This is a genomic window from Pseudomonas sp. FBCC-B1565, assembly GCF_059133265.1.
This window is the reverse complement of the sequence record NZ_CP101438.1, coordinates 5199142-5310977: the sequence shown is the minus strand read 5'-3', so window position 1 is coordinate 5310977 and position 111836 is coordinate 5199142. Positions and strand designations below refer to the sequence as shown.

Sequence of the window (111836 nt, the reverse complement as noted above, 5' to 3'; positions counted from 1 at the left end):
AACTTAGGTAGGCCGGTTCATCGCGCCCTGTAGATAGGTAGGTGATATCCGCCACCCAGACCTGTTCCGGGCCAGTAGCTACGACTTGTTGCGGGCCAGGCTTTAGCAAATTGGGATGGCAGCGAAAGCGATGATGGCTATCGGTCGTCTTGTGATAGGCCCGTCTCCTGCGCACCAACTGCCGGTGCTCTCGTAAAACCCCAAACAAACGATCTCGTCCGACATGCAATTCTGGCTTGTCATGCTTCGCTTGCATCATCGAGTGCAATTTGCGGGTGCCAATGCACGGTTGGCGCACACGAACTTCCTGCACAAACTGGAGAAGTTTCTGATCTTGATCGGCTCGGGCACGATGGACCCGGTCACGCTTGTAATAGGCTTGGCGACTGATACTCATAAACTGGCAAGCCCTGCTGACACTCAGGGTCTGGGTTTGCGCAACGACTTGCCGGACCGCTTTTTTACAACGGATACACCGTAATCGTTCTTCAGAACATCGACCACGTCTTCAAAGAATTTGGCCTTCTGGTTGGCCAGTGCCAGTTGTTCCTCGAGCTCTTTGATTCTTTGCTCGGGAGTCAACGGCAAGGTAGGTTTGTCCATCGGTCGGCTCCTCTGGGTCCGAATGGAGGCGCCTTGGCTCCAGTCCTGCCGACCATGCTTGCGTAACCACACCAACACCGTCGAACGACCCTGAATCCCATAACGCCGTTGAGCTTCTTTATAACTCAACTCGCCTTTTTCGACTTGGTCGACAACCGACAATTTAAAAGTCAGCGTGTAATCTCGTTGACTGCGTTTTGCGCCCGTATTCATTGCACCTTCCCGATAAGACGTCAGAAGGTGTAAACCTTATTTAGGACGAGACATCTGGCATAAAAAAGCCCCTGGACCTTTCGGTGCAGGGGCTTTTCAAGGCGACCTGATCAGGCCGCTTCAATCTTTGCGCGGGTTTGCTCGACCTTGGACAGGTAACGTTGCACGTTGTCCTGTTCTTCCGGGGTGGTGAACAAGCCGAGCTTGGTACGGCGCCACAGCACGTCGTGGGGTTGGGTCGCCCACTCTTCGGCGCACAGGTAATCGACTTCGCGGGTGTACAGGCCTCCACCCAGGTGGTCACCCAGATCGGCCAGCGACTGCACACCTTCGAGCAGTCGCCAGGTGCGGCTGCCGTAAGTGGTGGACCAACGGCGGGCGATCTCGCTCGGTATCCAGTCGAACTTGCTGCGAATCGCTTCGGCCAGGGCTTCTGGCGTCGTCATGTTTTCACCGCCCGGCAGGCTGGCTGTGGCGGTCCAGCTTGGGCGCATCTGGGTGAAGTACGGTGCCAGTTGCGCCATCGCCGACTCAGCGAGTTTGCGATAGGTGGTCAGCTTGCCGCCGAACACCGACAGGATCGGCGCTTCGCCCGTGCCACCGGACAGTGCCAGGGTGTAGTCGCGGGTGATAGCCGACGGGTTGTCCGACTCGTCGTTGCACAGCGGGCGCACGCCGGAATAGGTATGCACGATGTCATCGCGACTCAGTTGTTTCTTGAAGTGCGCGTTGACCACTTTCAGCATGTAGTCGGTTTCACCTTCGGTGATCGCGACTTTTGCCGGGTCGCCGGTGTATTCGCGGTCGGTGGTGCCGATGATGGTCAGGTGGTTCAGGTACGGAATCGTGAAGACGATGCGCTGGTCTTCGTTCTGCAGGATGTGCGCGTGGGCACCTTCGTACAGTTTCGGCACGATCAGGTGGCTGCCCTGGATCAGGCGGATGCCGTAGGGTGAATCCAGCTTCAGGTCGTCCTTGATGAACTTGGCGACCCACGGGCCGGCAGCGTTCACCAAGGCGCGGGCGCGGATCGAGAACAGGCTGCCGTCGGCGCGTTCCATGTTCATGTCCCACATGCCGTTGCTGCGGTGTGCGCTGATGCAACGGGTCTGGGTATGGATATGCGCGCCTTTTTCGCGGGCGGCCATGGCGTTGAGCACCACGAGGCGGGCGTCATCGACCCAGCAGTCGGAGTATTCGAAGCCTTGGGTGATTTCACTTTTTAGTGGGCTGTCGGCGCCGAACTTGAGGCTTTTCGAACCGGCGAGCTTTTCGCGCTTACCCAGGTGGTCGTACAGGAACAGACCGGCACGGATCATCCACGCCGGACGCAGGTGTGGGCGGTGCGGCAGCACGAAGCGCATCTGCTTGACGATGTGCGGGGCCTTGGCCAGCAGCACCTCACGTTCGGCCAGGGCTTCGCGCACCAGGCGGAATTCGTAATGTTCGAGGTAGCGCAGGCCGCCGTGGATCAGCTTGCTGCTGGCGGAGGAGGTGTGGCTGGCCAGGTCGTCCTTTTCGCAAAGGAATACCGACAAACCGCGCCCGGCTGCGTCTGCTGCAATGCCGACGCCATTGATCCCGCCACCGATAACGGCAACGTCATAGACTTCGGCAAGCGGTGGAGCAGGCAAGGTAGAAGGGTTCATCGGCTGGCCTCGCGATCTTTTTCGTATTGGAATTCGAACATTAATGTTCATTTGCGAAAATGGTAGCTGATAAACGCGCGCGCAGCCACCTGACTTCGATTGAAAAAACTCATCGAAGCGGCGGGAAAGGAAAATTTGTGAACATGAGCCAGTGCTGGCTGGAGAAATGGGTGGTCAGGTAAATAGCAATCGGGGGCGAGCCCCCTCCCACAGGTTGATCGCATTCCAATGTGGGAGGGGGCTTGCCCCCGATGGCGTCAGTGCAGGCGCTACACCACTTCCAGACGAACCTTGTGGTCATTGAGCAACTGCACCAACGCCGGCACCGGCTGTTGATCCGTCACCAGGCAATCCACCAGGCTGATCGGCCCCAGACGAATCATGGCATTGCGCCCGAACTTGCTGGAGTCCGCCGCCAGGATCACCTGGCGGGCGTTGGCAATGATCGCCTGGGAAACCCGTACCTCCTGGTAATCAAAGTCCAGCAGGCTGCCGTCTTCATCGATACCGCTGATGCCCACCAGAGCAAAGTCGACCTTGAACTGGTTGATGAAGTCGACACTAGCCTGGCCCACCACACCTCCGTCACGCCGCACATTGCCACCCGTGAGCAACACATCAAAGTCGTCCTTGGCACTGAGCATGGTGGCGACGTTGAGGTTGTTGGTGATGATTTTCAGGTGGTTGTGGTTGAGCAACGCGCGGGCGATGGATTCGGTGGTGGTGCCGATATTGATAAATAACGAGGCGTGATCGGGGATCTGCGCGGCGATGGCTTCGCCGATGCGCTGTTTCTCGTCGCGCATCTGGTCGGCACGCATGGCGTATGCGGTGTTTTCGACACTGGAGTCATAGGCCGCGCCGCCGTGGTAGCGGCGCAGCAGATTGGCGTCCGCCAGCTGGTTGATATCGCGGCGGATGGTTTGCGGGGTGACAACGAATAGCTGCGCCATCTCCTCGATACTGACGTAGCCGCGTTCGCGGACCAGTTCGAGGATTTGTTGTTGGCGGGGAGGCAGATTCATGGGGCGTCCTTTGGGCTGCCATACAAAAGTGGCCCATGATGACGCAGGAATCCGCTCCCTGCCAGTTACAACCCTATATGGGTCCGGCGCTTGGCTTATTCAGCGCCTTCGTGCGGCTCCCAGTCACGGGTGCGGCTGACCGCTTTTTGCCAGCCGGCGTAGAGTTTTTCCTTGGCGGCTTCGTCCAGTTGCGGTTCGAATTCGCGCTCGATCACCGCCTTGCCGCGCAGCTCGTCCAGGCTGCCCCAGAAGCCGCACGCCAGGCCGGCCAGGTAGGCCGCGCCCAACGCAGTGGTTTCGCGCATTTGTGGGCGCTCGACCTGGGTGCCGAGGATATCGGCCTGGAACTGCATCAGGAAGTTGTTGGCCACCGCGCCGCCGTCTACGCGCAACGCCTTGAGGCGCTCGCCCGAATCCTGCTGCATGGCGTCGAGCACGTCGCGGGTCTGGTAGGCAATCGACTCCAGGGCGGCACGAATGATGTGATCCACGCGTACGCCACGGGTCAGGCCGAACAGTGCGCCACGGGCATACGGGTCCCAGTACGGCGCGCCCAGGCCGGTAAACGCGGGCACCAGGTACACGCCGTTGCTGTCCTTGACCTTGCCGGCGAAGTATTCGGTGTCGTGGGCGTCGTTGATGATTTTTAACTCATCTCGCAGCCATTGTACGGTGGAGCCGCCATTGAACACGGCGCCTTCCAGGGCGTAAGCCACTTCGCCACGCGGGCCGCAGGCGATGGTGGTGAGCATGCCGTGCTTGGATTTCACCGCTTTGTCGCCGGTGTTCATCAGCAGGAAGCAGCCAGTGCCGTAGGTGTTCTTGGCCTGGCCGGCTTCGACGCACATCTGGCCGAACAGGGCGGCCTGCTGGTCGCCGGCGATACCGCCGATGGCGATGCCGCTTTTGGTACGGCCGTAGATTTCCGAGGAGGACTTCACTTGCGGCAGCATTTCGCGCGGGACGTCGAGGATCTCCAGCATCTTCGCATCCCACTCAAGGGTGTGGATGTTGAAGAGCATGGTGCGCGAGGCGTTGGTGTAGTCGGTGACGTGGGTCTTGCCGCCGGTAAATTTCCAGATCAGCCAGCTGTCGATGGTGCCGAACAGCAGTTCGCCGTTGCGCGCACGCTCGCGGCTGCCTTCGACGTTGTCGAGGATCCACTTGAGCTTGGTGCCGGAGAAGTACGGGTCGGTGACCAGGCCAGTGGTGTCATTGATGTATTGCTCGTGGCCATCGCGCTTGAGCTGCTGGCAGATCTCGGTGCTGCGGCGGCACTGCCAGACGATCGCGTTGTAGATCGGGCGACCGGTGACTTTGTCCCACACCACGGTGGTTTCACGCTGGTTGGTGATGCCGATGGCAGCGACCTGGTCATGGTGCAGGCCGGCCTGTGCCAGCGCTTCGACCATCACCGCACTCTGGGTGGCGAAGATTTCCATCGGGTCATGCTCGACCCAACCGGCTTGTGGGTAATGCTGAGTGAATTCGCGCTGGGCGGTGCAGACCACGTTGGCGTCACGATCGAAGATGATCGCGCGGGAACTGGTGGTGCCTTGGTCTAGGGCAATGATGTAGTTCTTATTCTGAATATCGGTCATGTCGAATGCCTTGGAAAATAAGAAAGTCGGTAATCAGCCTGGGGCGCAAGAAGGGCAGGTGCGTCCAGGCCGGCGCTATCAGGAAATACGGGTCTTGCCGTTGACTGCCGTGTCAGATGTTTCTTCAGCTGTAGCAGGTGCGGCGCTCGGCAGGTGGCGGGCAATCAGCCCGCGATAGGCCGCGGCGCCGAGGCATGCGCCGACAATCGGCGCGAAAATCGGTACGAGGAAGTAAGGAATATCGCGGCCGCCAGTGAAAGCCATTTCACCCCAACCGGCGAAAAAGGTCATCAGCTTGGGCCCGAAATCCCGTGCTGGGTTCATCGCAAAGCCGGTCAAAGGGCCCATTGCGCTGCCGATCACCGCGATCAGCAGGCCGATCAGCAGGGGCGCCAACGGGCCGCGTGGCAGGCCGTTGTTGTCATCGGTGAGGGCCATGATCACACCCATCAGGATGGCGGTAATGACCATTTCCACCAGGAACGCCTGGGCGGTGCTCAGCAGCGCATGGGGGTAGGTGGAGAACACCGACGCCAGTTCCAGGCTGGCCTGGGAGCCGCGCACCATGTGGTGGGTTTGTTCGTAATCGAAAAACAGGTTGCTGTAGAGCGTGTACACCAAGGCCGCCGAGCAGAAGGCGCCGGCGATCTGGGCGAGAATGTAGAAGGGCAGTTTGCGCTTGTCGAAGTCGGCGAAAATGCACAGCGCGATGCTGACGGCCGGGTTGAGGTGGGCTCCGGAAATGCCGGCGCTCAGGTAGATCGCCATGCTGACGCCAACCCCCCAGATGATACTGATCTCCCACAAGCCAAAGCTGGCACCCGCGACCTTGAGCGCAGCGACACATCCAGTACCGAAGAAGATCAGAAGCGCAGTCCCCAGGAATTCGGCCATGCATTGGCTCGAAAGTGAAGGCTGTTGAAGAGCAGTTGTCATGGAAAACCTCAGTTGTTGTTCTTGTCTGGCGCACAACCTCAACGGGTTGTTGCGCGATTTTCACCGTGGCAGGGATCCCCATCCCGACCATGGCTTACTGCTTTGAACGCTGCGGGTGTATTCCTACAGTATTCGGAAACGAAAAAATATAGACAAGAATGACGGCTGTCAAAGGTCGAAAGTGAACCGTCAGTCACTTTCAAACTATTGGTCTGGTGAATGATCACGCTTGTCACATTGCGTGTGTACGGCAAGAGTGGGCGGACTAGAGCGTTTTACGTGGGCTTGGCCTAGAATTGGCCATCTGTTTGCCACGCCTCGGAGACACCATGACGCCCGCATTGGACTTGTTGAAAAAAGTTCGCGCCGAACATCGCATCCACAGTTACGAACATGACCCCAAGGCGGCTTCGTATGGGCTGGAGGCCGCGGAAAAATTGGGCCTGGACCCTGCGCAGGTGTTCAAGACCTTGCTGGCCAGCAGCGAGAAAGGCGAATTGTTAGTGGCGGTGGTGCCGGTCGTCGGAAGTCTGGATCTGAAAGCCCTGGCGCATGCGGCAGGCGTCAAGAAAGTCGAAATGGCCGACCCTGCGGCGGCGCAACGTTCCACCGGTTACCTGTTAGGCGGCATCAGCCCGTTGGGGCAGAAGAAGCGTTTGCGCACGTTCATTGATGTGACAGCGCAGCCGTTTGCGACGATTTTTGTGAGTGCGGGGAGGAGGGGCTTGGAGGTTGAATTGCCAGCGGCGGTGCTGGCTGAGCATACCCAGGCCAAGTTCGCGGAAATTGGCCGGGCATGACGAGGTTTTATACCGGGCTGTAGCGTCGTACGCCGGATTCGACTGGAGGGATGTGTGCGGCCGTGCTGCCGGACGCCTGGAACAACACCAGGTGTTCGGCGGCCACCCGAATGCCCACATCTGCACCGACCTGATGATCGGCATGACTCGGGAAAATCGACTCCAGCTGCGCGCCGGTCGGCAGCTGCAGGCGGTACAGCGTCGATGCACCGAGGAAGGTCTTGCCGACGATCCGCGCTTTCAACCCGCTGTCCGGCGCGTAGACGATGTCATCCGGACGCAGCAACACATCCACCGCACCGCCGGTAGGCCAGGTGTAGGCGCGGTTGCCGCGCAACTCACCCAGTTCGGTGCTGACCGATTCCGGCGAACTCAATTGCCCACGAATGAAGTAGCCCTGGCCGATAAAGCTGGCGACGTAGGGCGTCTGCGGCTCGTGATAAAGGTTGTAGGGCGTGTCCCATTGCTCAAGGCGGCCTTCTTTGAACACGCCGACCTGGTCGCTGACGGCGAAGGCTTCTTCCTGGTCATGGGTCACCAGGATTGCGCTGGTGCCGCGGGCCTTGAGGATGTCACGCACCTCGTGGCTGAGCTTGCGTCGCAACTCGCCATCCAGGTTGGAGAAGGGCTCATCCAGCAACAGCAAGGCCGGTTCTGGCGCCAAGGCACGGGCGAGGGCGACGCGTTGTTGCTGGCCGCCGGACAGCTCATGGGGGAAGCGCTTGCCCAGGTTTTTCAGGTTTACCAGCTCCAGCAACTCGGCGACTACGCGGTCTTTTTGCGGGTGCTTGCGAATGCCGAAGGCGATGTTATCGGCCACGCTCAGGTGAGGAAACAACGCGTAGTCCTGGAACACCATGCCGATGCGACGTTTCTCAGGGGCCAAGGTGAACCCGGCACTGGAGATCACTTCGCCAGCCAGGCTGATTTCACCTTCGTGCACCGGCTCGAACCCGGCAATCGCTCGTAGGGTGGTGGTCTTGCCGCAGCCCGAGGAACCCAGCAGGCAACCGATGTCGCCCGCATTGAGGTGCAGGTTGAGGTTCTGTACCACCCGTTGATCTTGATAGCCGCATGCCAGGTTGCGCAGGTTCAGCAGTAATGGATGGCTCATGCGTGGTGGTACGACGGTGGGACGAGGAATTCGAGCAAGGCCTTTTGTGCATGCAGGCGGTTTTCAGCCTGGTCCCAGGCGACCGAGCGTGGGTCATCGAGCAGGTCGGTGCTGATCTCTTCGCCACGGTGGGCCGGCAGGCAGTGCATGAACAACACATCAGGCGCGGCCAGGTCGAGCAGGGCGCGGGTCACCTGATACGGGGCGAACAAGGCCAGGCGCTTGGCGGTTTCGTCTTCCTGGCCCATGGAGGTCCAGACGTCGGTGCTTACCAGGTGCGCACCGATCACCGCGTCATGCGGGTCGCGGACCAGGGTCACGCGGTCGCCGGCCTGCTCCAGGAAGCGCGCGTCAGGCTCGTAGCCTTCCGGGCATGCAACGCGCAATTGGAAGTCGAATTGGATGGCCGCTTCTATATAGCTGTTGCACATGTTGTTGCCGTCGCCGATCCAGGCCACGGTCTTGCCCTGGATCGAGCCACGGTGCTCAAGGAAGGTTTGCATATCGGCCAGCAACTGGCACGGGTGCAGGTCATCGGACAGGCCGTTGATCACCGGTACACGGGAGTTGGCGGAAAATTCGGTCACGGTGCTATGGGCAAAGGTACGGATCATCACGGCATCGAGCATGCTCGACATCACTTTCGCGCTGTCGGCGATCGGCTCGCCACGACCCAGCTGGGTGTCGCGCGAGGACAGGAAGATTGCCTGGCCACCCAGTTGGATCATGCCGGCTTCGAACGATACACGGGTGCGGGTCGACGACTTCTCGAAGATCATGCCGAGCACGCGGTTTTTCAAAGGCTCGAACAGTACGCCGCGGTTACGCAGGTCTTTAAGCTCAATGCCTCGACGGATCACGCTGACCAGCTCTTCGGGCGTGCAATCCATCAGGGAGAGAAAGTGCCTTGCGCTCATCATTAACTACCTTTTTGCAACAGACCGCAGATACTCAAAGCCTTGTTTATTGTGACAACGGGCGAGACCTGCGGCGAAAGCCGCACGGGGCGACGAAATAGGGGAAGGCGCGATCTTATAATTAAATGTCGCGTCTTACCAATAGGGCTACGGTTTTTAAGGGTGTTCAAGCAGGGCGCCGAAGCGCTTTTGAAGATGAATTCCAGACAGCAGCGGGCCATTTGTACACTGGCGTCGAGACCTTTTGCAATGTGCGGAGGCGGGCGCAGGCCAGGCTGCGTCGGTTTCAGAGGCTGTACGCCGGGTTTTGAAACATTTGCTCACGCTTGCCCATGGCCTGGCCTGATGCTGGTCGATTCACGGGACGAACGTTGGTGGCGCCCCTGCCGCTCCCGGCCCATAGTGGGATCAAAGCCCCTATAAAAGAGACTGGCCATGACCAAGACTCTCCACCACCGTGCCTGCCATCTGTGTGAAGCCATTTGTGGCCTGGCCCTGGAAACTACCCAGGCCGACGACGGCAGCCTGGCGATCACCTCGATCAAGGGGGATCCGCTGGATACATTCAGTCGCGGGCATATCTGCCCCAAGGCCGTGGCGCTGCAGGATATCCAGAATGACCCGGACCGCCTGCACCAGCCGATGTTGCGGGTGGGCAGTGAATGGCAGCCGATCGCGTGGGACGAGGCGTTTACCCTTGTCGCCGAACGGCTGGCGGGTATTCAGGCGCGGCACGGGCAGAATGCGGTGGCGGTGTACCAGGGCAATCCCAGCGTGCACAACTACGGGCTGATGACCCACAGTAATTACTTCCTGGGCCAGTTGAAGACGCGTAATCGGTTCTCTGCAACCTCGGTGGACCAGTTGCCGCATCACCTCACCAGTTACCTCATGTACGGCCATGGCCTGCTGTTGCCAATCCCGGATATTGATCACACCGACTTCATGCTGATCCTGGGCGGCAACCCACTGGCGTCCAACGGCAGCATCATGACCGTGCCGGATGTGGAGAAGCGCCTCAAGGCGATCCAGGCGCGGGGTGGCAAAGTGGTGGTGGTCGACCCACGGCGCAGCGAGACGGCGGCGATGGCCGACCAGCACCTGTTCGTGCGCCCGGGCGGTGACGCGGCGTTGCTGTTCGGGGTGCTCAACACCTTGTTTACCGAGCACCTGACCCGCGACAGCCATTTGCCGGTTGAAGGTCTTGAGGATGTGCGTCGCGCCATCGCCGGGTTTACTGCCGAGGCCATGAGCCGTCAGTGTGCGGTGCCTGCCGAACAGATCCGCCAGCTGGCGCGGGACTTTGCCGCCGCTGATAAAGCGGTGTGTTATGGACGCATGGGGGTCTCGACCCAGGCGTTCGGCACCCTGTGCCATTGGCTGGTGCAACTGATCAACCTGGTGACCGGCAACCTGGACCGCGTGGGTGGTGCGCTGTGCACCACACCGGCGGTGGACCTGGTGGCATCGACCGGTGGCGGGCATTTCAATCGTTGGCAGAGCCGGGTTTCCGGGCGCCCGGAGTATGGCGGCGAGCTTCCGGTGTCAGCATTGGCCGAAGAAATGCTCACCGAAGGTGAAGGACAAATCCGCGCCTTGGTGACGGTGGCGGGCAACCCGGTGTTGTCGACACCCAACGGCCGGCAGTTGGAACAAGCCCTCGACGGCTTGGAGTTCATGGTCAGCATCGACCTCTATATCAACGAAACCACGCGCTATGCCGACCTGATCCTGCCGTCCACTTCGGCGCTGGAGAATGATCACTACGACACCACCTTCAACATGTTTGCGGTGCGCAATGTCACCCGCTTCAATCGCGCAATTCTGCCCAAGCCTGCGGGCGCACTGCATGACTGGGAAATCTTTGTCGGCTTGGCCAAAGCGTTTGCCGCGCAAACAGGCACGGTGCTCAAGCCGACCCTGCCGCCCGCGCAGATGATCGACTTCGGCCTGCGTGCCGGAGTGTACGGTGATGCGTCCAGCCACAAGTTGTCGGTGGCCATGCTGGCGGACCATCCCCATGGTGTGGACCTGGGGGCGCTGCAGCCCAATCTCGCCGCGCGCTTGAAAACCGTTAATGGCATGGTACAAGCAGCGCCAGCGGTGATTCTTGCCGATCTGGCACGTTTTGCCGCGCAGCCGGTGCCGGTGGCCGACGAACTGCTGTTGATCGGCCGCCGCCACGTGCGCAGCAATAATTCCTGGATGCATAATTACCATCGGCTGGTGAAGGGCAAGCCGCGGCATCAATTGCTCATGCACCCCGATGACCTGGCCAGTCGGCAGTTGAACGACGGTCAGCGCGTGCGTGTGAGTTCTCGCATTGGCATGATCGAAGTGGAGGTCGTGGCCAGCCTGGACATGATGCCCGGTGTCGTCAGCCTGCCGCATGGTTGGGGCCATGGCCGCCCAGGCGTGCAGATGACGATTGCCAGCGGACAGCCAGGGGCCAGTGCCAATGACTTGACCGACGAGCGGCAGTTGGATGAGCTGTCGGGCAATGCCGCACTCAATGGCGTTCCGGTGCAGGTAGCAGCCGCCTGAGCACCGCGCGGGAATTTTGCGTTACAATGCGCCACCGTGCCGACCTGTGAGTCGCAAAGTTCCAGCCGAGGTGTTCCATGGATATCATCGAAACGATCAAAGAGCAGATTGCCAACAACACCATTCTGCTTTACATGAAGGGCGCGCCTAACGCTCCTCAGTGCGGTTTCTCCGCGAAAGCTTCCCAGGCCATCATGGCGTGCGGCGAGAAATTCGCTTACGTGGATATCCTGCAAAACCCGGAAATCCGCGCCAACCTGCCGAAGTACGCCAACTGGCCTACCTTCCCACAACTGTGGGTAGCCGGTGAGCTGGTCGGCGGCAGCGACATCATCGTCGAGATGGCGGCTGATGGTTCGTTGGAAACGCTGATCAAAGAAGCAGCGGCAAATGCGGCGGCCAAGACCGACGCGTGATTCGCTTGCAATAAAAAGCCCCGCTTCTCGTGAGAGAGCGGGGCTTTTTTGTTCCTGCGAGCTGCGGGCTTATTCTTCGCCCATTTGCGACTGCAGGTAGTTTTCCAGGCTGACCTTGTCGATCAGGCCCAGTTGGGTTTCCAGCCAGTCGATGTGCTCTTCCTGGTCTTCCAGGATGTCTTCCAGCAGTTCGCGGCTGCCGAAGTCACCTTTGGTTTCACAGTGAGCAATGGCGGCCTTGAGGTCGCTGTGGCTCTTGCGCTCGAAACCCAGGTCGCTGCTTATCATTTCCTGGGTGTGCTCGCCGATGTTCAGCTTGCCCAGGTCCTGCACGTTCGGCAGGCCTTCCAGGAACAGGATGCGCTTGATCAGCGCGTCCGCGTCCTTCATGGCTTTGATCGATTCTTTGTATTCGCGCTTGCCCAGCTTTTCCAGGCCCCAATCGTCATACATGCGTGCATGCAGAAAGTACTGATTGATCGCGACCAGTTCATTGGCAAGGATTTTATTGAGTTGCTGGATGACTGAGATGTCGCCTTTCATGACTGGGGTCCTGCCCTGTAATAGCTGTGTATAAGGCGGAGTTTGAGCGGCGAAATCTCTAGTGTCAAACCTAAGTTATTGAATAATAAATGAAAATTAATCGGAATAAGAATGTTTGTGTTCCGCGTCTTGACGCTAACTAATTGAATTGCGGGCATAAAAAAACCGGACACTAAGTCCGGTTCTTTAAAACACGCTCAATCAGGCGTGTGTAAATTCTGCTGAATAAGGCAGCGCGGCCTGGGCGGTCTGCAGTTGCGTCAGGGTTTCCCGTACCACTTGCTTGGCCAGGCAAGCACATTTGCCACACTGGCTGGCAACGCCGGTGGTTTCACGCACTTCCTTGTAGCTGCAGCAACCTTCGTAGATTGCTTCGCGGATTTGTCCGTCGGTGACGCCAGTACAGAGGCACACATACATAAGGGAGAACCGTCGCGGGTTTAAGGCTTAAGTGCGGTGGATCTTAATGTTAACGAGAATGATTGTCAAAGTAGAATCGTAGGGTATTCGCTGGTACCGTGCCCGCACTGACGAACGGTTTTTTCAGTGTATGATGGTCGGTCTTCACGAAGCGTGACTGCGTCACGGGGCTGTCGCTTATCAACGGCAGACTCAGGGCCGGTCCTTTTACTTCAATCGTCACCCTCACATCAGGAGATAACCAATGAGCGTACTCGTCGGCAAACAAGCCCCGGATTTCGACGTACCTGCCGTCCTCGGCAATGGCGAAATCGTAGACAGCTTCAAACTGTCTGAAGCCATCAAAGGCAAATACGGCCTGGTGTTCTTCTACCCGCTGGACTTCACCTTCGTCTGCCCTTCGGAGCTGATCGCTCTGGACCACCGCATGGACGATTTCAAGGCGCGTAATGTTGAAGTGGTAGCCGTTTCCATCGACTCCCATTTCACTCACAACGCCTGGCGCAACACCGCCATCAATGATGGCGGCATCGGCAAAGTCAAATACACCATGGCTGCCGACATGAAGCACGACATCGCCAAGGCCTACGACGTTGAGTCCGAAGGCGGCGTGGCCTTCCGTGGCGCGTTCCTGATCGACGACAAAGGCGTGGTTCGCTCCCAGATCATCAACGACCTGCCACTGGGGCGTAACATGGAAGAGCTGATCCGTCTGGTCGACGCCCTGCAATTCCACGAAGAGCACGGCGAAGTCTGCCCTGCCAACTGGAAAAAAGGCGATAAAGGCATGAACGCTTCGCCGGAAGGTGTTGCGGCTTACCTGACCGAGAACGCTGGCAAGCTGTAAGCCACGTTTGCGGCAAAAAAAACCGGCCTGAGAAGGCCGGTTTTTTTATGCGCGGGATTCCACTTCAGTCGTTGAAGTCTTCCCAGCCGCCCATCTGCTTCCAGCGGTTGACGATGCCGCAGAACAGCTCGGCGGTCTTCTCGGTGTCGTAGCGGGCCGAGTGAGCCTCACGACCGTCAAAGTCGATACCGGCCGCCTGACAGGCTTTCGCCAACACCGTCTGGCCATACGCCAGCCCGGCGAGGGTCGCGGTGTCAAAGCTGGAGAACGGGTGAAACGGGTTGCGCTTCATGTCCAACCGCGCCACGGCGGCATTCAGGAAGCCCAGGTCAAAGCTGCTGTTGTGGCCGACCAGGATCGCGCGTTTGCAGCCATTGGCCTTCAATGCCTTGCGCACGCCACGGAAGATATCGGTCAGTGCCGCTTCTTCACTTACTGCCATGCGCAATGGGTGATCGAGCTTGATCCCGGTGAACTCCAAGGCAGCCGCTTCGATATTGGCGCCTTCGAACGGCTCGACGCGGAAGAAGTGGGTGTGTTCCGGGAACACAAAACCCTGTTCGTCCATGCCGATAGTCGTCGCGGCGATTTCCAGCAGCGCATCGGTGGCGCAGTTGAAACCACCGGTTTCTACGTCGATGACAACCGGCAGATAGCCGCGGAACCGCTCGGCCATCGGATGACGGGATCCGCCACCGCTGTGCTCGTGTTCGTCATCGTAATGGTCTTCACTCACTTGCTTTCCTCCAGCAGGCGCCAGCGCAGTGTTTCACCGGCGCGCAGCGGGATGACAGTCAGCTCGCCAAACGGCAGGCTGGCAGGGGCGGTCCAGTCTTCACGAACCAGGGTAATGCGATCGGTATTCGCGGGCAGGCCGTAGAAACGCGGGCCATTGAGGCTGGCGAACCCTTCGAGCTTGTCCAGGGCGTTGCGCTGTTCGAACGCTTCAGCGTACAGCTCGATGGCGGCATAGGCGGTGTAGCAGCCGGCACAACCGCACGCGGCTTCTTTGGCGTGCTGGGCGTGAGGCGCGGAGTCGGTGCCGAGGAAAAACTTCGGATTGCCGCTGGTCGCCGCATCCAGCAAGGCTACCTGGTGGGTGTTGCGCTTGAGGATCGGCAAGCAATAGAAGTGCGGCCGAATCCCGCCCACCAGCATGTGGTTGCGGTTGTACAGCAGGTGATGCGCGGTGATGGTCGCAGCAACGTTGGCCGAGGCTTCGGTGACGAACTGCACGGCATCGGCAGTGGTGATGTGCTCGAACACGACCTTGAGGGTCGGGAACAGCTCCACCACGCGACGCATGTGTTCGTCGATGAAGATCTTCTCGCGATCGAACACGTCCACATCGCCACGAGTGACTTCACCGTGGATCAGCAGCGGCATGCCGACGTCGGCCATGGCTTCGATGGCCGGCAGGATCTTATCGATACTGGTCACGCCGGAATCGGAGTTGGTGGTCGCACCGGCCGGGTACAGTTTGGCAGCGTGCACAAACCCACTGGCCTTGGCCTCACGAATTTCTTCGGGCTGGGTGCGGTCGGTAAGGTACAGCACCATCAGCGGTTCGAACCGGCTGCCGGCCGGCCGTGCAGCGAGGATACGCTGGCGGTAGGCATCGGCTTGCTCGGCGTTACGCACCGGAGGAACCAGGTTAGGCATGATGATGGCGCGGCCAAACGTGCGCGCTACATCGGCCACGGTGTGGGGTAACGCAGCACCATCGCGAAGATGAATATGCCAGTCGTCGGGACGCAGCAGGGTCAGGCGGTCGGACATTGGGGATTCCAGGCGGGTCAATCTGGGGGGAATGCTACCGGAAAAGACTCTATCAGGCACTCGCTATCAAGTTTTGCAGGATGCAACCGATAGCCTTTTGTATGCCTTATCGATGTATGACGCTTTGAAGTGTTGTAGAAACCAGTGGAGCCTCCCGTGCGCCAGCATTATCTAGCCCTGCTCAGTGTGTTCGCCAGCCTGCCCGCGATGGCCCTCACGTACCAGACACGTCTGGAGAATATCGAGTGGAAGGTGGAAGGCGACCAGTTCGAGTGCCGTCTGACCCAACCGATCACAGACTTCGGCTCGGGTGAGTTCGTGCGCCGGGCGGGTGAGCAGGCAACATTTCGTCTGAAAGCCTATAACGGTTCGCTGGGCGCAGGCTCGGCCACCTTGTTGGCCGCCGCCGCCCCTTGGCAGCCAGGCCGAGGCGATATCAACCTCGGCGCCGTGCGTGCCGGCAGTGGCGAGGTGTTGTTCAACAGCTCGCAGGCCCAGGCCGGGCGCCTTTTCACCGGACTGCTGGAAGGGCGTAGCCCGACGGTCCGCCACTACGGCCGTGAAGGCGGCTACTCCGAAATCCGCTTGTTGCCGGTGAAATTCAACAAAGCTTATAACGACTACCAGCTGTGCACCGCCAAGCTGTTGCCGATGAATTACGATCAGGTCAAACAGACCGAAGTCGGATTCCCTGGTGGCGGTATCGAGTTGGACGCGGCCGCCAAGAAGAAACTCGACGTGATTCTTGCGTTCATGAAAGCCGACCCGACGGTCAATCATATCGAGTTGAATGGCCATTCGGACAACAGCGGCAACCGCCTGACCAATCGCGACGTCTCTCGCCGCCGCGGCTTGGCGGTGATGGACTACTTCAAGGCCAACGGTATCCAGGAATCGCAGATCACCCTGCGCTTCCATGGCGAAAGCTACCCCCTTGCGCCCAACACCAATGCGGCCAACCGGGCACGCAATCGTCGTGTGAATATCCAGCTTGAACGCGTGGCAGCTCCCGAAAAACCAGCACCCCAGGCTGCTGGTCCGAGCAACCCAGCGCACACGTCCTGAGGTGCGACCATCGGTCGCCCGTTCGACATAATCTGTCGCTTTATCTTCATTTGCTGTCGCGCCCCTGTAAATTCACGGTTTTGGTCGGTAGAATCGACGCCTTTCCGTACAACCCCGTGGAGTGATGGCATGGCCGACGTAAACAAGGTCGTTCTCGCGTATTCCGGCGGCCTGGACACTTCGGTGATCCTCAAGTGGCTGCAGGATACTTATAACTGTGAAGTGGTGACCTTCACCGCTGACCTGGGTCAGGGCGAAGAGGTCGAACCTGCACGTGCCAAGGCGCAAGCCATGGGCGTGAAAGAGATCTACATTGACGACCTGCGCGAAGAGTTCGTCCGCGATTTCGTCTTCCCGATGTTTCGCGCCAACACCGTCTATGAAGGCGAGTACCTGCTGGGTACCTCCATCGCACGTCCGCTGATCGCCAAGCGCCTGATCGAAATCGCCAACGAAACCGGCGCCGACGCCATTTCCCATGGTGCTACCGGCAAGGGCAACGACCAGGTGCGATTCGAACTGGGTGCCTATGCACTCAAGCCAGGCGTGAAAGTGATCGCTCCTTGGCGTGAATGGGACCTGCTGTCCCGTGAAAAGCTGATGGATTACGCTGAAAAGCACGCAATCCCGATCGAGCGTCACGGCAAGAAGAAGTCCCCGTACTCGATGGATGCCAACCTGCTGCACATCTCCTATGAAGGCGGCGTGCTGGAAGACACCTGGACCGAGCACGAAGAAGACATGTGGAAATGGACCGTCTCCCCGGAGAACGCTCCAGACAAGCCGCAATACTTGGAACTGACCTACCGCAACGGCGACATTGTCGCGCTGGACGGCGTCGAAATGACCCCGGCCACTGTGCTGGCAACCTTGAACCGTATCGGTGGCGAACACGGTATCGGCCGTCTCGACATCGTCGAGAACCGCTACGTGGGCATGAAGTCCCGTGGTTGCTACGAAACCCCTGGCGGCACCATCATGCTGCGCGCCCACCGGGCCATCGAGTCCATCACCCTGGACCGCGAAGTGGCTCACCTCAAAGACGAGTTGATGCCCAAGTACGCCAGCCTGATCTACACCGGCTACTGGTGGAGCCCTGAGCGTCTGATGCTGCAACAGATGATCGATGCTTCCCAGGTACACGTGAACGGCGTTGTGCGCCTGAAGCTGTACAAGGGCAACGTGATCGTTACTGGTCGCAAGTCCGATGAGTCGCTGTTTGACGCCAACATTGCTACCTTCGAAGAAGATGGCGGCGCCTACAACCAGGCGGACGCAGCAGGCTTTATCAAGTTGAACGCACTGCGCATGCGCATTGCGGCCAACAAAGGTCGCTCGTTGTTCTAAGTCTCAGCCGGTTTTAAGAATGGCCCCTTATTCAGGGGCCATTTTTTTTGCCTATGGATTTTGTGTGGAGATGCAATGTTTATAAAAGGTTAAACATTTGTTGATGTTTTTCAGTAGACGCATTTTCAAATGCGCCTTCGATGGTGCTGTTGTTGAAAGTTTGTAGGGCGAATGATTTTTTTACACCTGCTTAGGAACTGGTCTTACAGAAGATTCACTCATGAAAGTGAGGTGGGCGTATAAAACACGGAACACTCTGTAGGAATTAAGGATGTAAGAGAATATGTTAAATGGAACTAAAACAGTCGGACACTTCTTGCCCGGATTCCTGCGCGTAGGACAGAGGCAAGGGGCATTTCCTGAGAGTTGTGTGCGGCACGTTTACCCAACCCCTGATACTCCATGGATATTTCACTCAAAATATGTAAGTCCCCGGAAAGGTCTGAAAGGATCTATAAAACTGGATACATCTGAGTTGGCGTTTTTTTGTAGGGCAATTCCTTTATCGCTGTGGGGTGGGTCTCTGCTTGCTGTTGCTCGGGGGGGAACGCTATGCCAACCAGGAAACGACTAGGCTATTGTGCTTGCTCTAAATAATTCGAACAGCGAAATTGGACTTTCTCATGAATAAAGTGCTGATCGTGGATGATCATCCCGTCATTCGTCTTGCTGTGCGTATGCTAATGGAGCGTCATGGTTATGAGGTCGTTGCCGAGACCGATAACGGTGTCGATGCATTGCAACTTGCACGGGAGCATATGCCGGACATTGTCATACTGGATATTGGGATTCCCAAACTTGACGGCCTGGAAGTTATTTGCCGGCTGTCTTCTACCAAGCAATCCGTGCCCTTCAAGGTGCTGGTGCTGACGTCCCAGGCCCCTGGCCATTTTTCCATGCGTTGCATGCAAGCGGGGGCTGCCGGCTACGTGTGCAAGCAACAGGACCTGACCGAGTTGCTGAGTGCGATCAAGGCGGTGCTGTCGGGCTACAGCTACTTCCCCAACCAGGCGCTCAACTCGGTACGCTCCACCATGGGCAATGCCAGCGAGGCCGATATGGTCGAGCGTCTGTCGGGTCGGGAAATGATGGTATTGCAGCAGTTGGCCCGGGGCCGGACCAACAAGGAGATTGCCGACGGTATGTTCCTCAGCAACAAGACCGTCAGCACCTACAAGACACGTTTGCTGCTCAAGCTCAACGCCCGCTCCCTTGTGGACCTGATCGAACTGGCCCAGCGTAACGGCTTGGTATAGAGGAGGGCACCGCAGCGCGCATTATCTGGGTAACCGGCAGAAAAAAGCCTCCGTAAGGGAGGCTTCCGGCCGTCGATCGTTCGATCACAGATCGAAGTCGTAATCGGCCAGCTGTTTTTGCAAGCGTCGTTCTTCCAGAAGATTGTCGATGGTGCGGCGTTTGCTCAAATTGGTCTTGGCTACCTCAACGACGGGTGCCTCTGCCACATCATCATCCGATTCAACGAGGTCGTCTTCCACTTCCAGTTGTTCTTTGCCAGTGCTCATAAGGTTCACTCCGGGCTAAGACTGCCGTTGGCGCTCCTTATAACGATAATCCATGATCGGGTAAAAAAGATTTTTTCAATCGCCTGATCAAGAAAACCAATGATCCCTCAATCGTCGGATGTCTTGTCCTTGTATTCGCACAGGTCTTCGATACGACAGCTGCCGCAGCGCGGCCTGCGGGCCTGGCAAACGTAGCGCCCATGAAGGATCAGCCAGTGGTGAGAATCTAGCAGATAGGGCTTGGGTACAAACTTCATCAACTGCTTTTCGACCTCAACCACGTTCTTCCCACGGGCAATGCCGGTTCTGTTGCTGACCCGGAAGATATGGGTGTCCACCGCCATCGTCAGTTGCCGGAACGCGGTGTTGAGCACCACATTGGCAGTTTTACGACCAACCCCTGGCAGGGCTTCCAAGGCTTCACGGGTTTGTGGCACTTCACTACCATGCAGTTCCACCAGCAGGCGGCAGGTCTCGATAACGTTTTTGGCTTTGCTGTTATAGAGGCCGATGGTCTTGATGTACTCAGACAGTCCTTCCACACCCAGGGCATAGATCGCCTCTGGTGTGTTCGCCACGGGATACAGCTTGGCCGTGGCCTTATTGACGCCAACGTCGGTGGATTGGGCCGACAGGATCACCGCAATCAGCAACTCGAACGGCGAGGTGTAGGCCAGTTCGGTCTTGGGTTCCGGATTGTCTTCGTGAAGCCTGCGGAATATTTCCAGGCGTTTTGCGGCGTTCATCGGGTTGCGAGTTCCTTGCAGACGGTCGGCGGGATTGTATCAACACACAACGCAGGTTTGCGGGTCAGGTGTTGCTGAGGACATCCATATGGCGCTGCGCATCGTCCAGCTTCAATTGCGCCTCGGCCAGTTGCTGCGGTTCGACGTTCAGGTCCTGGGCTTTCTTCAGTTCCGCTCGACGCATCGCCAGCTGGATTTTGGCCCGTTTCAGATCAACAGTGTTGCTGGATGACGTCGCTGCTTTCGGTACGATCCCCACCTCCAAGGCAGCCAGCGCTTGTTCCGCCGCTTCGAACTGCTGTTGCAGGATGATCAACTGCGACTGCTGTTCAAAGGTCGGTGGGTGACCAAACGCCTTCAAGGATTTGTGCAGTTGGGCGCGGCTCATTGCGACAGCGATTTTGGCTTTTTTGGTCGCCGCATCCTGGGCAACATCGGCCTGCACCTGCAGAACCGACGTGGAACGCTTGGCCCGAGCCTGGCGTTCGGCGAGTCTTTTTGCTTCTTCGCGTTGCAGGCGTGCATTGCGTTGCTCAAAGCGTCGACGCGCCCTGTCGCGTTTCAGACCGCGTTCATGGTGTTGACGGTCATTGATCGCCAGTCCACCCACCATGGGCAGCACACGGGTCGCTGGGCGCATCTCAATGCAATCGACAGGACAGGGCGCAACGCACAGGTCGCAGCCGGTGCACTCATCCATGATGACGGTGTGCATCAGCTTGGCGGCGCCAACAATTGCGTCCACTGGGCATGCCTGGATGCACTTGGTGCAGCCGATGCACTCGGCCTCGCGGATGTAGGCAACCTGGGCGGGCGCTTCCCCGCGACTGGCGTCCAGATCCAGCACCGGTACATGCAGCAACAGCGCAAGGCCGGCGATGGTTTCCTCTCCGCCGGGCGGGCACTTGTTGATCGCCTCGCCTCGCGCGATACCCTCGGCGTAAGGCTTGCAACCCGGGTGCCCGCACTTGCCGCATTGGGTCTGCGGCAGCAGTGCGTCGATGCGTTGAATGAGGTTCATGTTGTGATCATGGGCATAGCAAACTGGGTTTAATGGGAGGGTAGGGCTTTCTTGTGGTGAGCCGGGCAAGCCCGCTCACCACAACAAGCTCCTTCACCACAGTAAGCCAGCTCACTACAAGGTGGCTTACTTGATACGTTGACCCGGCTTGGCACCACTGTCAGGGCTGAGCAGGTAGATCTCCTCGCCACCAGGGCCGGCCGCCATCACCATGCCTTCAGACACGCCGAACTTCATTTTCCGAGGCTTGAGGTTGGCGATCATCATGGTCAGGCGGCCATCGAGTTTGGACGGGTCCGGGTAAGCGCTCTTGATCCCGGAGAACACGTTACGTTGTTCACCGCCGAGGTCCAGTGTCAGGCGCAGCAACTTGTCGGCACCCTCCACGGCTTCGGCCTTGACGATCAGCGCTACACGCAGGTCCACCGCAGCAAACGCGTCGAAGTCGATTTCTGCGGAAATCGGATCCTTGGCCAGTTCGCCATTACCCGCCGGCGTCGATTCGCCAGTGTCGGTCTGGCTGGCGACCAGGTCTTCTTTCGAAGCGTCGGTCATGGCCTGGACTTTCACCGGGTCGATACGGGTCATCAGTGGCTTGAACTCGTTCAACTGATGATTGCCGAGCAGGCTGGCGTGATCGTTCCAGGTCAGCGGCGCCACGTTGAGGAACGCCTCGGCATCGGCGGCCAGCAGTGGCAGCACGGGTTTGAGGAAGATCACCAACTGGCGGAACAGGTTGATGCCTGTTGCGCAGATCGCCTGGACTTCCGCCTGCTTGCCTTCCTGCTTGTTCAGCGACCATGGTGCCTTGTCGGCGATCCAGGCATTGGCGCGGTCGGCCAGGCCCATGATCTCGCGCATGGCACGGGCGAAGTCGCGGGCTTCATAGGCGTCGGCAATGCTCGGCGCGGCGGCCAGGAAGGCGTCGGTCAGTTCCGGCGCAGCGTTCTCGGCTACCAGTACACCGGCGTTGCCCTTGTGGATAAACCCGGCGCAACGGCTGGCGATGTTGACGACTTTACCGACCAGGTCCGAGTTGACCTTCTGTACGAAGTCTTCCAGGTTCAGGTCCAGGTCATCGACGCCACGGCCCAGCTTGGAGGCGTAGTAATAGCGCAGGTATTCCGGTGACAGGTGGTCCAGGTAGGTGCGTGCCTTGATAAAGGTGCCACGGGACTTGGACATTTTCTGGCCGTTCACCGTCAGGTAGCCGTGAACGGCAATACCGGTTGGCTTGCGGTAGCCCGAACCTTCGAGCATTGCCGGCCAGAACAGGGCGTGGAAATTGACGATGTCCTTGCCGATGAAGTGGTACAGCTCGGCCGTGGAATCCTTGCCCCAGAACGCATCGAAGTCCAGCTCCGGCGTACGGTCGCAGAGGTTCTTGAAGCTGGCCATGTAGCCGATCGGCGCATCCAGCCACACGTAGAAGTACTTGCCCGGCTCGCCCGGGATCTCGAAACCGAAGTACGGCGCATCACGGGAGATGTCCCACTGCTGCAGGCCGCTGTCGAGCCACTCGGAGAGTTTGTTGGCCACGGCGTCCTGCAAGGTGCCGCTGCGGGTCCAGGTTTGCAGCATCTGCTGGAAATCCGGGAGCTTGAAGAAGAAGTGCTGGGAGTCCTTGAGCACCGGGGTGGCGCCAGAGATTGCCGACTTCGGGTCCTTCAGGTCAGTGGGGGCATAGGTCGCACCGCATTTCTCGCAGTTGTCGCCGTACTGGTCTTCGGTGCCGCATTTCGGGCAGGTGCCCTTGATGAAGCGGTCGGCCAGGAACATTTTCTTTTCCGGGTCGAAATACTGGGTCACCGAACGTTGGTCGATGTGCCCTGCTTCTTTCAGCCGCAGGTAGATCTGGCTCGACAGCTCACGGTTTTCTTCGGAGTGGGTCGAGTGGAAGTTGTCGAAATCCACCAGGAACTCGGCAAAGTCGGCGCTGTGTTCAGCCTGCACATTGGCGATCAGTTGTTCCGGGGTGATGCCTTCCTTTTCGGCGCGCAGCATGATGGCCGAACCGTGGGCGTCGTCCGCGCAGACATAAATGCATTGATTGCCGCGATGCTTCTGGAAGCGCACCCACATATCGGTCTGGATGTACTCAAGCATATGGCCAAGATGGATGGAACCATTGGCATAGGGCAGGGCGCTGGTGACGAGGATCTTGCGTGGCTCGGACATGGGGCTCGGCTACTTGATGAAACGGAGGTCGGCCACTATAAAGCGCCGCGAAATATATTTCACCCCGTGGCGCTGTTTCAGAATCTTCCCAACCTGCGAAAGCATGCCGTAACGCCGCTGGAACGGTTAGGATAGCCGCCTGTTTCACTCAGTCTTTTTCGGGAGTAGCCCATGAGCGCCGTCAATCGCGCAGCGGTGGAAGCCGTGCTTCGCCAGTACACCGACCCTTATTTGAACCAGGACCCGGTCAGTGCCGGCTGTGTACGCGCCATCGACGTCCAGGGCGACCAGGTGTCGGTCCAATTGGAGCTGGGCTATGCAGCCGGTCTGTTCAAGAGCGGTTGGGCACAGATGCTGCAAATGGCCATTGAAGGTCTCGACGGCGTGCGGTCGGCCAAGGTCGACATCCGATGCGTGATCGCCGCGCACAAGGCCCAGGCACAGATCCCTGGCCTGGCCAACGTCAAGAACGTAGTGGCTGTGGCGTCCGGCAAGGGCGGCGTGGGTAAATCCACCACGGCGGCCAACCTGGCCCTGGCCCTGGCTCGCGAAGGCGCGCGCGTGGGGATTCTTGATGCGGATATCTATGGGCCGAGCCAGGGCGTGATGTTCGGCATCGCCGAAGGCACACGGCCGAAGGTCAAGGACCAGAAGTGGTTCGTGCCGATCGAGTCCCTGGGCGTGGAAGTGATGTCCATGGCCTTCCTCACCGATGACAACACGCCCATGGTCTGGCGCGGCCCGATGGTCTCAGGCGCTTTGCTGCAACTGGTCACCCAGACCGCCTGGGGCGACCTGGACTACCTGGTGATCGATATGCCGCCAGGCACCGGCGACATCCAGCTGACCCTGGCGCAGAAAGTCCCGGTGGCCGGCTCGGTGATTGTCACTACGCCTCAGGACCTGGCCTTGCTCGACGCCAAGAAAGGTGTGGAAATGTTCCGCAAGGTCAACATCCCGGTGCTGGGTGTGGTGGAGAACATGGCGGTTCACATCTGCTCCAACTGTGGCCATGCCGAGCATCTGTTCGGCGAAGGCGGCGGCGAGAAGCTGGCCACTCAGTACGGCGTGGAACTGTTGGCCTCCTTGCCGCTGTCGATGCTCATCCGCGAGCAGGCGGATGGTGGCAAGCCTACCGTTGTGGCTGAACCGGACAGCCAGATCGCCATGATCTATCAGGAGCTGGCGCGTCATGTCGGTGCGCGGATCGTCCTGCAGGAAGCCGCCACGCCTGCCATGCCGACCATCACCGTCAGCGACGACTGAGGCGTTTGAAGGGAAAAAGCCTCGACGGTGTCGGGGCTTTTTCATGCCTGGAAGACGGTCAAGGTGCGTTTGTTTCGCAATTGCACAGCTGGTCGTGTAAGCATTTGCTTACTTTTTCGTAAGTGTTTGGGGTTTTTTCCTTCCATGGACGTCCGTTTTCTTCGAGAGTTTTTTATAACCAATTGAAATTTAACAATTAATTATTCCGTGTTCAGGACGTTTGCATGTCAGTTCATGGGTTGGATCCCGTTGAACTTCCTTTGGAACTCTTTAAGATCAGCCCTGTGTCCACGGATTGGCACAGCCATCAAGGAACGATGGTTGAAGGAACGTCGCAGGATGCGATTCATCAGGATGATGAAAAGGAATACAGGGACTAGGGAAAAAATGTGGGCGGGTCATACCGCCCCTTTTTTTTGCCTGCAGGAAAGTGAAACCGGTCGTCCAGAAACGCAAAAAGGCCCGCAAGGGGCCTTTTGGAGGGGGGCGACGCTATCAGCGTTCGAGGTCTGCAATCTTACCTTTTTTGCCATCCCACTCCGCTGCGTCCGGCATCGGGTCTTTGCGTTCAGTGATGTTTGGCCAGATTTCCGCCAGCTCGACGTTCAACTGAATGAATTCCTGCATCTCCGCCGGGACTTCATCCTCGGAGAAAATAGCGACGGCCGGGCATTCAGGTTCACACAGGGCGCAATCGATGCACTCATCCGGGTGGATAACCAGGAAGTTCGGGCCTTCGTAGAAGCAGTCCACCGGACACACTTCGACGCAGTCGGTGTACTTGCACTTGATGCAGTTGTCGGTAACGACGAAGGTCATTTCTAATATTCTCCTCAGGCGGCGGCAGCGAAACCCTTTGTGGCAGGGCTCGCGAGGTTCGGGAGCGATAGTCTGCAGGCCAGGCTAAAAGCCTCCAGCATCCCAAACCGCGCGAGAGTCTACCAGCTTGCAAGCGTCTGCGTTATATCCGAACTTGCAGTGCATATAACATTTCGAGCGCTTTTCGCGGCGTCAAGCCATCCAAGTCAAGCTTAGCCAATTCATCCAGCACCGGATGGGGCAGGCTGGCAAACATGTCGCTCTGGTGCGGCGCAGCCGGTTTGCTGGCGGCTTTGGCTGGGCTGGCGACCACCGTCTCATGCGGCAGGGCCGTGGTTTCCAGGCGGCGGAGGTGCTCGCGAGCGCGGGTGATCACATCGTTCGGAACCCCCGCCAGTTGCGCTACGGCCAGGCCGTAGCTCTGGCTGGCGGGCCCTGGCAGCACGTGGTGCAGGAACACGATACGCTCGTTGTGCTCGGTGGCGTTCAGGTGCACGTTGGCTACCAGCGGCTCGCTTTCCGGCAACACCGTCAGCTCGAAATAGTGCGTGGCAAACAGCGTGTAGGCACGCAGGTGCGCCAGGCGTTCGGCTGCCGCCCAGGCCAGGGACAAGCCGTCGAAGGTGCTGGTGCCGCGACCTACTTCGTCCATCAGCACCAGGCTGCGTTCGGTGGCATTGTGCAGGATGTTGGCGGTCTCGCTCATCTCCACCATAAAGGTCGAGCGCCCACCGGCCAGGTCATCGCTGGAGCCGATCCGGGTGAAAATGCGGTCCACCAGGGACAGTTCGCAACTGGCCGCCGGCACAAAGCTGCCGATATGCGCCAGCAGCACGATCAAAGCGGTCTGCCGCATGTAGGTGGATTTACCGCCCATGTTCGGACCGGTGATGACCAACATGCGGGTATCGTCGTCCAGCGACAGGTCGTTGGCGACGAACGGCGTGGTCAGCACCTGTTCTACAACCGGGTGACGACCTTGCACGATGCGCATGCATGGCTCGCTGACAAAACGCGGGCAGTTCAGGTCAAGGTTCAGCGCACGTTCGGCCAGGTTACTCAGCACATCCAGTTCGGCCAGCGCGGCGGCAGTGTCTTGCAGCGGCGCCAATTGGCTGATCAAGTCTTCCAGCAAGTTCTCATAGAGCATCTTCTCTCGAGCCAGGGCGCGGCTCTTGGCCGACAGCGCCTTGTCTTCGAATTCTTTGAGCTCCGGGGTGATGAACCGTTCGGCACCTTTGAGGGTCTGGCGACGTTGATAGTCGATCGGCGCCGATTCGGCCTGCTTGCTGGGCAACTCAATAAAGTAGCCATGCACACGGTTGTAGCCGACTTTCAGGTTGGCCAGGCCGGTGCGGGCTTTTTCGCGGGCTTCCAGGTCGATCAGGAACTGCCCGGCGTTTTCGCTCAGGGACTGCAGTTCATCCAGTTCGCTATCGTAACCGGTCTTGAGTACGCCGCCGTCACGGATGATCGCCGGCGGGTTGTCGATGATCGCTTTTTCCAGCAAGGCCGCCAGTTCCGGGTAGGTCCCGGCTGTGACGGCGAGTTGTTGCAGGTGCGGCGTATCCAGCTCGGTCATCGCCACTTGCAGTTGCGGCAGGGCGCCGAGGGCATCGCGCAGGCGTGCCAGGTCGCGGGGCCGTGCGTTACGCAGGCCGATCCGTGCCAGGATGCGCTCGATATCGCCGATTTCCTTCAGCTGTGGCTGCAGCTTTTCAAAGCGATAGCCGTCCAGCAGGCAGGTAATGGAAGTCTGGCGCGCTTGCAATACTGTCAGGTCCCGCAGCGGACGGTTCAACCAGCGGGTCAGCAGGCGACTGCCCATAGCCGTCTGGCAACGATCGACCACCGATTGCAGGGTGTTATCGCGACCACCGGCCAGGTTGGTATCCAGCTCCAGGTTGCGACGGCTGGCGCCATCGAGCACCACGGTATCGTCCAGACGCTCATGACGCAGGCTGCGCAAGTGCGGCAGGGCGGTGCGCTGGGTTTCCTTGGCGTAGCCAAGCAGGCAACCGGCGGCGCCGATGGCCAGGGTCAGGGTTTCGCACCCGAAGCCTTTAAGGTCCTGCACCGAGAACTGCTGGCACAGACTTTTCAGCGCCGAATCACGCTCGAAATCCCACGGCGCACGGCGCTTGGCCCCACGACGTTTTTCTGCCGGCAGATCCTTCGGCCAATCATCCGGGATCAATAGCTCTACCGGATTGATGCGCTCCAGTTCCGCCAGCAGGTTCTCCCAGCCCTTGATCTCCAGCACACTGAAGTTGCCGCTGGTGATATCCAGCACCGACAGGCCAAACAGACGCTCATCGCCCAACACGGCGGCAATCAGGTTATCGCGACGCTCATCCAGCAGCGCCTCATCACTCACCGTCCCCGGCGTAATAATGCGCACCACCTGGCGTTCAACCGGCCCCTTGCTAGTTGCCGGGTCGCCGATCTGCTCACAGATCACCACCGACTCGCCCAGCTTCACCAGCTTGACCAGGTAACCTTCCAACGAATGGTAAGGAATCCCACACATCGGAATCGACTGCCCCGCCGACTGCCCGCGCGCGGTCAGGGTGATGTCCAGCAGCTTGGCGGCCTTCTTCGCGTCTTCGTAGAAGATCTCGTAGAAGTCGCCCATGCGGTAGAACATCAACTGATCAGGGTGCTGGTTCTTGAGGCGCCAGTACTGCTGCATCATCGGGGTGTGGGAGGACAGGTCTGAAGTGGTTTTACTCATTGGGTCGTAGGCAAATTCGTTGAAAGGAGTGGGGCAAATGTGGGGCATTCCGCCCTGCGATTTTGCAATGGGCGCAAGGTTAACACGCGAGGTCGGCGCTTCGCAGGTCACAAACGGATAGGTAAAACGCAAAAGGGGGCGGCGCATTTACTTAACTGCAAATAAGCGCGCCGCCTGTATCTGCCATGCCTTTGTATTACAGCGCACGCACGGGGATGCAAATGTCGCAGGTGAATTCACCGGTGTCAGAGTCGGTTGCGGTCGCCGCAAAGAACCTCTCGAAACATGGCCGGTCATCGCATTGCAGACCGCTGGAGGGCATCCATTCACGCGTCAGCCACATCCAGGCATCGGCTATTTTGTCTGTTTTCCCTTTGAAGCGCGCTACGGCATAGCGGCCGCCCGGCAGGGTCTGGATATCTGCTTGGGCGCTGGTCACAAAAGAGGCTGGCACTTCAACGCAGGCGTCATAGCGGCACTTAGTTGGAGGTGTGATCGAAGGATCGTCATACCCTATGCCGTAACACCGTTCACCGCCGAGGCCGTTGGAGTGCATCCACGGCGCCATGGTCCCGCGCCAGAAGTGACCGATTGCGGGGCCGTAGGGGCCGATCAGGCGTTGGTAGGCAACGCGTACCTTGGGTAAATCAATAATGCGTACGTCCATGGTGGGCTCTTTCACTGAAGGAGAAGAGAACCCAGCGTCGTCGAACGTACGCTCATGTGCCTGATGGGCATTGCCGAAGACCTGATCGGGATTGCTCTCCTGCGGACCCGGCCGCGGCCCGATGGCAGCCGCCTGCGCTGCCAGCCGCTGTGGCGTGTTGGCGCGCCACTCGGATGGCGTGCAGCCAAACTGGAGTTTGAAGGCCCGTGCGAATGCTTCGCCCGAGTTGAAACCGCTGGCCAATGCCGTTTCAAGCACGCTTTCATGGCTGCCGCAGGACAGGCGGAACGCTGCCTTCTCCAGTCGCCGCCGCCGGACGTAGCTGCCCAAGGTCTCGCCCATCCACGCCGCGAAAATCCGATGAAAATGGAAGCGCGAAAAGTTGGCGATATCGGCCAACCGGGCACCCTCCAAGGGGGTGTCCAGGTGGGCATCGATGTAGTTGAGTACGCGGTTCATACGCCGGGCGTACTCGGCGCGGGATGCGTGGGCGCAGATTTTGGTGGTCATAGTGCGTGGTAGTATGCACAAAAAATGCAAATTAGCATTTGCCAAGCCAAAAAACTCCCGTCACTATCCCCGTTATGCAAAAACGCAACGTTTCTATCGTCTTAAGAGAACTGCTGGACCGCGACCGGATCTCCCCCACGGAGCTTCACCGGCGTACTGGCGTGCCTCAATCCACACTCTCTCGGATCCTCAGCGGCAAGATCGTTGATCCGTCGGACAAGCACATTTCCCGTATCGCCGAGTACTTCCGCGTCAGCACCGATTACCTGCGCGGGCGCGCGGCCATGGGCGCTTTGCGCGATGACGTGCGTGACCCGATGCATTCGGAACTCAAGGACATAAGCCTGTGGGACGACGACACGCCCGTTAATGATGACGAGGTGTCGATCCCTTTTCTGCGCGAGGTTGAATTGGCTGCTGGATCAGGAAGATTCGTCATCGAGGAAAGCGAGAAGGCCAGCCTGCGGTTCGGCAAGCGCAGCCTGCGGCATAACGGTGTGCAGTTCGACCAGGCCAAGTGCGTGACCGTGCGCGGCAACAGCATGTTGCCGGTGCTGCGCGACGGTGCGACGGTCGGGGTGAATGCGGGTAAAAGCGGCATTGGCGATATCGTCGATGGTGACTTGTATGCCATCAATCACAACGGCCAATTGCGCGTGAAACAGCTCTATCGCCTGCCTTCCGGGATTCGCCTGCGCAGTTTCAACCGCGACGAGCACCCGGATGAGGACTATAGCTTCCAGGATATCCAGGATGAGCAGATCAGCATCCTGGGCCATGTGTTCTGGTGGGGCATGTACGCCCGTTAACCTTCTTGCGTAAGACAAAGCCCGCCAACGAGCGGGCTTTTTTTCGTCTGCAGAAAATCGCCAAACCCTCGGCCCACGAGGCTAAAAATGCATGTGTGCATTTATGCGGTAAAAATAAATGCATTTATGCATTGACTGTATATGCATACATGCTTATTCTTCATCCAAGCCAGCCAAACAAGGCTTGGTGGAGGCGGCAAGGATGCTGCCAGGAAAGACAAGGAAGGCACGCAACACCGGCAAGGACGCCATCTGAGCGATGGCAGGGAGGCCAGGCAACACCGGCAAGGATGCCGACGCTCTTTAGTTTTACCGCTTCAAGAACAGGCAGCGATGAACCGGCCTCATAACGGTTCAGAGGGTTGGCAACTGACCCGGGTGTGCAGCGTAAAGCACCAGAAGCAGTTATCCGGCAGACAGGGATCGTGGTCGGAAAAACATCGAGGAAAGATCCGTACCGCGCCAGTAGCGCCGAAAGATCGAATATGGACCGCATTACTGAAAAGCCCGGGCAACCGGGCTTTTTGGAATGCCTACCTACAATATGGATTTACCCAAGAGCCGGCCCCGCGCCGGTAGTGCTCAGCCAGGAGGCGTGACATGACAAACGAGCAGCAAGCGTTAGCGGAAATGCCTATCTGGCTGGTGATCGTACTGGCCCTGATCGGCGGGGTCTCCGGAGAAATGTGGCGCGCCGACAAGGAGGGCGCCCGCGGTTGGTCGCTGGTACGGCGCCTGGCGTTGCGGTCCGGGGCGTGCATGGTCTGCGGGGTCTCGGCCTTGATGCTGTGTTACGCCGCCGGCATGTCGATCTGGACCGCCGGCGCCATTGGTTGCCTCACCGCCATGGCCGGCGCGGACGTGGCCATCGGCCTTTATGAACGCTGGGCAGCCAAGCGCATCGGGGTCAACCAGGCCCCGACCTCTCGCCCGGATCAGCAGTAACCGCTGCAAGGATGCAAGCAGATGACACCTCTCGAAAAACCTTCCCAACTGCCCGTGGCGATTGGGGATGCGCTGAAGAGTGCGTTCCCACAGCTTCGGGTTGGTAATCATCATGACTTTTCTGGAGCGGGCGATAAAACGGGCATTTTGATCAGCGTGGATCGCAACGGCCCTGGCATTCGCTCGCTTGCAGGACGCAAGGCGCACGCCTTGTCGGTTTCACTCAAGGTCATGGTCGCCGGCGGCTCGGCACCGTTTGATGCCTGCGACCTGGCCAGCCAACTGATGGACCTGGCCCTGGATAACCGCTGGGGCCTGCCGCCCGAACAATGCGACCTGCCCACTGCGATTGTCGCGGCACCTTCCGTGCTCACCAGTGCGGAAACGGACTATGACACTTGGACTGTTTCCTTCACCCAAAACCTCTATCTCGGGCCATCGCTGCTCGAAGATCCTACGGGCAAGCCGCTGTTTGCCTGCACCTGGGAAGTCACGAACATCGACGATCCCGATCAATACCGCCCGTTGCAGGAGTAGCCCATGTTCGATGCATTGCTACGCATGCAACTGGGTCCGATCGTCGAGCGCCTGGCCGAAATGGAAGCCCAGCTTGAAGATCTCTATCGACGCGCAGAAAGCTTCTGCCGAATCGGCGTGTGCCAGGAGGTCGACGCCGCCAGCAATACCTGCACGATCAGCCACGGGGACTTACTCAGTCCGGCGATCAAGTTTTTCAACCCCAGCGCCGGGGCGCAGACCGAAACCCGTATCCCCTCGGTGGGCGAACAATGCCTGCTGCTCAATTACGGCGGCGGGGAAGGGGGCGCGCAGTCTGTGGCCTTGTTCGGCCTCAACAGCAGTCTCTTTCCGCCCGTGTCCGACGTCGCTTCGTTGACGCGGCGTCGCTATCAGGACGGCACTCAAAGTGACTACGACGACGCCAGCCACACCTTCAATTGGGTCAACGGCCCCACCACGGTTAGCGGCTCCCGCGAGCAGATTGTCGTGAACGTAGGTGCCGCCAGCCTGACCCTTGACGCCCAGGGCATCACCCTGCAACTCGGCGCCAGCGGCGTGTTGCTGGATGCCGCCGGCGTTCATTTGAGCGGCCCGGTGGTGGACCACCAGGGCCGTGTGATCAGCAGTGCATAAGGATTTGCCATGATCGGAATCGATAGGAACACCGGGGCAGCCGTCGACGACTGGCTGCAATTCGTGCAGCGCGCCACCCGAGCGCTGACCACCCCCGTGGGTACTCGCCAGAAACGCCCGCTGTACGGCTCGTTGATCCCGCAACTGCTCGGGCAGAACCTCGGTGACGACCTGCTGATTCTCGCCCAAAGCCACGCTGCCCAGGCCTTCTATAACACCCAGAACGGCATCGCCGACTTTCAGCCCCAGGTCATCGTCGCCACCCGCCAGGGCGCCGGTCTGTTGTTGCGTTTTGCCGGTACCTGGAAAAACCGCCAGCAATCCTTCGAGGTCGTGACATGAGCATGTTGATCCCTGGCCAGAACCAACTGGCGGAACCGGCCATCATCGCGGTCGATGAGTTCGAACCGTTGTTGGCCGAGTTCAAGGCCTTCGTCGTCGATTACGTCGCCACCCGCGCACCGCAAAGCGCAGCCAAACTCAAGGTCAGCCTCGACAATGAAAGCGAACTGCTGACCCTGGCCCTGGAAGCATTTTGCGTGCGCCTGCAAACCCACGAGCGCAAGTACAACGCGCGCATCAAGCAGATGCTGGCGTGGTGGGCTACCGGCGGCAACCTGGATGCACGCCTGGCCGATATGGGCCTGGAGCGCCAGGTCCTCGACCCCGGCGACCCGGCCGCTTTTCCGCCGATACCACCGATTCTGGAAAGCGACGACGACGCCCGATTGCGTTACTACCTGGCGCCCCACGCCCCGGCGGCGGGTTCGCGAATGCAGTATCGCCGCGAGGTGTTCACCCTGGGCGAGCGGCCATCGGTGAGGGTACAAAGCGCCACGCCGGGCGTGGTGACCGTCAGCTACACCTTTGACCCGGACGGCTACGCGGCGCAGGTCAAGGACGGCAACGCTCGACGCACCGCCCCCGGCGAGGTGATGGTCACTGTGCTTTCAAGGAAAGGTGATGGGACCGCGTCTGCCGATTTGCTTGATGGCGTACGACGACATTTCGCACGGCCCGACGTAAGGCCGGAAACCGACTTGGTCACCGTGCAGGGGGCACAGATCCAGCGCTATAAAATTCGTGTGGTCGCCAAGATCAACGCCGGTCCTGACTCGGGGCTGACCCAACTGGCTGCACAGAAACTGCTGCAAACTTACGCCGACTCCTGCCATCGGCTGGAAGGCCGCGTCGACCCAAGCTGGATCGACTACGCCATCCACAGCGCCGGCGCCGCGCAACTGCAGATCCTCGAACCGTTGGAGCCGATCATCAGCTCGGCATTCCAGGCTCCGTACTGCACGGGCGTCGAGGTGGAGGTGCGTACGCTATGAGTGAACCCAAAGCGAGCCTGTTGCCTGTCAACAGCTCACCGCTGGAAAAGGCGTTGGACCTGGGCTTCGGCTATTTGCTGGAACGGGTGACGCCACCTTTCCCTCAACTGATGGACCCGGATCACACACCGGCGGCGTTCTTGCCCTACCTGGCAGCGGACCGCGCGGTGAACGAGTGGAGCACCACGGCCCCCGAGGCCGAGAAGCGCCTGACCGTCAAACTCGCTTGGCCTACAGCCCGGCAGGCCGGCACCCGCCAAGCCCTGGAAAACGCCGCCAAGGGCTTGCAACTCAGCCCCGAAGTGCGCGCCTGGTACGAGCAAAAAACGCCCGGCGTGCCCTACAGCTTTGCCGTACGCGCCTGGACCGAATTGCCCTACAGCGAAACCATCGACGCCCGACTCGACCGCCGCTTGGCCGACGCCAAAAGCGAGCGCGACATCCTGTCGATCTCCGTGGGCCTGAGCGCCTCCGGTCGCCACAGCATCGGCGCCGCCACGCTGTGCGGCGAACTCACCACGATCTATCCCAACGTGCTGGCAGGGGTCGAGGCCTCGGGGCGCGCCTTTATAGCGGCCGGCCTCTACACCGTCGAAACCACCACCCTTTATCCACAGGAGCACTAAATGGCTGACTATTACACCCTGCTCACCGACGCGGGGATCGCCTACGAAACCGCCTGCAAGGCGGCCGGCGTGCCGATCAAACTGGCGCAGATCTCCGTCGGCGACGGCAACGGCGCTGTCTATAACCCTGATGCCAGCGCAAAAGCGCTGAAACGCGAAGTTTGGCGCGGGCCGTTGAACGCCTTGTTTCAAGATGAAAAGAACACCCACTGGCTGATGGCTGAAGTCACCATCCCTTCGGATGTGGGCGGCTGGTATGTGCGGGAAGCTGGGCTGTGGACCGATACCGGGATTTTGTACGCCATCGTGAAATATCCCGAGTCGTATAAGCCGGTGTTGGCGACATCGGGGTCGGGGAAGGAGTTTTATATCCGCTCGATTTTTGAGACGAGTAATGCCTCCATCGTGACGTTGTTGATTGACGACACGGTGGTGAAGGCGACTCGGGCTTGGGTGATGGATCGTCTGAAGCAAGCAACGTATTCGAAGGCTGAAATTGAGGCGATGATTGCCCAGGCGTCGGCACTGCCGGTTGGGGTGATGGTTCCGTTTCCAGTGGGGGTTGTTCCGGCCGGTTATCTAGAAGTCGATAACAGCTTGTTCAAGGACGACGTCTATCCCGATCTTGCGGCGTACTTGGCGAAGAAATTCAACGTGGCCGGCGATGCGGCAGGCTATACCCGGTTACCTGAGTCGCGTGGCGAGTTCTTTCGTGGATGGGATCACGGACGAGGCGTTGATGCAAATCGCACGCTTGGAGCATTGCAACTCGATGCGCTGCAAAACATCTCGGGGCGGCTGGAATCGAATCCTGGCCCAGCTTTTCAGTTCCTCGGTGAAGGTATTTCTGCCAGTGGCGCGTTCACACTTGTTGAGCGTACCGCGAGCGCAGTCGCTGATGGTCCGGTTGTAGATAAACAGGCAAGCTCTTTGTCTTTTGATGCCTCTAGGGTGGCTAGAACGTCGACGGAAACACGCCCGCGAAACCTGGCAGTGATGTGGTGCATCAAAGCCTGGAACGCTCCGATCAACCAAGGGAGTATTGATATCGCTGCACTAGCAGATCAAGTGCAAAGACTCTCGATAAATGGACCTATAGTGGGGAGCGTCCGGGACGGGAAAATGCTTGTCGCCTCTCCGTCTGTGACCTCGACATACACTGCGAGCGAGTTAATCCTAGCGACCGCGCTTGGGGGTAAGAGCTACAAACTGTCCAGCTTCAGTAAGTCAATAAATATCGCGACTGTCGGCGTTGGCGGTATGGATGTCGGCAGCGCTCCCGCCAATGGATTTGTGGGTATTTACGCTATTCATGACCCTACGATGAATGTCTCTGGGCTGCTGGCTGTAAACGCGAGCAACACTAAAATTGGCGAGCTCTACGGTGGTGCGAACATGCCGCCAGGGTATACAACTTCTTGCCTGTTGACCGTAGTCCCCACTAACGCAGCCTCACAATTCAGTCCCGTTACAGTGCGCGGTAGAGATGTGCATATCGGCAGTTTTTACGTGTACACGACGAACGCTATCGTTACGAACATCCTTGTGAGCGCTGGGGCTTTGGTTCCATTCAACGCCGTGTCAATGAGTGGCACCTTGGAGGCGACATGTACCGCTGCTTCGCAATTGGCTTTGTTGCTCACAGATGGTGATGCTCCGGGCATGGCGGGGCTGGCAATTCTAACTGCCGGGGTGGTTGCGACCGGCACCGCAGCATGCCCTTTCACTGGGTTATCACTGAACGCGAGCAGGCAATTTGCTGCGAGCACCTCCATTACGGGTAGTGGCACGGCTACCTACAAAGTTGCCATCTCGGGGTACAGGATATGAAGTATCTACAAATCATTGATGACGTTGTAGTGTCAGCTTTTGCAGGCGCCCAAGACCCCGAAAGCGGGGTGCAAGGGCTGATCGAGGTTGAAGACGATGATTTACGTTATGTGACTTTCGTTACCCCAGTGGCGCCGGACCACGCGACGTTGGCTTACACCTCTCGCGATAACTTTTTGGCAATAGCAGCTCTGCGCATTGCCCCGCTGCAAGACGCGGTAGACCTCAACCGAGCCACAGAAGATGAAATCGCCCGGTTGACGCTCTGGAAGAACTACCGCATCGATCTGAACCGCATCGAAAATCAAGCGGGGTTCCCAGCCAAGATCGAATGGCCGCAATCGCCTGAAGTACATGTTTAGCCCACGCGGCTCAATAGCTTCGTATCGGATGACCGACTAAATCAAATAAGTGCCCAACACTGACGGAGCGTCTTCTCTCCTGATTTGTATACCCGCCGCCCTGAGCGGTTTTTTTTCGCCTGGAGATTCCCTCTTATGCCCACCCGCCAAACCTACACCGTCCTCATCCCATTCCCCACCGGCGCCGGCCATTGGTCCACCGTCGGCGAGGAGCTGGAACTGCTCGACGTTGAAGCATCCGCCCTGCGCACCGCTGGCCGTCTGGAACTGACCAGCGTCCTTAACACCACCCCGGCCAAAAAGGCCACCACCAAGAAGGCTGAATAACCATGGCTGAGGTTCTGAACTTCGAGCACAACGGCATCACCGTGAATGCCACTGAATCTCCCGAGGCCATGGGTGGCCTGGGTGACAACGTGATTGGCCTGGTCGGCACTGCGCCGAAGGCCCATGCGTCGATCCCGAAAAACGCGCCGTTTCGCATCAACAGCTTCACCACCCAGGCGCTGCTGGATCCCACCGGTACCGAGTCGGGCACGCTGTTCCACGCGGTCTACCAGATCCTCAAGGTGGTCAAGGTACCGGTCTATGTGGTGATCGTAGAGGAGGGCGCCACTCCTGCGGATACGCTCAACAATGTAATCGGCGGTGACGAGCCGGTTACCGGTCGCAAGCTGGGCCTGGCTGCACTGGCCAGCGTGCCGGAAGACCTGACCATCATCGGGGCTCCGGGATTCACCGGTACCAAGGCTGTGGCCGGCGAGTTCGCCTCGTTCGGCAAGCGCATCAAGGCCCGCGTGGTGCTGGACGGTAAAGACGCAAGCGTTGCCGACCAGGTGACCTACAGCGGCGAACTGGGCGGTGCCGACCTGGGCTTCGACCGTTGCCTGCTGGTGCACAACATGCCGTCGGTGTACTCCAAGGCGGCGAAGAAGAACGTGTTCCTCGCGCCATCGTCCCTGGCTATCGCGGCGCTGGCCAAGGTCAAGCAATGGGAAAGCCCTGGTAACCAGGTGACGTTCGCCGAGGATGTTTCCCGCGTGGTTGAGTACAACATCCTCGACACTTCGACCGAAGGCGACCTGCTCAACCGTTATGGCGTGAGCTACTACGCCCGCACCATTCTCGGCGGCTTCTCGCTGCTGGGTAACCGCTCCATCACCGGCAAGTTCATCAGCTACGTCGGCCTCGAAGACGCCATCAGCCGCAAGCTGGTCAAAGCCGGCCAGAAAGCCATGGCCAAGAACCTCACCAAGTCCTTCATGGACCAGGAGGTCAAGCGCATCAACGACTGGCTGCAAACCCTGGTCGCCGACGAAACCATCCCCGGCGGCAGCGTCTACCTGCACCCGGAGTTGAACAGTGTCGAGAAGTACAAGAACGGCACCTGGTTCATCGTCATCGACTACGGCCGCTACGCGCCGAATGAACACATGATTTATCAACTCAATGCCCGCGATGAAATCATCGAGCAGTTCCTGGAGGACGTTCTCTAATGTTTACCAATCGAGTCAGACAGGCCATCGCGGCCACCCTTCAAGGCCTGCCGTTGTCCGCGACGGTGGAGGAGTTCAGCCCGCCGAAGATCGAGTTTGAGATGGAAGCCATGTCCGGCGGGCGCTTTATCGCCGAGGAAATGGCTAAGAGCGGCAAGGTGCTCGGCGCCACGCTGGTGCTGCAAGGTGCCGGCCCGGAGATCATGCTGGCGCTGGGTGTGCGCCTGGGTGACGACATCCTGCTCAACGTGCGTGAAGCCGGCCAGGATCAGGATGGCAAGACTTACTTCACCTACCACACCGTCGGCGGCAAGCTCAAATCCCTGTCCGAAGCGAAGCTGAAAATGGGCGATAAGGCACTTACCACGCTGGAGCTGTCCTGCCGCACTTACAACCGCCTGGAAAACGGCATTCCGGTCATCGATATCGATGTGCGCACCCAGAAGTTCGTGCTCAACGGCGTTGACATCCTCGGTGATGCGCGCCGTGCCGTGCTGATGCCGTAATGCCCCGGGGGCGGGCGTGCTCGCCCCCATACTTCACCAAGGAGCTGTCCCATGGCCTGGATGCCACCGCTGCATGTTCTGCTGTCCCCGATCACTGCCGATACCGGCGCGATGATCGAGCAGGTGCAACTCAAACCGCTGTTCTACGCCGCGCAAAAAGACGCGCTGGCCCGGGCCGGTGATGACGAGGACGACCAGTTCTTCGAACTGGCGAAACTCGCCACCGGCCTGTCGGAAAAAGAACTCGACCAACTCAAGCGCCCGGACTACGTGAGCATTTCCCAGTACGTACACGAGATGTCGACTCTTCCTGCGTCGTTCTTCCTCGGTGAACAGGCGGAATCAACCTACGACCAGCCCGTCCAACTGTTGCTGCCTCTCGATGCAGCCGGGCGAACCCTGACCGAGCTGCCCCTGGAAATGCCCGCGCTACGCGCTACCAAAGTGATGAAAAAACTCGCCACCAACAAAGAACGCGCCGAGTTCATCACCGCTCACTGCGCCGGCCTGATGATTCCTGACCTGGCCGGCCTGACCGTGCCTGACTGGACCGAGCTGCAGGAGCGTATCGACGATTTTTTAAATCAACCGGCGGACTTCTTTCGGAGCGCGACATCGAAGTGATCCTCGATGTGGTGCCGCTGATTTACTCAGTCAATGAGATCGAGATCCTCAACTGGGACGCCGGAAAAGCATTGCGCCGCTACGACATCGCGATCACTCGCCTTGGCGTCAAACAGGAGTAAGCGGGATGCAAGACAAGTATTCGCTGGCGTATGCCACGGCCAAGGATGGCCAAGCGGTCGTCGGCAAGGACGCTACCATTGTCAACTCAGACGCCTTGGCACCTGAACGCCTTGGCGAGGCGGCACCGATACACCCGATGAGCGTGGCGCTGACTAACGCAAGCTTGCAGCTCGGTGGTCTGTCATTGTCCCTGGGGTTACTGCGCAGCAGCGTGGATGGACTGCGCGCCTCTGTATCGCGGCTTGAAGCCGTAGACGTTAACCCGTCCAGAACTGACAGGCGGACTGAGCCGAGCAGCGCCATGGAGTTCAAGTCGAGCAAGGTGGATGATCGGCGCCTGACCCGCGAAGCCTTGACGGTGCGCAACATGGAGCGCCTCGACCCGGTCGCGGCTTTTCAGCAGGCGAATGCCAGCTTTGCGTTTGGATCGAAACTCCCCCCGGAAAAATCAATAACGGGCTTGCGCGAAGAGTCGAGCAAAAGCACGGAGCGGTTGACCAAGACGCTTGAACCTGTACCGGTCTTGGGAGAAGCCACATGGCTGCGGGCCAAAACCGGCGTGTTGGACACCGTCAACAATTGGGCCAGCGATTCACCGGTCGCCGCTGAATCGCTCAAGACCGCTGAAACGGTGATGTCGTCGGTCGTTTCACCGGTGGTTTCCGAATTCTTTTCGGGCGTGGGCGAGACGATTAAAGAGCGGGTGACGGGCAATTTGGTGGATATGACACTGGGCAAGTTGCCCGGGGTTGGCAAGTTGTTCAAGGACGGCGGTTACGATAAAGGAAAGGACAAGGGTAAAGGTTGTTGCTGCCCTGGCGAGTCGCAGAGCGGCTCCCCGCGTCCCAGCATTATTCTGCCGCCGGGCTACGAGCGTGAGCGTGGACAAAGCACTTCCGGTAAAGCCCAGGGCAAGGGCTCGGGTAAAAAAAGCGGCATGCTCGGTAATTGGTTGCGTGATGCATCCGATCGGTTGGGTAGGGCGATGTTGCCCGGCTCGCGGCTCGGGTTTCAGGCAGGAGGCTCGCTGCAGGGTGCTTTTCCTGGGGGGGGTGCCTTCGGGAGTCATCCAGGACTTACCGGCGGAACAGGCAAACCTCTCGGGTTGACCGAGGCGTTGGAGCGTGGCGCAGTCGGCAGGCCCGGTGACTTTCCGGGTAACCCACGCGCACCGTTTCAGCCCATACCGCCTGCGTTGCACGCTGCGCCGTCGCCCAATTTGCCTCATGCCCCGACTTCGCGGTTGGCCGGCACCATGACCCGGCTGGAGTCGGTCGGCGCCCGTCGCCTCGGCCCGATGCGGTATGTCGACACCGCCATGGATGTGGTCGAGGGGGTGCGCAACGGCGATGCCAAAGCCGTCGGCTCCGGGCTCAGTGCCGCCGGTGGCGCCTGGGCCGGGGCCTCTGCCGGTGCGGCCATCGGCACGATGATTTTCCCTGGTGTCGGTACAGCGGTCGGCGGTGCAATCGGTGGTTTGTTGGGCAGTGAGGCTGGCAGTTGGCTCGGTGACAAGCTGTTCGGTTCAAACGACCGCCTGCCCGCGCCCGCCGACGTCAGCAAGCACCTGGACAATGCCCAGGCCGACAACCGTCAAGTCACGTTCGCCCCGCAGATCACCATCAATGCAACGGAGCAGGCCAGCTATCAACAGCTGGCGGAGTTGGTGGTGCAACAGATCGAAGCGCAATTTTCGCCGCTGTCGATGAGCGACCTGCTGGGGTCGCGACGTGATTCGGCACTGACCGATATTGGAGGGGTGTGATGCGGCAACAGATGGCATTGGGCACGTTTATTTTCGGGCTGTCTCGTGGATTCGCCTACGACACCCTGGACCGCGCCAGCACAGGTGGATGGGTCGGCCTGCCGATTATTGCCGGCAAACCCAAGTCCAGCCAGGTCGGCCCAGAGCTTGAAACGCTGACCTTCGGCGGTAAGGCCGCACGGGCAACCGGCATGGCGCGCCTGGATGAGCTGCGTGCGTTGCAAGCCCTGCGTGCGCCATTGCCGCTGGTCGATGGCGTAGGCCTCAGCTGGGGGTTGTGGACGATCAAATCGGTGAGCGAAAAACAATCCAATGTGATCGACGATGGCACCGCCATGGTTATCAATTGGTCGCTGGTATTGGAGGAGTTCGTCAATGCGTAGGGTGCGAAGTATTGCTGGTGATTCGGTGAACCTGTTGCTGTACCGCGAGCTTGGCCGCTGTGACGATGCTGCCGAGGAAGTGCTGTGGCGGTTGAACCCAGGGTTGGCCGAGCAGGGCGCAGTACTGCCGGCAGGTGTCAGTGTGATTGTGCCGGAACTGGACAGGCAGCCCATTGCGAAGCAGCCCGTTTCGGCCTGGGACTAAGGAGCGACCATGACACTTGGATATACACCAGTGGTGGAAATCTACGGGGCCAATGCCGCGCTGCTCAACGAACGCTTGTTGGAGTGGGAGCATAGTGATACGGCCGGTCTTGTCTCAGACCATCTCAAGTTAACCCTCGATATCGAGGGCCTTGATGGCCTGCCCGACTTGGGTGGGAAAATCGGTCTGCGCGTGGGGTATCTGGAAACCGGCCTGGTGGACAAGGGGACGTTCAAGATCACCAAGCGCACACCGTCACTGTTTCCCATGCGCCTGGCATTGGAGGCCACGGCGGCACCGTTTGACATGGACGGGTTCAAGCAGCGTCGCACCGCCAGTCACGGGCCGATCACCCTGGGCGCGTTGTTCCGTCAATTGACGGCGCGCTACGGTTATTCACCACGGGTGGCGCCTGACCTTGAAGGCAAGCAGATTCCGCACATTGACCAGACCAACGAAAGTGACATGGCGTTGCTGACACGCTTGGCCAGACGTTTTGATGCCGTGGCCAAGCCGGTCGATGAGTTTTATGTGCTGGGCCGTAAAGGCCAGCTCACGTCCTTGTCGGGCAAGACCCTGCCGGATGTGCGGCTGTCGCTGACGCGTGACAATCGCCCGGGTGAGCGTGCTTTTATCAGCGCCAAGATGTCCGAGGGCAGTCGCGCCAAATATGACGGCGCAAAAGCGTCCTGGTGGGATGCGGCGGCCGGTAAGAAAAACGTGGTGCAGGTGGGTATCGAGCCGTTTAAAGAGGTTACGCAGCGTTACCAGAACGAAGCCGAAGCCCGTTCCGCTGCTGAAGGCGAGATGCGCCGTGTGAGACGTGAAGGGCTGAAGATCGAGGTGATTTGCCCTGGAAACCCCGCATTCGCCGCTGAAGGCTTGTTGCTGCTGGATGAGTCATGGCCAGGCTTCATGCAGGGGCGCTGGTCGATCAATACCGTGACGGCCAGTGGCAAGCGCAAAGACAGCTATCGCTGCACGATCAGCGCGAGCGGTTTGTCCCTCGCAGAATAAACCGCGCCATTGATACCCCTCATGCTTTATTTGAGGTTTCTGATGTGGAGGCAACATGGTCCTGTCTGAGCAACAACTCGTGAAAATCCTACCGAGCTCCCGCATCAAGGCGGGAGTTTTCATTTCTGCGCTGAACTGCGCCATGCTCCACCGTCAAATCAACACGCCACAACGCATTGCCGCCTTCCTCGCCCAAGTTGGCCACGAGTCCGGGCAACTGCGCTACGTGCGCGAACTGGGCAGCGATCAATACCTGAGCAAGTACGACACCGGCACCCTGGCCGCACGCCTGGGCAACACCCCTGAAGCGGACGGCGACGGCCAGAAGTACCGGGGCCGGGGGCTGATCCAGATCACCGGTCGCCGCAACTACCTGGCGTGCAGCCAGGCGCTGTTCGGCGATGATCGCTTGCTGCGACAACCCGAATTACTGGAGCAACCGCAATGGGCTTGTGAATCCGCTGCCTGGTTCTGGCAAAGCAATGGCTTGAATGAACTCGCTGACAAGGACCAGTTCACCACCATCACCCGGCGCATCAACGGCGGGCTCAATGGCCTGGAGGATCGTTTGCAGCTGTGGGCGCGGGCGAAGGCGGTGTTATGCGTTTGTTAGTTGCGATTGGCGTATGCGTGCTGGTGGTCGTTGTCTGGCAGGTGCAGGCGTGGCGGTACGGGGCACAGATTGAACGCTTGTCGGCCGCACAGACCCAGAAAGCCCTGCATCTACAGCAGGCCGAACAAGACAGACGGCTGGCCCTTGAGCAACAGCTCAGCGCCAGCGACCAACAACATGCCCGGGAGTTGAGCGATGCCCAACGTACTCAAGCAGCTTTGCGTGACCGCATTGCCACTGCTGATGTGCGGCTGTCAGTCCTTCTCGACGCTTCCAGTGGCTGCCCCATGCCGGCCGCCACCGCCGCCGGCAGCGTGGTTCATGCAGCCCCGCGAGCCCGACTTGACCCAGCGCATGCTCAGCGAATTATCCGCATCACCGACGACGGCGACAGCGCCCTGATTGCCTTGCGTGCCTGCCAGGCGTATGTGCGCGCCGTCGCCCGTTAGTGTCTTGAGACAGTCCGTCACTTGCGTGTGAGATTGTCTCCTGTAGGGTAGGCGAACCCCCGCCCACGACTGGAGACGACCGTGAAGGAAATCACTCAACTGGCTGCCGAACTGGGTCGCCGCCTGCAGGTGCTCAACGCCCACGTCACCACGGCCGAGTCGTGCACCGGCGGCGGTATCGCGGAGGCCATCACACGGATTCCGGGGAGCTCGGCCTGGTTCGAGGCGGGTTATGTCACCTATTCCAATCGGCAGAAGACCCGGCAATTGAACGTGCCGGAAGCCTTGTTTGCAAAAGTCGGGGCGGTCAGCCAGGAAGTAGTCGAGGCAATGGTCCGTGGCGCCCAGGAAAAAAGCCTGGCGCGGTTTGCCGTGGCGGTCAGCGGCGTGGCGGGACCGGACGGCGGTTCGCCGGATAAACCGGTGGGCACCGTATGGCTGGGGTTTGGCGTGGGGGAAGAGGTCACGGTCGAGCTTGAGCACTTCACTGGCAACCGCGAGGAGGTCCGCCGACAAACGGTAAAGGCCGCGCTAGAGGGCTTGTTGCGACGAGCTGCAGCAGAAATAGAAAATCAGGGGTAGGCGATCCCTGATCTTTGTGGAACAATACTGTCTACTTATACAGGTGTTGGCCGACCAGGCCTTATTGATTACGTGAGGACTTTAATGGACGACAACAAGAAGAAAGCCTTGGCTGCGGCCCTGGGTCAGATCGAACGTCAATTCGGCAAGGGTGCCGTAATGCGTATGGGCGATCACGACCGTCAGGCGATCCCGGCTATTTCCACTGGCTCTCTGGGTCTGGACATCGCACTCGGCATTGGCGGCCTGCCAAAAGGCCGTATCGTTGAAATCTACGGTCCTGAATCTTCCGGTAAAACCACCCTGACCCTGTCGGTGATTGCCCAGGCGCAGAAAATGGGCGCCACCTGCGCGTTCGTCGATGCCGAGCACGCCCTGGACCCTGAATACGCCGGCAAGCTGGGCGTCAACGTCGACGACCTGCTGGTCTCCCAGCCGGACACCGGTGAGCAGGCCCTGGAAATCACCGACATGCTGGTGCGCTCCAACGCCATCGACGTGATCGTGGTCGACTCCGTGGCAGCCCTGGTACCCAAGGCTGAAATCGAAGGCGAGATGGGTGACATGCACGTGGGCCTGCAAGCCCGTCTGATGTCCCAGGCGCTGCGTAAAATCACCGGTAACATCAAGAACGCCAACTGCCTGGTGATCTTCATCAACCAGATCCGCATGAAGATCGGCGTGATGTTCGGCAGCCCGGAAACCACCACCGGTGGCAACGCGCTGAAGTTCTACGCTTCGGTCCGTCTGGATATCCGCCGTACCGGCGCGGTGAAAGAAGGTGACGAGGTTGTTGGTAGCGAAACCCGCGTCAAAGTCGTGAAGAACAAAGTGGCCCCGCCTTTCCGTCAGGCCGAGTTCCAGATTCTCTACGGCAAGGGTATCTACCTGAACGGCGAGATGATCGACTTGGGCGTACTGCACGGTTTCGTCGAGAAATCCGGTGCCTGGTATGCCTACAACGGCAGCAAGATCGGCCAAGGCAAGGCCAACTCGGCCAAGTTCCTGGCGGATAACCCGGACATCGCCGCCACGCTTGAAAAGCAGATTCGCGACAAGTTGCTGACCGCAGCGCCAGACGTGAAGGCTGCCGCCAACCGCGAGCCGGTTGAAGAAGTGGAAGAAGCTGACACTGACATCTGAAGCAAACGATGACTGTTGTACTGGATACACTCGTCGCCGTTCGGCGCACCGCAATGGACCTGCTCGCTCGCCGCGAGCATGGTCGAGTCGAGCTGACGCGTAAACTGCGTCAGCGCGGTGCGGAGTCCGAGATGATCGAAACCGCCCTCGACCGCTTGACGGAAGAGGGGCTGCTTTCCGAATCCCGTTACCTTGAAAGTTTTGTCTCCTACCGGGCGCGTTCTGGTTACGGCCCGGCACGCATTCGTGAAGAACTGAGCCAGCGTGGCCTGCAACGAGCTGATATCGACCTTGCATTACGTGAGTGCGGCATCAGTTGGCAGGCGCAGTTGGAAGACACCTGGCGACGCAAGTTTTCTGGCCATCTTCCCATTGATGCCAAGGAGCGTGCGAAACAGGGGCGTTTCCTGAGCTATCGCGGGTTTTCGATGGAGATGATCAGCCGCTTATTGAGCGGTCGGGATATGGACGACTAAACACCTTGCTGTGCTGGCCGCATTGGCGAACAGACTTTCTATGGCGAACGGATTTGCTGTGGTGACTGGGCTTGTTGTGGTGAGCGGGCTTGCCCCGCGTTGGGCTGCGCAGCAGCCCCAAACCCCTCCCCTCCGCTGCACCCGAAACACCACCAAAAAGACCCACTATGAAAATAGTGGGTCTTTTTTTTTGCCCTCAAAAAATCACGCCGGCTCCGGCGCTACCCGCTGCTGCGCCTTCCCCTGAGCCTGCGCCCAGTTCTCCGGCAGGTTGATGTAATCCACCAACTCCCGTAGCCGGCCCTGATCGCGACCATTGAAGTTGAACACCAGCCGCGTCAAATGGCTGAACCGTGGCTCATCATGTTCCTCGCCGGTGTACGCGAGCTGTTGAAACTCTCCGCTCAACCGCAGGCTGGAAAATTCAGTCTGCAAATGGGCCAATGCCCCATCGCTGAGCGGGTGATGCATGCGCACCACAAACTCACGCTTCAACCAGCGGGTGGAGTGGAAGTTAGCATAAAACTGGTTGATCTCTTCCACCGCCTCTTCGGCGCTGTACACCAGGCGTATCAGCTTGAGATCGGTAGGCAGGATGTAGCGGTTGGCTTCCAACTGGTTGCGGATAAAGTCCAGGGCGCCTTGCCAGAACCCGCCGCCTGGCGCGTCCAGTAACACCACCGGCACCAATGGGCTCTTGCCTGTCTGGATCAGGGTCAGTACTTCCAGTGCTTCATCCAGGGTGCCGAAACCGCCTGGGCACAGTACCAGCGCATCGGCTTCCTTGACGAAGAACAGCTTGCGGGTAAAGAAGAAGTGGAAGGACAGCAGGTTCTCGGTGCCATCAATGGTCGGGTTGGCGTGCTGTTCAAACGGCAGGGTGATATTGAACCCCAGGCTGTGTTCCAGGCCCGCGCCTTCGTGGGCGGCCGCCATGATGCCGCCGCCACCGCCGGTGATCACCATCAAATCAGAACGTGCCAGTGCAGCGCCGACTTCGCGGGCCAGGGCGTACAGCGGGCTTTCCACCGGAGTGCGCGCTGAGCCGAATACCGTTACTTTGCGGCGGCCCTTGAACTGTTCGAGCACGCGGAAGGCATTGTCCAGTTCACGGATGGCTTGCAGGGTGATCTTGGCGTTCCAGCGATTGCGGTCGTCCTGGGCCATGCGCAGCACGGTGAGGATCATGTCGCGATACAGGGGAATATTCGGGCTGTTGGGAGCGATCAGCTGGAGTTGGGCGTCGACCTGCTGCGTAAGGTCAGCACCGTTTTCTTCAAAGTGCCGAAGCAGGCGGTCATTCGGTTCGTAAGGCATTCAACTTCTCCTTATTACAGGGCCCGGGTGGCCGACGAGCCGTTCGCCGGAGGCTACGACACTGCATGTGTCGTTGCTTGCCGCAGGGGGCAACCTTCTTTTGCCCTGAAAATGTTACAGAACAGCATGAAAAGTGCTGTGAATGAATGGTCGGGATGACTTGATCATGGGCCGCAAAACCCTTGGCTGGCAACCGCTTATTGGTCACTCGTCAGGGAGTTTAGCTGTTGGCAGGATGTTGAAGCGGGGAAGTGCGCGCCACCGGGCGGCAGCGCGCGAAGGTCACGCTGTTACTTTTTCTTTTTTGCCGCAGCCGGTGCCGGGCAATCCGCTTCGATGAACTTCACCGAGGCCACAGGACGGTTGGTCTTGTTCTCGGTGATTTCGTAGCGCATCACTGCGCCCTTGGCCATCAGCTCGCGGTAGCCCTTGTTCAGGCACACGCTCTGGCCCAGCTGGAAATACACCGCCTTGGGGTTGGCGCGCATCTGTTCGGCGCGGTCAGGCAGGACGCTCAGGTGATCGATCAGTTGCATGCCTTCCACGGTGTAGGCCACTTCCAGGGTCTTTTCGTCGATTTCCCGGGGCAGGTCCTTATTACTTTCGGCCGCGACGCTTTGCAGCTTCCGGTTCATTTGGGCCTCCAGCAGCGAGGCCGCCTGGGCGCACACGGGCAATACCAGCGCGAGGGCGACGGATGGGGCGACAAAACGCAGCATGGAACGCAGCATGAAACTCTCCTGATTCGGTTACTGGTGCATAGACCAGCCACTGCGCTGTGCGTTCAGTGGCGCGCAATTATAGGTGAGCCCTTGCCACTACAGCCAGGCGTATCGCTGGTAAACTGCGGCCACTTCCGCCTTCCACGAGTTTTCACCGTGTCGATTTACCCGTCCCAACGGCATAGCCGATGAGCCACGCCGTTTCCCGCCTGCGCACCCAGCGCCTGGCCCGTGCCGTGCGGCCGTTCCTCAATCGTGGCTCGCGTGCCGAACGTTGCCCCGGCTGCCGGGTCATCCCCGAATACTGCCTATGCGCCTGGCGACCCAAGGTCGAAGCGCGCTCCGCCATGTGCCTGCTGATGCATGACGTTGAGCCGATGAAGCCCAGCAACACTGGTTGGCTGATTGCAGATGTTATCGACGACACCACGGCGTTTGCATGGTCGCGCACTGAGGTCGACCCTGAACTGCTCACGTTGCTCGCCGATCCGCAGTGGCAACCCTATATCGTGTTCCCCGGCGAATTCGTCACGCCCGAGCGCGTCGTCAGTGAAGTGAAGGTGGAGGAGGGCAAGCGCCCACTGTTCATCCTGCTGGATGGCACTTGGAGTGAGGCGCGCAAGATGTTCCGCAAAAGCCCCTACCTGGAACATTTGCCGGTGCTCAGCCTGGCGCCGGAACAGCTGTCACGCTACAAACTGCGCCGTTCAAAGCGTGATGACCACTTCTGCACCGCTGAAGTCGCCGCCCTGTGTCTGGAACTGGCCGATGATCCAGTCGCCAGTGAAGTCCTGGACGCCTACCTGGATGTCTTCAGCACCCATTACCTGGCCGCCAAGTTCCAGATGCCGCTGGATCCGACGGACACTGTGCATACGCGCCTTGCGCCCTATATTCCGACGGCGTAACCAGACGACGTTTGCATGATGGCACCACGCACCCGCAACCCGCTAAAATGCCCACGGGCGTAGTGCTTGACCCTCCAGGCTACGCTGGGCATGCTGGGCGCCGATCAGGGCCCCCCCTAAAAACAGGATCATTTAAACAATGGCCACATACGAAATCCTGATAGCCGATGACCACCCGCTGTTTCGCAGTGCGTTGCATCAGGCCGTGACCCTTGGCCTTGGCCCGGACGTGCGCCTGGTTGAAGTGGCCAGCATTGCTGAATTGGAAGCCCGCCTCACCGAAAAATCCGACTGGGACCTGGTGCTGCTCGACCTGAACATGCCGGGCGCCTACGGTTTCTCCGGGCTGGTGCTGTTGCGCGGTCAATACCCGCAGATCCCCGTGGTGATGGTCTCGGCCCAGGAAGAGGCCGACGTGGTGGTGCGCTCCAAGGAGTTCGGCGCCAGTGGTTTCATTCCCAAGTCCAGTGCGATGGAAGATATCCAGAAAGCCGTGCGCACTGTGCTGGATGGCGACGTGTCCTGGCCGCCGCAGGCTTTTGAAGAAATCAACGTGTCCGACGAAGCCAAGGCTGCCCGTGATGGCCTTGCCAGCCTGACGCCCCAGCAGTTCCGGGTGCTCACCATGGTCTGCGAAGGCCTGTTGAACAAGCAGATAGCCTATGAGCTGAGTGTGTCGGAAGCGACGATCAAAGCCCATGTGACGGCGATCTTCCGCAAACTGGGCGTACGCACACGCACCCAGGCGGCGCTGCTCTTGCAACAACTTGAGTCAATTTCGCAGCACTAACGTGTTTCCGATTCACGCTTTTTTGACTTTGCGTGATCTAGTTTTCCCACTTCTTTGGTTCAGTTGCCTACATCTATGTCGCCTTTCAAGGGTCAAACCGGTATCAAACGTATCTTCAATGCTGGGGGATATTCTCTGGATGGTCTGCGCGCGGCGTTTACCGGCGAGGCGGCCTTCCGCCAGTTGGTGTTGCTCAACGTGATCCTGATCCCGGTGAGCTTCTTTCTGAATGTCAGCCGGGTCGAGCGCGCGTTGCTTATCGCCGTATGTTTACTGGCGTTGATCGTCGAGTTGCTCAACTCAGCGGTAGAGGCTGCGATCGACCGCATCTCCCTCGACCGCCACCCGCTGTCGAAAAACGCCAAGGACATGGGCAGCGCCGCGCAATTCGTGGCGCTGACCATGATCACCCTGGTGTGGGCCGTGATCCTGATCTAAGCCTCAGGCAATACTTGGCAACACGATCTCGTCGCTGCGCTGCACCCCGGCGGTGAAGGCGCGGCACAGTTCGAGGAATTCGCGCATCGCCGAGGTCTGGTACTTCTGTTTATGCCAGATGAAGTAGAACTGCCGAGCCAGGTCCAGGTCCGGGGTTTCCACCGGCACCAGGCTGCCGCGGCGGAACGCGTCGCGCAGCGCCAGTCGCGAAATGCAGCCAATCCCCAGTCCCGATTCCACCGCACGCTTGATCGCCTCGGTGTGTTCCAGCTCCAGGCGGATATTCAGCGCGCTACGGTGATGGCGCATGGCTTGGTCGAAGGTCAGGCGCGTGCCCGAGCCTTGCTCCCGCAGGATCCAGGCCTCGTGGGTCAACTCATCCATGCTCGCCACGCCACGCTTGGCCAGATGATGCTGCGGCGCGCAAAACACCACCAGTTCATCTTCCACCCAGGTTTGCACCTCGATATCCGGGTGGCTGCAGTCGCCTTCGATTAGACCCAGGTCAATTTCGTAATGCGCAACTTGGTGCACGATATGTGCAGTGTTCTGCACATGCAGTTTCACCTGGCTCTCGGGGTGCTGTTGCATGAAGCTGCCGATCAGCAGGGTGGCCAGGTAGTTGCCGATGGTCAGTGTGGCGCCGACCGCCAGGGAGCCGAAGCCGGACTTGCCGTTGAGCAGGTCTTCGATCTCCTTGGCCTGGTCCAGCAGCGCTACCGCCTGGGGCAACAGTTGATGACCGAGCGCGTTGAGGCTCAGGCGTTTGCCCGCGCGGTCGAACAATTGGCAGCTGGATTGACGCTCCAGCTCGGTGATCGAGGTGCTGGCGGCGGATTGAGATAAGGCCAGAAGGCCAGCAGCGCGGGAGACGCTTTCCTGCTGGGCGACGGCGACGAAGACTTGCAGTTGACGGAGAGTAAATCGCATATCGATATAACCGATAACCCTTATCTTAATAATCCAGTTAACAGATATTGTCGCCGCCATTAGAATGCTGTGCAATTGCGCAACTACATTTGGCGCAGACCCATTTCCAGGAGTCCCCCGTACATGAGCAACATGAACCACGAGCGTGTCCTCAGTGTTCATCACTGGAACGACACTCTGTTCAGCTTCAAGTGCACCCGCGATCCGGGCCTGCGCTTCGAGAACGGTCAGTTCGTGATGATCGGCCTGCAACAACCCAACGGCCGCCCGCTCATGCGCGCTTACTCCATTGCCAGCCCGAACTGGGAAGAGCATCTGGAGTTCTTCAGCATCAAGGTGCCCGATGGCCCGCTGACTTCCCAATTGCAGCACTTGAAGGAAGGCGACGAGATCATCATCAGCAAAAAGCCGACAGGCACCCTGGTGCTTGACGATTTGAAGCCGGGCAAACACCTTTACCTGCTCAGCACCGGTACTGGCCTTGCTCCGTTCATGAGTGTGATCCAGGACCCGGAAACCTACGAGCGTTTCGAAAAGGTGATCCTGTGCCACGGCGTGCGTTACGTCAACGAAGTCGCCTACCGTGAATTCATCACCGAGCACCTGCCGCAGAACGAATTTTTCGGCGAGGCCCTGCGTGACAAGCTGATCTACTACCCGACCGTGACCCGCGAGCCGTTCGAAAACGAAGGTCGCCTGACCGACCTGATGCGCAGCGGCAAGCTGTTCAGCGACATCGGCCTGCCGCCGATCAATCCTGAAGACGACCGCGCCATGCTGTGCGGCAGCCCAAGCATGTTGGATGAAACCAGCGAAGTGCTGAACAGCTTCGGCCTGAAGGTTTCGCCACGTATGCGTGAGCCGGGTGATTACCTGATCGAGCGCGCATTCGTCGAGAAGTAAGAAAGTCAGGCAATATGCTGACTGGGCCACACAGAACATCCAAATGTGGGAGGGGGCTTGCCCCCGATGAGTGCGTGTCAGTTGATACATCTGTAGCTGACACACCGCTATCGGGGGCAAGTCCCCTCCCACATTGGGTTTTCGGTTTATCCAGCCGGTAGCACTTCCAACACACAAATCACCCCCGCCTCTGGATAGTGCCAACGCACATCCACATCCCAGAACTGCGCCCCGTATTCCCGCTCCGGCCCCGGCACCTGATACGCCGGCCGTGGATCCTGCGCCAGGCACTGATCAATCAGTTCAACCAGCGGCTCGCCAAGGCGCTGAGCATGCTCTTGTGCCTGTTGCAGCGCAGTCTTCAGCCACTGCACGGGGATCAGCTGCGGCGCTGTGCTGGCGATGCTGTTGGTGGCTGTGTCGACAATGTCGGCATACGGCACATACGGCTTGATATCCAGGATAGGCGTGCCATCCAGCAAGTCGATCCCCGAGACCCACAGGCGCCCCGGTTCCACCTTGTCCAGCTTGACTACTGACTGGCCGATTCCGTTGGGGCGATGGGTCGCACGGGTGGCAAACACGCCCATGGATGTATTGCCGCCCAGGCGCGGCGGGCGCACTTTCAGGCGCGGCTTGTCTTCCAGTGCCTGGTGAAACAGGAACAGCAACCACACATGGCTGACCTGCTCCAGGCCTTGCACCGCTTCACCTCCATCGAACGGCGCCACCAGCTCCAGCACGCCACGGGCGGCCGGCGCCAACTGCGGTTGGCGCGGGATGGCGAACTTCTCCTTGAAACAGGAGCGTACGAAACCGACGGGTGAGACCTGGTAACTCATGGCTTACGCACGAACCCGCAGGGTCAGGCCCTTGAGGAAATTACGCAGCAACTGGTCGCCGCACGGACGGTAGTTGGTGTGGCCGAACTTGCGAAACAGCGCGCTCAGCTCCGGCTTGGACACCGGGAACTCGGCGGCCTTGAGGATGGCGTGCATGTCGTCTTCCTTCAGCTCGAAGGCCACGCGCAGTTTCTTGAGGATGATGTTGTTGGTCACCGGCGTTTCGATCGGCTGCGGCGGACGGCTTTCGTCCTTGCCGCGCTTGAAGATCACCAGGCCATCGAGGAAATGCGCCATGACGTCGTCCGGGCAGAACACGAAGCCTTCTTCCTCGTCCTTCTTGAGGTAGGTGAGCAGGTCGTCCTTGGTCACGTCCATGCCGCCGAGCTTGATGATCTCGACCATCTTGTTGTCGCTGATGTCGAGCATGTAGCGCACGCTGCGCAGTACGTCGTTGTGAATCATGGTGGGCAATCCTGGTATTCAACTGAGGACACCGCCAGTCAGGCGGTGTCGGAAAAGGGCGGCGGCTTAGAACTTCTCTTTGCCGCTCAGGTAACGCCACTGGCCGACCGGCACTTTGCCGATGGACACGCCACCGATGCGGATACGGCGAATGGCGATGACTTTCAGGCCAACCGCTTCGCAGAACAGTGCGATCACGCCCGGCTGCGGGTTTTTCATCGCAAAACGCAGGCGGTTTTCGTTCTGCCAACTGGCTTTGACGGCCGGCAGCTCCTTGCCTTTGTAGGTCAGGCCGTGGTTCAGGCGGTTGAGGCCGTGGGCAACCATGTCGCCTTCGACCTCCACCACGTATTCCTGCTCGATCTTGGCCGCATCGGCAGTCAACTTGCGCAGGATCTTCCAGTCCTGGGTGAACACCAGCAGGCCGCTGGCCTTGGCTTGCAGGTCGGCGCTGGCGGTCAGGCGCAGGAAGTGGCCCTTGAGCGGGCGCTTGCCGAAGCGGTGTTCTTCCGAGAGTGTTTCGGCGCTGATCGACGCCATGGCCGTTTCGGCATCCACGCCGGCGGGGGCGTGCAGCAGGATGGTCACCGGTTCGGGCGCGGTGGCCTTGGCCTCCGGGTCGAGTTCGACCTTCTGGGTGGTGACCTTGAACTGCGGTTCGTCGATCACTTCACCGTCCACCGAGACCCAGCCGCCTTCGATGAACAGTTCAGCCTCCCGACGGGAGCAACCGACCAGTTCGATAAGGCGTTTGGAGAGGCGTATGGGGTCAGTCATGACAAGGGCCGTAACAAAAGGGGGCGGCTATTGTACCTGTGTGGGCGCGGTTAATCCCGGCTCCATTTCATTTAGCCTTGGCGGGTATGTTGTTGTATCTGGCGCAAACGCATATGCAGTAACGGATAAGGCTGGCCGAGCCCATCATGCTCCGTGCGTCCGATCACCTCGAAACCTTGTTTGAAGTAGAAGCCCAGCGCCTGGTGATTTTGTTCGTTGACGTCCAGCGCTTCGGCGTTCAAGTGCTCGATTGCATACCGCAGCAATTGCCGGCCCAGGCCACCACCCCGGTGCTGCGGGTCGATAAACAGCATCTCGACCTTGCCGGCCGCTACCCCTGCAAACCCGGTGATGCGTTGGCGGGAGTCCTTGGTGCAGATCAGCATCACGGCATCCAGGTAGCGGGACAGCACCAGGTTTTTCAACAACTCGATGTAAGTGTCTGGCAGAAAGTCATGGGTGGCACGCACCGAAGCTTCCCAAATCCGCGCCAATTCGGTGTAGTCGCTGGTTTTAGGTGTGTGGATAACCGAATGCTGACGCATGCCCGCTGCCCCTTGCCGATGATCGGCGCTGATGGGCAAAACGATAGACCTAAAAAAGCCCCGCATCTTGTCCAGAAGCAGGGCTTTTTGATTTTTTTACACCGATCAGTCGCGCTTTTCAGCCCATAGGTCGTATTCATCGGCATCGGTCACGGTGCACCAGACCTTGTCGCCTGGTTTCAAACCGCTGGCATCGTCGATAAACACGTTGCCGTCGATCTCCGGCGCATCGAAGAAGCAACGGCCGACTGCGCCTTGCTCGTCGACTTCGTCGATCAGCACTTCGATCTCCTTGCCGATACGCAGTTGCAGGCGCGCCGAGCTGATGGCCTGCTGGTGCGCCATGAAACGCTCCCAACGGTCCTGCTTGACGTCGTCCGGCACTACGGCCAGGTCCAGCAGGTTGGCGGGGGCGCCTTCCACCGGCGAATACTGGAAGCAGCCGACGCGGTCCAGTTGGGCTTCGGTCAGCCAGTCCAGCAGGTACTGGAAGTCTTCTTCGGTTTCGCCGGGGAAGCCGACGATGAAGGTCGAGCGGATGATCAGCTCCGGGCAGATCTCGCGCCAGTTCTTGATGCGCGCCAGGGTCTTGTCTTCGAAAGCCGGGCGTTTCATGGCCTTGAGCACTTTCGGGCTGGCGTGCTGGAACGGGATGTCCAGGTACGGCAGGATCTTGCCGGCGGCCATCAGCGGGATCAGCTCGTCCACATGCGGGTACGGGTAGACGTAATGCAGGCGCACCCACACACCCAGGCTGCTCAAGGCTTCGCAGAGTTCGGTCATGCGGGTCTTCACCGGTGCGCCGTTCCAGAAACCGGTGCGGTATTTCACGTCGACGCCGTAGGCGCTGGTGTCCTGGGAGATCACCAGCAGCTCTTTGACGCCGGACTTGACCAGGCGTTGGGCTTCGTCGAGTACGTCACCGACCGGACGGCTGACCAACTTGCCGCGCATCGACGGGATGATGCAGAAGCTGCAGCTGTGGTTGCAGCCTTCGGAAATCTTCAGGTACGCGTAGTGGCGCGGGGTCAGCTTGATGCCTTGCGGCGGCACCAGGTCGATCAGCGGGTTGTGGTCCTGGCGCGGTGGCACCACCTCGTGCACGGCGTTGACCACCTGTTCGTACTGCTGCGGGCCGGTCACGGCCAGCACGCTCGGGTGCACGTTGCGGATATTGCCTTCTTCCACGCCCATGCAGCCGGTCACGATGACCTTGCCGTTTTCCTTGATGGCTTCGCCGATCACTTCCAGGGACTCCGCCTTGGCCGAGTCGATGAAGCCGCAGGTGTTGACCACCACCACGTCAGCGTCCTGGTAGGTGGACACAACGTCATAGCCTTCCATACGCAGTTGCGTGAGGATGCGCTCGGAGTCGACCAGAGCCTTCGGGCAACCCAGGGAAACAAAGCCAACCTTGGGGTTGGCTTTTGCGATGGTGGTGGACATGTCTAACCTCGGTATTGAATGACGCCGCCCGTCGGGCACGACAGGGCTGCGGACGGGCGCTTGGTGCGCCTCTGATCAAAAAGTGCGCAATTCTAGCGACGGGCAGCGCACTTGACCAGCTTTATGCAGGGAAATGCGACGAGTGCTGTTTTGGGCCATTCAAGCGGTCCTTACTCTATCTTTAGGCTCGGAGGTCCTGCTCTGTACGGTGCGCTACAACTTTAGACATGCCTACACCTAAAGCCTGAAGTACTTTCAGGAGGGTGGAGAGCTTAGGGTCGCCGCCGACGGCGATGGATCGGTAGAGATTGGCTCTATTGAGCCCCGTGTTCTGCGACAAACTGAGCATTCCGCCACGAGCTTCCGCCACTCGACGGATAGCAACGAGGAAGGCGTCCTCACCACCCGCTTCATCGATTTCCTCAAGCGCGACAGATAGATACTCGAGCGCAAACGCTTCGTCGTCGCGGAGCATTTCAAGAACGCTGTCTTCGTGAGAGCGCGTACGAATGGTCATTTTTGCTGCACCTTGTAAGATTTCCAGAGAGCTTTGGCCTGATCGATGTCGTTCTGCTGCCTGGCCTTTGAGCCACCGCCCAACAGGAAAATAATTTTCCGATCCTGGATTGCGTAATACACGCGAAAACCAGGCCCGAAGTCGAGCTTCATCTCAAAGATCCCTTCACCCACAGGTTCGGTAGCGCCAAAGTGACCGAGGGACGCTCGATCTACTCTGGTGGTGATTCTTGCTTTTGAACGAGTGTCCTGCACGGTGTCTAGCCAGGCTTGGTATATATCCACGCCGTTGACTGAGAGTACGTGTTTCACTTCGTACATGAGGACTGTACCTTAAAAGAGACAGGGTGATGATTGAGTTTCTGTATCGAATGGGCGCGCCAACAAGCAGAGGCAAGATTTATTGCTCAGGTGGGCCGGCCAAGGAGCTCTCGATTACGCCGTCGATGCGGCACTGCGGAGGCGGGCCGAATATACGGTTGAGCGTAGATGTGATCAATGCAGGCAAAAAGGCTCCAAAGTGCCTTGCCCTCTATGACCGGTTGCACAAAACCCCACCCAAATCACTTGAACAGCGAAATGCGACGAGTGCTGCGCTATGCTTCGCGCCGTTGTGCGTAGGTAAAACCCTAAGGTCAACAAAACGTCTGTTACGAGAAGTAAAACGGCGCATGCTAGGGTCAGCTTAGACGCGTTGTTAATAAAAGACCGCAGGTCAAAGGGCAGGAGTGGTTGATGGGTCACGCGAGTAGTCAGGCAGCAGGTGCCGAGCAGTCAAACGCCAAGCCGATTGGCATGCTGGTGGCAGCGGTCGGGGTGGTTTACGGCGATATCGGGACCAGCCCGCTGTACACCCTTAAAGAGGTGTTCAACGGCGGTTATGGGGTTCAGGTCAACCATGATGGCGTGCTGGGGATCCTGGCGCTGATCTTCTGGTCGTTGATCTGGGTGGTCTCGATCAAATACATGCTGTTCGTGTTGCGCGCCGATAACCAGGGCGAGGGCGGCATCATGGCCCTTACGGCTCTGGCACGGCGGGCGGCGGGGGAGCGCAAGAAGCTGCGCAGTTTCCTCGTAGTGTGCGGCCTGTGTGGCGCAGCGCTGTTCTATGGCGACAGCATGATCACCCCGGCGATTTCCGTATTGTCCGCGGTGGAGGGCCTGGAACTGGCGTTCGATGGCCTGGAGAAATGGGTCGTGCCCATCGCGCTGGTGGTGCTGGTGGCGCTGTTCCTGATCCAGAAGCATGGCACCGATCACATCGGCAAGTTGTTCGGGCCGGTGATGGTGACCTGGTTCCTTGTGCTGGGTGGCCTCGGTGTGTATGGCATCACCCTGCACCCTGAAGTGCTCAGTGCGCTGAACCCGATATGGGCCGTGCGCTTCTTCGAGGCTCACCCCGGCATTGGCGTGGCCATCCTTGGCGCGGTGGTGCTGGCACTGACCGGCGCCGAAGCGCTGTATGCCGACATGGGCCACTTCGGCCGCAAACCCATCGCCCGTGCCTGGTTCATGTTGGTGCTGCCGGCGTTGGTGCTCAATTATTTCGGTCAGGGCGCGATGCTGCTGGGTGATCCGGAAGCCGCGCGCAACCCGTTCTACCTGCTGGCCCCGAGTTGGGCACTGATCCCGCTGGTGGTGTTGTCCACCCTGGCCACGGTGATCGCGTCCCAGGCGGTGATTTCCGGTGCGTTCTCGTTGACGCGCCAGGCGATCCAGTTGGGTTACATCCCGCGCATGCATATCCAGCACACCTCCAGTGCCGAACAGGGCCAGATCTACATCGGTGCGGTGAACTGGTCGTTGATGGTCGGCGTGATTCTGCTGGTGCTCGGCTTCGAATCCTCCAACGCACTGGCATCGGCCTACGGCGTGGCGGTGACCGGCACTATGCTGATGACCACTATCCTGGTGTCGGCGGTGATGCTGCTGCTGTGGAAATGGCCACCGATCCTGGCCGTGCCGGTCCTGGTCTGCTGCCTGTTGGTCGACGGGCTGTATTTTGCCGCCAACGTGCCGAAGATCATCCAGGGCGGCGCTTTCCCGGTGCTGGCGGGGATTGTGCTGTTCGTGCTGATGACCACCTGGAAGCGCGGCAAACAACTGCTGGTGGAGCGCCTCGACGAAGGCGGCCTGCCGTTGCCAATCTTCATCGGCAGTATCCGCGTGCAGCCGCCCCATCGCGTGCAGGGTACCGCCGTGTTCCTCACCGCGCGCCCGGACGCCGTGCCCCACGCGCTGTTGCACAACTTGCTGCATAACCAGGTGTTGCATGAGCAAGTGGTGCTGCTGACGGTGGTCTACGAGGATATTCCCCGCGTACCGGCTGCACGGCGCTTCGAGGTGGACTCCTACGGCGAAGGCTTCTTCCGCGTTATCCTGCACTTTGGTTTTACCGATGAGCCGGACGTGCCCGAAGCGCTGAAGTTGTGTCACCTCGATGACCTGGATTTCAGCCCGATGCGTACCACCTACTTCCTCAGCCGCGAAACGGTGATCGCCTCGCGCATCAAGGGCATGGCCCGTTGGCGCGAAGGGTTGTTCGCCTTCATGTTGAAGAACGCCAACGGCAACCTGCGCTTCTTCAAGCTGCCGGTCAACCGCGTGATCGAGCTGGGCACCCAGGTCGAAATGTAAGCGGCAGTCACACGGGAGCCGGCAATCGGCTCCCGCTTTTCCTTCTGAACCCTGTGCAATCCAGCGTTGTCGACTAGGCTCTAAGCACCGTTTGAATAGTGCCCACAGAACCCAGAAGAGGTGCGCCATGAGTCAGCTGCTCGAACCCTACACGCTCCGTCAATTGACCCTGCTCAACCGCATCGCGGTCTCACCGATGTGCCAATACTCAAGCGACGACGGCCTGGCCAATGACTGGCACCTGGTGCACCTGGGCAGCCGTGCCGTCGGTGGCGCCGGGCTGATTTTCACCGAAGCCACCGCCGTGACCGCCGATGGCCGCATCACCGCCCAGGACCTTGGCCTGTGGAACGATGCCCAGATCGAACCGCTGCAACGCATCACGCGTTTCATTGCGGCCCAGGGCGCAGTGGCCGGCATTCAACTGGCCCACGCCGGGCGCAAGGCCAGCACCCACCGGCCGTGGATTGGCAAGCATGGCAGCGTCAAGCCCGAGGATGGCGGCTGGGTACCCGTGGGACCGTCACCGATTGCCTTCGACCCCCAGCACACCCAACCCAAGCAGTTGGACGAAGGGCAGATCCAGCAAGTGATTGCCGATTTTGTCGCCGCAGCCAAGCGCGCATTGACCGCCGGTTTCGAAGTGGTGGAAATCCACGCGGCCCATGGCTATCTACTGCATCAATTCCTGTCTCCGATCAGCAACCAACGCCAGGACCAGTACGGTGGCTCGTTTGAAAACCGCATCCGCCTGGTGCTGCAAGTGACCAAGGCAGTGCGTGAGGTCTGGCCCCAGGAACTGCCGCTGTTTGTGCGGGTATCGGCCACCGACTGGGTGGAAGACGGCTGGAACCCGGATGAAACCGTGGAGTTGGCACGTCGCCTGAAAGACCTGGGCGTGGACCTGATCGACGTTTCGTCTGGTGGCACCGCCGCCAACGCCGAGATCCCCACCGGTCCTGGCTACCAGACCCGCTTCGCCGAGCGCGTGCGCAAGGAGTCGGGCATCGCCACCGGCACCGTGGGCATGATCACCGAGCCGGCCCAGGCCGAGCACATACTGCGCACGTGCCAGGCGGATATCATCTTCCTTGCCCGTGAGCTGTTGCGCGACCCGTACTGGCCGTTGCACGCCGATGATGACCTGGGTGGGCGCAAGGCAATCTGGCCGGCGCAGTACCAGCGCGCAACCCATCGTGACCAGCCCATTCATGAATCAGATTTGAGAGATTGAGCCCTGACACGCTCCGCCGAAACCCACCCTCACCCGGTGGGTTTTTTTGCGTTCATAGCGTGGGATCACGCTGTAGGTATTTGTTACCGATGTAATTATTTAAGTGATTACTCTAAAAAAATCGCACGCTCGGCGAGATCGTTTCTACGCTTAGGGTAAGCCTGATTTCTGGCCCAGGAAGTCAGTCGGTTTTCCCACACAGACGTTGCGCTTTAGGGAGAAGGGTAATGGGCACCAGGAGTATTTGATGGATATCAGGAGAAGCAGTCCATGGCCAAGTCCTATGGTGTAGCGGGTGCGGTAGCGTCTTTTCTGACCCGCAGGGTGTCTTTGCGCGGGCGAAGGTTGAGCTCGGATGAAGAGGAGTTGCTGGCGCAGTACCGCGCACTGACCGAGAACGATCAGGTGGCGATGCGTTATTTGATTGGGGCGATGAAGAGTGTGTCGCGGTTCTGAAACGAGGAGGGGGCGTTCCCACGCAAGCGTGGGAACGCGGTGCATCAGGTGTACTTGCGCTGGTCCGGTGCCGGCGGGAAGTACTGGTACAGCCAGGTTTCGCTCAAGGTGCGGTCCTGGGTGCGAATGAACAGGCGCAGTTCCACCGGCTCCACGCTGTCGCTGGTCGGGTACCAGTCGAACAGGATGCGGTAGCCCTTGATGTTATCCAGTACCAGCACGCTGAAGTCCTTCACCTGGCCATGGGAACAGGTCACCACCGGCTCGATGCCGGTGCCTGGCGGCAGGCGATCCAGGCCGCCGCCCTTGAAGTCCACGGCAAAGCGGCGCGCCCAGACTTGCGGGTAGTGCTCACCCGGTGCCCAGCCTTCGGTGAAACCGCCCATGCCCGAGCGGGTTGCATCGACTTGCGCCAACGGCGTGCTCACCGGCGGCAGCGCGCTCCAGTACAGCTTGTAGCCATAGTTGAGTGAATCGCCGGCGGCCACGGGTTTTTTCGGAGTCCAGAAGGCCACGATGTTATCGAGCGTCTCGCCGGTGGTAGGGATTTCCAGCAGGTCGATCGAGCCTTCGCCCCAGGCGGTGGTCGGTTCGACCCACAGGCTCGGGCGCTTGCTGTACCAATCCACGGTGTCCTGGTAACTGGCGAACTCATGGTCGGTCTGCACCAGGCCGAAGCCTTTCGGGTCTTTATCGGCAAACGCGTTGAATTGCAGCTTGGCCGGATTGTTCAGCGGGCGGCAGATCCACTCGCCGTTGCCGCGCCACATGGCCAGGCGGTCTGAGTCGTGGATCTGCGGGTGGATGGTGTCGCACATGCGGCGCTCGTGGGTGCCGCAACTGAACATGCTGGTCATTGGCGCGATGCCCAGTTGTTCGATGGTGGTACGCGCATTGATATGCGCGTCGATGGCCATCACCACCTGGTTGGCCTGGCAGTCGATATCAAAGCGGTACGCGCCGGTGGCGCTCGGCGAGTCGAGCAGGGCGTAGACCACGAAGCGGGTGGCGTTCTTGTCCGGGGTTTCGAACCAGAACTGCGTGAAGTCGGGGAACTCCTCGCGTTTTTTCGCGTAGGTGTCGATGGCCAGGCCACGGGCGGAAAGGCCGTACTGGCCGGTGGAATCCACCGCACGGAAGTAGCTGGCACCGAGGAATGACAGCACGTCATGGCGGTCCAGCTCCGGTGCCTTGAATAGCTTGAAGCCGGAGAAGCCCAGGTCGCCGGTCAGCTGTTTGGTGTCGACCGTGGTTTTTTCGTAGTTGAACAGCGAAGGACGGAAATGCACCTCACGGGCTTCGCGGGTCTTGGGGTCGACGCTGTGCATGCGCACCGGCGTCTTGAAGCCCATGCCGACGTGGAAGAACTGCACGTCCAGTTGGCCGTTCAACTCCTTCCACAGCGAATGGTTGCCGTCGTAGCCGATGGCGTTGAAATTCTGCGGGGTCATGGTCGCCAGCGTGGGCGGCAGCACCTGTTTGGTGTCCTTGTAAGCGGTCCCGGCGAGTTGTTTGGCCTGGGCCTTGAGCGTGTCGAAGTCGAACGCCACGGCCTTGCCATCGGCAGCACGGTTCCCGGCCCAGGCCTGGGCGGCGAGCAGGCCGCTGGCCGACAAACCGGTGTAAGCCGCAATGGCCATGGACGCTTTGAGCAAATTCCTGCGGTGCATAGAGACAACCTGTCGTGAGCAAATCCCGCGCCGTTCCTGGCGCGTAGCGGATCAGAAATTACGGTTCGGACATGCCTTCGACCAAACGCAACGGACATTAAACAGACGCCGGATAGCTTAAGCGGTTCGATGACGTAGGAAAATTGATTGATAGCGGCACGATGGCATTGCATATGCGACAAGACATTTCCAATTCTGTGGCCAAAACACTACTTACGAAATATGAAGATCCAAATGTGGGAGGGGGCTTGCCCCCGATAGCGGTATGCCAGTCACTGAATACTGCGCAGGTCCAACTCAATCGGGGGCAAGCCCCCTCCCACATTTAGGCTGCATTTCAGGCGACTTCACCCACTGCTCTGAACGCCTCATCAATCGCCGCATGGGCATACGCACTCCACGCCGCGTCCGAGTTGGCGATGCTCACATGCCCCAGCGGCTTTTTCGCCAGCTTCATCCACGCTTCGGTTTCATCGGCATCATCGAACAAGCTGTTGGAGAAGCTCGCATAACCGTGTGACCAGCGGTTGACAGTGATCGCCAGAATATCGGTCTGATGGTTGAAACCACCCGGGCCAAGCATGCGTTGCAGCTGGTCACGCAACTGCGTTTCCAACTGTTCGAAGGTCTGGCCATACAACTTGCCACGCCCGGCGCGGGCCTGGTCGCGGGCGTTCATGCCGCTGTTGGGGCTGGTGGGCACGTAGACCATGTGCAAGCCGATCGGCTGCGTCGGGTCGCGCGGGTGGTCATAGCCGCCCATGCTTACCGGGTAGTCCAGTTTGATCCGGCTGTAGGGCTGGGTCGCCGCGTAAATCTCGTGCACGCCGAGCTTCTGGAACGACTGCCAATTGCGGATCACCACCTTGGTGTACACCAGCGGGTACTTCACGTTCTGGCTCAGGGCGTGAGCTTGCGGTGCCGGCAAATCCTTCAACAGATACGGAATCATCATGTTGTAGCAGGCCAGGATGCAGCGTTTGCCACGCACTTGTGCGAGTTGCCCGCCACGGCTGTAGCCGATATGCACGCCGTCGCCGACATTACGCACGCTGACCGCCGTGCTGTTCAGTCGCAGGCGTACGGCGGCCTTGGGCTGGTCGAGCTTGGCGTAGTCGAACGCCGCCAGCACGATATCGTCCATGGTGTGCCCTGGTGCCACGCCCGGGATCAGGCTGCGTACCAGCAAGCGCGCCACCGATGCATTGCCGTCCGGGAAGTGATAGATGTAGGGCTCTTCCATTTCAGCAGCGGCTTCTTCGCTGATCGGCGCCAGATTCATCCCGGCAAAACCTGGGAAACCCACGTTGTAGGCATCGGCCGACGCCACGGCATCAATGCTCAGCGCCATGAAGTCATTGGTGCGGCTCTGGAAGTACTTCACTGCGCCTTCCGACAGGCCTACGTTCTTCAGCAGGAAATCGCGGTAGCTGGTGGCTGCCAAATAGTCGGCCTTTTCTTTGGCGGTCTTGCCTGGCAGGTAGTCTTTGGGCGCGGTGTGCAACTCGATCAAGGCCTGACGGTCTGCCGCCGGCAACGGGAAGTCATTGATGAAATCGCGGAGGGCTCGTGCGTTGAGTTGGTCGGGGGCGATGTCGTCGGCGACCATTGGCGTCGGGTCGCCGGTCACCAGCTTGTCTTCGCCGAAGTTTTCCTTGTCGAAAAACACCCCGCGCGACAGCCCGAGGCCAGGGTAGAACTGGCGGTCGAAGGCGGTTTCGAAGCGCTTGATGTTCACGCCGAGCTTTTTCAACAGCCCGTTCACTTCCTTGCTGTACAGGTGGTTGGGCGACTGGAACGCCTCGCTGCCACCGTAGCCGATGATCATGCGGCCACCGGCCTGGAATTCATTGCGCTTGGCGTGGCCGCCGAAGTCGTCGTGGTTTTCCAGGATCAGGATCTTCGCCTTGGGGTGCTTCTCGCGGTAGAACCACGCCGCCGACAGCCCACTCAGGCCGCCACCCACGACCACCAGGTCATAGTGCTCGGTGATCGGCAGCTTGTCGGTGTCGAACACCTTCTTTTCCCAGCCCATCTGGTGCGCCACTTCGAACGAACCGGCGTGGCTGCCGCGCAGGCCGGTCAGGGCAGGAGGGTAGTAACGACCGTCGGGGGCGGCTTGCAGGATTTGCAGTGGGGTCATGCCGGCGGCGATGGTGACAGCGACGCCGTTGAGGAAGTCGCGGCGGGTGATATCCATGGGGGATCCTGAACATTATTGTTATAGGTTCCCGGCATCCAGGAAGGATGCCGGGTTGAATCGTCAGTGCTTGAACATCACATGCCGCACGGTGGTGTAGTCCTCCAGCCCGTACATGGACATGTCCTTGCCATAGCCGGACAGTTTCTGACCGCCGTGAGGCATTTCGCTGACCAGCATGAAGTGGGTGTTCACCCAGGTGCAGCCGTACTGCAGACGTGCGGCCAAGCGATGGGCGCGTCCTACATCGGCGGTCCACACGGACGAGGCCAGCCCGTAGTCCGAATCGTTGGCCCAGCCCAGCACCTGAGCTTCATCGTTGAACTTGGTCACTGATACCACCGGCCCGAAGACTTCGCGGCGCACGATCTCGTCGTCTTGTTGCGCGTCGGCCAGTACGGTGGGTTCAAAGAAGAAGCCATTGCCTTCCACGGCCTTGCCGCCGGTCACCAGGCGAATATGCGGTTGTGCCACGGCCCGCTCGACAAACCCGGCGACACGGTCGCGATGCTGCGCGGTGATCAATGGCCCCAACTCGGTGGCCGGGTCATCCTGCAATCCATACTTGATACTGGCGACCGCCACGCCGAGTTTCTCGACAAACGCATCGTAGATATCGGCCTGTGCATAAATACGGCACGCCGCGGTGCAATCCTGCCCAGCGTTATAGAAGCCGAAGGTGCGAATGCCTTCCACGGCGGCGTCGATATCCGCATCGTTGAAGATGATCACCGGCGCCTTGCCGCCCAACTCCATGTGCATGCGCTTCACGCTGTCGGCGGTGCTGGAGATGATGTTTGCGCCGGTGGCGATGGAGCCGGTCAGCGACACCATGCGCACTTTAGGGTGCGTCACCAGTGGGCTGCCCACGGTTGGCCCACGGCCAAATACCAGGTTGAGCACACCGGCCGGGAAAATATCAGCGGCCAGTTCGACCATGCGCAAGGCCGTCAGCGGGGTTTGCTCCGACGGCTTGAGCACCACGGTATTCCCGGCGGCGAGGGCCGGGGCGATTTTCCAGGCGACCATCATCAGCGGGTAGTTCCACGGCGCGATGGACGCGATCACGCCCACCGGGTCGCGGCGGATCATCGAGGTGTGGCCGGGCAGGTATTCACCGCCGGCCGAACCGCTCATGCAGCGGCTGGCGCCGGCAAAGAAACGGAACACGTCGGCAATCGCCGGGATTTCATCGTTGAGCGCGGCGCTGTAGGGCTTGCCGCAGTTGTCCGATTCCAGCTTGGCCAGTTCTTCGCCGTGGGCCTCGATCACGTCCGCCAGTTTCAGCAGCAGCAGCGAACGATCCTTGGGTGCGGTTTGCGACCAGCCTTCGAAGGCCGCATCGGCGGCGCGTACGGCGGCGTCGACCTGGGCTTCGCTGGCTTCCTTGATTTCTACCAGTACGCGACCGAGCGCCGGGTTGAATACAGCCTGCGCCGGGCCTTCGCCTTCGACCAGTTGGCCGTTGATCAGTAATTTGGTTTGCATGGTTCAGCTCTCCACCAACTATCGTTATTTCCTTGAATAAACTGGCCCTAAATGTGGGAGGGGGCTTGCCCCCGATAGCAATCTTCCAGTCACACCCTCTACAACTGACCCACTGCCATCGGGGGCAAGCCCCCTCCCACATTTGAACCGTGTTCCTTCAATAGCATCGTTATTTACCGCCACTCCCGGCCACGCTTTCACCGCCGCGGGTCAGGTAATAGGCACCGAGAATCGGGAACATCGTCACCAGCATCACCAGCATCGCCACCACATTGGTCACCGGCACGTCGCGTGGGCGGCTCAGTTGGTTGAGCAGCCACAGCGGCAAGGTGCGTTCGTGGCCGGCGGTGAAGGTGGTGACGATGATTTCGTCGAACGACAGCGCAAAGGCGAGCATGCCGCCAGCCAGCAGCGCCGAGCCCAGGTTGGGCATGATGATGTAGCGGAAGGTCTGCCAGCCGTCGGCGCCCAGGTCCATCGAGGCCTCGATCAGGCTGTGGGACGTGCGGCGCAGCCGGGCGATGACGTTGTTATAGACGATCACCACGCAGAACGTCGCGTGGCCGACGATGATGGTGAACATCCCCGGTTCGATGCCCAGCGTCTTGAAGGTCGCCAGCAGTGCGATACCGGTGATGATCCCCGGCAGGGCGATCGGCAGGATCAACATCAGCGACACGCCTTGCTTGCCGAAGAACTCGCGGCGATACAGCGCCGCCGAGGCCAGTGTGCCGAGGACCATGGCGATCAGCGTGGCGATGGCGGCGATCTGCAGCGACAGCTTGATCGCCTCCAGTACGTCCGGCCGCGCAAACGCCACGCTGAACCACTTCAGGGTGAAGCCCTGGGGCGGAAAGCTGAACGCGGCTTCTTCGGTGTTGAAGGCGTAGAGGAAGATGATCAGGATCGGGAAGTGCAGAAACACCAACCCGCCCCAGGCGGCGATCTTCAGGCCCAATGAGGATTTTTCAGAGTGCATCGAAGGCCCCCAGGCGTTTGACGATGGACAGGTAAACCGCGATCAGCACGATCGGCACCAAGGTGAACGCTGCAGCCATGGGCATGTTGCCGATGGCGCCTTGCTGGGCGTAGACCATACCGCCGACGAAGTAGCCGGGCGGGCCGACCAGTTGCGGCACGATGAAATCGCCCAGGGTCAGCGAGAAGGTGAAGATGGAACCGGCGGCAATCCCTGGCACCGACAGCGGCAAAATCACCTGCATGAAGGTCTGGCGCGGTTTGGCGCCGAGGTCGGCCGAGGCTTGCAGCAGCGAGGGCGGCAAGCGTTCCAGGGACGCCTGGATCGGCAGGATCATGAACGGCAGCCAGATGTAGACGAACACCATGAAGCGCCCCAGGTGCGAGGTGCTCAAGGTACTGCCGCCCACGCCGGGGATGCCCAGCACGAACTGCAACACCGGCTCCAGGCCCAGGTGCTGCACGAACCACTGCGCCACGCCGCCCTTGGCCAACAGCAAGGTCCAGGCATAAGCCTTGACGATATAACTGGCCCACATCGGCATCATCACCGCGATGTAGAAGAACGCCTTGGTCTTGCCCGTGGTGTAGCGTGCCATGTAGTAGGCGATGGGGAAGGCCACGATGGCGCTGGCGATCGACACCACGATCGCCATGCTCAAGGTGCGCACGATGATGTCGAAGTTTGACGGCTGGAACAGCGCGGCGAAGTTGGCCAGGGTCAGGTCCGGCGTGACCGCCATGGTGAAGTCATCGAAGGTGTAGAAACCCTGCCACAGCAGGGTCAGCAACGAACCCAGGTAGATCGCGCCGAACCAGATCAGCGGCGGTATCAGCAGCATGGCCAAGTACAGGTTGGGCTTGCGGTACAGCAGGTTGGAAAACCTGCGCATCGGCGGGTGGGAAATAGCCAGGCTCATGTCACACCTCGCCTGCGCTGTCGGTCAGCGGGGTCATGGCTTCCCGCGCCCAACGGGCGGTGATGGACTGGCCGACCTGATGGCCGCTGCTGATGTCCAGCCACTGGTTGTTGGCCTGGCTGATGTTCAACGCCTGGCCGTTTTCCAGTTTCAGCTCATAGCGGGTGGCGCTGCCCTGGTACTGGATATCGTGGAGCAAACCGCTGATTTCCACTTCGCCGGCGCCCAGCGGGCCCTCGGCAAACCGCACGTGTTCCGGACGGATCGAAAACGGCTGCACGCTGCCGCTGAGGCGCTGGGCCAACTCGCCGCGAATCACGTTGGAGGTGCCGACGAACTCGGCGACGAACGCGGTGGCGGGTTTCATGTAGAGGTTGCGCGGGGTGTCGACCTGCTCGATGCGACCTTTGTTGAATACGGCCACGCGGTCGGACATCGACAGCGCTTCGGTCTGGTCGTGGGTCACGAAGATAAAGGTGATGCCCAACTGGCGTTGCAGCTTTTTCAGCTCGCTTTGCATCTGCTCGCGCAGCTTGAGGTCGAGGGCGCCCAGCGGTTCATCCAGCAGCAACACACGCGGGCGGTTGACCAAGGCGCGGGCCAGGGCCACCCGTTGGCGTTGGCCACCGGAGAGCTGCACCGGCTTGCGCTCGCCGTAGCCGCCGAGGGCGACCATGGCCAGGGCTTCTTCGGCACGGTTGAGGCGCTCGGTCTTGCCCACGCCCTTGACCTTGAGGCCGTAGGCGACGTTGTCGCGCACATTCATATGGGGGAACAGCGCGTAATCCTGGAACACGGTGTTCACATCGCGCTGGTACGGCGGCAAGCCGGCGGCTTCCTCGCCATGGATACGGATCGAGCCTGCGCTCGGCTGCTCGAACCCGGCGATCAGGCGCAGGCAGGTGGTCTTGCCCGAGCCGGAAGGGCCGAGCATGGAAAAGAACTCGCCGTCCTGGATATCGATGGAAACCCGGTCAACGGCTTTCACTTCGCCGAACTGACGGGAAACGTGGGTGAATTGGACTGCAAGCGTCATGGTGCGGTGCTCCGAAAAGGCACGGGTCGTCGCAGCGGCCCGGCCTGGACTTCTGAAAAAACAAAACATCTGTGAATGCGGTCAATGTGGGAGGGGGCAAGCCCCCTCCCACAGGAGACCTATGTTGTCTTGGAGACCTTAGCGGCCGCCCATGATCGCGATGTAATCCTGGGTCCAGCGGCTGTACGGCACGAACTTGCCGCCTTCCGCCTGCGGGGTTTTCCAGAAGGCGATCTTGTCGAATTGGTCGAACCCATTGGTCTTGCAGCCTTCGGCGCCGAGCAATTCGCTTTCCTTGCACGCCGCCGGCACCGCCGGCAGGGAGCCGAACCAGGCGGCCACATCGCCCTGGACCTTCGGTTGCAGCGACCAGTCCATCCATTTGTAGGCACAGTTCGGGTGCTTGGCCTCGGCGTGCAACATGGTGGTGTCGGCCCAGCCGGTGGCGCCTTCCTTCGGAATGGTCGAAGCAATCGGCTGTTTCTCGTTCTGCAGGCCGTTGACCTGATACGGCCAGGCGCTGGAGGCCACCACGCCTTCGTTCTTGAAGTCACTCATTTGCACGGTGGTGTCGTGCCAGTAGCGGTGGATCAGCGGTTGCTGGGCGCGCAGTAATTCGAGCACGGCCTTGTACTGGGTTTCGGTCAGTTCGTACGGGTTCTGGATGCCCAATTCCGGCTTGGTCGACTTGAGGTACAGCGCCGCGTCGGCGATGTAGATCGGGCCGTCGTACGCCTGCACGCGGCCTTTGTTCGGCTTACCGTCCGGCAGGTTCTGCGCGTCGAACAGCACATTCCAGCTGGTGGGTGCGGTCTTGAATACGTTGGTGTTGTACATCAATACGTTCGGGCCCCACTGGTACGGCGTGCCGTAGGTTTGCTGGCCAACCACGTACCATGGCGCGTCTTTCAGGCGGGGGTCGATGTTCTTCCAGTTGGGGATCAGCGCGGTATTGATCGGCTGCACGCGCTTGCCGACGATCAGCCGCAGCGAGGCATCGCCCGACGCGGTCACCAGGTCATAGCCACCCTTGGCCATCAGGCTGACCATTTCGTCAGAGGTGGCGGCGGTTTTCACGTTGACCTTGCAGCCGGTTTCCTTCTCGAAACCGCTGACCCAGTCGTAGGCCTTGTCGCTTTCGCCGCGTTCGATATAGCCAGGCCAGGCGACGATATCCAGTTGGCCTTCACCGGCACCCACCGCCTTGAGCGGTTCGGCGGCCTGGAGGCTGGCGCTGGCCAGCAGCGCGGTGGTCAGGGCACTGAGCAGTGCGGTCTTGTGCGCGGACATGGGGGTTCCCTCTTCTTTAATTATGGTCGGGGCAGTTTTTGAACCGGTAACGCATGAGCTTAGTTGTTGTTTTAAAGATGCTGGCCGTGGCGCGCCATGATGTGCCGCACCACGCTGTAGTCCTGCAGCGAATCGCTGGACAGATCCTTGCCATATCCCGAGCGCTTCAAGCCGCCGTGGGGCATTTCGCTGACCAGCATGAAATGACTGTTGATCCAGGTGCAGCCGTATTGCAGGCGCGAGGCCACTTGCATGGCCTTGTCCAGGTTCTGGGTCCACACCGACGAGGCCAGGCCGTATTCGGAGTCGTTGGCCCAGTCCACCGCCTGTTCCAGTTCGTCGAAGCGCGTCACCGTGACGACCGGGCCAAACACTTCGCGCTGCACGATTTCATCGTTCTGTTTGCAGCCGGCCAGCAGCGTCGGCTGGTAATAGAAGCCCGCGCCGGAATGCACGGCGGCGCCGGTGATGCGTTCGATATGCGGCTGGCCGAGGGCGCGTTCGACAAAGCTGGCCACGCGGTCGCGCTGGCGTGTGCTGATCAGCGGGCCGAGTTCGTTGTCGGCGTCGCGCTTGCCGGCAAAGCGCAGGCTGCTCACGGCGGCGCCAAGCTCAGCGACCAGTTTGTCGTGGATACCGGCCTGGGCGTAGATGCGGCACGCGGCGGTGCAGTCCTGGCCGGCGTTGTAGTAACCGTAGGCGCGCACACCCTCGACCACGGCTTGCAGGTCGGCGTCGTTGCACACGATCACCGGCGCCTTGCCGCCCAGTTCCAAGTGCGTGCGTTTCAGGGTCTTGGACGCGGCCTGCAGAATCTTCTGCCCGGTGACGATATCGCCGGTCAGCGAGACCATGCGCACTTTGGGGTGGCTGACCAGATGGCTGCCAACGCCTTCACCGCCGCCACACAAAATGTTGATCACACCGCGCGGCAACAGGTCTTTGAGCACCGGGGCAAGGGCGAGGATCGACAGTGGTGTGTGTTCCGATGGCTTGAACACCAGCGTATTGCCGGCGGCCAGCGCTGGAGCGATCTTCCACGCGGCCATCATCAGCGGGTAGTTCCACGGCGCAATCGAGGCCACCACGCCAATCGGATCGCGACGCACCATGCTGGTGTAGCCCGGCAGGTATTCGCCGCTCAGTTGCCCGGTCTGGCAACGCACCGCCCCGGCGAAAAAGCGGAACACATCGACGGTGGCGCTCAAGTCATCCTCGCGCGCCAGGTGCAACGGCTTGCCGCAGTTCAGGGATTCCAGGCGGGCCAGGTAGTCGGCTTGTTTTTCGATGGCGTCGGCAATGCCCAGCAAGATATTCGAGCGTTGCTGAGGCGTGGTGCGCGACCAGCCGGCAAAGGCGCGGTGGGCGGCGAGGATCGCGGTTTCCACCTGCTCGGTGCTGGCTTCGGCGATCTGGGTGAGCACTTCACCGGTGGCCGGGTTGAGGATCGGCTCGGCAAAACCCTGGCCCTGGACCAGTTCGCCGTCGATCAGCAATGCAGTGAGCAGCGGGGTGGGCGCGCCGGACATTTTTCGCGATCTCTTTTCTTGTGTGGCCATGGGCGTTCTCTTACGAGGGCCTGACCTTTCTCTTAGGGATAAGCAGAGACTAGAGGTCAGGCGCGAGGTCAACAAATACTAAATACCGAATGCAGCATTCGATTAAATAGATGGCTTGCGCGGGTGGGGCTGTTCGCGGGCGACTGTCAGGAATGGGTCCACCAGCGCCGGACGCGCCGTGCCACGGCGCCAGGCCAGGCCCACGTCGAGGGTCTGGCTGAGGTCGGCAATCGACCGCGCTTCGATAATGTCGCCCTCCAGCGACCAGGGACGGTAGGTCATGTCGGGTTGGATCGACACGCCCAGGCCTGCTGCCACCAGGCTGCGCACCGCTTCGGTGGAGGCGGTGCGCAGGGTCACGCGCGGTTGCAGGCCGGCGCTGGTCCACAGGCGCTGGGCGTTGTGGCCCATTTCATCGACGTTCAGCTGGATCAACGGTTCGCGCGCTACATCGGCCAGGTTGATGCTGTCGTGCTCCAGCAGCGGATGCTGTGCTGGCAGCCAAAGCCGGTGAGGGGAGTGGGTGAGCACTTCGGTCTGCAGGGCGTGGCGGTCTTCGAGGTTGGAGAGGATCAGTACGCCCACGTCGATTTCACCGCTGACCAGCAAATGCTCGATGTACGGCCGTTCGTCCTCCATCACGCGGATTTCCACGTTGGGGTAGGCGCGCTGGAAGCGGGTCAGCAAGTCGGCGAGATAGTAACCCGCCACCAGGCTGGTCACACCGATGATCAACTGCCCGGCGACCTGGTCGGTGCTCTGCTGCAGGCTGCGCTTGGCGTTGTCGACGGTGGCGAGAATCAAGTGCGCCTGGCGCAGGAACTGATGGCCCTGGTGGGTCAGGGTCATGCCCTTGGCGTGACGGTTGAACAGGTTGACGCCGATTTCCTGCTCCAGTTGCTGGATCGCCAGGGTCAGAGTCGACTGGGAGATAAACGCCGTCTGCGCGGCAGCGGAGATCGAGCCGGTCTCGGCCACGGCAATAAAATGCCGGATTTGACGCAAGGTCATCATGCTGGAATTACCAGTGGGGTGTTTTTATAGATTTACCCGAGTGTATATCGATTTAAGCGAAGGGCGACCGCGTTACATCTGGAAGCACTCTAGATCAGGGCTTTTTGGCACTTAGTTTTACGCTGGGGGCCTATTGGTCCTATGAACCCAAGTGTCTGGAGGCTGCGAATGAATACCCGTGGATTGCTCGATCAGTTGCTCAAGTCTGGCCAGGACATGCTGCAAAACAAGGCTGGCGGCCAGCGTAAACAGGACGACAAAGGTGCGCTGGGCGGTCTGCTCGGCGGTGGCGGCCTGGGCAGCCTGCTCGGGGGCGCCGGAGGCGGCGCCTTGGCGGCGGGGGCCATGGGCCTGCTGCTGGGCAACAAGAAGGCGCGCAAATTCGGCGGCAAGGCGCTGACCTACGGCGGTTTGGCAGCCTTGGGCGTCATCGCCTACAAGGCCTACGGCAACTGGCAGGCCAATCAGGCCAGCGCCCCCCAGGGCGAGCCACAGACCATCGACCGCCTGCCGCCGGCCCAGGTCGAGCAACACAGCCAGGGCATCCTCAAGGCGCTGGTCGCGGCGGCCAAGGCCGATGGCCATGTGGACGAGCGCGAGCGTGCGCTGATCGAAGGCGAATTCACCAAGCTGGACAACGATCGCGAGCTGCAAAGCTGGCTGCACGCCGAACTCAACAAACCCCTGGACCCGGCCGACGTGGCGCGAGCTGCCGGCACCCCGGAAATGGCGGCCGAGATGTATATCGCCAGCGTGATGCTGGTGGATGAGGAGAACTTCATGGAAAAGGCCTACCTTGACGAGCTGGCCCGCCAACTGAAGCTTGAGCCCGGCTTGAAGCTGGAACTGGAAAAACAGGTGCGGCTGAACGCGTAAAGACGGGGCGTGCAGCGATCAAAATGTGCGAGGGGGCTTGCCCCCCGATAGTGGTGTTTCAGTCTATTTACAGTTGGCTGGCACACCGCCATCGGGGGGCAAGCCCCCTCGCACATTTGCATTCTGTGGACGCTTCATCAAAACCCGTTGATTAATGAGGCCTTCTGCTCAGCTATACTCCCCTCCATTTGAATGGCCCTCCGAGGAATTACTGTGAAGAACTGGACCTTGCGCCAACGCATCCTGGCAAGTTTTGCGGTCATTATCGCCATCATGCTGTTAATGGTTGTGGTCTCCTATTCACGGTTGCTGAAGATCGAAACCAGTGAAGTCGCGGTGCGCGACGACGCGGTGCCCGGGGTCTACCTCAGTTCCATGATCCGCAGCGCGTGGGTCGACAGCTACCTGCAAACCCTGGAGTTGATCGGCCTGCGTGAAGACAAGGGCCTGACCGACACCGACAAGGCCGACTTCAAGTCCTATGAAGCGCGCATCCTGCAGCAGATGGCCAACTACCAGGCGACCATCAGTGGCGGCGACGACCAGGCCGAGTTCGATAAATTCGAAGCCCAGCACCAGGCTTACAACAAGGCGCTGGCTGCCGTCGTAGAGCGCCTGCAGAACAACGATTTGGCTGGGGCGCGCAAGCTGTTCGATACGCAGATGACGCCCAGCTGGGTCGCAGGCCGCATGAAGCTCAACGACATCATCACCGAGAACAAGAACGTCGCCGACCGTGCGACCAACGCGATCGATGATGCAGTCTCCGCCGCGAAAATCAGCATGTTTGTATCGCTGGCCCTGGCCATCCTCGCCGCCGGCTTGTGCGGCCTGCTGCTGATGCGCGCGATCATGGCGCCGATGCAGCGCATCGTCGATATCCTCGAAACCATGCGCGACGGCGACCTGAGCAAGCGCTTGAACCTGGAACGCAAGGACGAGTTCGGCGCGGTCGAAACCGGCTTCAACGACATGATGACCGAGCTCACGGCCCTGGTGTCCCAGGCCCAGCGCTCGTCGGTGCAGGTCACCACCTCGGTGACCGAGATTGCCGCCACCTCCAAGCAGCAACAGGCCACCGCCACCGAAACGGCCGCCACCACCACCGAGATCGGCGCTACCTCCCGCGAGATCGCGGCCACCTCCAAGGACCTGGTGCGCACCATGACCGAAGTGTCCACCGCCGCCGACCAGGCCTCGGTTGCCGCCGGTTCCGGCCAGCAAGGCCTGGCACGCATGGAAGAAACCATGCACTCGGTGATGGGCGCCGCCGACCTGGTCAACGCCAAGCTGGCGATCCTCAATGAGAAGGCCGGCAACATCAACCAGGTGGTGGTGACCATCGTCAAGGTCGCCGACCAGACCAACCTGTTGTCGCTGAATGCCGCCATCGAAGCCGAGAAGGCCGGTGAATACGGCCGCGGTTTTGCCGTGGTCGCCACCGAAGTACGCCGCCTCGCCGACCAGACTGCCGTGGCCACCTACGACATCGAACAGATGGTGCGCGAGATTCAGTCGGCAGTGTCGGCGGGTGTGATGGGCATGGACAAGTTCTCCGAAGAAGTGCGCCGTGGCATGTTTGAAGTGCAGCAAGTGGGCGAGCAACTGTCGCAGATCATCCACCAGGTACAGGCGCTGGCGCCGCGGGTGTTGATGGTCAATGAAGGCATGCAGGCCCAGGCCACCGGTGCCGAGCAGATCAACCACGCCCTGGTGCAACTGGGCGATGCCAGCAGCCAGACCGTCGAGTCCCTGCGCCAGGCCAGCTTTGCTATCGATGAGCTGAGCCAGGTGGCGGTCGGTCTGCGCAGCGGCGTGTCGCGTTTCAAAGTCTGATGAGCGACCTCGCGGCTAAACGCGGCGCCGTCCCGGCAGCGAAAAAGGCGTTGTTCCTGGTGTTCCACATCGGCAATGAACGTTATGCCCTCAAGGCCACGGAAGTGGCCGAAGTATTGCCGCGCCTGCCATTGAAACCGATTGCCCATGCACCGCTGTGGGTGGCGGGCATCTTTGCCCATCGCGGCGCGCTGGTGCCGGTGATCGACCTCAGCGCCCTGACCTTCGGCACCGCCGCCCAGGCGCGTACCAGCACACGGCTGGTGCTGGTCAATTACCAGCCCGAGCCCTGGCGCGAGCCGCGTTGGCTGGGGTTGATCCTCGAACAGGCCACCGACACCCTGCGCTGCGACCCGGCGCAGTTCCAGCCCTATGGCCTGGACAACCGCCAGGCGCCGTACCTGGGGCCGGTGCGCGAAGATGCGCTGGGCCTGATGCAATGGATCGGCGTGAATGACCTGCTGACCGAAGACGTGCGCGCCGTGCTGTTTTGCCCCGAGTTGAGCCTATGAGCCACGACCCGCGTTTCTTTGCCTTCCTGAAAGAGCGCATCGGCCTGGACGTTGCCTCGGTCGGCGAAGCCATTATCGAGCGGGCGGTGCGCCAACGCACTCAGGCGGCCAACGCGCAGACCCCCGGCGAATATTGGCAGCACCTGCAAAGCTCCGAGGATGAACAGCAAGCGCTGATCGAAGCAGTGATCGTCCCGGAAACCTGGTTTTTCCGTTATCCAGAATCCTTTGTGACCCTGGCCCGCCTGGCCAAGGCGCGCTTGGCCGAGATCAAGCAGATGCGCGCACTGCGCATCCTCAGCCTGCCGTGCTCCACCGGTGAAGAACCTTATTCGATCGCCATGGCCTTGCTGGATGCCGGGTTGGCGCCGCATCAGTTCAAGGTGCAGGGCCTGGATGTCAGCCCGTTGTCGGTGGAGCGCGCGCGGCGTGGGGTGTATGGCAAAAACTCCTTTCGCGGCGGCGATATCGCCTTCCGTGACCGCCATTTCACCGAACACAGCGACGGTTATCACATTGCCGAGCGCGTGCGCGAACAGGTGCGCCTGCAAGTCGGCAACCTGCTCGACCCGACACTGCTGGCCAATGAGGCGAGCTACGATTTCGTGTTCTGCCGCAACTTGCTGATCTATTTCGACCAGCCGACCCAGAAACAAGTGTTCGACGTGCTCAAGGGCCTGACCCATGTGGACGGCGTGCTGTTTATCGGTCCGGCCGAGGGCAGCCTGTTGGGGCGCCATGGCATGCGTTCGATTGGTGTGCCGCAGTCGTTTGCGTTCAGTCGGCATGCCGAGCCGGTCAAGCCCGAACCGGTGTTTGTGCCCGTGCCTGCACCGGTGCCACAGCGCAGTGCCGCACCGATCCCGGTCAAGCCGAGGCCGTTCAGCGGTGGCAGTGCCCAGGCAGTGCCGATCAAGGCACCGCACACCGATGCGGGCGACTTGCTGAGCCGCATCGCCACCCTGGCCAACGAAGGCAAAAGCGCTGACGCCCGTGCTGCATGCGAACAGTATTTGAGTAACCATCCGCCGGCCGCCCAGGTGTTCTACTGGCTGGGGTTGCTCAGCGACGTGGCCGGCAGTGCCCTGGAAGCCCAGGGTTATTATCGAAAAGCCTTGTACCTGGAACCCCAGCACCCGCAGGCTTTGATGCACCTGGCCGCGTTGCTCGAGTCCCAGGGCGACAGTGCGGGGGCGCGCCGCTTGCAGGCGCGGGCCGCGCGCAGTGAGCGAGCTGACAGTGAGTCCAAACGATGAGTAACACCGACGCGCTCGATACCGCAGGGCTGGACCTGACCTTGGCCGACACCCAGGCCATCGACGATTGCTGGAACCGCATCGGCATCCACGGCGACAAGTCCTGCCCGCTGCTGGCGGACCATATTCACTGCCGTAACTGCTCGGTGTACTCGGCAGCGGCCACACGTTTGCTGGACCGCTACGCCTTGCAGCAGGACGCGCATCGCCCGCATGCCGTCGTGGAACTGGGCGAAGACGTGGTCACCCGCTCCCTGCTGATGTTCCGCCTCGGTGAGGAATGGCTGGGCATCGCCACCCGCTGCCTGGTGGAAGTCGCGCCGCTGCAACCGATTCACTCGCTGCCGCACCAACGTTCCCGCGCCTTGCTCGGCGTGGCCAATGTCCGTGGTGCGCTGGTGGCGTGCCTGTCGCTGGTGGAACTGCTGGGCCTGGATGCCACCAGTAACGGCGCAAGCGGTGGGCGCATCATGCCGCGCATGTTGATCATCGCCGCGCAGGATGGCCCGGTGGTGGTGCCGGTGGATGAAGTCGACGGCATCCATGCCATCGATGAGCGCACCTTGAAGGCCGCCTCGGTCTCGGGCACCCAGGCCAGTGCGCGCTACACCCAAGGCGTGTTGCAGTGGAAAGGCCGCAGCCTGCGTTGGCTGGACGAGGCGCAATTGTTGTCTGCCGTGACCCGGAGCCTCACATGACCCCCGACCAGATGCGCGATGCCTCGCTGCTGGAACTGTTCAGCCTGGAAGCCGACGCCCAGACCCAGGTATTGAGCGCGGGCCTGCTGGCCCTGGAACGCAACCCGACCCAGGCCGACCAGCTCGAAGCGTGCATGCGCGCGGCGCACTCGCTCAAAGGCGCGGCGCGCATTGTTGGAGTGGACGCCGGGGTCAGTGTGTCCCACGTCATGGAGGATTGCCTGGTCAGTGCCCAGGAAAGCCGCCTGTATTTGCAACCCGAACATATTGATGCGCTGTTGCAAGGCACCGACCTGCTGATGCGCATCGCGACGCCGGGCAATGATGTGGGGCCGGCGGATATCGAAGCCTATGTGGCGCTGATGGAGCGTTTGCTCGACCCGTCCCAGGCGCCTGTCAAAGCGGCGCCTGCGCCAGAACCGGCACCTATCGTCGAAGCGCCGCTGCCGGAGCCCGAACCCGAGCTTGCGCTGCCGATGGTCGCCGAGCCGCCACGCCAGAACAAACGCATGACCGAAGGCGGCGAGCGCGTACTGCGGGTGACCGCCGAGCGCTTGAACAGCCTGCTGGACCTGTCGAGCAAATCCCTGGTGGAAACCCAGCGGCTCAAACCGTATCTGGCGAGCCTGCAACGCCTCAAGCGCATTCAGAGCCAGAGCGTGCGCGCGCTGGATACCCTGGGCGGGCAACTCAAGACTCAACATCTGCCCCTCGAAGCCCAGGAAGCCCTGGCCGACACCCGCCGCCTGCTCAGCGAAGCCCAGGCCCTGCTGGCGGAAAAAACCGCCGAGCTGGACGAGTTCGGCTGGCAGGCCGGCCAGCGTGCGCAAGTGCTGTATGACACCGCGCTGGCCTGTCGCATGCGCCCATTTGCCGATGTGCTGGCCGGGCAAGTGCGCATGGTGCGCGACCTCGGTCGCAGCCTCGGTAAGCAAGTGCGCCTGGAGATCGAAGGCGAAAAGACCCAGGTCGACCGCGACGTGCTGGAAAAGCTTGAAGCACCGCTCACTCATTTATTGCGCAACGCTGTCGACCACGGCATCGAAATGCCTGAGCAACGCCTGTTGGCGGGCAAGCCGGCAGAAGGCGTGATCTGCCTGCGTGCCTCCCATCAAGCCGGGTTGCTGGTGCTGGAATTGAGCGATGACGGCAATGGCGTCGACCTGGAGCGCCTGCGCGGTACCATCGTCGACCGGCACCTGTCGCCGCTGGAAACCGCCCTGCGCCTGAGTGAAGAAGAGCTGCTGACATTCCTGTTCCTGCCGGGGTTCAGCCTGCGCGACAAGGTCACCGAAGTGTCCGGGCGCGGCGTCGGCCTGGATGCGGTGCAGCATATGGTTCGCCAACTGCGCGGTGCGGTGGTGCTGGAGCAGACGGCGGGGCAGGGCAGTCGTTTTCACCTGGAAGTGCCGCTGACCCTGTCGGTGGTGCGCAGCCTGGTGGTGGAAGTCGGCGAAGAAGCCTACGCGTTCCCGCTGGCCCATATCGAACGCATGTGCGACCTGGCGCCCGACGACATCGTGCAACTGGAGGGTCGCCAGCATTTCTGGCACGAGGGCCGGCATGTCGGGCTGGTCGCCGCCAGCCAGTTGTTGCAACGCCCGGCGGGACAGAGTCAGTCGGACACCCTGAAAGTGGTGGTGATCCGCGAGCGTGATGCGGTGTACGGGATTGCCGTGGAGCGCTTTATCGGCGAGCGTACGCTGGTGGTGCTGCCGCTGGATGATCGCCTGGGCAAGGTCCAGGATATTTCTGCCGGTGCATTGCTGGACGACGGCTCGGTGGTGTTGATCGTCGACGTCGAAGATATGCTGCGTTCGGTGGACAAGTTGCTCAACACCGGCCGATTGGAACGCATTGCCCGGCGCAGCCAGCAAACCACCGAGGCACCGCGCAAGCGGGTGCTGGTGGTGGATGACTCGCTGACCGTGCGCGAACTGCAACGCAAATTGCTGCTCAATCGGGGTTATGAAGTGGCCGTGGCGGTCGATGGCATGGACGGCTGGAACGCCTTGCGCTCCGAAGACTTTGACCTGTTGATCACTGATATTGATATGCCTCGTATGGACGGTATTGAATTGGTCACACTCTTGCGCCGTGACAGTCGCCTGCAATCGTTGCCGGTGATGGTGGTTTCGTACAAGGATCGCGAAGAAGACCGACGTCGTGGACTGGACGCCGGCGCCGACTATTATTTAGCCAAAGCCAGTTTCCACGATGACGCCCTGCTGGACGCCGTAGTGGAACTGATCGGAGGCGCGCGGGCATGAGGATTGCGATCGTCAATGACATGCCCCTGGCGGTAGAGGCCTTGCGCCGCGCCTTGAGTTTCGAGCCCGCGCACGAAGTGGTGTGGGTGGCCAGCAATGGTCTTGAAGCGGTGCAACGCTGTGCAGAACTGACCCCGGACCTGATCCTGATGGACCTGATCATGCCGGTGATGGATGGCGTGGAGGCTACCCGCCAGATCATGGCCGAGACCCCGTGCGCCATCGTCATCGTGACCGTCGACCGCCAGGCCAACGTCAGTCGGGTGTTCGAAGCCATGGGCCATGGCGCCCTGGACGTGGTGGACACGCCGACCCTAGGCGTGGGCAACCCCAAGGATGCAGCGGCGCCGCTGCTGCGCAAGATCCTCAATATCGGCTGGCTGATCGGCCAGCGTGGCAGCCGTGTACGCGCCGAAACCGTCGCGCCGCGCATGACCGGCAAACGCCAGAGCCTGGTGGCCATCGGGTCTTCGGCGGGTGGCCCGGCTGCCCTGGAAATCCTGCTCAAGGGCTTGCCCCGGGACTTTCCCGCCGCCATCGTGCTGGTGCAGCATGTGGACCAGGTGTTCGCCGCTGGCATGGCCGAATGGCTGAGCAGCGCCTCCGGCCTGCCGGTACGCCTGGCCCGTGAAGGCGAGCCGCCGCAAAGCGGCGTGGTCCTGCTGGCCGGCACCAACCACCACATTCGTTTACTGAAGAATGGCACGCTAGCCTATACCGCAGAGCCGGTGAACGAGATTTACCGGCCGTCGATCGACGTGTTTTTCGAAAGCGTGGCCAGCCACTGGAATGGCGATGCCGTCGGCGTACTGCTGACTGGCATGGGGCGCGACGGGGCCCAGGGCCTCAAATTGCTGCGTGAACAAGGTTATTTGACCATCGCCCAGGATCAGCACAGCTCGGCGGTGTACGGCATGCCCAAAGCGGCGGCGGCGATTGATGCTGCTGTTGAAATTCGCCCACTGGACAGGATTGCGCCCCGATTGCTGGAGGTCTTTGCCAGATGAACAAGGCCTCTCGCGGTGCTGGCTTGCAGGTAGTAATTCAGGTGACTGCACATGAATGATTTACAGATCGACGACATCAAGACCGACGAAAATGCCGCCATGGTGTTGCTGGTCGACGACCAGGCCATGATCGGCGAAGCCGTGCGGCGTGGCTTGGCCCATGAAGAAAACATCGACTTCCACTTCTGCGCCGATCCGCACCAGGCGATTGCCCAGGCGATCCGCATCAAGCCGACCGTTATCCTGCAAGACCTGGTTATGCCCGGCCTCGACGGCCTGACCCTGGTGCGCGAATACCGCAACCACCCGGCCACGCAGAACATCCCGATCATCGTGCTTTCGACCAAGGAAGATCCGCTGATCAAGAGTGCGGCGTTTTCGGCGGGGGCCAATGATTACCTGGTCAAGCTGCCGGATAACATCGAGCTGGTGGCGCGCATTCGCTATCACTCGCGTTCGTACATGACCTTGTTGCAACGGGATGCCGCCTATCGTGCGTTGCGGGTCAGCCAACAACAACTGTTGGACACCAACCTGGTGCTGCAACGGCTGATGAACTCCGATGGCCTGACCGGGTTGTCCAACCGTCGTCACTTTGATGAATACCTGGAGCTGGAATGGCGGCGTGCCATGCGTGACCAGACTCAGTTGTCGTTGTTGATGATTGATGTGGATTTCTTCAAGACCTACAACGATAGTTTTGGGCATGTTGAAGGTGACGAGGCGTTGCGCAAGGTTGCGGCGACCATCCGTGAGGCCAGCAGTCGGCCATCGGATTTGCCGGCGCGTTATGGCGGTGAGGAGTTTGCCCTGGTGCTGCCTAATACCTCGCCGGGTGGGGCGCGGTTGGTGGCTGAGAAGCTGCGCATGGCGGTTGCTGCGTTGAAGATTCCGCACATTGCGCCGACCGAGGGGGCCAGCCTTACGATTAGCATTGGTCTGTCCACGATGACGCCGCAGCAGGGGACGGATTGTCGGCAGGTGATTGTGGCGGCGGACAAGGGGTTGTATACGGCCAAGCATAATGGGCGCAATCAGGTCGGTATCGAGTGACCTGAAGTCGTACCCCATTCAATGTGGGAGGGGGCTTGCCCCCGATAGCTCTGGGTCAGTCACAACATCATTGACTGACAGGCTGCCATCGGGGGCAAGCCCCCTCCCACATTGGGATCTTCATGGGTCTTGGGTTGTGTACAAATCCTGCCTTTTCGCCCAGCGGACTGCCGCTCCCCCCCATTTGCCGTTATACTCGCCGGCTTTCAAAAGTTCGCCAACGAGTGCTGCCCGCCATGGAAATCAACCCGATCCTTAACACCATCAAGGACCTGTCCGAGCGCTCCGAAACTATTCGGGGGTATCTTTGACTACGATCAAAAGCATGAGCGTCTGACCGAAGTCAATCGCGAGCTTGAAGATCCTGCTGTCTGGAACAAACCTGAATACGCCCAGGAACTGGGCCGCGAGCGCGCTGCGCTGGCGCAGATCGTCGATACCTTAGACGAGCTGAACACCGGTCTGGCCGATTGCCGTGACCTGCTGGACATGGCCGTCGAAGAAAACGACGAAGGCGCAGTGGGCGATGTCGTCGCCGAGCTGGCCCGTCTCGAGGAAAACCTCGCCAAGCTCGAATTCCGCCGCATGTTCAGCCATGAAATGGACCCGAACAACGCCTACCTGGACATCCAGGCCGGTTCCGGTGGCACCGAGGCACAGGACTGGGCCAACATCCTGCTGCGCATGTACCTGCGTTGGGCGGACAAGCGCGGTTTCGAAGCGACGATCATGGAACTGTCCGCCGGTGAAGTCGCCGGGATCAAGGGCGCGACCGTGCACATCAAGGGTGAGTACGCCTTTGGCTGGCTGCGTACCGAAATCGGCGTGCACCGCCTGGTGCGCAAGAGCCCGTTCGACTCCGGCAACCGTCGCCACACCTCGTTCTCCGCTGTTTTCGTCTCGCCAGAGATCGACGACAAGGTGGAAATCGAGATCAACCCGGCCGACCTGCGCATCGACACCTACCGCTCCTCCGGTGCCGGTGGCCAGCACGTAAACACCACCGACTCGGCCGTACGTATTACCCACGTACCGACCAACACCGTGGTCAGCTGCCAGAACGAACGTTCCCAGCACGCCAACAAGGACACCGCCATGAAAATGCTGCGGGCCAAGTTGTATGAGCAGGAAATGCAGAAGCGCAACGCCGCTTCCCAGGCGCTGGAAGACACCAAGTCGGATATCGGCTGGGGTCACCAGATCCGCTCTTATGTGCTCGATGCGTCGCGGATCAAGGATCTGCGCACTAACATCGAACGCAGCGACTGTGACAAGGTGCTCGACGGCGATATCGACGAATACCTGGAAGCCAGCCTGAAATCTGGCCTGTAACACATGCAATGCGGGATTGCCTGGCACCCCTCGAACCCTGTGGGAGCGGGCTTGCCCGCGATCCCCAGCCGCAGGCTGGGGCAACGAACCTGATGGAAAATCTAAAGACATGAGCGACCAACAACTCGACCCGCAAGCCCTGCAACAGGAAGAAAACTCCCTGATCGCCCTGCGCAAGGAAAAGCTTGCTGCCGAGCGCGCCAAGGGCAATGCCTTCCCCAACGACTTCCGCCGCGAAAACTACTGCGATGCCTTGCAGAAGCAGTACGCGGACAAGACCAAGGAAGAGCTGGCAGAGGCTGCGATCCCGGTCAAGGTGGCAGGTCGCATCATGCTCAACCGTGGCTCGTTCATGGTGATCCAGGACATGACCGGGCGTATCCAGGTCTACGTCAACCGCAAGACCTTGTCGGAAGAAACCCTGGCCTCGGTGAAAACCTGGGACATGGGCGACATCATCGCCGCCGAAGGCACCCTGGCCCGTTCTGGCAAGGGTGACCTGTACGTGGAAATGACCAGCGTACGCCTGCTGACCAAGTCGCTGCGCCCACTGCCGGACAAGCACCACGGCCTGACCGACACCGAACAGCGCTACCGCCAGCGCTACGTTGACCTGATCGTCAACGAAGAGGTGCGCCAGACCTTCCGCGTGCGTTCGCAAGTGATCGCACACATCCGCAGCTTTCTGATGAAGCGCGACTTCCTCGAAGTCGAAACGCCGATGCTGCAGACCATTCCCGGCGGCGCCGCTGCCAAGCCGTTCGAAACCCACCACAACGCCCTGGACATGGAAATGTTCCTGCGTATCGCGCCCGAGCTGTACCTCAAGCGCCTGGTGGTTGGCGGCTTCGAAAAAGTCTTCGAGATCAACCGCAACTTCCGTAACGAAGGCGTTTCGACCCGTCACAACCCTGAATTCACCATGTTGGAGTTCTACCAGGCCTACGCCGACTACGAAGACAACATGGACCTGACCGAAGAACTGTTCCGCGAACTGGCGCAGCTGGTCCTGGGCAGCACCGACGTGCCGTATGGCGACAAGGTGTTCCACTTCGGCGAGCCGTTCGTGCGCCTGTCGGTGTTTGATTCGATCCTCAAGTACAACCCTGAGCTGACTGCCGACGACCTGAACGACATCGACAAGGCCCGTGCCATCGCCAAGAAAGCCGGCGCCAAGGTGCTGGGCTTCGAAGGCCTGGGCAAATTGCAGGTGATGATTTTCGAAGAGTTGGTGGAGCACAAGCTGGAACAGCCGCACTTCATTACCCAGTACCCGTTCGAAGTGTCGCCGCTGGCCCGTCGTAACGACGACAACCCGAACGTCACTGACCGTTTCGAGCTGTTCATCGGCGGCCGTGAGATCGCCAACGCCTACTCCGAGTTGAACGACGCGGAAGACCAGGCCGAGCGTTTCATGGCCCAGGTGGCCGATAAAGACGCCGGCGACGACGAAGCCATGCACTACGACGCCGACTTCGTCCGCGCCCTGGAGTACGGCATGCCGCCGACCGCCGGTGAAGGGATCGGCATCGACCGCTTGGTGATGCTGTTGACCAACTCGCCGTCGATCCGCGACGTGATCTTGTTCCCGCACATGCGGCCACAAGCGTAACCGTAGCGAAATCCGAAGCCGCCTTTTATAAGGCGGCTTTTTTATGCGGCGTTAATAAGCGTCAAGCAAACAGCGCCAGGAGATCGTTCCCACGCTCGGCGTGGTAACGCATACCGTGACGCTCCGCGTCACCTAATAAGGAAATCTGTCGTGAACCGCGTAACCGCTCAAGAAGGCGCCGCCGGCATTGCCGCTGCCGTGGCTGAAAGCGTCCAGTACCAGGGCCGCAAGGCCAGTCGTCGGGGCAGCGAGCAACGCAGGCAAGACATTCTCGATGCGGCCATGCGCATCGTGGTACGTGACGGCGTACGGGCCGTGCGCCATCGAGCGGTGGCAGCGGAGGCGGGCGTGCCCCTGTCGGCTACCACCTATTACTTCAAGGACATCGATGATCTGCTCACCGATACCTTCGCCCAATACGTCGAACGCAGCGCCGCGTTCATGGGCAAGCTGTGGGTGCGTAACGAAGGCTTGCTGCGCGAAATGGTCGCCTATGGGGATGGCAGCCCCGAATCACGCTCACAGTTGGCCGATGATATTGCACGGCTGACCGCTGATTACGTCTTGCGCCAATTGACCAACCGCCGTGAGCACTTGATGGCTGAGCAGGCGTTTCGCCAGGAAGCCTTGCTCAACCCGCGCCTGGCGGAGTTGGTGCGTTCCCACCAGCAGATTCTGTTGCAGGGCACCGGGCAGTTCTTCCAGGTGCTGGGCTCGCGCGAGCCGCAACAGGATGCCAAAGTGTTGACGGCGATAATCAGTCGGATGGAATATCAGGGCCTGCTGGGCAGTGCAGAGCCTCTGACCGGTGAAGAGATGCTTGAAATCCTCAAGCGCTATATGCATTTGGTGTTGGCCTCGGTCTGACACCGGGGGATGTCCAATGAAAGCCTGGCGTGTGGTTGCAATCGCCTTGTCGTTCCTGCTGCTCAGCGGTTGCCTGGTGACCTTCAAGGACCCGCTGCCGGCCCATGACGCCGCCCCGCCGGCCCTGCTGGGCCAATGGTCGAGCAAAAATGCCTGGGGCGAGCCGCTCAACCTGCATATCAGCGCCGTCGGTGAACACCGCTATAAAGCCGTGAGCTACCCTACAGCCAAGCCCGGCCAGCGTGACGAATACCGGTTTACCGTTTCGCGCCATGGCAGCCGCTGGTATTTGTCGGCGCCGCTGCCGGCCAAGCTCGGTGGGCATTTCATCCTGGCGGGGTTTGAGATCAACGAAAAGCACGAATTGGTGGTCTACACCCTCGACCTTGAGCAGATCCACCAAGCGATAGACCAACAGGCGTTGCACGGCAGCACCGTGGACACGGTCGAGGGCGCCGGGGTGTTGGTCGACAGCCCCTTGGACCAGGTGTTTGCGTACCTGGATGACCCGGCCAATGCCGATGTATTCGTGGAAGCCGTGCGCTACCAGCGCGCGGGCCAATAACGTTTAAAGAGGAAGCACCGGGTGGACGATTACCAGCAGACGATACGCACCTTGTCTGATCGCATTGTGCTGGCGCAAACACCGATTCGCGTCCTCGACGCCGTGAAGTGGGACGAGAATATTCGCCAGGGGTTCCTCAAGGCCAAGGGCAAGGAAATGCCGGCGGTGAGCCGTGACTATTACCTCAATCGACCGCTGTCGTTCGACTCCAGCGCGGTGAAGCTGGAGTTCCAGAACATCGAGCGCGACATCACCCGTCGCCTCGGCCAGTTCAGCCCGGTGGGGCAGATCATGCGCCGCATGTGCAAGGAGTACCGCATGGTGGTGCGTATGCTCGAAGCGCGTGGTACCGAGGATTTCGGCCTGATCTCCCAGGAATTGTACGGCGCTGCCTCCGATGCGTTTCACGCCGGCGACCCGACCCTGGCTGACTTGGGGCTGATGCTGTCCGATTACCTGAACAATATAGACGGCCGAGGCGACTTGAAGGACGAGGCCAAGACCCTCACCGCCAAGGACGCCGTCGCCCTGCTGCAAACCCGCCTGAACAAGGTGTTCGGCGAGGCCGAAGAGACCATCCGCGTGTTCGAGTCCGACGGTATTGTCGCTGACGCCGCAGCGGGCGCCGACTACATCAAGATCCGCGCCGACGCGATGTTCAACGACCGCGACGTGCGCGCCCTGGAAGTGCATGAAGGCCTGGTGCATGTGGGCACTACCCTCAATGGCCAGAACCAGCCGATCTGCACCTTCCTGTCCAAGGGGCCGCCCTCGTCCACCGTGACCCAGGAAGGCCTGGCGATTTTGATGGAGATCATCACCTTCGCCTCCTACCCGAGTCGCCTGCGCAAGCTGACCAACCGCACCCGTGCCATTCATATGGTGGAAGAGGGCGCCGACTTCCTGCAGGTGTTCGAGTTCTTTCGCGAGCAAGGCTTCGAGATGGCTGAAAGCTACGGCAACGCCAGTCGTGTTTTCCGTGGTTCGGTGCCGACCGGTCTGCCGTTCACCAAGGACCTGTCCTACCTCAAAGGCTTTATCATGGTCTACAACTACATCCAGCTGGCCGTGCGCAAAGGCAAGCTGGAACAAGTGCCGCTGCTGTTCTGCGGCAAGACCACCCTGGAAGACATGCGCACCCTGCGCCAACTGGTCGATGAAGGCCTGGTGGTGCCGCCCAAGTACCTGCCAGAGCAATTCCGCGACATGAACGCGCTGGCGGCCTGGATGTGCTTCTCCAACTTCCTCAACCACCTGAGCCTGGATCGGATCGAGGCGGATTACTCCAATATCCTTTAAACCGTGCTATTCGCGAGGCTTCAACGGATGAGAATCCTCGGCATTCTGTGCCTGCTACTCACATTGAACGGCTGCAGTTCCCTGCTGTTCTACCCCGAGCCCGGCCTGCCGTTCACGCCGGAAAAAGCTCATCTTCAATACCGTGACGTCACCCTCACCACTGCCGACGGTGTAAAGCTCAACGCCTGGTGGCTACCGGCCAAACCCGGCGTGCCACTCAAGGGGACGGTGCTGCACCTGCATGGCAACGGCGGCAACCTGGCCTGGCATCTGGGCGGCAGCTGGTGGTTGCCCGAGCAGGGCTACCAAGTGCTGTTGGTGGACTATCGCGGTTATGGCTTGTCGGAGGGGAAGCCGTCATTACCGGCGATCTATCAGGATGTGGACGCGGCGTTCCAATGGATCGACAAGGCCCCCGAAACCCAGGGCCAGCCGTTGATAGTGCTGGGTCAGAGCCTGGGCGGCGCATTGGCGGTGCACTACCTGGCCGCCCACCCGGAGCGCCAATCGCGGCTCAAGGCGCTGGTGCTGGACGGCGTGCCCGCCAGTTATCGTGACGTAGGACAATTCGCCCTGAGCACCTCCTGGTTAACATGGCCGTTTCAGGTGCCGTTGTCCTGGCTGGTCCCGGACGCCGACAGTGCCATCCATGCCATGCCCCAGCTGACAGGTGTACCCAAGCTGCTGTTCCACAGCCTGGATGACCCGATCGTGCCGGTGACCAACGGGATCCGCCTGTACCAGGCCGCACCGCCACCCAGGGTGTTACAGCTGACCCGAGGCGGCCATGTGCAGACCTTTGCCGACAAGACCTGGCAAACCGTGATGCTGCGTTACCTGGATGACCCTCAGCACTTCAATGGACTGCGCCGCCTGGGCGAAATCCCGAATTACCCGATTCCTAACGTTGACTCATCAGAGAGCCCGCAATGAGCGAAGAACGCAACATGATCCCGCTGATCCTCACCGGTATCGGCACCATCATCGGTACTGTCGGTTGCCTGTGGTACTACGGCTACCTGCACTTCGCCAAGCCGGAAGATGCGTTGTTGCTCAGCGACTTCACCATGCTCAAGACCGTGCCCGGCGAGGACTACAAGATCTCCCTGACGCCAGCCGCCCAAGTGGCGCAATGCGTGGATGGTGTACTGGTGATGTTCGACACTGAGCAGAAAGGCCTGAGCGGTGTGCTGGTGAATAACAAGAAGCAGGCCGTGCGATGCATGGGGCAGGAAACACCACAACTCCAGCAGTAAGCCGGATGTACCGCGCCTGAAATATCTGGAACCGTTTTGCGTAACAGACCACTCATTGGCGTGTCAGCGTTCATGGTGAGATTTGCGAACCGCCAGCCAGGGGAGTGTCATGGTCAAGTTGGGTGAGATAAGTGCGATAGACAGGTGGTTGGAGATGTCCAGGATGCAGGAGCTCGTTGAAGCGCTCCGTGGAGGCGTCGACGATACCGCGCAAAAGGAGCAGGGGGAGCAGTACCAAGAGAAACCTGGCTATGCAGGTTTCGAGAGCGACAAGTGTCCAATCAAATTCTAAGTGTAAAAAAAACCCACCGTTTCTGGTGGGTTTTTTCTATCCAAACAATCAGTTAGCGACGGACGACCGTGGCTTGACCGGCTGGTTGTCATTGGAGATGGTTACTTCGACGCGACGGTTCATGGCACGACCAGATACGCTACCGTTATCGGCAACCGGGTATTCCTTGCCATAGCCCTGGGTCACGATGCGCGAGATATCCACGCCCTGTTGTGCCAGTGCACGTTGTACGGAGGCTGCACGACGCTCGGACAGGCTCTGGTTGTACGAATCGGAACCGGTGCTGTCGGTGTAGCCTTCGACGATCACCTTACGGTCCGGGTTATCGCGCAGGAACTGCGCCAGCTTGGTGATGTTCACCAGGCCGCTGGATTTCAGGTCGGACTTGTTGGTGGCAAACAGCACGTCACCGAAGGTCACCAGGGTGCCGCGATCAGTCTGCTTGGCGTTCAAGCTGTCCTGCAGTTGCTTGATCTGCGCATCACGGGCGTCGAGCAGGGCGCGGGCGCGTTCGTCACCGGCGTTTTTCAGCTTGGCTTCGGATTCGCGCAGCACGATGGTGTCTTTGGCTACTTCAACGCGCTGGTTGGTCAGGTAGGCCAGTTGGTCGACCTTCTTCTGATCTTCCTTGTCGCGGTATGCCTTGTCAGCCTTGTCCAGCCAATCGCTGGCGTCTTTGGTTTCCAGCGCCGCGAGCTTGGTGGCCTGCGGGTTGGTCTGCAGGGACGAGAAGTTGGTCCGTGCGTTTTCCAGGTTCGCGTTAGGCGGGGTGGAGCAGGCCGCCAGGGCAACGCTCATCGCCAGCAGGGCAGGGATCATCAATTGTTTACGCATAGTCGTGTCGTCCTTTCAATTCGATATCGGGTGCAATGCAATCAGGGGCGGCGGCTTATTTCTGCTGGATAGCAGCCGGGCGCATGCCTTCCTGACGCAGCTCCTGAACAGCTTTCTGGGAGTCCTTCACAGCCTGTTCGGCCTTAGCGGCCTGGGATTTACGCTCAGCGACACGAGCGTCCCACTCGGCTTGTTCGGCCAGGCGACGGGCTTCGTCGTAGTTCTTGTCGTGCATGGCAATCTCGGCTTGCTTGAGCTTGTCCTGAGCCGACTTCATTTCTACCGCTGCGTACTCGGTGCCGCCGGCGCTGACAGCGCTGTTCACCGCAGATTGGGTCACGGCGTACTGCTCGGTCGGAGGGTTGCCGGCGCAGCCCGCCAGAACGAAGCTGGTGCCGATTGCCAGCGCGGCCAATTTGAGCCCGCGCAGGTGGTTAAACGAGGATTTGGCAGTGCTGGTCTTCATCGTCTTCAACTCCATTGGATAACTCCTGAAAAACATCAAAATCCATGTCACTGGTCTGCGGCTGGGGGCTTGGCACTGATGCACAAATTGCCCTTTAAAACGGCCGTTCCAAGTGATGGCTTACTGGCTGTGACCGGAGGCTTTTTTCAAAAGTTCAGAGAAGATGGCGATTTGCCTAAAAAAATATCTGACTGTTTGGTCAGCGAAAAAACTTGGAACTTCTGCGTTGCGCAGCGGTACGCCGGGCTCGTAAAGAGCCCGGAATACAAGGGGTTTGCGCTAGGGTTTCAGTGTTTCGGTTTGTCGCCACTCGCTGATAAGTCATGCAGATAGCGACGCGACAGCGTCAGAAAGCGCGGAGTAGGGCCGACATCTTCATAGAGCGGGTCGCCCTCTTCATCGGTGGCGATCACCTGCTGCCCCTTGATGTATGGAAAGCTGGCTTCCAGCTCTTCCAGTGCGGCGCCGATCAGTTCGCCGAGCAGTTCTTCGGTGCTGCGCTTGGGGTACATCTCGGCGATCGCTGCCAGGCGTGCCGCAGCTTCCACATCCAGATGGATGGCGTACTCGGTCTTGGTCAGGCGACCCTTGGCATTCTCTTCCCAGTGCTGGGCCAGTTCTCGGATTTTCATGGCAACCTCAATAAAGCCCGCGATAGCAGGCGGTGATGAGTGACCCGCCGTCCGCGTGGATAAACGCGGCGACTTAGTGTTGAGACTAGCTGCAACTCACAAGGTTTAAAGTCTTGTCATAAATGAGCGCTGGCGGCACTCTGGCAAACCTGCGCGTCCCGGATTTCTGGCTGGAGATTGGCTGATGAGTGATATCGATGCACGCTTGCGTGAGGATGTTCACCTGCTGGGTGAGCTGTTGGGCAACACTATTCGAGAGCAGTATGGCGACGATTTCCTCGACAAGATCGAGCAGATCCGCAAGGGCGCCAAGGCCGACCGCCGTGGCGCAGGCGATGAACTGAGCACCAGCCTCAACCAGTTGCAGGAAGATGAACTGCTGCCGGTGGCCCGTGCTTTCAACCAGTTCCTTAACCTGGCCAACATTGCCGAACAGTATCAGCTGATTCATCGACGCGATGAGTCGCAACCGGCACCCTTCGAGTCCCGTGTTTTGCCTGAGTTGCTGGCGCGGCTGCAAGCCGAAGGCCACAGCAACGAATCCCTGGCCCGGCAATTGGGGCGCCTGGAGATTGAGCTGGTCCTCACCGCCCACCCCACCGAAGTGGCGCGCCGCACCCTGATCCAGAAGTACGACGCCATCGCCGCCCAACTGGCGCTGCAGGATCATCGCGACCTCACCACGGCCGAGCGCGAGCAGATCCGCCAACGCCTGCAACGCTTGATCGCCGAGGCCTGGCACACCGAAGAAATCCGCCGCACCCGGCCCACGCCGGTAGACGAAGCCAAGTGGGGCTTTGCGGTCATCGAGCATTCGCTGTGGCACGCGATTCCCAATTACCTGCGCAAGGCCGACCAGGCCCTGCACGCTGCCACCGGCCTGCGCTTGCCGCTGGAGGCGGCGCCGATCCGCTTTGCGTCGTGGATGGGCGGCGACCGTGACGGCAACCCGAATGTCACTGCACCGGTCACCCGCGAAGTCTTGCTGCTGGCGCGCTGGATGGCTGCCGATCTGTACCTGCGCGATATCGATCACCTGGCCTCCGAGCTGTCGATGCAGCGCGCCAGCCCGGCGTTGCAGGCCAAGGTCGGCGATAGCGTCGAACCCTATCGCGCCTTGCTCAAGCAATTGCGTGAACGCCTGCGTGCCACGCGCCAATGGGCGCATACGGCGTTGAGCTGTAGCACGCCGGCACCTGCCGAGGTGTTGCAGAACAACCGCGATCTGCTCGAACCGCTGGAGTTGTGCTACCAGTCGCTGCACGAATGCGGCATGGGCGTGATCGCCGATGGGCCGTTGCTCGATTGCCTGCGGCGGGCGGTGACTTTCGGCCTGTTCCTGGTGCGGTTGGATGTGCGCCAGGATTCCAGCCGCCATTGCGCGGCCATGACCGAAATCACCGATTATCTCGGTCTGGGTCGTTACGAAGACTGGAACGAAGAGATGCGCATCAGCTTCCTGATGAAGGAGCTGGCCAACCGTCGACCGTTACTGCCGGGTTATTTCAAACCGTCGGCGGATACCGCCGAAGTGCTTAACACCTGCAAGGAAGTCGCCGCCGCCCCCGCTGCGTCGTTGGGCTCGTATGTCATCTCCATGGCCGGCGCTGCGTCGGATGTGCTGGCAGTGCAACTGCTGCTTAAAGAGTCGGGCGTGCAACGGCCGATGCGTGTGGTGCCGCTGTTTGAAACCCTGGCCGACCTGGATAACGCAGGCCCGGTGATCGAGCAACTGTTGCTGCTGCCGGGTTACCGCGCGCGGCTGCAAGGCCCGCAGGAAGTGATGATCGGCTACTCGGACTCGGCCAAGGACGCCGGCACCACCGCCGCTGCCTGGGCGCAGTACCGGGCGCAGGAACGCCTGGTGGATATCTGCCGTGAACAGCAAGTGGAACTGCTGTTGTTCCACGGCCGTGGTGGCACCGTTGGCCGTGGCGGCGGCCCGGCCCACGCGGCGATCCTGTCGCAGCCACCGGGGTCGGTGGCGGGACGCTTCCGTACCACCGAACAGGGCGAGATGATCCGCTTCAAGTTCGGCCTGCCGGATATTGCCGAGCAGAACCTCAACCTTTACCTGGCCGCTGTGTTGGAGGCGACCCTGTTGCCACCGCCGCCGCCTGAACCGGCCTGGCGCCATTTGATGGACGAATTGGCGGCAGACGGGGTCAGCGCTTATCGCGCCGTGGTGCGCGAGAATCCGCAGTTCGTCGAGTATTTCCGCCAATCCACGCCGGAGCAGGAATTGGGCCGCTTGCCGTTGGGCAGCCGCCCGGCCAAGCGCCGAGCGGGCGGGATTGAAAGCCTGCGTGCGATTCCGTGGATCTTCGGCTGGACCCAGACCCGCCTCATGCTGCCCGCCTGGCTGGGTTGGGAAGCGGCGCTGAGCAAGGCCCTGGAACGTGGCGAAGGCGACTTGCTGGGGCAGATGCGTGAGCAGTGGCCGTTCTTCCGCACCCGCATCGACATGCTGGAAATGGTGCTGGCCAAGGCCGATGCCGATATCGCCCGCCTGTATGACGAGCGTCTGGTGCAGCCGGACCTGTTGCCACTGGGTGCGCATTTGCGCGACCTATTGTCGCAGGCCTGCAAGGTGGTGCTTGGCCTGACTGGCCAGTCGCAGCTGCTGGCCCATAGCCCGGACACCCTGGAGTTCATCCGCCTGCGCAATACCTACCTCGACCCGCTGCACCTGTTGCAGGCCGAGTTGCTGGCGCGCTCGCGCCAGCAGGAAGCGGCACAGGACAGCCCTCTGGAACAGGCGCTGCTGGTCTCCGTGGCCGGTATTGCCGCCGGTTTGCGTAACACCGGCTAAGGTTTTTTGCGTGTTCTCAACGGCTTGCAGATAAACCACGGCGGCCGCCCTGAAACGGGCGGCCGCCGATTGTGCGGCCAGGTTGCACCCAGGCGCACCCTACCTATGACGTATAGGCAGCACGGGTTCCTGCGACTTTTGGCGGCTTGTGTGCTTAAGGCCTGCTGTGTATCTTGATCAGCCTTTGGCCGTTTGGGCGGCCCGAATTCTATTTTTACGCGATTGGCCCGCCGCGGCGAATCCGAGCGTCATCTCTATAAAAAATTGAGGAGCACATCAATGCGCGTCATTCTGCTGGGAGCTCCCGGGGCCGGTAAAGGTACTCAGGCAAAGTTCATCACTGAAAAATTCGGCATTCCACAAATCTCCACCGGCGACATGCTGCGTGCGGCCGTCAAGGCCGGCACCGAGCTGGGCCTGATCGCCAAGAGCGTGATGGACAGCGGTGGCCTGGTTTCCGATGACTTGATCATCAACCTGGTCAAGGAACGCATCAGCCAGGAAGACTGCAAGAACGGTTTCCTGTTCGACGGCTTCCCGCGCACCATTCCCCAGGCTGAAGCCCTGGTGAAGGCGGGCGTCGAGCTGGATGCCGTGGTCGAAATCGCGGTTGAAGACGAAGAAATCGTCCAGCGTATTGCCGGTCGTCGCGTCCACGAAGCCTCGGGCCGCGTGTACCACACCGTCTACAACCCGCCGAAGGTTGAAGGCAAGGACGACGTCACCGGTGAAGACCTGGTGCAGCGCAAGGACGACACCGAAGAAACCGTGCGTCATCGCCTGTCGGTCTACCACTCCCAGACCAAGCCGCTGGTGGACTTCTATCAGAAGCTGTCCGCCGCCCAGGGCAAGCCGAAGTACAGCCACATTCCTGGCGTCGGCTCGGTTGAAGCGATCACCGCCAAAGTGCTGCAAGCACTGAGCTGATCCCGCGACCGGCTTCACGGATAACGGCCCGCTTGCGGGCCGTTGTTGTTTATACTGGCGCACTTTTTTTCGACTTGGACACCTACACCGATGAGCACCCTGCTGGCCCTGGACACCGCGACTGAAGCTTGCTCCGTTGCCTTGCTGCACGATGGCAAGGTAACGAGCCACTACGAGGTGATCCCGCGCCTGCATGCGCAGAAGCTGTTGCCGATGATCAAGCAACTGTTGGAAGACGCCGGCACCACGCTGGCTGCGGTCGATGCCATCGCCTTCGGCCGCGGCCCGGGTGCATTCACGGGGGTACGTATCGCCATCGGCGTGGTGCAGGGCCTGGCGTTTGCGCTGGAGCGTCCGGTGTTGCCGGTGTCCAACCTGGCCGTGCTGGCCCAGCGCGCCTTGCGTGAACATGGCGTCCGGCAGGTGGCGGCCGCTATCGATGCGCGCATGGATGAAGTGTATTGGGGTTGCTACCGCGAAACGGCGGGCGAGATGCGTCTGGTCGGTGTGGAAGCCGTGCAGCCGCCGGAGTCATCGCAATTGCCTGCCGACGCCAGCGGCGATTGGTTTGGTGCTGGCACCGGCTGGGGGTATGGCGAGCGCATCGCTGTGCCGCTGGTGGGCCAGGACGCGACGATGTTGCCTCACGCCGAGGACTTGCTGACATTGGCACGTTTTGAGTTCGAGCGTGGCGAGGCCATCCCGGCGGACCAGGCGGCGCCAGTCTATCTGCGCGATAAAGTGGCGCAGACCAAGGCAGAGCGCGGGATTATTTGACGCCAAAAATGATGGCAATTTGAGGCTAAATTCACCAATCGTCAGAATTTGTCCCCGGTTTTAAACCTTTTTCAAATTATGTGTTCTAGTTATCACCAGAGCATTTGCACACTACGGACAGTGATGCCAAGATGCCATTACCGATAGCGAGTTCGCGCCCATGCGTATTGATGGCTTTTCCTCACAGTCTTACCCAATCAAGCGCAAGCCGCGTAAGGCGAACGTCACGGTGGATGAGTCCGTCGAGGACTCGCCGGACTTCATCGAAGTCCAAGCCGATGCACAGGCCAGCGCCCAAGCGCGTATCAGCGGTCTTCCCGCTCGTCAGCAAGACATGGTCTTCCCGCGCTCCATGAGCAAAAGCGTCGCTACCGCCCTGGCCAGCTACCTGACCACCGCCGGCTTTGTCGAATGGGATATGGAAGTGCTGGGCCTCGACATCCACATCTGATGCGTCTGCCTTACTACCTCGGTTGCCCGTCCTGGAGTGAAAACGCCTGGCGTGAATACCTGTATCCCGCCGATGCCCGTTCCAGCGACTACCTCGCGCTCTATTCCCAGGTCTTCAACGCCGTCGAAGGCAACACCACGTTTTATGCCCGCCCCTCAGCCGCCACCGTGCAGCGCTGGGCCGAAATCATGCCCGACGACTTCCGCTTCACGGCCAAATTTCCCGGTGACATCAGCCACAGCGGTAACCTGACCGAGCAGCTACCGGCAGCGGAAAGCTTCGTGGGCCTGATGAGTCCGTTGGGTGAACGGGTATCGCCACTGTGGTTGCAACTGCCGGCGTCGTTCACCCCGCAGCGCCTGGGGGAGTTGGCAGGTTTCATCGATGGCCTGGAGCGGCCGATGGCGGTGGAAGTGCGCCACCTGGAATTCTTCGCCAAGGGGGATGCCGAGCGCATGCTTAACCGTTTGTTGCGTGACCGCGGCGTGGAGCGCATCTGCCTGGATCCGCGCGCGCTGTTCAGTTGCACGTCCACCTCGGCCGCCGTGCTGCACGCCCAATCTAAAAAGCCCAAGGTGCCACCCCGTCCGGCGGCGCTGACGCAGTTTCCCCAGGTGCGCTTTATCGGCCATCCCGAACTGGAGGCCAACGATCCGTTCCTGAAGCCATGGGTGGAAAAAGTCGCTGGCTGGGTCGAAGAAGGGCGCACCCCCTACGTGTTCCTGCACACCTCGGATAACCGCCTCGCCGCGCAACTGGCCCTGCGTTTCCACGATCAACTGATGGCACGCCTGCCAGGCCTGCCGCCCTTGCAGGTGTTGGATCGCGCTCCCGCCGTGGAGCAACTGGGGTTACTCTAGGGCTCCTTTTTCCGCCAGGAGCCCGACATGGATGCCCAAACCCTTCGCGCCGAAACCTTCCAAGCCTTGCATGAGCGCGACCGTGCGTTCGTGATGCCCAATCCATGGGACGTAGGCTCCGCTGTAATGTTGGCCAGCCTGGGTTTTGAAGCACTGGCCACCACCAGTGCGGGTTACGCGTTCAGCCTTGGGCGCCCGGATGCGGAAGGCGCGTTGTCCCTGGACGACACGTTGGTCAATGCCGGCATGATCGCCAAGGCTACCGCGTTGCCGGTGGCTGCCGACCTGGAAAACGGCTTCAGCGACACACCTGAAGGCTGTGCCCAGACCATCCTGCGTGCTGCGCAAGTCGGCATTGTCGGCGGCTCCATCGAGGACGCCACGGGCATTGCCGCCGACCCGATCTATCCCTTTGACCTGTCCGTCGAGCGCGTGGAAGCCGCCGTCGCCGCCGCCCGCAGTCTGCCATTTCCCTTCACCCTGACGGCCCGTGCGGAAAACCTCCTGCATGGCCGCCTGGATTTGCCCGACACCATCCGCCGCCTGCAAGCCTACGCCGAAGCCGGGGCCGACGTACTGTATGCCCCGGCCCTGCGCAGTGCCGAGGAAGTGCTGGCGGTGGTCAAGGCGGTGGCGCCCAAACCGGTGAATGTGTTGATGTCCGGTGGCTTGAACCTGAGTGTCGCGCAGTTGAGCGAGATGGGCGTGCGGCGGATCAGCGTCGGCTCGGCGCTGGCGTTGGCGGCCTACGGCGAGTTCTACCGCGCCGCGCAGGAGGTGTATGAGTTGGGCACGTTTACCTTCACCGAGCGCAAGATGCCGTTCAGCCAGGCCAACCAATTCTTCAAGGGCTAAGCGGTGCGTTTTTTCAAAGTGCTGGGCCTGCTGCTGATCCTGGCGGGTGCCGTTGCCGTGGGTGTCTGGCGTGGATGGGTGCCACTACCGGCCGATTGGAACCCGTGGGCACCGCTGGACGTACGCGCCAACCCCAACTTCTTGACTCGCTACAAGCTGGGCCGTCTACAGGGTGACCCGGCACTGTGCGACCGGGTGCTGCAAACCTCGGGCCTGCGCGTCAGTCATCAGGCGGACTCGCCGGCAGATGGCGCTTGCCCCTTGCGCAATACCTTGCGCGTACAGGGTTCTGCGGTTGGGCTGAGCAGTAGCTTTCTCGCCAGTTGCCCACTGGCGGTGGCGTTCGCCCTGTTTGAGCGGCACAGCTTGCAACCGGCGGCCCAGGCGGTATTCGGCCAGGCAGTGACGCGGGTCGATCACCTGGGCAGCTTTGCCTGTCGCAATATCTATAACCGTGCCGAAGGGCGACTCAGCCAGCATGCGTCAGCCAACGCGCTGGACATTGCCGGTTTTCGCCTGGCGGATGGGCGCAGTATCAGCGTGCTCAAGGACTGGCCTGGGGAGGGCGATAAGGCACGGTTTCTGCGTCAGGTTCGCGATAGCGCCTGTGATGATTTCAATGTAGTGCTCAGCCCTGACTACAACGCCGCGCACCGCAACCATTTCCATCTGGATATGGGGCGTTGGTGGGTGTGTCGCTGAGGCTCAGGCGGCCAAGCGCAGGTTCTGGGTGACCAGTGGGCGAGCCCAGTAGTAGTCGAAGTCCAGGGCTTTTTGTTGCGCGACCAGTTCTTCGGTTGGATACGGCGTGGCGGCGGGTGGCAGCAGGTCCAGTTCGAATTCGGCGATGGGCAGGTGCAGAGGGCGCGGCTCAGGGGCTGGACCCGGCTCCGGCAGCGGCTGGCCGGCCGTTAACACGATGGGGCGGACCCAGCCGCTTTCGAAATTCTGCTGGCGTTGCTGGGCGACGATTTCTTCTTCCGGGAACGGTGTGGCGGCGGGTGGCAACAGCTCGGTTTCGAACTCGGCAATCGGCAGGAACAGCGGCTCCGGTGGAGCAATCTCGGTGTCTTTCACATCGCACTCACGCTGGGTGAGGATCTGCGACAACAGGTCGGCGCCAGCGCTGGGTTCTACCGCTGGGTCCGCCGGTGCTGGCGCCTGCACGGCGAGCGCGCCGGGCGTCTCGCCAAGCTGCTCGGCCAAGGCCCTGGCGAAGAAGTCCTGCCACACATGACTCACCCCGGCCAGCGCTTGAGTATTGCGCAGGCCGTAGTGGTTGTGGGTCGGCAGTACACCGATGGTTAGGGGAAGAATGTCTGACATTTTTCTCGGTCGACGCTCAGCTCTGGCAAAATACCTGACTGTTGTTTTTATCGGCCGCTGTTTGCCGATCCTTAATATTTTTGAGCGTAGCGATTGATGAGCGAACAACCAGCGGCCAGCCGCATCCAGGTCGAGGCCTTGGGCGAGGTTTTCCAGGCCCGCGCCGAGCAATGGGCGCAGCGGCTTGGCTTGCCTTTGCAGCAGGCAGATGCGGACTTTTCCCTGCAAGTGGGGGAGCATGGCCTGCAATTGCAACAGCTCGGGGCTGACGCGCCAGGGCCGGTGCGCGTGGATTTTGTCGAAGGCGGCGCGGCGCATCGGCGCCTCTATGGTGGCGGTAGCGGGCAGATGATCGCCAAGGCCGTGGGCATCGCCCAAGGCGTGCGCCCACGGGTGCTCGACGCTACGGCTGGCCTGGGCAAGGACGCCTTCGTGCTGGCCAGCCTGGGTTGTGACATGAGCTTGATCGAGCGCCAGCCGCTGATCGGCGCCTTGCTCGAAGATGGCCTGGCGCGCGGCGCGGATGATTTTGAAGTGGCACCGATTGTGGCGCGCATGAAGCTGCTCAAGGGCAACTCCATCGACGTGATGCGCCAGTGGGAGGGCGAGCCGCCCCAGGTGATCTACCTCGACCCGATGTTCCCGCACCGTGAGAAAACTGCCCTGGTGAAGAAGGAAATGCGCCTGTTCCGGCCGTTGGTGGGGGATGATCCCGATGCGCCGGCGCTGCTGGCTGCCGCCCTGGCCCTGGCTAGCCACCGCGTAGTGGTCAAGCGCCCGCGCAAGGCACCGTGCATTGACGGGCCAAAGCCGAGCCATGCGCTGGATGGCAAATCCAGTCGCTATGACATTTATCCGAAGAAAGCGCTCAAACCCTAAGATTGAAAATGCCCTGTGGCGAGCGTGCTTGCCACAGACAATGGGTTACGGCCTGTAGGCCCGCATAAACAACCCCACCACCTCTTGCACATGGGCTTCGGCGGCTTCTTCACTCAGTTGCCCGCCGCAGCCATACAGCAAGCAGAAATTCGCCGTGCCCTTGAGCAGGCAGAAGAAATGCTCGGCCGCCGTAAAGGGTTTGTCGATGCTCAGCGCACCGCTCTGGTCGATCTTGCCAAGCAGTCGCTCCATACCTTGCAGCATGCGCATGGGGCCGGCCTCGAAGAAGATCTGCGAGAGTTTCACGTCCTGGTTGCCGGTGGTCATCATCAAGCGATGCAGGTTGACCGACTCTTCACTGTTGATCAGCCGATGGAACCCTCGCGCGATATTCAACAGCGCAGTCTGTACGGGCATCCCCTCGGGCAGCTCGAAGTACATCACCGGCAGTTGTTCTTCGCACTTGGCCACCACGGCGGCGGTGAACAAGGTCTCTTTATCGTTGAAGTGGCTATAGACGGTCAGTTTCGACACGCCGGCTTCCAGTGCCACCGCGTCCATGCTGGTACTGGCGTAGCCATTGCTCAAAAACAGGATTTTCGCTGCTTCGAGGATTGCCTGGCGTTTTGCCATGTCCTTGGGGCGCCCGGGGCTATTGGTGTTCAGAGGATTGTCGGACATTTTCACCTTTAATACTGGACTGGTGAGTTTGGTATTAATACCATACCCGCCAGTATAATTATTCCTAGCTCTACTTGCGAAAGGTCCTACAGCATGCGCAGTACTTTCCTGCCCTTTGCTTTGCCTGTCAGTTTGGTCGTGCTGTTGGCCGCCTGCGGCCATGAAGAAGCGGCTCAGATTACCATCCGCCCGGCCATGGTGGTGCAGCCACAGCCTTCTTCGCAGTCGATGGACAGCTACCCCGGCGAAGTGCGTGCGCGCTATGAACCGGACCTGGCCTTTCGCATCGGTGGCAAAGTCAGCAAGCGCTTGGTGGAGGAGGGCGAGCGGGTCAAGGCCAACCAGCCGCTGGCGGAGCTGGACCCTCAGGACGTGCGCTTGCAGCTGGAAGCGACCCGTGCCCAAGTCGCCGCCGCCGAGGCCAACCTGAGCCTGGTGCGCGCTGAGCGCGACCGCTACAAGACCCTGATGGACCGTCAGATGGTCAGCCGTTCCCAGTACGACAATTCCGAAAACCTCTACCGATCCGGTGAAGCACGCCTCAAGCAGATCAAGGCCGAGTTCGATGTGGCCAGCAACCAGGCCGGCTATGCCGTATTGCGTGCGCCCCAGGACGGAGTGGTGGCCAAGCGTGCGGTGGAGGTCGGCCAAGTGGTGTCCGCCGGGCAAACCGTGTTCACCCTGGCTACCGATGGCGAGCGCGAAGTGCTGATCAGCCTGCCGGAACAAGGTTTTGGCCGGTTCAAGATCGGCCAGCCGGTGTCGGTAGAGCTGTGGAGCCAGCCGGATCAGCGTTTTACCGGGCGTATTCGCGAGCTGTCACCGGCGGCCGATCCCAAGTCGCGCACGTTTGCGGCTCGCGTGGCATTCACCAGCGGCAAGGTCCCGGCTGAACTGGGCCAGAGCGCACGCGTATTCATACAGGTCGACGGCGATGTTCCGTTGTCAGTGCCGCTGTCTGCCCTCAGTGCGGAGAACGGTGCGTCCTACGTGTGGCGCGTGCAGCCCGACAACACGCTCAAGCGCATGCCGGTGCGCATTGGTGCCTTCGGTGAAAAAACCGTCCCGGTCCTGGAAGGCCTGGCCCCGACGGATTGGGTGATCGCTGCGGGTGTGCACGTGCTTCACGAGGGCCAGCAAGTGCGCCCGGTGGACCGCTCCAACCGTGTGGTGAATCTGGCGGCCAAGGAGTAGTCCCCGATGGGTTTCAATCTTTCCGAATGGGCGTTGCGCAATCGCCAGATCGTACTGTTCCTGATGATCCTGCTGGCAGTGGTCGGCACCTTGTCCTACTCCAAGCTGGGTCAAAGTGAAGACCCGCCGTTCACCTTCAAGGCCATGGTCATCAAGACCAACTGGCCTGGCGCAACGGCGCAGGAAGTCTCGCGGCAGGTCACCGAACGCATCGAGAAAAAACTCATGGAGACCGGCGAGTACGAACGCATCGTCTCTTTTTCTCGCCCAGGTGAGTCCACTGTCACCTTCATTGCTCGCGACTCCATGCACTCTGTGCAGATTCCCGAACTGTGGTACCAGGTGCGCAAGAAGATCAGCGACATCCGCCAGACCTTGCCGCCGGACATTCAGGGGCCGTTTTTCAATGACGAATTCGGCACCACCTTCGGTAATATCTACGCCCTGACCGGCGACGGTTTCGACTACGCCGTGCTCAAGGACTACGCCGACCGCATCCAGATTCAACTGCAGCGCGTCGCGGATGTGGGCAAGGTCGAGCTGCTCGGCCTGCAGGACGAAAAGATCTGGATCGAGCTGTCCAACCTCAAGCTGGCCACCCTCGGCTTGCCTTTGGCGGCGGTGCAACAGGCGTTGCAGGAGCAGAACGCGGTCTCCACTGCGGGCTTCTTTGAAACCCCGAGTGAACGTGTGCAACTGCGTGTATCGGGCAACTTCAAGAGCGTGGAAGAGATCCGCAATTTCCCGATTCGCGTGGGTGACCGCACCTTCCGCATCGGCGATGTGGCCGACATCCACCGGGGTTTCAACGACCCTCCGGCACCACGCATGCGTTACATGGGCGCAGACGCGATTGGCCTGGCCGTGGCGATGCGCGACGGCGGTGACATCCTGGTGTTGGGCAAAGCCCTGGAAGGTGAATTCGCACGCTTGCAGAAGAACCTCCCTGCGGGTATGGAGTTGCGCAAGGTGTCGGACCAACCGGCGGCGGTGAAAACCAGCGTCGGCGAATTTGTGCAGGTACTGACCGAGGCGCTGGCCATCGTGTTGCTGGTGAGTTTCTTCTCTCTCGGCGTGCGCACTGGCATGGTGGTGGCCCTGGCGATTCCGCTGGTGCTGGCGATGACGTTTGCCACCATGTATTACCTCGGCATCGGCCTGCACAAGATTTCCCTGGGCGCACTGGTGTTGGCGTTGGGCCTGCTGGTGGACGACGCGATCATCGCCGTGGAGATGATGGCGATCAAAATGGAGCAGGGCTATGACCGGCTCAAGGCCGCCAGCTTTGCCTGGACCAGCACCGCGTTCCCGATGCTCACCGGTACGCTGATCACCGCCGCCGGCTTCCTGCCGATTGCCACCGCGCAGTCGAGTACTGGCGAGTACACCCGTTCGATTTTCCAGGTGGTGACCATTGCGTTGCTCGCCTCGTGGGTGGCCGCCGTGGTGTTTGTGCCTTACCTGGGGGAAAAGCTCCTGCCGGACCTGGCGAAAATTCACGCAGCCAAACATGGCACCGATGGTCCTGATCCCTACGGCACACCGTTCTACCAGCGCGTAAGACGTTTGGTGGAGTGGTGCGTGCGTCGCCGCAAAACCGTGATCGTCCTGACCCTGTTGCTGTTTATCGGCTCGGTCGCCCTGTTCCGTTTTGTGCCACAGCAGTTCTTCCCGGCCTCCGGTCGCCTGGAATTGATGGTCGACCTGAAGCTGGCCGAAGGCGCCTCGCTGAGCAACACCGCTGACCAGGTCAAACGGTTGGAAACGCTGCTCAAGGATCACGCCGGCATCGACAACTACGTGGCCTATGTCGGTACTGGATCGCCGCGTTTCTACCTGCCGCTGGATCAACAACTGCCGGCCGCCAGTTTTGCCCAGTTCGTGGTGCTGGCCAAAACCATCGAAGAGCGCGAAAGCCTGCGCACCTGGCTGATCGAAACCCTCAACGAACAATTCCCCGACCTGCGTTCACGGGTTACCCGCCTGGAAAACGGCCCGCCCGTGGGTTACCCGGTACAGTTCCGTGTGACCGGCGAACATATCGAAGAGGTCCGCGCGCTCGCCCGTAGAGTGGCGGCCAAGGTTCGTGAAAACCCTCACGTGGTCAACGTGCACCTGGATTGGGAAGAACCGAGCAAGATCGTCTACCTCAATATCGACCAGGACCGCGCCCGTGCCCTTGGCGTGAGTACGGCCAACCTTTCGAAATTCCTGCAGAGTTCATTGACCGGCTCCAGCGTCAGCCAATACCGCGAGGACAACGAGTTGATCGAAATCCTGCTGCGCGGCACCGTTCACGAACGCACCGAACTCTCGTTGCTGCCGAGCCTGGCTGTGCCGACGGACAACGGCAAAAGCGTCGCGCTGTCGCAGATCGCCACCCTCGAATATGGCTTCGAAGAAGGCATCATCTGGCACCGCAACCGCCTGCCTACGGTGACCGTACGCGCCGATATCTATGGCAAGGAACAGCCCGCGACATTGGTCCAGCAGATCCTGCCGACCCTGGAAGGCGTGCGTGCCGAACTGCCGGATGGCTACCTGCTCGACGTGGGCGGGACCGTGGAGGATTCCGCCCGTGGACAGAACTCGGTGAAAGCCGGGGTGCCGCTGTTTATCGTGGTCGTGCTGACCTTGTTGATGCTGCAGTTGCGCAGCTTCTCGCGCACCGCGATGGTGTTTCTGACGGCACCGCTGGGCTTGATCGGGGTGACGTTGTTCCTGCTGGTATTCCGCCAGCCCTTCGGCTTCGTCGCCATGCTCGGGACCATCGCCCTGTCGGGGATGATCATGCGTAATTCGGTGATCCTGGTGGACCAGATCGAGCAGGACATCAAGGCGGGGCTGGCACCGTGGCAAGCGATCATCGAAGCCACCGTCCGACGCTTCCGCCCGATTGTGCTGACCGCCCTCGCGGCGGTATTGGCGATGATCCCGCTGTCGCGCAGTGTGTTCTTCGGGCCAATGGCCGTGGCGATCATGGGCGGGTTGATTGTGGCGACTGCGTTGACCCTGCTGTTCTTGCCGGCCCTGTATGCTGCGTGGTTCCGAGTGAGGAAGGACGTCGCGTAATCATGCTGGCCACCGTTTCAGCCCTGATCTTGTTGTTGCTTGCCCCAGGCCCTACCAACACCCTGCTGTTTCGTGCGGGGGTGTTGTTTGGTTTTCGGGCCTCTTGGACGCTGGCGTTGATCGAGTGCCTGGCTTATCTACTGCAGGTCTCGCTATGGGGTGTGGCGTTGTTGTATCTGGCGGCGTATTCGCCGTGGGCGCTGAAGGCCACGCAATTGGCGGCGGCCTGCTACCTGCTGTATGTCTCCTACAAGCTTTGGCAGCGTAAGAACAGTGTCGTCAGCCTCGGCCCCGACCGTTTCTCCGGGCTGTACTTCTTCTGGCTGACGGTGATGAATCCCAAGGGATTGCTGATCGTGTCGTTCATTGCGCCGGTCGGCACCTTTTCCACGCTACCTGGCTATGCTGGGCTCATGGCCACGCTAGCGCTGGTGGTGATTCCGGTCGGGGCGGCGTGGATCATGCTGGGCAGCTGCCTTGAAGGGATTCAAAAAGCCTGGCTCACGCCATTGAGGATAAACCGTGCGACCTCTATTGCGGTCGGCTGCTTTGCCACGCTGATGGTGGGGCGGTTGGCGGAATCGATGGTGAGCTGAGGGAGCGCGCGTCTCAGATTTGATGTTTATTGAGATAGTTGCAGTTTTCTGATGTACTCAAGTCTCAGAAATCGAAAAATTGAGATCTTGATGATCAGGTTGCCACCGAGGGTGCCGGAAAGGGTTTTCGTTTTAATTGGCCAGGAACCCCATCTTCAGCACCTTTCTGACTATATGAAGCTGACTCAGCCAACCGATAGCCAGGGGCGTTACTTACACTTTGATCAGCTACGTCACCGCTTCCCCAAGCATTTGGATCAGGCGATATGCTGGGGCATCGTAAAATACGAGCGCGCTCGTCTGTACCAGCAAATATTACCCGTCGGTACGCCTGAGGCCTGGTGCAAGTTTTTACTGACACCGACCGCACAGCGCGTGGTATCCACGGTCGACAGGTATGCCTCAACTGCGGCACTTGAGTACATGAGCAGCAAGATTGGGAAGGCCGCTCACATCAAGTATCTGCTCAATGATTTGATTGAAGATGAAGCCATCAGCAGCAGTCAGTTGGAAGGGGCAGCAACCACGACGCTTGTAGCAAAAGATATGTTGAAAAGAGAGCGGCTACCCAGAACACCCGATGAAAAAATGATCATTGGTAATTACCGGATGATGCGTTTCGCTTGGGATAAGAGAAACGCCCCTCTCAGTGCCGAACTGATCGCTGAAATGCATGAGGTGGGTGTTCAAGGCATTGACGATGACAAATATTCTCCCGGCAGCTTTCGTCTAAATGATGACGTAGTTGTCCAGGATGGTGATAGCAATGTGGTCCATACGCCCCCTCCCGCAGAAGGCATCGCCAAAAGATTGGGGCGATTATCGGACTGGATCAACACCTGCCACGACGATGCTACGACAAATCGCTACCTTCATCCGTTGATCAAAGGTATATCCCTGCACTTTGCCCTGGGTTACGAGCACCCCTTCCGGGATGGCAATGGTCGTGTGGCACGTGCGTTGTTTTATTGGTTCATGTTTAAAAGCGATTACGCGGCATTCAGGTATATCTCCATCAGTGTCCTGCTGAAGAATGCCGCCGTTCAGTACGGTATGTCTTATCTCTATACCGAGACAGATGAACTGGATCTGACTTATTTTATTGACTACCAGTGTTCTGTCGTCCAGCGAGCGGTTGATGGCTTCAAGGCGTCTTACGAAAAAAGTGTTAAGGAGGCTGAGTCGTTCGAGCAATGGCTCTGGGAGTCAGGGCTTTATAAAGAGTTGAACGAGAAACAGAAGACTGTATTTCAGGTCGCCAAGAGTGGCACCGCGAAGCAGTTCACGGCGGTTAATGTGAAGGAAAATCTGGGCTGTTCCTACAACACGGCGTCAGCCGTCCTGAACGGCCTCGTTGAATTGAACATCTTCGTCAAGAAGAAGCAGGGTCGTGAATGGGTTTTTTCAATGCGTGATCAAGCAGAAATACAAAAAAACTGGTTGAAGACTTCTCGTTGATTTAACGAATGCCCACGTCTTCTTGAGCCGTGGGCATTACGAGTATTACAGCGCCCCAAACACCTTCTTCGCCAAACTGGTAGCCGCCGCCGCCGGGTTCTCGCGAATGGTTTCTTCCTGCTTGGCAATCATCTTGAACAACCCGTCCAGTGCCTGCTCGGTCACGTAGTTCTCGACGTTGGCGCTCTTGGCGTCCACCGCACCGAAAGCCGCAGCCTTGCCGGCCAGGGCATTGTACTGCTGGGCTACGCCGACCTTGTCGGTAGCGGCCTTGACGATGGGCAGGAACTTGGCGCGGATCTGTTCACGGCTGCTTTTGTTCAGGTATTGGGTGGCGGAGTCCTGGCCGCCGCTGAGGATGCCTTTGGCGTCGGTCACGCTCATGTTCTTCACGGCGTTGACCAGAATCGGCTGGGCCTGGGTCACGGCGGTTTCAGCAGCCTTGTTCATGCTGGTTTCCAACTGCGTGACCTGGTCACCCATGCCGAACATCTTCAGCTTGTCGGCGACTTTACCCAGCTTGCCTGGCAGGCCGATCTTCACTTCCGGGTTGTTGCTGAAACCACCGGGTACACCCAGTTGCTTCACGGCGATCTGCGCGCCTTGGGTCAGGGCGTCCTTGAGGCCGCCGCTGGCGTCGCCCTGGGACAGGCTGCTGAGGTCCAGGGCCATGGCGTTGGCACCGAGCAGCAGGCCGGCACACAGGGCAGTCAGGCGAAGGGAGTTACGGAGCATGGACGCTTCCTTTTTATCGAATTCAGTGGGCCACCGCGTCAACGCGCAGACGCAGTGGTTGAGGATCCTCGCCATTGAGCTGCACAGCGTGCCGCTCGGTGGTGATAAACAGTAGCTTGCCATCCACTTCGATGCGAGCGCTCACCGAGTAGGTGTGGCCGGGTTTGACGTGCGCCGGGTCGTAGTTCAGGTGAAACGGCAGCGGCACCTGGCCTTTGACCGGGCCTTTCTGCTCGGCCAGGGTCACGGCCGGTGCATCTGCCAGGGAAACGTCTTGCAGGCTGACACTCAAGGTCGCGGTCGGCGGCAGGGCGATGCGTTGCAGGTAGAACACTTCGCCATCGAGGCTGGCCTTGGGCGTGGGGCTCATGGACTGGCAGGCTCCGAGCAGGGCGGTAAGGCCCAGGAGGATGATCTTTTTCATGGTACAGCTCCTTTTCAGCGGCGCCGGCATCCAACCGGCGCCTTCTTAAATCTAGCGGCTTTCTTCAGGTTCGACAGGTGCATCCGCTGCGCCATCGACACGGTGCAGGGCGACCTGGCGAATCGACAGGCGAATCTCCGCCGGCAATACGCGCTTGGCCGCGCCCTCGGCCAGTTCGCCGAGCAGGTCGTGGTAGCTCAACTTGCCAGCTTCATCACGGCGCAGCACATCTTGCTCCAGTAAGGTCTGGATGAAATGTCGGAAAAGGCTCTTGTCGAAGAATTCCGGGGCGTTGAGGCCATGCAGGATCGACAGGCGCTGGGCCATGATCGTGCACAGGTCTTCCAGCTCTTCGGCGCTGATGCTGTTCTGGCCGCTGTTGAGCAGCAGCGAAATCGCCATGTAGAAGCGTTGCAGGGTCTGGGCGATGCTCTTGGACAGCAGCGTCAGCAACACAAAGTGCCGCGAACTCGGCGCCGGGCGCAGGTACACGTTGTTTTCGAAACGCAGCAGGCCTTGTTCGACAAAGGCTTCCAGCCACTGGTCGATCACGCTGTCGAGTTCTTCCAGCGACCAGCGGATAAACAGCTCCGATTGCAGGTACGGGTACAGCGCGTGGGTGTAGCGCAGGATCTGCTCGCGGCTCATCCGCGAGCTGCTCTGGAAGAAACTCGCCAGCAGCGCCGGCAGGGCGAAGATGTGCAGCACGTTGTTACGGTAGTAGGTCATCAGGACGGCATTCTGCTCGTCCAGGTACAGAATCTTGCCTAGGGCATCACTCTGCTCCGACAGCAGGTCCATGTCCTTGACGTGCTTGATCAGCGCCAGGCCATCGCCCTCGGGCAGCGTAGTGTGCGGCGAATACGGCACGCGGCGCAGCAGCGCCAGGTACAGGTCCAACTGGCGCGCCATGGCTTGCTCGTCCAGGGCCAGGCGCGTGGTGGACAGCAGCGCGAGGGCGACCAGGTTCACCGGGTTCACGGCGGCGGCTTCATTCAAGTGACGCGCCACCTGTTCGCCGAGGCGGTTGGTGGTTTCGTTGAGCCAGGCCGGCTTGTAGTTCGGCCCCAGTTCCTGGGAGCGCCAGTCCGGTTGCTCGCTGTCGAGGAATTCGGCCAGCTTGATCGGCTCGCCAAAGTTGACCGCGACCTGGCCGAAGCGCTGTTTGAGCGCGCCGACCACCTTGAAAATATCGAAGATCGACTCTTTCTTCTTGCTCGCGCCACGCAGTTCGCCTAGATAGGTACGGCCTTCGAGCACGCGCTCATAGCCGATGTACACCGGCACGAACACGATCGGCATGCGCGAGGAGCGCAGGAAGCTGCGCAGGGTGATCGCCAGCATCCCGGTCTTCGGCTGCAACATGCGCCCGGTGCGCGAGCGCCCGCCTTCGACGAAGTACTCCACCGGGAAGCCTTTGGTGAACAGGGTGTGCAGGTATTCGTTGAACACCGAGGTGTACAGCGGATTGCCCTTGAAGGTGCGGCGCATGAAAAACGCACCGCCACGGCGCAGCAGGCTGCCGATTACCGGCATGTTCAGGTTGATCCCGGCGGCGATGTGCGGTGGGGTCAGGCCATTCTTGAACAGCAAATAGGACAGCAGCAGGTAATCGATATGGCTGCGATGGCAAGGCACGTAGATCACCTCGTAGCCCTGGGCAACCTTCTGCACACCTTCGATGTTATTGACCTTGATGCCGTCGTAGATCTTGTTCCAGAACCAGCTCAGCACCACTTCGAGAAAGCGGATCGCGGTGTAGGTGTAGTCCGAGGCGATTTCGTTGCCGTAGCGCAAGGCCTGGGCCTTGGCTTTTTCCGGGCTGATCTTTTCCCGTTCGGCCTCGTCGATGATGGCCTGGCGCACCAGCGGCATGTTGACCAGGCCCTTCACCAGATTGCGCCGGTGGGACAGATCGGGACCGATCACCGCCGTCTTCAGGTTACGAAAGTGCACACGCAGGATGCGCTGGGCCATGCGCACCGTGCGTTCGTGCCCTTTATTGTGCTCGATCAATTCACGCAGGTTGATAGGCGCAGAGAATTGCACGCGGGTTTTGCGACCCAGGATCAGGATGCTCAACAGGCGGCGTAGACGCCCGGTGACCGCCCAGCTGTCGGCGAACAACAGCTTCCACGGGCTGGACTCGCTTTCGGGGGACTGGCCCCAGAACACGCTGACCGGAATGATTTGTGCATTCTCTTCGGCGTGTTCGCTGAGGGTATCCACCAGGCGGGTCAGCGTGGGCGGTGCGCCGCGCTTGTCCTGGCGGCCGAGCCAGTCCGGTTCCGGGGTGAGGTAGAAGAATGCCGCCGGTTCCATCAGCGGGCCGACCGAAACCGGCAGCACCGGGCGCGGCAGGCCGGCCTTGGTGCACTCGGCATCGACCACGGCCAATTCGGTGAGGGAGGGCGACTGCAGGACGTAGAACACCGGCCGGCTGCGGTCCAGGTTAAGGGTTAGGGACGACTGGTTGATCGTCTCCGAGCGAACCCAGAGGTACAACAGTCGGCGCAAGGTGCCAAACACTAGACGGCGGAACGGGGAGCGGGTCATAGGCGTGCTGCTTCAAGTGGAAAAAACCGAGCAGGCGCTCGGGTGGGTAGTGTGCCGTATTCGCCGAAAATCGGCAAAAAAGCAGCGAAGTAAACTTGAGTTGATCGTTTTTGAGCCTGTCTTATACTCGGCAGTTCAATGCGACTGACTCAACAATAAAAAACAGTGGGAGCAAAAACAGAATGGCAACGCGTGAAACCGGCAATGTGAAGTGGTTCAACGATGCAAAGGGCTATGGCTTCATTCAACGCGAAGACGGCAAGGATGTGTTTGTGCATTACCGTGCCATTCGCGGCGAAGGCCACCGCTCCCTGGCCGAGGGCCAGCAGGTGGAATACGCCGTGGTGACCGGCGAGAAGGGGTTGCAGGCGGAGGATGTGGTCGGCCTTTAACGCGCGCTGAACCCCTGTTGTGGTGAGCGGGCTTGAACTGTGGTGAGCGGGCTTGCCCCGCGTTGGGCTGCGAAGCGGCCCTAAAACCCTACGCCGAGGAGTGCCTGACACAACGCGGCGTTCTTATTGGTGCCGCTTCGCAGCCCAACGCGGGGCAAGCCCGCTCACCACAGCAAGCGCGCTCACCACACAAGCCCTTCCCTCATGCTTTCAGGATCAGGCGGTTTTCCAGGTGATCTGCTCTTCACCGTCCACGCTGATGCGAATCCAGGTATCGGCGCTTTCTTCGCCTTCTTCCTCGACCCAGGTCCCCGGTGCACAACGCACTTCCACGTTCAGTGCAGCAAAGGCAGCACGGGCGCAGGCAACGTCGT

110 protein-coding genes and 2 pseudogenes (2 of these 112 only partly in view) are annotated in these 111836 nt (G+C 60.3%); 66 read left to right on the top strand and 46 right to left on the bottom strand.

Annotated elements, in window-relative coordinates; translation table 11 throughout:
- From NL123_RS24630 to NL123_RS24610, 5 genes and pseudogenes are all read right to left on the bottom strand, one after another.
- Nucleotides 1–816 (bottom strand): annotated as a pseudogene (locus tag NL123_RS24630) (IS3 family transposase); it reaches 438 nt to the left of the window's first position.
- A 110-nt stretch (nucleotides 817–926) separates the two neighbouring features.
- Nucleotides 927–2465 carry a glycerol-3-phosphate dehydrogenase gene (gene glpD, locus NL123_RS24625; protein ID WP_248486508.1) on the bottom strand — a complete coding sequence of 513 codons (1539 nt, stop codon included), beginning with the start codon at nucleotides 2463–2465 and terminating at the stop codon, nucleotides 927–929.
- A 269-nt stretch (nucleotides 2466–2734) separates the two neighbouring features.
- Entirely contained in the window at nucleotides 2735–3490 is a 756-nt protein-coding gene (locus NL123_RS24620) for a DeoR/GlpR family transcriptional regulator (RefSeq protein ID WP_034118315.1), read from the bottom strand.
- 95 nt (nucleotides 3491–3585) lie between these two features.
- Nucleotides 3586–5091 (bottom strand): glycerol kinase GlpK, encoded by a 1506-nt coding sequence (gene glpK / locus NL123_RS24615; protein WP_248486510.1) that lies wholly within the window; start codon nucleotides 5089–5091, stop codon nucleotides 3586–3588.
- A 78-nt stretch (nucleotides 5092–5169) separates the two neighbouring features.
- Entirely contained in the window at nucleotides 5170–6027 is an 858-nt protein-coding gene (locus tag NL123_RS24610; protein ID WP_248486512.1) for an MIP/aquaporin family protein, read from the bottom strand.
- 329 nt (nucleotides 6028–6356) lie between these two features.
- On the opposite strand from NL123_RS24610, the gene ybaK reads away from it, so the two are divergent.
- Nucleotides 6357–6827: a Cys-tRNA(Pro) deacylase gene (ybaK, locus tag NL123_RS24605; protein ID WP_034096128.1), complete on the top strand. Its 471-nt coding sequence runs from the start codon at nucleotides 6357–6359 to the stop codon at nucleotides 6825–6827.
- A 7-nt stretch (nucleotides 6828–6834) separates the two neighbouring features.
- Here the strand turns inward: ybaK and NL123_RS24600 are convergent, their stop codons facing one another.
- Nucleotides 6835–7941: an ABC transporter ATP-binding protein gene (locus NL123_RS24600; RefSeq protein ID WP_248486514.1), complete on the bottom strand. Its 1107-nt coding sequence runs from the start codon at nucleotides 7939–7941 to the stop codon at nucleotides 6835–6837.
- On the bottom strand, nucleotides 7938–8858 hold the full coding sequence (argF, locus tag NL123_RS24595) for an ornithine carbamoyltransferase (protein WP_102591706.1): 921 nt from the start codon (nucleotides 8856–8858) through the stop codon (nucleotides 7938–7940). Before argF ends, NL123_RS24600 begins: the two co-directional genes overlap by 4 nt.
- Before the next feature lie 435 nt (nucleotides 8859–9293).
- Here argF and NL123_RS24590 point away from each other — a divergent pair, with 435 nt between their 5' ends.
- Both NL123_RS24590 and grxD read left to right on the top strand, forming a co-directional pair.
- Nucleotides 9294–11402, top strand: a complete 2109-nt coding sequence (locus tag NL123_RS24590; protein WP_494356535.1) for a molybdopterin oxidoreductase family protein — start codon at nucleotides 9294–9296, stop codon at nucleotides 11400–11402.
- Nucleotides 11403–11479: 77 nt separating this feature from the next.
- On the top strand, nucleotides 11480–11818 hold the full coding sequence (grxD, locus tag NL123_RS24585; protein WP_494356534.1) for a Grx4 family monothiol glutaredoxin: 339 nt from the start codon (nucleotides 11480–11482) through the stop codon (nucleotides 11816–11818).
- 69 nt (nucleotides 11819–11887) lie between these two features.
- Here grxD and bfr read toward each other — a convergent pair whose 3' ends face one another.
- Both bfr and NL123_RS24575 read right to left on the bottom strand, forming a co-directional pair.
- Complete coding sequence (gene bfr, locus NL123_RS24580; RefSeq protein WP_494356533.1) at nucleotides 11888–12361, bottom strand: bacterioferritin; 474 nt, start codon at nucleotides 12359–12361, stop codon at nucleotides 11888–11890.
- A gap of 201 nt (nucleotides 12362–12562) precedes the next feature.
- Nucleotides 12563–12781 carry a bacterioferritin-associated ferredoxin gene (locus tag NL123_RS24575; protein WP_010564137.1) on the bottom strand — a complete coding sequence of 73 codons (219 nt, stop codon included), beginning with the start codon at nucleotides 12779–12781 and terminating at the stop codon, nucleotides 12563–12565.
- 244 nt (nucleotides 12782–13025) lie between these two features.
- Here NL123_RS24575 and NL123_RS24570 point away from each other — a divergent pair, with 244 nt between their 5' ends.
- Nucleotides 13026–13628: a peroxiredoxin gene (locus NL123_RS24570; RefSeq protein WP_003172097.1), complete on the top strand. Its 603-nt coding sequence runs from the start codon at nucleotides 13026–13028 to the stop codon at nucleotides 13626–13628.
- Between the two features lie 64 nt (nucleotides 13629–13692).
- Here NL123_RS24570 and rnt read toward each other — a convergent pair whose 3' ends face one another.
- Together rnt and pyrC are read right to left on the bottom strand one after the other, a co-directional pair.
- Entirely contained in the window at nucleotides 13693–14364 is a 672-nt protein-coding gene (gene rnt, locus NL123_RS24565) for a ribonuclease T (RefSeq protein ID WP_010564138.1), read from the bottom strand.
- Entirely contained in the window at nucleotides 14361–15407 is a 1047-nt protein-coding gene (gene pyrC, locus NL123_RS24560) for a dihydroorotase (protein WP_058423778.1), read from the bottom strand. Before pyrC ends, rnt begins: the two co-directional genes overlap by 4 nt.
- A 156-nt stretch (nucleotides 15408–15563) precedes the next feature.
- Here pyrC and NL123_RS24555 point away from each other — a divergent pair, with 156 nt between their 5' ends.
- The 3 genes from NL123_RS24555 to NL123_RS24545 all read left to right on the top strand — a co-directional run bounded on the left by NL123_RS24555 (nucleotide 15564) and on the right by NL123_RS24545 (nucleotide 19075).
- A complete protein-coding gene (locus NL123_RS24555) occupies nucleotides 15564–16472 on the top strand; it encodes a flagellar protein MotY (RefSeq protein WP_248486519.1) in 909 nt (302 codons plus the stop codon).
- A 129-nt stretch (nucleotides 16473–16601) separates the two neighbouring features.
- The gene (locus tag NL123_RS24550; protein ID WP_010212738.1) at nucleotides 16602–17819 is read left to right on the top strand and encodes an argininosuccinate synthase; all 1218 of its coding nucleotides are present in this window, start codon (nucleotides 16602–16604) and stop codon (nucleotides 17817–17819) included.
- A 623-nt stretch (nucleotides 17820–18442) separates the two neighbouring features.
- Nucleotides 18443–19075: a response regulator transcription factor gene (locus NL123_RS24545; protein ID WP_058423776.1), complete on the top strand. Its 633-nt coding sequence runs from the start codon at nucleotides 18443–18445 to the stop codon at nucleotides 19073–19075.
- Between the two features lie 84 nt (nucleotides 19076–19159).
- Here the strand turns inward: NL123_RS24545 and NL123_RS24540 are convergent, their stop codons facing one another.
- From NL123_RS24540 to metG, 4 genes and pseudogenes are all read right to left on the bottom strand, one after another.
- Nucleotides 19160–19342: a PA3496 family putative envelope integrity protein gene (locus NL123_RS24540; RefSeq protein ID WP_248486520.1), complete on the bottom strand. Its 183-nt coding sequence runs from the start codon at nucleotides 19340–19342 to the stop codon at nucleotides 19160–19162.
- 107 nt (nucleotides 19343–19449) lie between these two features.
- Nucleotides 19450–20088 (bottom strand): endonuclease III, encoded by a 639-nt coding sequence (gene nth / locus NL123_RS24535; protein ID WP_058423774.1) that lies wholly within the window; start codon nucleotides 20086–20088, stop codon nucleotides 19450–19452.
- 634 nt (nucleotides 20089–20722) lie between these two features.
- Nucleotides 20723–21097, bottom strand: a pseudogene (rsxB, locus tag NL123_RS24530) (electron transport complex subunit RsxB); the annotation flags it as partial.
- A 138-nt stretch (nucleotides 21098–21235) separates the two neighbouring features.
- Entirely contained in the window at nucleotides 21236–23287 is a 2052-nt protein-coding gene (gene metG, locus NL123_RS24525; protein WP_494356532.1) for a methionine--tRNA ligase, read from the bottom strand.
- Nucleotides 23288–23458: 171 nt separating this feature from the next.
- Between metG and apbC the strand changes: the two genes are divergently transcribed.
- Nucleotides 23459–24553, top strand: a complete 1095-nt coding sequence (gene apbC / locus NL123_RS24520; protein ID WP_058423771.1) for an iron-sulfur cluster carrier protein ApbC — start codon at nucleotides 23459–23461, stop codon at nucleotides 24551–24553.
- Nucleotides 24554–25048: 495 nt separating this feature from the next.
- Here apbC and fdxA read toward each other — a convergent pair whose 3' ends face one another.
- From fdxA to NL123_RS24505, 3 genes are all read right to left on the bottom strand, one after another.
- On the bottom strand, nucleotides 25049–25372 hold the full coding sequence (gene fdxA / locus NL123_RS24515; RefSeq protein WP_003208688.1) for a ferredoxin FdxA: 324 nt from the start codon (nucleotides 25370–25372) through the stop codon (nucleotides 25049–25051).
- Between the two features lie 142 nt (nucleotides 25373–25514).
- Complete coding sequence (gene mutS / locus NL123_RS24510) at nucleotides 25515–28106, bottom strand: DNA mismatch repair protein MutS (protein WP_248486523.1); 2592 nt, start codon at nucleotides 28104–28106, stop codon at nucleotides 25515–25517.
- A gap of 196 nt (nucleotides 28107–28302) precedes the next feature.
- A complete protein-coding gene (locus NL123_RS24505; protein WP_494356531.1) occupies nucleotides 28303–29232 on the bottom strand; it encodes an AraC family transcriptional regulator in 930 nt (309 codons plus the stop codon).
- A 125-nt stretch (nucleotides 29233–29357) separates the two neighbouring features.
- Here NL123_RS24505 and NL123_RS24500 point away from each other — a divergent pair, with 125 nt between their 5' ends.
- The 23 genes from NL123_RS24500 to recX all read left to right on the top strand — a co-directional run bounded on the left by NL123_RS24500 (nucleotide 29358) and on the right by recX (nucleotide 45723).
- The gene (locus tag NL123_RS24500; protein WP_248486525.1) at nucleotides 29358–30092 is read left to right on the top strand and encodes a LexA family transcriptional regulator; all 735 of its coding nucleotides are present in this window, start codon (nucleotides 29358–29360) and stop codon (nucleotides 30090–30092) included.
- A gap of 600 nt (nucleotides 30093–30692) precedes the next feature.
- The gene (locus tag NL123_RS24495; RefSeq protein WP_058423767.1) at nucleotides 30693–31037 is read left to right on the top strand and encodes a phage holin family protein; all 345 of its coding nucleotides are present in this window, start codon (nucleotides 30693–30695) and stop codon (nucleotides 31035–31037) included.
- A gap of 21 nt (nucleotides 31038–31058) precedes the next feature.
- Nucleotides 31059–31574 carry a hypothetical protein gene (locus NL123_RS24490; protein WP_248486526.1) on the top strand — a complete coding sequence of 172 codons (516 nt, stop codon included), beginning with the start codon at nucleotides 31059–31061 and terminating at the stop codon, nucleotides 31572–31574.
- 3 nt (nucleotides 31575–31577) lie between these two features.
- Complete coding sequence (locus NL123_RS24485; protein WP_248486528.1) at nucleotides 31578–32189, top strand: phage baseplate assembly protein V; 612 nt, start codon at nucleotides 31578–31580, stop codon at nucleotides 32187–32189.
- Between the two features lie 9 nt (nucleotides 32190–32198).
- A complete protein-coding gene (locus NL123_RS24480; protein WP_248486530.1) occupies nucleotides 32199–32531 on the top strand; it encodes a phage baseplate protein in 333 nt (110 codons plus the stop codon).
- Nucleotides 32528–33523 (top strand): baseplate J/gp47 family protein, encoded by a 996-nt coding sequence (locus NL123_RS24475; RefSeq protein WP_494356530.1) that lies wholly within the window; start codon nucleotides 32528–32530, stop codon nucleotides 33521–33523. The genes NL123_RS24480 and NL123_RS24475 overlap by 4 nt, the downstream gene beginning before the upstream one ends.
- A complete protein-coding gene (locus NL123_RS24470; protein WP_494356529.1) occupies nucleotides 33520–34149 on the top strand; it encodes a phage tail protein I in 630 nt (209 codons plus the stop codon). Before NL123_RS24475 ends, NL123_RS24470 begins: the two co-directional genes overlap by 4 nt.
- Nucleotides 34150–35979 carry a phage tail-collar fiber domain-containing protein gene (locus tag NL123_RS24465; RefSeq protein ID WP_494356528.1) on the top strand — a complete coding sequence of 610 codons (1830 nt, stop codon included), beginning with the start codon at nucleotides 34150–34152 and terminating at the stop codon, nucleotides 35977–35979.
- A complete protein-coding gene (locus tag NL123_RS24460) occupies nucleotides 35976–36341 on the top strand; it encodes a tail fiber assembly protein (RefSeq protein WP_494356527.1) in 366 nt (121 codons plus the stop codon). Before NL123_RS24465 ends, NL123_RS24460 begins: the two co-directional genes overlap by 4 nt.
- A gap of 135 nt (nucleotides 36342–36476) precedes the next feature.
- Nucleotides 36477–36668, top strand: coding sequence for a hypothetical protein (locus NL123_RS24455; RefSeq protein WP_494356526.1), 192 nt, complete (start codon nucleotides 36477–36479; stop codon nucleotides 36666–36668).
- 2 nt (nucleotides 36669–36670) lie between these two features.
- A complete protein-coding gene (locus tag NL123_RS24450) occupies nucleotides 36671–37837 on the top strand; it encodes a phage tail sheath protein (RefSeq protein ID WP_012722510.1) in 1167 nt (388 codons plus the stop codon).
- Nucleotides 37837–38343 (top strand): phage major tail tube protein, encoded by a 507-nt coding sequence (locus NL123_RS24445; RefSeq protein ID WP_494356525.1) that lies wholly within the window; start codon nucleotides 37837–37839, stop codon nucleotides 38341–38343. Before NL123_RS24450 ends, NL123_RS24445 begins: the two co-directional genes overlap by 1 nt.
- Nucleotides 38344–38394: 51 nt before the next feature.
- Nucleotides 38395–38967 carry a phage tail assembly protein gene (locus tag NL123_RS24440; protein WP_248486548.1) on the top strand — a complete coding sequence of 191 codons (573 nt, stop codon included), beginning with the start codon at nucleotides 38395–38397 and terminating at the stop codon, nucleotides 38965–38967.
- Nucleotides 38964–39089: a hypothetical protein gene (locus tag NL123_RS24435; protein WP_255337130.1), complete on the top strand. Its 126-nt coding sequence runs from the start codon at nucleotides 38964–38966 to the stop codon at nucleotides 39087–39089. Before NL123_RS24440 ends, NL123_RS24435 begins: the two co-directional genes overlap by 4 nt.
- Before the next feature lie 5 nt (nucleotides 39090–39094).
- Nucleotides 39095–40855, top strand: a complete 1761-nt coding sequence (locus NL123_RS24430) for a glycine zipper domain-containing protein (protein WP_494356524.1) — start codon at nucleotides 39095–39097, stop codon at nucleotides 40853–40855.
- Nucleotides 40855–41238: a phage tail protein gene (locus tag NL123_RS24425; protein ID WP_494356523.1), complete on the top strand. Its 384-nt coding sequence runs from the start codon at nucleotides 40855–40857 to the stop codon at nucleotides 41236–41238. The genes NL123_RS24430 and NL123_RS24425 overlap by 1 nt, the downstream gene beginning before the upstream one ends.
- Complete coding sequence (locus NL123_RS24420) at nucleotides 41231–41443, top strand: tail protein X (RefSeq protein WP_071488737.1); 213 nt, start codon at nucleotides 41231–41233, stop codon at nucleotides 41441–41443. Before NL123_RS24425 ends, NL123_RS24420 begins: the two co-directional genes overlap by 8 nt.
- A 9-nt stretch (nucleotides 41444–41452) precedes the next feature.
- Nucleotides 41453–42460 carry a phage tail protein gene (locus NL123_RS24415; protein WP_093119402.1) on the top strand — a complete coding sequence of 336 codons (1008 nt, stop codon included), beginning with the start codon at nucleotides 41453–41455 and terminating at the stop codon, nucleotides 42458–42460.
- Nucleotides 42461–42515: 55 nt separating this feature from the next.
- Nucleotides 42516–43073, top strand: coding sequence for a glycoside hydrolase family 19 protein (locus NL123_RS24410; RefSeq protein ID WP_494356522.1), 558 nt, complete (start codon nucleotides 42516–42518; stop codon nucleotides 43071–43073).
- A complete protein-coding gene (locus tag NL123_RS24405; RefSeq protein ID WP_494356521.1) occupies nucleotides 43061–43522 on the top strand; it encodes a lysis system i-spanin subunit Rz in 462 nt (153 codons plus the stop codon). Before NL123_RS24410 ends, NL123_RS24405 begins: the two co-directional genes overlap by 13 nt.
- An 81-nt stretch (nucleotides 43523–43603) precedes the next feature.
- A complete protein-coding gene (locus NL123_RS24400; RefSeq protein ID WP_248486557.1) occupies nucleotides 43604–44104 on the top strand; it encodes a CinA family protein in 501 nt (166 codons plus the stop codon).
- An 84-nt stretch (nucleotides 44105–44188) separates the two neighbouring features.
- Nucleotides 44189–45247 (top strand): recombinase RecA, encoded by a 1059-nt coding sequence (recA, locus tag NL123_RS24395; RefSeq protein ID WP_003189042.1) that lies wholly within the window; start codon nucleotides 44189–44191, stop codon nucleotides 45245–45247.
- Between the two features lie 8 nt (nucleotides 45248–45255).
- Nucleotides 45256–45723, top strand: a complete 468-nt coding sequence (recX, locus tag NL123_RS24390) for a recombination regulator RecX (RefSeq protein WP_248486559.1) — start codon at nucleotides 45256–45258, stop codon at nucleotides 45721–45723.
- Between the two features lie 204 nt (nucleotides 45724–45927).
- Here the strand turns inward: recX and NL123_RS24385 are convergent, their stop codons facing one another.
- Together NL123_RS24385 and NL123_RS24380 are read right to left on the bottom strand one after the other, a co-directional pair.
- Nucleotides 45928–47040 (bottom strand): LOG family protein, encoded by a 1113-nt coding sequence (locus NL123_RS24385; protein ID WP_248486561.1) that lies wholly within the window; start codon nucleotides 47038–47040, stop codon nucleotides 45928–45930.
- 290 nt (nucleotides 47041–47330) lie between these two features.
- Complete coding sequence (locus NL123_RS24380) at nucleotides 47331–47771, bottom strand: PA3611 family quorum-sensing-regulated virulence factor (protein WP_058423758.1); 441 nt, start codon at nucleotides 47769–47771, stop codon at nucleotides 47331–47333.
- Nucleotides 47772–47950: 179 nt separating this feature from the next.
- On the opposite strand from NL123_RS24380, the gene NL123_RS24375 reads away from it, so the two are divergent.
- From NL123_RS24375 to NL123_RS24365, 3 genes are all read left to right on the top strand, one after another.
- The gene (locus tag NL123_RS24375) at nucleotides 47951–48670 is read left to right on the top strand and encodes a tRNA-uridine aminocarboxypropyltransferase (RefSeq protein ID WP_494356520.1); all 720 of its coding nucleotides are present in this window, start codon (nucleotides 47951–47953) and stop codon (nucleotides 48668–48670) included.
- A gap of 139 nt (nucleotides 48671–48809) precedes the next feature.
- Entirely contained in the window at nucleotides 48810–49460 is a 651-nt protein-coding gene (gene erdR, locus NL123_RS24370) for a response regulator transcription factor ErdR (RefSeq protein ID WP_003189050.1), read from the top strand.
- A gap of 75 nt (nucleotides 49461–49535) precedes the next feature.
- A complete protein-coding gene (locus tag NL123_RS24365; RefSeq protein ID WP_058423756.1) occupies nucleotides 49536–49898 on the top strand; it encodes a diacylglycerol kinase in 363 nt (120 codons plus the stop codon).
- A gap of 3 nt (nucleotides 49899–49901) precedes the next feature.
- Here NL123_RS24365 and NL123_RS24360 read toward each other — a convergent pair whose 3' ends face one another.
- Nucleotides 49902–50828, bottom strand: a complete 927-nt coding sequence (locus tag NL123_RS24360; RefSeq protein ID WP_010212678.1) for a LysR family transcriptional regulator — start codon at nucleotides 50826–50828, stop codon at nucleotides 49902–49904.
- A gap of 123 nt (nucleotides 50829–50951) precedes the next feature.
- On the opposite strand from NL123_RS24360, the gene fpr reads away from it, so the two are divergent.
- The gene (fpr, locus tag NL123_RS24355; protein WP_003189055.1) at nucleotides 50952–51731 is read left to right on the top strand and encodes a ferredoxin-NADP reductase; all 780 of its coding nucleotides are present in this window, start codon (nucleotides 50952–50954) and stop codon (nucleotides 51729–51731) included.
- Between the two features lie 146 nt (nucleotides 51732–51877).
- Here fpr and tsaA read toward each other — a convergent pair whose 3' ends face one another.
- The 7 genes from tsaA to NL123_RS24320 form a co-directional block, all read right to left on the bottom strand.
- The gene (tsaA, locus tag NL123_RS24350; protein WP_248486565.1) at nucleotides 51878–52573 is read right to left on the bottom strand and encodes a tRNA (N6-threonylcarbamoyladenosine(37)-N6)-methyltransferase TrmO; all 696 of its coding nucleotides are present in this window, start codon (nucleotides 52571–52573) and stop codon (nucleotides 51878–51880) included.
- 3 nt (nucleotides 52574–52576) lie between these two features.
- Nucleotides 52577–53038 (bottom strand): YehS family protein, encoded by a 462-nt coding sequence (locus NL123_RS24345; RefSeq protein WP_016977930.1) that lies wholly within the window; start codon nucleotides 53036–53038, stop codon nucleotides 52577–52579.
- A gap of 66 nt (nucleotides 53039–53104) precedes the next feature.
- A complete protein-coding gene (locus NL123_RS24340) occupies nucleotides 53105–53815 on the bottom strand; it encodes an rRNA pseudouridine synthase (RefSeq protein ID WP_078047152.1) in 711 nt (236 codons plus the stop codon).
- Nucleotides 53816–53886: 71 nt separating this feature from the next.
- On the bottom strand, nucleotides 53887–54360 hold the full coding sequence (locus NL123_RS24335) for a GNAT family N-acetyltransferase (protein ID WP_071492647.1): 474 nt from the start codon (nucleotides 54358–54360) through the stop codon (nucleotides 53887–53889).
- 105 nt (nucleotides 54361–54465) lie between these two features.
- Nucleotides 54466–55806 carry a 30S ribosomal protein S12 methylthiotransferase RimO gene (gene rimO, locus NL123_RS24330; RefSeq protein ID WP_003231334.1) on the bottom strand — a complete coding sequence of 447 codons (1341 nt, stop codon included), beginning with the start codon at nucleotides 55804–55806 and terminating at the stop codon, nucleotides 54466–54468.
- Between the two features lie 181 nt (nucleotides 55807–55987).
- Entirely contained in the window at nucleotides 55988–56323 is a 336-nt protein-coding gene (locus tag NL123_RS24325; RefSeq protein WP_248486569.1) for an addiction module antidote protein, read from the bottom strand.
- Complete coding sequence (locus NL123_RS24320) at nucleotides 56320–56643, bottom strand: type II toxin-antitoxin system RelE/ParE family toxin (RefSeq protein ID WP_494356519.1); 324 nt, start codon at nucleotides 56641–56643, stop codon at nucleotides 56320–56322. Before NL123_RS24320 ends, NL123_RS24325 begins: the two co-directional genes overlap by 4 nt.
- 414 nt (nucleotides 56644–57057) lie before the next feature.
- Here NL123_RS24320 and NL123_RS24315 point away from each other — a divergent pair, with 414 nt between their 5' ends.
- The 3 genes from NL123_RS24315 to NL123_RS24305 all read left to right on the top strand — a co-directional run bounded on the left by NL123_RS24315 (nucleotide 57058) and on the right by NL123_RS24305 (nucleotide 60649).
- A complete protein-coding gene (locus NL123_RS24315; RefSeq protein WP_494356518.1) occupies nucleotides 57058–58959 on the top strand; it encodes a potassium transporter Kup in 1902 nt (633 codons plus the stop codon).
- Nucleotides 58960–59086: 127 nt separating this feature from the next.
- A complete protein-coding gene (locus tag NL123_RS24310; protein WP_248486573.1) occupies nucleotides 59087–60193 on the top strand; it encodes an NADH:flavin oxidoreductase/NADH oxidase in 1107 nt (368 codons plus the stop codon).
- Between the two features lie 270 nt (nucleotides 60194–60463).
- Nucleotides 60464–60649: a hypothetical protein gene (locus NL123_RS24305; RefSeq protein ID WP_179030306.1), complete on the top strand. Its 186-nt coding sequence runs from the start codon at nucleotides 60464–60466 to the stop codon at nucleotides 60647–60649.
- Between the two features lie 44 nt (nucleotides 60650–60693).
- Here NL123_RS24305 and NL123_RS24300 read toward each other — a convergent pair whose 3' ends face one another.
- The 9 genes from NL123_RS24300 to NL123_RS24260 all read right to left on the bottom strand — a co-directional run bounded on the left by NL123_RS24300 (nucleotide 60694) and on the right by NL123_RS24260 (nucleotide 72804).
- Complete coding sequence (locus NL123_RS24300) at nucleotides 60694–62319, bottom strand: glucan biosynthesis protein D (RefSeq protein ID WP_179030305.1); 1626 nt, start codon at nucleotides 62317–62319, stop codon at nucleotides 60694–60696.
- 337 nt (nucleotides 62320–62656) lie between these two features.
- Nucleotides 62657–64519 (bottom strand): flavin monoamine oxidase family protein, encoded by a 1863-nt coding sequence (locus NL123_RS24295; protein ID WP_248486574.1) that lies wholly within the window; start codon nucleotides 64517–64519, stop codon nucleotides 62657–62659.
- A gap of 63 nt (nucleotides 64520–64582) precedes the next feature.
- On the bottom strand, nucleotides 64583–66007 hold the full coding sequence (locus NL123_RS24290; protein WP_248486575.1) for a gamma-aminobutyraldehyde dehydrogenase: 1425 nt from the start codon (nucleotides 66005–66007) through the stop codon (nucleotides 64583–64585).
- A 169-nt stretch (nucleotides 66008–66176) separates the two neighbouring features.
- A complete protein-coding gene (locus NL123_RS24285) occupies nucleotides 66177–66986 on the bottom strand; it encodes an ABC transporter permease (protein WP_025856826.1) in 810 nt (269 codons plus the stop codon).
- Complete coding sequence (locus NL123_RS24280; RefSeq protein ID WP_248486576.1) at nucleotides 66976–67905, bottom strand: ABC transporter permease; 930 nt, start codon at nucleotides 67903–67905, stop codon at nucleotides 66976–66978. Before NL123_RS24280 ends, NL123_RS24285 begins: the two co-directional genes overlap by 11 nt.
- 1 nt (nucleotide 67906) lies before the next feature.
- Entirely contained in the window at nucleotides 67907–68941 is a 1035-nt protein-coding gene (locus tag NL123_RS24275) for an ABC transporter ATP-binding protein (RefSeq protein ID WP_248486577.1), read from the bottom strand.
- Between the two features lie 138 nt (nucleotides 68942–69079).
- Entirely contained in the window at nucleotides 69080–70231 is a 1152-nt protein-coding gene (gene ydcS / locus NL123_RS24270) for a putative ABC transporter substrate-binding protein YdcS (protein WP_494356517.1), read from the bottom strand.
- A gap of 71 nt (nucleotides 70232–70302) precedes the next feature.
- Nucleotides 70303–71760, bottom strand: a complete 1458-nt coding sequence (locus tag NL123_RS24265) for a gamma-aminobutyraldehyde dehydrogenase (RefSeq protein WP_494356516.1) — start codon at nucleotides 71758–71760, stop codon at nucleotides 70303–70305.
- A gap of 132 nt (nucleotides 71761–71892) precedes the next feature.
- Complete coding sequence (locus NL123_RS24260; protein ID WP_494356515.1) at nucleotides 71893–72804, bottom strand: LysR family transcriptional regulator; 912 nt, start codon at nucleotides 72802–72804, stop codon at nucleotides 71893–71895.
- A gap of 168 nt (nucleotides 72805–72972) precedes the next feature.
- On the opposite strand from NL123_RS24260, the gene NL123_RS24255 reads away from it, so the two are divergent.
- From NL123_RS24255 to NL123_RS24185, 15 genes are all read left to right on the top strand, one after another.
- Nucleotides 72973–73680, top strand: coding sequence for a tellurite resistance TerB family protein (locus NL123_RS24255; protein ID WP_248486580.1), 708 nt, complete (start codon nucleotides 72973–72975; stop codon nucleotides 73678–73680).
- A 213-nt stretch (nucleotides 73681–73893) separates the two neighbouring features.
- Complete coding sequence (locus NL123_RS24250; protein ID WP_494356514.1) at nucleotides 73894–75516, top strand: methyl-accepting chemotaxis protein; 1623 nt, start codon at nucleotides 73894–73896, stop codon at nucleotides 75514–75516.
- Entirely contained in the window at nucleotides 75516–76028 is a 513-nt protein-coding gene (locus tag NL123_RS24245; protein ID WP_494356513.1) for a chemotaxis protein CheW, read from the top strand. Before NL123_RS24250 ends, NL123_RS24245 begins: the two co-directional genes overlap by 1 nt.
- On the top strand, nucleotides 76025–77284 hold the full coding sequence (locus NL123_RS24240) for a CheR family methyltransferase (protein WP_494356512.1): 1260 nt from the start codon (nucleotides 76025–76027) through the stop codon (nucleotides 77282–77284). The genes NL123_RS24245 and NL123_RS24240 overlap by 4 nt, the downstream gene beginning before the upstream one ends.
- A complete protein-coding gene (locus tag NL123_RS24235; RefSeq protein ID WP_248486586.1) occupies nucleotides 77281–77982 on the top strand; it encodes a chemotaxis protein CheW in 702 nt (233 codons plus the stop codon). The genes NL123_RS24240 and NL123_RS24235 overlap by 4 nt, the downstream gene beginning before the upstream one ends.
- The gene (locus NL123_RS24230; RefSeq protein ID WP_494356511.1) at nucleotides 77979–80252 is read left to right on the top strand and encodes a hybrid sensor histidine kinase/response regulator; all 2274 of its coding nucleotides are present in this window, start codon (nucleotides 77979–77981) and stop codon (nucleotides 80250–80252) included. The genes NL123_RS24235 and NL123_RS24230 overlap by 4 nt, the downstream gene beginning before the upstream one ends.
- Entirely contained in the window at nucleotides 80249–81259 is a 1011-nt protein-coding gene (locus NL123_RS24225) for a chemotaxis response regulator protein-glutamate methylesterase (RefSeq protein WP_248486590.1), read from the top strand. The genes NL123_RS24230 and NL123_RS24225 overlap by 4 nt, the downstream gene beginning before the upstream one ends.
- Nucleotides 81260–81310: 51 nt before the next feature.
- Complete coding sequence (locus NL123_RS24220) at nucleotides 81311–82312, top strand: diguanylate cyclase (protein WP_248486592.1); 1002 nt, start codon at nucleotides 81311–81313, stop codon at nucleotides 82310–82312.
- Nucleotides 82313–82548: 236 nt separating this feature from the next.
- Nucleotides 82549–83644 (top strand): peptide chain release factor 2 gene (gene prfB / locus NL123_RS24215; RefSeq protein ID WP_100215725.1). Its coding sequence is split into 2 segments (ribosomal slippage): nucleotides 82549–82620 and nucleotides 82622–83644, totalling 1095 coding nucleotides; the frame shifts between segments, so codons are not numbered across the junction.
- Nucleotides 83645–83753: 109 nt separating this feature from the next.
- A complete protein-coding gene (gene lysS, locus NL123_RS24210) occupies nucleotides 83754–85256 on the top strand; it encodes a lysine--tRNA ligase (RefSeq protein ID WP_008431110.1) in 1503 nt (500 codons plus the stop codon).
- 150 nt (nucleotides 85257–85406) lie between these two features.
- Entirely contained in the window at nucleotides 85407–86123 is a 717-nt protein-coding gene (locus tag NL123_RS24205; protein WP_058425326.1) for a TetR/AcrR family transcriptional regulator, read from the top strand.
- 16 nt (nucleotides 86124–86139) lie between these two features.
- The gene (locus tag NL123_RS24200; RefSeq protein WP_494356510.1) at nucleotides 86140–86688 is read left to right on the top strand and encodes a hypothetical protein; all 549 of its coding nucleotides are present in this window, start codon (nucleotides 86140–86142) and stop codon (nucleotides 86686–86688) included.
- A gap of 21 nt (nucleotides 86689–86709) precedes the next feature.
- Entirely contained in the window at nucleotides 86710–87987 is a 1278-nt protein-coding gene (locus NL123_RS24195; RefSeq protein WP_010212629.1) for a flavohemoglobin expression-modulating QEGLA motif protein, read from the top strand.
- Nucleotides 87988–88014: 27 nt separating this feature from the next.
- The gene (locus tag NL123_RS24190) at nucleotides 88015–88920 is read left to right on the top strand and encodes an alpha/beta hydrolase (RefSeq protein WP_248486595.1); all 906 of its coding nucleotides are present in this window, start codon (nucleotides 88015–88017) and stop codon (nucleotides 88918–88920) included.
- Entirely contained in the window at nucleotides 88917–89243 is a 327-nt protein-coding gene (locus NL123_RS24185; protein WP_003172217.1) for a PA3694 family proteiin, read from the top strand. The genes NL123_RS24190 and NL123_RS24185 overlap by 4 nt, the downstream gene beginning before the upstream one ends.
- Before the next feature lie 340 nt (nucleotides 89244–89583).
- Here the strand turns inward: NL123_RS24185 and lptF are convergent, their stop codons facing one another.
- The 3 genes from lptF to NL123_RS24170 form a co-directional block, all read right to left on the bottom strand.
- Nucleotides 89584–90369, bottom strand: a complete 786-nt coding sequence (gene lptF, locus NL123_RS24180; RefSeq protein ID WP_058425322.1) for a lipotoxin F family OmpA-related lipoprotein LptF — start codon at nucleotides 90367–90369, stop codon at nucleotides 89584–89586.
- A 55-nt stretch (nucleotides 90370–90424) separates the two neighbouring features.
- Nucleotides 90425–90835: a DUF4398 domain-containing protein gene (locus tag NL123_RS24175; protein ID WP_172832141.1), complete on the bottom strand. Its 411-nt coding sequence runs from the start codon at nucleotides 90833–90835 to the stop codon at nucleotides 90425–90427.
- 287 nt (nucleotides 90836–91122) lie between these two features.
- The gene (locus NL123_RS24170) at nucleotides 91123–91467 is read right to left on the bottom strand and encodes a hypothetical protein (protein WP_058425320.1); all 345 of its coding nucleotides are present in this window, start codon (nucleotides 91465–91467) and stop codon (nucleotides 91123–91125) included.
- Between the two features lie 184 nt (nucleotides 91468–91651).
- On the opposite strand from NL123_RS24170, the gene ppc reads away from it, so the two are divergent.
- From ppc to NL123_RS24135, 7 genes are all read left to right on the top strand, one after another.
- A complete protein-coding gene (gene ppc / locus NL123_RS24165; RefSeq protein ID WP_494356509.1) occupies nucleotides 91652–94279 on the top strand; it encodes a phosphoenolpyruvate carboxylase in 2628 nt (875 codons plus the stop codon).
- A gap of 279 nt (nucleotides 94280–94558) precedes the next feature.
- Nucleotides 94559–95206 (top strand): adenylate kinase, encoded by a 648-nt coding sequence (gene adk, locus NL123_RS24160; RefSeq protein WP_010212617.1) that lies wholly within the window; start codon nucleotides 94559–94561, stop codon nucleotides 95204–95206.
- A 90-nt stretch (nucleotides 95207–95296) separates the two neighbouring features.
- Complete coding sequence (gene tsaB, locus NL123_RS24155; protein WP_494356508.1) at nucleotides 95297–95983, top strand: tRNA (adenosine(37)-N6)-threonylcarbamoyltransferase complex dimerization subunit type 1 TsaB; 687 nt, start codon at nucleotides 95297–95299, stop codon at nucleotides 95981–95983.
- Between the two features lie 160 nt (nucleotides 95984–96143).
- Nucleotides 96144–96434, top strand: coding sequence for a hypothetical protein (locus NL123_RS24150; protein ID WP_494356507.1), 291 nt, complete (start codon nucleotides 96144–96146; stop codon nucleotides 96432–96434).
- On the top strand, nucleotides 96434–97294 hold the full coding sequence (locus NL123_RS24145) for a DUF72 domain-containing protein (RefSeq protein WP_248486599.1): 861 nt from the start codon (nucleotides 96434–96436) through the stop codon (nucleotides 97292–97294). Before NL123_RS24150 ends, NL123_RS24145 begins: the two co-directional genes overlap by 1 nt.
- 27 nt (nucleotides 97295–97321) lie before the next feature.
- Nucleotides 97322–98149, top strand: coding sequence for an isocitrate lyase/PEP mutase family protein (locus NL123_RS24140; protein ID WP_494356506.1), 828 nt, complete (start codon nucleotides 97322–97324; stop codon nucleotides 98147–98149).
- Nucleotides 98150–98152: 3 nt separating this feature from the next.
- Entirely contained in the window at nucleotides 98153–98851 is a 699-nt protein-coding gene (locus NL123_RS24135; RefSeq protein WP_494356505.1) for an extensin-like domain-containing protein, read from the top strand.
- Nucleotides 98852–98854: 3 nt separating this feature from the next.
- Here NL123_RS24135 and NL123_RS24130 read toward each other — a convergent pair whose 3' ends face one another.
- Nucleotides 98855–99475, bottom strand: a complete 621-nt coding sequence (locus NL123_RS24130; RefSeq protein WP_494356504.1) for an energy transducer TonB — start codon at nucleotides 99473–99475, stop codon at nucleotides 98855–98857.
- A gap of 96 nt (nucleotides 99476–99571) precedes the next feature.
- Here NL123_RS24130 and NL123_RS24125 point away from each other — a divergent pair, with 96 nt between their 5' ends.
- On the top strand, nucleotides 99572–100354 hold the full coding sequence (locus NL123_RS24125) for a class I SAM-dependent methyltransferase (protein ID WP_494356503.1): 783 nt from the start codon (nucleotides 99572–99574) through the stop codon (nucleotides 100352–100354).
- Nucleotides 100355–100399: 45 nt separating this feature from the next.
- On the opposite strand, the gene NL123_RS24120 is transcribed toward NL123_RS24125, so the two are convergent.
- Entirely contained in the window at nucleotides 100400–101035 is a 636-nt protein-coding gene (locus tag NL123_RS24120) for a TetR/AcrR family transcriptional regulator (RefSeq protein WP_494356502.1), read from the bottom strand.
- A 93-nt stretch (nucleotides 101036–101128) separates the two neighbouring features.
- On the opposite strand from NL123_RS24120, the gene NL123_RS24115 reads away from it, so the two are divergent.
- From NL123_RS24115 to NL123_RS24100, 4 genes are all read left to right on the top strand, one after another.
- Nucleotides 101129–102229: an efflux RND transporter periplasmic adaptor subunit gene (locus NL123_RS24115; protein ID WP_494356501.1), complete on the top strand. Its 1101-nt coding sequence runs from the start codon at nucleotides 101129–101131 to the stop codon at nucleotides 102227–102229.
- A gap of 6 nt (nucleotides 102230–102235) precedes the next feature.
- Nucleotides 102236–105301 (top strand): efflux RND transporter permease subunit, encoded by a 3066-nt coding sequence (locus NL123_RS24110; protein WP_248486605.1) that lies wholly within the window; start codon nucleotides 102236–102238, stop codon nucleotides 105299–105301.
- Between the two features lie 2 nt (nucleotides 105302–105303).
- Nucleotides 105304–105897 (top strand): LysE family translocator, encoded by a 594-nt coding sequence (locus NL123_RS24105; RefSeq protein ID WP_494356500.1) that lies wholly within the window; start codon nucleotides 105304–105306, stop codon nucleotides 105895–105897.
- A gap of 93 nt (nucleotides 105898–105990) precedes the next feature.
- A complete protein-coding gene (locus tag NL123_RS24100; RefSeq protein ID WP_494358338.1) occupies nucleotides 105991–107355 on the top strand; it encodes a Fic family protein in 1365 nt (454 codons plus the stop codon).
- 45 nt (nucleotides 107356–107400) lie between these two features.
- Here the strand turns inward: NL123_RS24100 and NL123_RS24095 are convergent, their stop codons facing one another.
- Genes NL123_RS24095 through plsB form a run of 3 tightly spaced genes read right to left on the bottom strand, consistent with a single transcriptional unit; the run spans nucleotide 107401 to nucleotide 111070 of the window.
- Complete coding sequence (locus NL123_RS24095; protein WP_071496953.1) at nucleotides 107401–108090, bottom strand: DUF4197 domain-containing protein; 690 nt, start codon at nucleotides 108088–108090, stop codon at nucleotides 107401–107403.
- Nucleotides 108091–108112: 22 nt separating this feature from the next.
- The gene (locus tag NL123_RS24090) at nucleotides 108113–108514 is read right to left on the bottom strand and encodes a YbaY family lipoprotein (RefSeq protein ID WP_494356499.1); all 402 of its coding nucleotides are present in this window, start codon (nucleotides 108512–108514) and stop codon (nucleotides 108113–108115) included.
- Between the two features lie 51 nt (nucleotides 108515–108565).
- Complete coding sequence (plsB, locus tag NL123_RS24085; protein ID WP_494356498.1) at nucleotides 108566–111070, bottom strand: glycerol-3-phosphate 1-O-acyltransferase PlsB; 2505 nt, start codon at nucleotides 111068–111070, stop codon at nucleotides 108566–108568.
- Between the two features lie 182 nt (nucleotides 111071–111252).
- Here plsB and NL123_RS24080 point away from each other — a divergent pair, with 182 nt between their 5' ends.
- Nucleotides 111253–111462: a cold-shock protein gene (locus NL123_RS24080; protein WP_003219353.1), complete on the top strand. Its 210-nt coding sequence runs from the start codon at nucleotides 111253–111255 to the stop codon at nucleotides 111460–111462.
- A 216-nt stretch (nucleotides 111463–111678) separates the two neighbouring features.
- On the opposite strand, the gene NL123_RS24075 is transcribed toward NL123_RS24080, so the two are convergent.
- Nucleotides 111679–111836: the 3' portion of a hypothetical protein gene (locus tag NL123_RS24075; protein WP_494356497.1), read on the bottom strand. It continues 220 nt past the right edge of the window; only the last 158 of its 378 coding nucleotides appear in the window; the start codon falls outside the window, past its right edge — the gene reads right to left on this strand; the stop codon is at nucleotides 111679–111681.

What these genes read in the sequence shown, in the direction of transcription:
- NL123_RS24465 (WP_494356528.1), top strand. Translation starts at nt 34,150, where the DNA reads ATGGCTGACTATTACACCCTGCTCACCGACGCGGGGATCGCCTACGAA.
- NL123_RS24150 (WP_494356507.1), top strand. Translation starts at nt 96,144, where the DNA reads ATGCGTATTGATGGCTTTTCCTCACAGTCTTACCCAATCAAGCGCAAG.
- NL123_RS24295 (WP_248486574.1), bottom strand. Translation starts at nt 64,519, where the DNA reads ATGGATATCACCCGCCGCGACTTCCTCAACGGCGTCGCTGTCACCATC.
- apbC (WP_058423771.1), top strand. Translation starts at nt 23,459, where the DNA reads ATGAGCGCCGTCAATCGCGCAGCGGTGGAAGCCGTGCTTCGCCAGTAC.
- NL123_RS24225 (WP_248486590.1), top strand. Translation starts at nt 80,249, where the DNA reads ATGAGGATTGCGATCGTCAATGACATGCCCCTGGCGGTAGAGGCCTTG.
- tsaA (WP_248486565.1), bottom strand. Translation starts at nt 52,573, where the DNA reads ATGAGTTACCAGGTCTCACCCGTCGGTTTCGTACGCTCCTGTTTCAAG.
- bfr (WP_494356533.1), bottom strand. Translation starts at nt 12,361, where the DNA reads ATGAAAGGCGACATCTCAGTCATCCAGCAACTCAATAAAATCCTTGCC.
- NL123_RS24570 (WP_003172097.1), top strand. Translation starts at nt 13,026, where the DNA reads ATGAGCGTACTCGTCGGCAAACAAGCCCCGGATTTCGACGTACCTGCC.
- NL123_RS24130 (WP_494356504.1), bottom strand. Translation starts at nt 99,475, where the DNA reads ATGTCAGACATTCTTCCCCTAACCATCGGTGTACTGCCGACCCACAAC.
- NL123_RS24220 (WP_248486592.1), top strand. Translation starts at nt 81,311, where the DNA reads ATGAATGATTTACAGATCGACGACATCAAGACCGACGAAAATGCCGCC.
- NL123_RS24480 (WP_248486530.1), top strand. Translation starts at nt 32,199, where the DNA reads ATGATCGGAATCGATAGGAACACCGGGGCAGCCGTCGACGACTGGCTG.
- NL123_RS24280 (WP_248486576.1), bottom strand. Translation starts at nt 67,905, where the DNA reads ATGAGCCTGGCTATTTCCCACCCGCCGATGCGCAGGTTTTCCAACCTG.
- erdR (WP_003189050.1), top strand. Translation starts at nt 48,810, where the DNA reads ATGGCCACATACGAAATCCTGATAGCCGATGACCACCCGCTGTTTCGC.
- NL123_RS24475 (WP_494356530.1), top strand. Translation starts at nt 32,528, where the DNA reads ATGAGCATGTTGATCCCTGGCCAGAACCAACTGGCGGAACCGGCCATC.
- rimO (WP_003231334.1), bottom strand. Translation starts at nt 55,806, where the DNA reads ATGTCCACCACCATCGCAAAAGCCAACCCCAAGGTTGGCTTTGTTTCC.
- NL123_RS24550 (WP_010212738.1), top strand. Translation starts at nt 16,602, where the DNA reads ATGGCCGACGTAAACAAGGTCGTTCTCGCGTATTCCGGCGGCCTGGAC.
- NL123_RS24380 (WP_058423758.1), bottom strand. Translation starts at nt 47,771, where the DNA reads ATGCTGCGTTCCATGCTGCGTTTTGTCGCCCCATCCGTCGCCCTCGCG.
- NL123_RS24170 (WP_058425320.1), bottom strand. Translation starts at nt 91,467, where the DNA reads ATGAAAATCCGAGAACTGGCCCAGCACTGGGAAGAGAATGCCAAGGGT.
- pyrC (WP_058423778.1), bottom strand. Translation starts at nt 15,407, where the DNA reads ATGTCCGACCGCCTGACCCTGCTGCGTCCCGACGACTGGCATATTCAT.
- adk (WP_010212617.1), top strand. Translation starts at nt 94,559, where the DNA reads ATGCGCGTCATTCTGCTGGGAGCTCCCGGGGCCGGTAAAGGTACTCAG.
- NL123_RS24385 (WP_248486561.1), bottom strand. Translation starts at nt 47,040, where the DNA reads ATGCCTTACGAACCGAATGACCGCCTGCTTCGGCACTTTGAAGAAAAC.
- NL123_RS24310 (WP_248486573.1), top strand. Translation starts at nt 59,087, where the DNA reads ATGAGTCAGCTGCTCGAACCCTACACGCTCCGTCAATTGACCCTGCTC.
- glpK (WP_248486510.1), bottom strand. Translation starts at nt 5,091, where the DNA reads ATGACCGATATTCAGAATAAGAACTACATCATTGCCCTAGACCAAGGC.
- recX (WP_248486559.1), top strand. Translation starts at nt 45,256, where the DNA reads ATGACTGTTGTACTGGATACACTCGTCGCCGTTCGGCGCACCGCAATG.
- NL123_RS24120 (WP_494356502.1), bottom strand. Translation starts at nt 101,035, where the DNA reads ATGTCCGACAATCCTCTGAACACCAATAGCCCCGGGCGCCCCAAGGAC.
- NL123_RS24240 (WP_494356512.1), top strand. Translation starts at nt 76,025, where the DNA reads ATGAGCCACGACCCGCGTTTCTTTGCCTTCCTGAAAGAGCGCATCGGC.
- fpr (WP_003189055.1), top strand. Translation starts at nt 50,952, where the DNA reads ATGAGCAACATGAACCACGAGCGTGTCCTCAGTGTTCATCACTGGAAC.
- NL123_RS24335 (WP_071492647.1), bottom strand. Translation starts at nt 54,360, where the DNA reads ATGCGTCAGCATTCGGTTATCCACACACCTAAAACCAGCGACTACACC.
- mutS (WP_248486523.1), bottom strand. Translation starts at nt 28,106, where the DNA reads ATGAGTAAAACCACTTCAGACCTGTCCTCCCACACCCCGATGATGCAG.
- NL123_RS24540 (WP_248486520.1), bottom strand. Translation starts at nt 19,342, where the DNA reads ATGAGCACTGGCAAAGAACAACTGGAAGTGGAAGACGACCTCGTTGAA.
- NL123_RS24080 (WP_003219353.1), top strand. Translation starts at nt 111,253, where the DNA reads ATGGCAACGCGTGAAACCGGCAATGTGAAGTGGTTCAACGATGCAAAG.
- NL123_RS24575 (WP_010564137.1), bottom strand. Translation starts at nt 12,781, where the DNA reads ATGTATGTGTGCCTCTGTACTGGCGTCACCGACGGACAAATCCGCGAA.
- glpD (WP_248486508.1), bottom strand. Translation starts at nt 2,465, where the DNA reads ATGAACCCTTCTACCTTGCCTGCTCCACCGCTTGCCGAAGTCTATGAC.
- NL123_RS24315 (WP_494356518.1), top strand. Translation starts at nt 57,058, where the DNA reads ATGGGTCACGCGAGTAGTCAGGCAGCAGGTGCCGAGCAGTCAAACGCC.
- NL123_RS24375 (WP_494356520.1), top strand. Translation starts at nt 47,951, where the DNA reads ATGAGCCACGCCGTTTCCCGCCTGCGCACCCAGCGCCTGGCCCGTGCC.
- NL123_RS24410 (WP_494356522.1), top strand. Translation starts at nt 42,516, where the DNA reads ATGGTCCTGTCTGAGCAACAACTCGTGAAAATCCTACCGAGCTCCCGC.
- NL123_RS24495 (WP_058423767.1), top strand. Translation starts at nt 30,693, where the DNA reads ATGACAAACGAGCAGCAAGCGTTAGCGGAAATGCCTATCTGGCTGGTG.
- NL123_RS24255 (WP_248486580.1), top strand. Translation starts at nt 72,973, where the DNA reads ATGAATACCCGTGGATTGCTCGATCAGTTGCTCAAGTCTGGCCAGGAC.
- NL123_RS24145 (WP_248486599.1), top strand. Translation starts at nt 96,434, where the DNA reads ATGCGTCTGCCTTACTACCTCGGTTGCCCGTCCTGGAGTGAAAACGCC.
- NL123_RS24600 (WP_248486514.1), bottom strand. Translation starts at nt 7,941, where the DNA reads ATGAGCCATCCATTACTGCTGAACCTGCGCAACCTGGCATGCGGCTAT.
- NL123_RS24175 (WP_172832141.1), bottom strand. Translation starts at nt 90,835, where the DNA reads ATGAAGACCAGCACTGCCAAATCCTCGTTTAACCACCTGCGCGGGCTC.
- NL123_RS24340 (WP_078047152.1), bottom strand. Translation starts at nt 53,815, where the DNA reads ATGACTGACCCCATACGCCTCTCCAAACGCCTTATCGAACTGGTCGGT.
- NL123_RS24140 (WP_494356506.1), top strand. Translation starts at nt 97,322, where the DNA reads ATGGATGCCCAAACCCTTCGCGCCGAAACCTTCCAAGCCTTGCATGAG.
- NL123_RS24275 (WP_248486577.1), bottom strand. Translation starts at nt 68,941, where the DNA reads ATGACGCTTGCAGTCCAATTCACCCACGTTTCCCGTCAGTTCGGCGAA.
- NL123_RS24445 (WP_494356525.1), top strand. Translation starts at nt 37,837, where the DNA reads ATGTTTACCAATCGAGTCAGACAGGCCATCGCGGCCACCCTTCAAGGC.
- NL123_RS24115 (WP_494356501.1), top strand. Translation starts at nt 101,129, where the DNA reads ATGCGCAGTACTTTCCTGCCCTTTGCTTTGCCTGTCAGTTTGGTCGTG.
- NL123_RS24090 (WP_494356499.1), bottom strand. Translation starts at nt 108,514, where the DNA reads ATGAAAAAGATCATCCTCCTGGGCCTTACCGCCCTGCTCGGAGCCTGC.
- NL123_RS24245 (WP_494356513.1), top strand. Translation starts at nt 75,516, where the DNA reads ATGAGCGACCTCGCGGCTAAACGCGGCGCCGTCCCGGCAGCGAAAAAG.
- NL123_RS24460 (WP_494356527.1), top strand. Translation starts at nt 35,976, where the DNA reads ATGAAGTATCTACAAATCATTGATGACGTTGTAGTGTCAGCTTTTGCA.
- NL123_RS24325 (WP_248486569.1), bottom strand. Translation starts at nt 56,323, where the DNA reads ATGACCATTCGTACGCGCTCTCACGAAGACAGCGTTCTTGAAATGCTC.
- NL123_RS24260 (WP_494356515.1), bottom strand. Translation starts at nt 72,804, where the DNA reads ATGATGACCTTGCGTCAAATCCGGCATTTTATTGCCGTGGCCGAGACC.
- NL123_RS24110 (WP_248486605.1), top strand. Translation starts at nt 102,236, where the DNA reads ATGGGTTTCAATCTTTCCGAATGGGCGTTGCGCAATCGCCAGATCGTA.
- ybaK (WP_034096128.1), top strand. Translation starts at nt 6,357, where the DNA reads ATGACGCCCGCATTGGACTTGTTGAAAAAAGTTCGCGCCGAACATCGC.
- NL123_RS24450 (WP_012722510.1), top strand. Translation starts at nt 36,671, where the DNA reads ATGGCTGAGGTTCTGAACTTCGAGCACAACGGCATCACCGTGAATGCC.
- NL123_RS24425 (WP_494356523.1), top strand. Translation starts at nt 40,855, where the DNA reads ATGCGGCAACAGATGGCATTGGGCACGTTTATTTTCGGGCTGTCTCGT.
- NL123_RS24190 (WP_248486595.1), top strand. Translation starts at nt 88,015, where the DNA reads ATGAGAATCCTCGGCATTCTGTGCCTGCTACTCACATTGAACGGCTGC.
- NL123_RS24360 (WP_010212678.1), bottom strand. Translation starts at nt 50,828, where the DNA reads ATGCGATTTACTCTCCGTCAACTGCAAGTCTTCGTCGCCGTCGCCCAG.
- NL123_RS24300 (WP_179030305.1), bottom strand. Translation starts at nt 62,319, where the DNA reads ATGCACCGCAGGAATTTGCTCAAAGCGTCCATGGCCATTGCGGCTTAC.
- NL123_RS24235 (WP_248486586.1), top strand. Translation starts at nt 77,281, where the DNA reads ATGAGTAACACCGACGCGCTCGATACCGCAGGGCTGGACCTGACCTTG.
- NL123_RS24290 (WP_248486575.1), bottom strand. Translation starts at nt 66,007, where the DNA reads ATGCAAACCAAATTACTGATCAACGGCCAACTGGTCGAAGGCGAAGGC.
- lysS (WP_008431110.1), top strand. Translation starts at nt 83,754, where the DNA reads ATGAGCGACCAACAACTCGACCCGCAAGCCCTGCAACAGGAAGAAAAC.
- grxD (WP_494356534.1), top strand. Translation starts at nt 11,480, where the DNA reads ATGGATATCATCGAAACGATCAAAGAGCAGATTGCCAACAACACCATT.
- NL123_RS24610 (WP_248486512.1), bottom strand. Translation starts at nt 6,027, where the DNA reads ATGACAACTGCTCTTCAACAGCCTTCACTTTCGAGCCAATGCATGGCC.
- NL123_RS24320 (WP_494356519.1), bottom strand. Translation starts at nt 56,643, where the DNA reads ATGTACGAAGTGAAACACGTACTCTCAGTCAACGGCGTGGATATATAC.
- NL123_RS24345 (WP_016977930.1), bottom strand. Translation starts at nt 53,038, where the DNA reads ATGATTCACAACGACGTACTGCGCAGCGTGCGCTACATGCTCGACATC.
- NL123_RS24470 (WP_494356529.1), top strand. Translation starts at nt 33,520, where the DNA reads ATGAGTGAACCCAAAGCGAGCCTGTTGCCTGTCAACAGCTCACCGCTG.
- NL123_RS24265 (WP_494356516.1), bottom strand. Translation starts at nt 71,760, where the DNA reads ATGTCCGGCGCGCCCACCCCGCTGCTCACTGCATTGCTGATCGACGGC.
- NL123_RS24285 (WP_025856826.1), bottom strand. Translation starts at nt 66,986, where the DNA reads ATGCACTCTGAAAAATCCTCATTGGGCCTGAAGATCGCCGCCTGGGGC.
- NL123_RS24125 (WP_494356503.1), top strand. Translation starts at nt 99,572, where the DNA reads ATGAGCGAACAACCAGCGGCCAGCCGCATCCAGGTCGAGGCCTTGGGC.
- NL123_RS24305 (WP_179030306.1), top strand. Translation starts at nt 60,464, where the DNA reads ATGGCCAAGTCCTATGGTGTAGCGGGTGCGGTAGCGTCTTTTCTGACC.
- NL123_RS24620 (WP_034118315.1), bottom strand. Translation starts at nt 3,490, where the DNA reads ATGAATCTGCCTCCCCGCCAACAACAAATCCTCGAACTGGTCCGCGAA.
- NL123_RS24455 (WP_494356526.1), top strand. Translation starts at nt 36,477, where the DNA reads ATGCCCACCCGCCAAACCTACACCGTCCTCATCCCATTCCCCACCGGC.
- NL123_RS24440 (WP_248486548.1), top strand. Translation starts at nt 38,395, where the DNA reads ATGGCCTGGATGCCACCGCTGCATGTTCTGCTGTCCCCGATCACTGCC.
- NL123_RS24200 (WP_494356510.1), top strand. Translation starts at nt 86,140, where the DNA reads ATGAAAGCCTGGCGTGTGGTTGCAATCGCCTTGTCGTTCCTGCTGCTC.
- NL123_RS24415 (WP_093119402.1), top strand. Translation starts at nt 41,453, where the DNA reads ATGACACTTGGATATACACCAGTGGTGGAAATCTACGGGGCCAATGCC.
- lptF (WP_058425322.1), bottom strand. Translation starts at nt 90,369, where the DNA reads ATGCGTAAACAATTGATGATCCCTGCCCTGCTGGCGATGAGCGTTGCC.
- NL123_RS24500 (WP_248486525.1), top strand. Translation starts at nt 29,358, where the DNA reads ATGCAAAAACGCAACGTTTCTATCGTCTTAAGAGAACTGCTGGACCGC.
- NL123_RS24485 (WP_248486528.1), top strand. Translation starts at nt 31,578, where the DNA reads ATGTTCGATGCATTGCTACGCATGCAACTGGGTCCGATCGTCGAGCGC.
- argF (WP_102591706.1), bottom strand. Translation starts at nt 8,858, where the DNA reads ATGAGCGCAAGGCACTTTCTCTCCCTGATGGATTGCACGCCCGAAGAG.
- metG (WP_494356532.1), bottom strand. Translation starts at nt 23,287, where the DNA reads ATGTCCGAGCCACGCAAGATCCTCGTCACCAGCGCCCTGCCCTATGCC.
- NL123_RS24230 (WP_494356511.1), top strand. Translation starts at nt 77,979, where the DNA reads ATGACCCCCGACCAGATGCGCGATGCCTCGCTGCTGGAACTGTTCAGC.
- NL123_RS24405 (WP_494356521.1), top strand. Translation starts at nt 43,061, where the DNA reads ATGCGTTTGTTAGTTGCGATTGGCGTATGCGTGCTGGTGGTCGTTGTC.
- NL123_RS24095 (WP_071496953.1), bottom strand. Translation starts at nt 108,090, where the DNA reads ATGCTCCGTAACTCCCTTCGCCTGACTGCCCTGTGTGCCGGCCTGCTG.
- NL123_RS24185 (WP_003172217.1), top strand. Translation starts at nt 88,917, where the DNA reads ATGAGCGAAGAACGCAACATGATCCCGCTGATCCTCACCGGTATCGGC.
- NL123_RS24490 (WP_248486526.1), top strand. Translation starts at nt 31,059, where the DNA reads ATGACACCTCTCGAAAAACCTTCCCAACTGCCCGTGGCGATTGGGGAT.
- tsaB (WP_494356508.1), top strand. Translation starts at nt 95,297, where the DNA reads ATGAGCACCCTGCTGGCCCTGGACACCGCGACTGAAGCTTGCTCCGTT.
- NL123_RS24420 (WP_071488737.1), top strand. Translation starts at nt 41,231, where the DNA reads ATGCGTAGGGTGCGAAGTATTGCTGGTGATTCGGTGAACCTGTTGCTG.
- NL123_RS24590 (WP_494356535.1), top strand. Translation starts at nt 9,294, where the DNA reads ATGACCAAGACTCTCCACCACCGTGCCTGCCATCTGTGTGAAGCCATT.
- ppc (WP_494356509.1), top strand. Translation starts at nt 91,652, where the DNA reads ATGAGTGATATCGATGCACGCTTGCGTGAGGATGTTCACCTGCTGGGT.
- fdxA (WP_003208688.1), bottom strand. Translation starts at nt 25,372, where the DNA reads ATGACCTTCGTCGTTACCGACAACTGCATCAAGTGCAAGTACACCGAC.
- NL123_RS24545 (WP_058423776.1), top strand. Translation starts at nt 18,443, where the DNA reads ATGAATAAAGTGCTGATCGTGGATGATCATCCCGTCATTCGTCTTGCT.
- NL123_RS24365 (WP_058423756.1), top strand. Translation starts at nt 49,536, where the DNA reads ATGTCGCCTTTCAAGGGTCAAACCGGTATCAAACGTATCTTCAATGCT.
- NL123_RS24430 (WP_494356524.1), top strand. Translation starts at nt 39,095, where the DNA reads ATGCAAGACAAGTATTCGCTGGCGTATGCCACGGCCAAGGATGGCCAA.
- ydcS (WP_494356517.1), bottom strand. Translation starts at nt 70,231, where the DNA reads ATGTCCGCGCACAAGACCGCACTGCTCAGTGCCCTGACCACCGCGCTG.
- nth (WP_058423774.1), bottom strand. Translation starts at nt 20,088, where the DNA reads ATGAACGCCGCAAAACGCCTGGAAATATTCCGCAGGCTTCACGAAGAC.
- NL123_RS24105 (WP_494356500.1), top strand. Translation starts at nt 105,304, where the DNA reads ATGCTGGCCACCGTTTCAGCCCTGATCTTGTTGTTGCTTGCCCCAGGC.
- plsB (WP_494356498.1), bottom strand. Translation starts at nt 111,070, where the DNA reads ATGACCCGCTCCCCGTTCCGCCGTCTAGTGTTTGGCACCTTGCGCCGA.
- NL123_RS24505 (WP_494356531.1), bottom strand. Translation starts at nt 29,232, where the DNA reads ATGAACCGCGTACTCAACTACATCGATGCCCACCTGGACACCCCCTTG.
- recA (WP_003189042.1), top strand. Translation starts at nt 44,189, where the DNA reads ATGGACGACAACAAGAAGAAAGCCTTGGCTGCGGCCCTGGGTCAGATC.